Genomic DNA, 115,343 nt, shown 5'->3' with positions numbered 1-115,343 from the left:
CTGAAGACTTTGGCTGCTCGGCTGGCTTACTTCCCGCTGGTGTCCCAACATCATTACTTCCAGAAGATGTTTCTTTAGAAGAATCAGTTGAAACTTGAGCGGTATTCAAGCCTAAGAACTCATCCAAATCAATATTTGGACTATGCAGTACAAAACGAACTTTTGGGATATCCAATAGTGTTACATCGGCTTTGCCGTCAAATTCCAACTTATTAGCCGTCAGCTTGTTCAGCACAAAACTCAGGTGATTTCTAGTAAGGTTAAAACCGAGATCGGAAGACATCGTCACCTTCATTGGCGACTGAGGTAGCTGAGCACCTTCAAAGTTGCCATCAAAAGTCAGCGTTTTAAGGGAGACATTGCTGATTGCAGCATCGACCAACAGATTTGCCGCGCCTTTCATATCAAGGTCAAGGTCCGCTGCTTTACCTTTCACTGCAAACGTCAGCTTATTCGTTCTATCAAATGCAAATCCGTCTAACGTCACCTTAGCGTTTTCAATCTGCGTCGCGCCATCACTGAAACTAGCCGATAGGTCAACATTCGCGAGCTCATACTGAGTTAGGTCCTGCGACAGTTTAAACTCCGTATCACCCTGTGCAGAAAAGACCTGCTGTGCATTCTTTCCTTTTACAGAAAAATTCAGCGCATTCATTCGATCAAATGCAAAACCATCAAGCGCTAGTTTTGCTTGTTCAACCACAAGCGGCCCATCACTGAAGCTCGCATCTAGGTTCACATTTCGCAGTTCATACTCTTTAAAACCTTCAGACAACTTAAACTCTGCACTGCCTTCTGCGGCAAATTTCTGCTGATTGTTTTCACCTTTTGCTGCGAAGTTGGCCGTTGTCCATGTTTCAACGGCAAACTGGGATAGATTCAATGACACATCATACAGCTTGGTGAAGCTGCCATTCTTACGATCTTGTATTTCAACCGCAGCGTTAGAAATTGTCACGCCAGCTAGATTGATCGTCCACGCAGCGGCTTCATTCTCTTGCGTGTTGGCTTGCTGCGTTGAGTCATTTGCTTGATCGGCTGGTGCTGCAGTGTCAGTCGTGGCTTCCGGCTGTGCTTCATCCGCAGCAGGTACTTGAGATTGCGCCGCTGTCAGTACATCAATATTCTGACGGCCATCTTTGAGTGTCTCGAGCGAAAACTCGGCACCATCTAATGTAATATTGCCGATTTCCAACTGTTGGCTAAGCAGCGGCATAACCGACACATCAATACCAACGGTATCCACTTTGAACATATTCTGATTGGTAAAGCCTTCTGGATTACGCAACTCAGTTTTACCCAGTTCAAAGCCAATCGATGGGAAAAACTGCCAGCTAATGTCCCCTTCAATGACCAATTCAAGGCCAGTATGCTTTTGTGCTTGTTCGACAATAAGTGGCTTAAACTGATTTGGGTTAACCAAAACCACAAGAGCAATCAGTGCCACTACAATGAGGGCGATGGGAATAGTGATAAAGAGGAGCAGTTTTTTCATCAGCAGTTTCCTTGCTAAAGCGACTAATCTATTCAAACACCAATCAACATTGGCAAACTTATAATAGCTTAGGCAGATAAAAAGAAAGTGGCACTAAAAGTGCCACTTCTTACATAAAAAATAAAGGTTTTGAGCGAGATAAGCGCTTAACTTTTCAAAAGTTTTGCAATATGCGCTTTTAATACATCAATCGCGATTCGGTTCTTACCGCCACGTGGAACAATAATATCTGCGTATTGCTTAGACGGCTCAATGAACTGCATGAACATTGGTCGAACCGTATCTTGATACTGTTTTAAGACTGATTCCATGGTACGACCACGCTCTTCAACGTCACGCTTAACACGGCGCAGCAAACAGATATCTAATGGTGTGTCCATAAAGACAGTCGCATGCATAAGGTCACGCAAGCGAGGATCAGTAAGAAGAAGAATGCCTTCAAGAATGATCACCTTCTTTGGCGTCATACGCGTGGTGTTTTCAGTACGTGTATGTTCCGAGTAGCTGTACTCCGGAACTTCAACCGCTTCACCGTTAATCAGTTGTTCTAAGTGTTGACACAATAGATCATGATCAAGGGCTTTTGGATGGTCGTAGTTCGTTTTTACACGCTCTTCCATGCTCAGGTCGCTTTGATCGTTGTAGTAACAATCTTCCGTGATTACACCAATCTGATGGTCGCCGACTTTCGCACGCAGTTCATTGTAGATTGTGCTTGCGATAAGACTTTTTCCAGAAGCAGAAGCGCCAGCGATTCCGACGATGACACATTGATTATTATCAGACATTAGTATTTGCACCCGATGAGTTTAGAAATATAGCGAAAAAACCGCCCGATTATAGGGCGTGAATTAGGGTGATGCTAGCCAATATGGCAGATAATTTCTGGAAATAAACCAAATAGAATAACAAAGCATCATGCAATCGATTTCGTCGAATAACTAACCCTGTAACGCCCAATACTCATCAAAGCACAGTGATATCAATTGCCTTTGGTTTCTCTTTTCCTTGCCAATATAAGTTAGCACACACTTTCTCTGCTAAAGCCATGTATATTGACGTGTGTTCGCTATCTGGTCTCGCAACCACAGTCGGCTTACCACCATCAATATCTTCTCTCACCGCAATATGCAAGGGCACTTGGCCAAGTAACGCAATGCCGTACTCACCCGCAAGCCGAGCTGCGCCACCTTCACCAAAGATGTGCTCTTTTGAACCACAGTGACTACAAATATGATAGCTCATATTTTCCACCATCCCGATGACAGGTACGTTTACCTTTTCAAACATGGCCGCGCCTTTACGAGCATCCGCTAACGCGAGATCTTGTGGTGTTGTCACGATTAATGCGCCGGTTACTGGGATCTGTTGAGATAAGGTAAGCTGAATGTCACCGGTACCCGGCGGCATATCAATTACGAGATAATCTAATTCTGGCCATGTGGTTTCATTAAGCAACTGTGCTAGTGCTTTCGACGCCATTGGCCCACGCCAAATCGCCGCCTCGGATTTATCCACTAAATAACCAATCGAATGAGTGAAGATCCCATGCGCTTCAATTGGCTGCATCCACTTGTTATCACGAATTTGAGGTTTTTCATCTAACGTCCCTAACATCATTGGCACCGACGGACCATAGATGTCCGCATCGAGAAGCCCAACTTTCGCCCCCGACTGAGCAAGAGCAAGAGCAAGATTCACTGCCGTCGTAGATTTGCCTACACCACCTTTTGCAGAAGTCACGGCGATAACATTCTTCACACCTTTAACTTCTTGGGCGACCGTCGTGACTAACGCCCTTGGTTCAGTCTTGATGACAAACTCAAATTCTGGCACAGAGCCTTTTTGTTGAGCTGAGACAACCCAATCCGCCAGTTTTTCACTGAGATCGCGGTTGGCAAATGGGATTGTAATCGTGAATACGCCACTGGCAGGGACAGTGACTACAGACGGCTGATTTGCCCAACCTTCAATGAGGCTAGAATGCTCAAACTCATTGAGCCACTCACAAAAATCTTTCTTAGAATTAAACTGACGCATAGCTTCTCCTTATTGACGCCATCGTACCATTTGCACTGGAATCACTGAACCCCGAAAAAACTAAGGTATTCCATCGTCGACACCTTGGAGTCACTAGCCTGATGAGGTAGTATTACGCTCTATTTTTTATACACCTAAGAAGCGATTATTAAGTATGGCAAACGATCCAAGAAAACTACTGGTAACTTGTGCCCTTCCGTACGCTAATGGTTCGATTCACCTAGGTCACATGCTTGAGCACATTCAAGCCGACATCTGGGTTCGCTACCAACGCCTACGCGGCAACACTGTAAACTTCATCTGTGCTGACGATGCTCACGGCACGCCAATCATGCTAAAAGCACAACAGATGGATATTACGCCAGAAGAGATGATCGCTGCAGTAAGCGAAGAGCATCAAAAAGACTTCGCTGGCTTCGATATTAGCTTCGACAACTACCACAGCACACACTCGGAAGAGAACCGTGAGCTGGCTTCACACATCTACCTAGAGCTTAAGAAAAACGGCTTCATTTCTAGCCGTACTATCTCTCAGCTCTTCGACCCTGAAAAAGAGATGTTCCTACCGGATCGTTTCGTAAAAGGTACGTGTCCTAAGTGTAAGTCAGAAGACCAATACGGTGACAACTGTGACAACTGTGGTGAGACGTACAGCCCAACTGAACTGATCAACCCTAAATCAGCAGTGTCTGGCGCAACACCTGTGATGAAAGACTCTGAGCACTTCTTCTTCGACCTGCCGCAGTTTGAAAGCATGCTAAAAGAGTGGACTCGCTCTGGCTCTCTTCAAGCTGAAACAGCAAACAAGATGCAAGAGTGGTTTGAATCAGGTCTACAGCAATGGGATATCTCTCGTGATGCACCTTACTTCGGTTTCGAGATTCCAGGTGAAAAAGACAAATTCTTCTACGTTTGGCTAGACGCACCGGTTGGCTACATGGCTTCATTTAAGAACCTGTGTAACAAGACAGAAGGTCTAGATTTCGATGAGTACTGGAAAAAAGACAGCACGACGGAGCTTTACCACTTCATCGGTAAAGACATCGTGTACTTCCACTCTCTATTCTGGCCAGCAATGCTTGAAGCGCGGGTTTCCGCAAGCCAAACAACGTATTCGTGCACGGCTATGTCACCGTGAACGGTGCGAAGATGTCTAAGTCGAAAGGCACATTCATCAAGGCTGCGACTTACCTCGATCACCTAGATCCAGAGTGTCTACGCTACTACTACGCGGCGAAACTCAACAGCCGTATCGATGATCTAGACCTTAACCTTGAAGACTTCACTCAGCGTGTTAACTCAGACGTTGTAAACAAGATTGTTAACCTAGCATCACGTAACGCAGGTTTCATCTCTAAGCGTTTCGAAGGCAAGCTTTCTGCAGAGTTCGCTGAGCCTGAGCTGTACAAAGAGTTCGCAGACGCTGCTGACCGTATCGCTGAGCTTTACGAAACTCGCGAATTTGGCCGAGCTATCCGTGAAATTACAGCGCTAGCTGATAAAGCAAACCAATACGTTGATGAAAAAGCACCGTGGGTTGTTGCTAAGGAAGAAGGTAAAGACCAAGAACTGCAAGACATCTGTTCAGTAGGTATCAACCTATTCCGCGTTCTTATGACTTACCTGAAGCCAGTCATGCCAGAATTGGCGGCGCGTACTGAAGCATTCCTAAACCAAGAGCTGACTTGGGAAGGCATTGCTGCTCCACTGACTGATCACGAGATCACTAAGTTCAAGGCGCTATTCAACCGTATCGATCCTAAGAAGGTTGAAGCTATGGTTGAAGCATCTAAAGAAGATGCAGCGGCAGAGCAAGCAGCAAAAGAAGCGGCTGAAGCTGAAAAGAACAAAGCAAGCCAAACTGAGCTAGACAAAGATCCAATCGCTGATGAGATTGAGTTCGACGCTTTCGCAGCAGTTGATATGCGTATTGCTCGCATCATCTCTTGTGAAGAAGTGCCAAAAGCAAACAAACTGCTTAAGTTCCAATTAGACATCGGCGGTGAAACTCGTCAGGTGTTCTCAGGCATTAAGTCTGCGTACAAACCTGAAGAGCTAGAAGGCAAGCTAACTGTCATGGTTGCCAACCTAAAACCTCGCAAGATGAAGTTTGGCATGTCTGAAGGCATGATCCTAGCTGCAGGCCCTGGTGGAAGCGACCTATGGATTCTTGAGCCGCACGAAGGCGCACAGCCTGGTATGCGCGTAATGTAATCCAATTTACATTGATAAATAGAAAGCCCCGCTCAAGATGAGCGGGGCTTTTTTATGGGTTCGCATATAGCCCTTAGGCTTATATCCCTAATAATTAAGTCTGGGGCTGCCACCACCAGCGGTAGAGTCTTAGACTGCCTTGCTTAATATCATTAAGAACCAAGTATAAGATCGGCACTAACAACAGAGTGACTACGGTCGAGAACAAAATACCGAACGCCAGCGATACCGCCATTGGGATCATCACTTGCGCCTGTAAGCTGGTTTCTAACATGATTGGCACTAGACCGAAGAAGGTGGTTAATGACGTCAGTACAACCGCACGGAAGCGGAAGCAGCCTGATTCAATGGCAGATTGAAGAATGCTTTTACCTTCAGCGCGAGCACGATTGACGTAGTCCACCAGCACCAGAGAGTCATTCACCACAACGCCACCTAGCGCGATAATGCCAGTCATACTCAGCATGCTCATTGAAAGCCCTAAGAATAAATGGCCAAACAAAGCACCCACCATACCGAATGGAATCACCGACATAATAATCAACGGCTGCGCGTAAGATTTGAGCGGAATAGCCAGAAGTGTGTAAACCGCCAGTAATACAAACAACGCACCTTTGACTAAAGACACCATCGACTCTTGTTCATCCAAGCTAGCCCCACCTAACTTCACCGATAAACCGTCATACTTTTCAGTCAGCTCAGGAACGAAGTTTGCCATAATATCGTCAACAACCTTCTTCGGCTCTGCGATATTGGTGTTCACGTTCGCCACTACCGTTAACGCACGTCGATTGTCTTTACGGTTGATTGATGAATATGAGTCGTCCAAGGTAATGTCAGCAACCGTTGAGAACGGCACTCGCTCTCCCGACGGAGTGCGAATCAGCATGTTTTCCAAATGCCCAATGCTTCGTCTTTCATCCCGTGGGTAACGCACCATGACCTTCACTTCCTCTTTGTCGCGAAGTAGCCTTTGCGCTTCATAGCCAAAGAAGCCATAACGAACCTGAGAAGCAAGATCAAACAGGGTTAAGCCAAGCGCTTCGGCTTCTGGCTTGATCTGCAATTGTATTTCACTCGAACCCGATGAGAAGTTATCTGACACATCGTAAAGCCCGTTGTAGAGGGTTAGCTTTTGCTTCAACTCTTCAGAGGCTGCGGTCAACTTATCTAAGTCATCAGATACAAGTTCTAACGTCACTGTATTAGTTTGAGCGCCGCCGCCCGCATCAAATGACAGCTTATTGATACCCACCAACGGAGGGAGAGCCGCTCGCCATTTATCCGCAATTTCGACGCCATTAATATCGCGCTCTTCTGCTTTGGTCAGTTCGACAAAAAATTCAATGTTGGTCATTGATGATTTAACGACCAAATGGTGATCCACTACCTTTGAGCCATACTCCTCAAATACCGCCTGATCCATTTCCAACATCGCTTTCTCTATTACCTGAGCGGTCTCTATCGTGCGCTGCTCAGAGAACGACGGCTCCATTTCAAGCGTCACATGAATGTAGTCTGAAGGCATGTCAGGAAAGAACACCCAACGGACTTTACCACTCATGACCAAAGCCACTGAAAGCATTAAAACGCCAACAAAGACAGCCAACACGCTATAGCGGTACCTTATGCATCGCTCCAGAAATGGACGATAGCGAGAGGTAATAAATCGGTTCACTCGTTCATTAAAGGCTTGCTTGAATCGAACGAAGCGGTTCGGATTATTATTCGGCTTAATCTTCATGTGCGCCAAGTGAGCTGGAAGAATGAGTTTTGACTCAATCAACGAGAACACCAGACACAAGATCACCACCCAAGCGATAGCCTCACTTAGGCTCTTCATCGGTCCGGAAATGAGCAACATTGGCACGAAAGCGACCATGGTAGTCAACACACCAAATGTCGCTGGCGTTGCGACTTTGCGAACGCCAGTCACCACGCTGTCCACTGAGTGGCCATTTTTTTCAATCTCTTGCGCCGCGCTTTCACCCGTTACAATCGCGTCATCCACGACAATCCCCAGCACCAAAATAAACGCGAACAAGCTGATCATGTTTAAGGTGACACCGAACGGTGGATGAGGCATTAAGAAAAATGCCCCAAGGAAGCAGACGGGCAAACCCATCATGACCCAAAAAGCCAGTTTGACATGCAAGAAGAGCGCTAAAATAGCGAACACCAAGATGGCACCAAATACGATGTTCTCAACCATCATATCCAGTCGGCCATCGAGGTAATGAGTCAGGTCAAGCCAACTGTCGATTAATATGCCCGATGGCAATTCCGCTTGCTTGTCTTCAATCCACTGATTGACCTGCTGGGCAATTTTTACAGCATCTTGGCTATCCACGCTGTTGACTTGAATGATGGCGGCAGGATAGCCATTAAAGCGCACATAGTTGTCCCAATCGATGAAACCGTCTTTAATGTCAGCAACTTGTGACAGCAATACTCGACTGCCATCTGGATATGCTGATACTACTATATCGGTGAAATCACTCTCTCTGTAGGCCTGAGCTTTGGTTCTAAGCAGAATGTTACCGTCATCAGCACGAATCGACCCGCCAGGCAGGTCAAACGATGACCGCTGCACCGCTTGGGCGACTTCCGTGAATGTTAAACCAAATTCACGCAGCTGATGTTCCCTAACTTCTATCGCGATTTCATAATCCAAAGCCCCTATAAGATCGGCACTAGAGACAGCCGGTAGCGAGGTGAACTCGTCGCGTGTCTGCTTAGCCAGCTCTTTCATCTCGTGATCGGTTAGATCGCCATAGATGGAAACAAACATGACTAAGTTTTTCGGCTTAATCTGAAAGATATTGGGGTTTTCTATGCTATCGGGGAAGGTGGAGATTGAGTCAACTTCAAGCTTTATCTCGTCAAGAATATCTTTAGGTTTGTAGCCCGAAGCCACTTCTACCGTCACGGTTCCCACGCTGTCGGCGGCCACTGAAGAGACTTGCTTAATACCGCGAATATCTTTAATCGCCTCTTCGATTTTGATGTTGATCCCCTCTTCAATCTCTTGAGGAGCTGCACCCGGATAAGCAACCGAGACTTGAACGAAGTTGGTTTCAATCGTTGGGAAGACTTCTTTATTAACTGTCGCTGCGCTGATGATTCCGCCAATAATCAGCATCCACATGATCAAGTTAGCTGCAACCGGATTGTTTGCAAACCAAGCGATAATACCGCGCTGCTTACTCATCTTCTTGCTCCGGAGCATCAGCAACCGTCACAATTTGATTAGGTTGATACTGGGCAATAGGCGTAACTACAATCTGTTCACCTTGAGCGAAGCTTGCGTGGATATACGCGTAATTCTCATCTTGTCGAATAATGTTGATTGTTCTTTGCTCAAGCTGATTGTCATTTTTGACCACGTAAGCCATACCTGAACGAACTAAGTTTCGCGGTAGGACAATGATATCCTCCATCTCATTCGCCCAAATGCTCGCCGTTACATAACTGCCTAGTTTGAGCGAAGGTTGCTCACAACCGCCACTTTGTAGGCAATAAGGGTCGGCCACATCCGCGACCAAATTGAACATGCGTGAGTTTCGGTCAATAACCCGTTCGGTACGATAGATTTTTGCCGGATACTGATAAGACTGGCCTGCGATTTGGGCATGAAGGGTTACATCGAGAGGATTGTCATCAGTGAAAGGCAGGTAGGCCAAATCATCGTTAGGGATAGGTAGCGAGACTTCCGCCGTGCTGGTATCAGAAAGATCGACCACCGGAGCACCCACAGTCAGGTATTCGCCTGGATTGGCATGACGAGCATTCACTAAGCCATCAAATGGCGCGCGAATCACGGTTCGCTCCAAGTTTCGCTCGGCACGTTTTACTGCGGCCTCAGCAAACTTCACATTCGCTTTTTCACGCTTTACTTGTGGTACACGCAAACCCAGTTTCGGTGCTTTTGATTCCCCAACATGCGCCCAGTCCCGCTTCGCAACTTCTGCTCTGGCGAGTTCTTCTTCCAGTGACGCCGCTGCTTGCGCCAATGAGGCTTTGGCTTGTTCTAAATCGGCTTGGTAGTCAGAGGCGTCAATGGTAATCAGCACCTCTCCTTCTTTGACCAGTCCCCCACTTGAAGCTGAGGCGACAAAGAAAGCACACGGCCCGAAATTTCACTGACGATATTGGATTGATATTTGGGTTCTACAAACCCATAAGAGTCCAAAGAAAAGCGAAATGTTTTCGGCTTAGCTTCCATCACTTCGACACGTAAGATCGGCTCTTCCACTTCGGCTTGTTTTGGCTCCTCTTTTGAAGCAATCAACACCTGAGAGGCAGCAAAAAACGCACCTAGAATAAGTAATGGACTGACTCTTCTCGCAATCAGTTTATAGTTCATGACACACTCAACAAAATGGGGAATAAAAAACGGTGTACTTTTTCGTACACAGAATTGTTGCGTATACAGAAAGGCTGTACCCTGTTTTAACTCAAGGTTATCTGCGTTTTACAATTCTTATATCACACACTACTGACTCATTGTTGCACCTCAAGTTCAAACAAGTTTGTAATAGTACTTAACTGGATGTTACCTCCCCAATATGGTGCAGCTTGCCCATTGCCCGAGCACTCCAAACAGTCGCAAAACCATAAGTTATTGTTTTTATGCAATTTAAATATTGGCATCGCTTCTGCTTTACCCCTTTAGAGTTATATAAAAGGAGTTTCGTTATGCTAGTACTTATCTCTTTGCTATGTGCGTTTATCGTTCTTATTGGTTTATCTATGTTCTCTAAACAGCATCACACTTCACTTCAACGTAAGTTTGATATGTTGGTTTTGCTAAGAGAGTTGCTGTTGCTTTGTCGTCAGCACCGAACTCAAACTCATCTGTTACTACAAAGCGGGCAAAAAGAGTCAACATCAACATTAGATACGGTGTTTGAGAACATGATGATCAAATCCAATCAGTTAGTGGCAATAGCTGCAATGACAATAAGCCGATGTATCGAATCTTCCAATTGAATATGAAGGCGTTACACAAGAATTGGACCGAACATTCAGTAGCCAGAAATCAGATCGTGCACGGGAAGATTGTCCGCCACTGCATGTTCTTGATGGATGAAATCGCCATTGCGTGGTTAGTGGAATCTGGCCGCTCGGAAGTCAGTGACGAATACCATATGAATTGGCAGCAAGTGCTCGACAGTATGGAAGTCCTTACTCAACTGAGAATCACGATTCAGGACTACCATTGCCCTGAAAGTCGCGCCCGCATTAACTACTACTGTGACAAAATGATCCGAAAGCTAAATCAGCTCTCATTCGTCTGTCCTCTATCAATGGGTTCACCAGCGGGTACAACAGCCATGCACTCACTCACGGAAATAACGTCAAGCCACGACCAAATCTTAAGTGAAGAAGAGTTCTACGATTTAACCAGCGATATTTCATTATTGATTTCGCAAACTTACGATCAAATCTTATGTGACATGACCAAGCAACTGTATCAACCGCTACCTAATTTAGTGACTAATTAAAGCGTTAACGGTTTACTAAACAGGGGCTAACTGCAGATTGTTAGCCCCTGTTTCGTCCCTAATCCAATGTTAGATTCCGCATAAAATGACGTTTATCGTGACGACAAAAATTATTAACTTCCTTTTACTGAATTAACTATTGAATCGAGCAAATGATGCTTTTACTATCATCGCGCTTCTTGATGATAGCCAATCCGAGTACATCACAGCCGTTTTGTGACAAGGCGATAGAGCAACTATCCAAGAGTGACTTTAACTGCGCATCGCGCTTTTTTTGACGCTCCATGTATCACTCAAACACAGCGATGCATGACTTATCTTTGTTGGAGATTGGCTATGGCTATCGCTCACTCTGTACTTGATTTTCAATCTTACTCTTCTGGCGCACTGTCTGCGCAAGAGTCACAACTTATCCAAACGTCTGTTGAGCAGTTTGGCTCGCCACTGCTTCTGCTCGACTGCGATGTGGTTCGCCAACAGTATCAAGCTTTGAGCCGTGCACTGCCGAATGTCACGCTTCACTTCGCGCTTAAGCCTTTGCCACACCCAGCTGTTGTACAAACGCTACTGGCAGAAGGAGCAAGTTTTGATTTGGCGACCCGCGGAGAAGTTGAACTCGTCGCACAGCAAGGCGTTCCTGCTGAACGTACCATTCACACCCATCCAATAAAGCGCGATCGTGATATTCGTGACGCGTTAGCCTATGGGTGCAAGGTGTTTGTGGTGGACAACATCAACGAGCTAGAGAAGTTTATTGCTTATCGCGATGAAGTCGAGTTATTGGTTCGTCTAAGCTTTCGTAACTCCGAAGCTTTTGCTGATCTGTCGAAGAAGTTTGGTTGCTCGCCGCAACAAGCGCTAGAGATCATTGCTCAAGCGAAGGATTGGAACATCCGTATTAAGGGTCTCTCGTTCCATGTAGGTTCTCAGACAATGAACCCACAAAAGTACGTTGATGCAATCAAGACTTGCCGCAATGTGATGGAACAAGTGATTGAACGGAATCTGCCAGCTTTGAGCACGCTTGATATTGGTGGCGGCTTCCCTGTTAGCTACAACGCACAGGTCATGCCGATTGAGCTATTTTGCCAACCGATCAATCAGGCACTTAGCGAGTTACCTGAAACCGTTCAAGTCATTGCTGAACCGGGACGTTTTATTGTCGCTCAAGCTATGACCAGTGTCGCTGAAGTAATGGGACAAGCAGAGCGTGATGGGCAAACTTGGTACTACCTAGACGATGGTATTTACGGTTCTTTCAGTGGCTTGGTGTTCGATGATGCAAAATACCCACTCAGCACATTGGGTAAAGATGGGCAAAGGCTACCAACTGGCTCAGAACTGCCGAGCGTACTAGCCGGTCCAACTTGCGACAGCATTGATGTGATTGCCGAAAATATCATGTTGCCTAAGCTAAACAACGGAGATTTAGTCATTGGACGCATGATGGGCGCTTACACAAGTGCAACTGCGACCGACTTTAACTTCTTCAAGCGCGCGCAAACGGTACTCGTCAATCAACACAAAGCACAAGACAGATTGATCGGCTGATATCGCACTCCAGCTATACCAAGTAGCTAGTGTCACGTAACTAGTAAAGAAATTAATCCAAGCAATAAAAAAGCCTCACAGTTCAATGTGAGGCTTCTTAGTATCAATCTTGGTAGAGTTAAAGCATTTTACGTGCGGCTTCTACCACTACTTTGATAGAGCGAGCTTCTGTCTCTTTCAGTGTTGAGTGATCAGGAATCTCTTTCTGCGTACGGTTGATGATAACACCCGCAACACAACCAGCTTTTAAGCCAGAACTTGCACACATGGTCAGTAGCGTTGCTGATTCCATTTCAAAGTTAAGCACGCCCATGTCTTGCCACTCTTTCATTGAGCCTTGGAAGCGTTTTACAACACGGCCAGAGAACGTATCGTAACGCTCTTGTCCAGGGTAGAAAGTATCACTTGAGGCTGTCACACCCATATGAACTGCTGCACCAGATTCTTCGACTGCCGCTTTCATTGCTGTCGCAACATCAAAATCCGCCACTGCAGGGAATTCCATTGGAGCAAAATGCAAGCTTGCGCCATCAAGACGCACCGAACCAGTAGAAACAATCATATCGCCCACATTAACGTGAGGTTGAATTGCACCAGTGGTACCAACGCGTAGGAATGTACGTACGCCAAGCTGCGCTAACTCTTCAACAGCAATCGAGGTTGAAGGGCCACCGATACCGGTTGAACATACGACTACAGGCTGACCATCTAACTCAGCACGGTAAAGTGTGTACTCACGATGGCTCGCTAGAAAGACTGGATTTTCCATCTCCTCTGCGATCTTCTGTACTCGTGCCGGATCACCTGGAATGATTGCCAGCGTTGCACCGTTTAAATCAGATTCAGTAACACCTAAGTGAAAAACCGCGTCAGACATAGATAACTCCTGTTGGTTGGCCAATTGTGGCTCATAATTCGTTTTTGGGGTACTGAGTAACCATAACGAAGCAGAGCTCAACAAAGAGTGATAGATGTCTCACCTTTATATGTCACCAATACACACATTGCAGATAAAATCGTTTGGCATCACACTTATTGAGCATTAATACCATACATATTGCATAAAAGTGCCGACCAAGAGAGATTCACACCTTGAACGCGTGAATCTCTGAGGTTTAATGCCTAGATTTAATGCTTTGGTTGAAACTTAAGCAACCTAAGTGCGTTGAGTGTCACTAAAGCGGTTGCCCCACTATCCGCCAATACAGCCACCCAAAGGCCAGTGATTCCCAAGAGGCTCGTCACAAGGAAAACACCTTTCAAACCAAGTGCCAGTACTATGTTTTGACGAATATTGGCCAGCGTGGCTCTCGATAGTTCAATCATCGCTGGCAATTCCACCAGCCTGTTGTGAGTGATTGCAGCATCGGCTGTTTCAAGGGCGACATCGGTTCCACCACCCATTGCAATACCAATGCTGGCTGCCTTCATTGCAGGCGCATCATTGATGCCATCCCCAACCATGGCTACATTACCCGATTGAGACAAGCTGTCGACGTAACTGACTTTATCTGCGGGCAATAGACTTGCTTTGTAATCCATGCCTATCATTGAACTAATGGATAGCGCGCTTCTTGGGTTATCGCCTGTCAACATTACCGACTCAATACCGATCGCTTTTAACTTGGAGACGGCCAGCTGCGCATCCTCTCGTAGCTATCTTGCCAAGCGATGATGCCGATAAACTGATCGCGACCTTCCATGGCGACAACGGTGGTTTTTCCCTGCTCTTCGAGTTGCTTGACTTGCTTAGCCACATCTTGCGGTAATTCAAAATCCAATCGACTTGGCGCACTCACCCGATACGTATTGCCATTTACAACGCCTCTAACGCCACTGCCAACCAAGGTTTCTCGATCTTCTGCTTCAGGTAGCACTAACCCCATTTGCTGAGTTTTTTCAATCAGAGAGAGAGCAAGAGGGTGACTTGAACCGACTTCAATCGCGCCTACGGCGGTGAGCAGGGCTTCTTCTTCCCAGCCTTGCAGTGGCAACACATCGGTTACTTGAGGTTTACCTTTAGTGAGAGTGCCAGTCTTATCAAATGCGACTTTTTCCAATCGACCAAGCTGCTCTAATGCCGCGCCACCTTTGATCAATGCCCCTCGCCTCGCCGCAGCTGCTAAGCCAGACGTAATGGCAGCAGGTGTTGAGATAACCAAAGCACAAGGACAAGCGATGAGAAGCAAGGCTAAGCCGCGATAGATCCACGTTTCCCAAGGCTGAGCGAATAATAGCGGTGGCATGGTAATAACAAGCAACGCCACCAGCATCATCAGCGGCGTATACCAGCGACTGAATTTATCGAGGAAACGTTCGATTGGCGCTTTTCTTGATTCGGCTTCTTCAATGAGATGCAAAATACGGTCAATCGCGTTCTCACCTTGCTTGGAGGTAATGGTCAGGCGAACGACCCTATCTACCACAACGGCACCAGCCATCAGTCCTTCACTTTTGAAACGCTCTACAGGAATCGATTCACCCGTTAATGCACTCTCATCAAAACTTGCGGCTGCATCGATTAACTGACCATCAGCAGGTAGTCGAGATCCGGGAGAGGCTTCAATGACATCACCGGGCTGCAAATCACTGACTGGCACTTCAACGCGCTTACCATTAACGATTTTGATGGCGTTTTCTGGCACCAATTCCATAAGGCTTGAACACCACTACGTGCACGCGAGGCTGCAAAGGCCTCTAGCCGTTCACCAATCAAAAACAGCAGCAAGACCATGGCTGCTTCGACTGTTTCACCCAGGTACAGGGCGCCAAGAGCCGCAACACTCATTAAGGTTTCTATTGCGAAGGGTGTGCCTGACTTGGCTAAAGTGATCGCTTTCTTGGCAATAGGATAGAGACCCGCTAAACACGTAACAATAAATAACCAGTGGCTGAGCTCAGGCACAAAGGGCTTAATTGCCACAGCGATGACCATGGCAGACGCAATAGAAAAGATCTGAAGATTCTGTTGAATCAGTTGAATAAATGGAGACTGCTTACTCGTCTTAGATTCATCGCGAGTCAGACTAAACCCTGTTGCAACAATCACTTTTTCGATGGCAGCGCTAGATGCTGGTTCAGTATAATTGACGACAAGCTTTTCTGTCGCAAAGCGAACTTTTGCTTCTTTAATGCCAGGTAGCTGTGAAACTGCTTTTTCTATTTTAGCCGCGCAGGACGGGCAATCCATCCCATACACTTTCCATGACTGCTGTTGATAAGAGGAGCCAGAGGACTCACTTTCCTCATCACTTGGGTCTTGGCCCGAGCTGCAAGTATCCGATGCGCAACAACTGCTTTGTGTCGCAGCATCGGGCTGAGAAATTGAGGTTATGGTTGGGCTAGCGCATGAAACCTTAGGGTTTGATGTCGCCACGGTATTTTTGGATAAACAAGCTTTATGTTTTGTGCACATGATTCGTCTCCATCGTAAATGTACACGTTAAGCTTAAACCTTGGAGTGTACTCCAAGGTCAAGCACAACTTGTTATTTTGATGGATTAGAGTCTGTTTGCAGGATGGGTTCTTCAGCTTTCGCTACATCGTCAATCAGCACCGCATCATGGCTACAGAAGGGTTGCGAGTTCACACTGGTAATCGAAGGATCATCATCAAGAGATTCTGGTTCATGCCCACGCATGACATCGGCAATGTGCTTGCGCAATACGCCAATGGCAATCACACCAAAGACAATGGTGCCGACAGCTTGCCCGTAAAGCACCCCCAAAGCACCAAACCATTCCGCACCGTAATAGACAAAAGGCAAAGTACCGAGTGTCGCTTTACCCATATTTAACGCCGTTGAATAGAGAGGTTTGCCTAAGTTATTAAACGAAGTATTGGCAACAAAAAGTGTCCCGTTAAAAATAAAGCTAATCGCAACATAGGTACAAAATGCCCCAACAATAATGGCGGCATCTCCTGTTAAGCCAAAACCACTGATCACTAAACCTTGGGCGAAATAAAGAATGATACACACCCCAATGGTGTAAACCGTGGTTACAAGCAGCGAGTTATACAGCGTCTCCTTAACGCGATCAAAGCGCTCCGCGCCAAAGTTCTGCCCAATGATTGGCCCTACCGCACCCGAAAGTGCAAAGATCACCGCAAAACAAACCGGAGTGAGTCGTCCAATAACCGCAAATCCTGCGACGAAATTCTCGCCAAATTGGGCGATAGAAGACGTGACAATAGCGTTGCCAATCGGAGTGGCGATATTGGTGATCACTGCAGGGACTGCGATGGCTAAGATAAGCTTGATATCGTTGCGCCAAGCTAAAAGAGATGGGAAGGCGACCAAATCATGTTTGCGAATGAGTGGCATAATAGAGAAATAGAGCACAGTAAATCTTGCGAACACAGAGGCCAAGGCGGCACCTTCTACATTCCATCCAAAGCCAAAGATAAACAATGGATCTAGAACGGCATTAACAATACCCCCAGAAAGAGTCGCCCACATAGATCGTTTGGCATCCCCTGCAGCACGTAGCCCTGCACCCGCGGCCATCGCTAAGGCGATCACTGGGCTACTCGGTAACAAGATTCTTAAATAGGCCTCTGCGCGCTCAGCGGCATAACCTTGCGCGCCGATACTGGCCAGCAGCTCAGGAATGTAAACATACATCAGGGCGCTAATCGCACAACTAATAATGAATGCCGTCAGCATGATACTCGCGCTCAACTGCCGAGCTTGAGCTCGCTGTTTCGCTCCGATAGCTTTCGAAACTAGCGCTCCCATTGCGATTGAAGTACCAATAGAGATGGAGGTGGAGAAAAACACCAAAGTACCCGCAAAGCCGACAGCCGCCGCCAGCTCAACTTGACCCAACATACTGATAAACAGCATATCGAGTAAATCGACGACAAAGAGCGCCATCAATCCCACAGAGCCTGCTCCCGACATCACTAAAATGTGGCGCATCGTGGAGCCAGTGACAAACTTAGCACTTTGATTCGGCATGAGGTCTCCTATAAACAAGCAGAAAGCAAAGAAGGCGCTTTAAGCGCCTTCTATTAATTTACCCAACTTATCATACAGGATGTTTAAAGCAATCATCGATATACAGAGAAACTGCTTTCAATACATCGTGGCGAGTAATGATCCCCACGAGCTTACCATTATCGACCACCGGGTATACTTTTGGCTTGCCGACTTTCATCTTCTCAGACATTTCAATGATGCTTGTTTCTGGGGACACCGATAAGACTTCTCCGTGCATACAGTCACTGACCAAATGGGTGTCTTGACAGGAGTAGGCAACCTTAACCAGTTTATCCAATAAATCTTGCTCTGAGAGAAACCCAATGACCTCTTCTCTGTCATTAATTACTGGGCCACCATGATGTTTTGTTCGGATGACCTTTTCCAAAGCTGCACTGAGTGACATGTCTGGGGTAAACGTCACCGCTTGATGGGTCATATAGTCTTTTACTTTCAACGATTCCATTTGAGTCTCCTTAGCCGACAGCACCACACTGTTCATAGTTTAAGTGTTGTCTAATTTCTTGATTTTACTAAATAGAATTTGCCTATTTTATTGATAGGAAATGACTATCTAGCCAAGATAAAACCGCCAAAGCCTTTATGAATAAGGAGTTAGCTAACGAATAGAAGAATGTAACGAGATGAAAAAAACGTCATTTGCCCGTATTTATGTCTTTGACCGTCAGGTAACTACTCACTAAGGAGACAATGAAAGGAACACAATACGTCAAAACAAGCTTGAGCCAATCAACAGATTCTTGACCAAGTAAGGCGCTAGGTTGGTTAATCAAATTGAGTAGGGTCCCAACTATAATGGCAATGGTAATAGCGCGTTTGATCATGGTTAAGTTCTGCTTGGAAAAGGTCATTTAATGAGTATGTACCATTTCTACCGAAGGGCGAGTTTGCGTAGCTTGAGGTTACTTGGGTATGCACCCAATCGCCTTATCCTCCAGCAAAACCTTTTAAAAGAGCTACACTTAGACTAATTAAGTTTCTTATCAGTAGCTTTATGACGTCGACTCTTACCCGCTTGATGCAAGATAATCCGGACATGATGCATGTGGTACTTACCTCTTTGCCTGAACCAACGTTCCTCATCAGCAAACAAGGTATTTATATCGAAGCATGGGGTGGTACTGACCATAAGCGTCATCATGATCCTTCTACTTTGGTTGGACTCAGCCAATACGAGGTGCTGCCTGCCGATAAAGCCGTCCGGTTTAGCCAAATCATCGTTGATGTCATTGAGAGCAATAAACCTCAAGAGCTGAGTTACGAATTAGATCCAAAGGAGCTACATTGCTTTGACGGTCATGTGGGCCCTGAAACCACTCAATATTTTGATGCGCTGGTGATTCCCCTACCCGACGTGGATATGGTGCTTTGGATCGTAAGAAACGTCACCGAGCATCAAGCGGCACTCAAAAAGCTTGGGCAGCAAGCGAAAGAGTTGACCATAAAAACCTATACCGACCACTTAACTCAGGTGAACAATCGATTTGCGCTTGATTCACTGCTTCCTCACGCTCTGGAAATTGCAAAAATTCAACAAGAGAGTGCCTGTGTTTTCATGATAGATATCGACTGTTTTAAAGAGTTGAATGATCAATATGGGCACTTGAAAGGAGATGATGCCTTGCGCGACGTCGCGACAACCATAAAAGCGTGGGCAGGTAAGAATAGCCTATGCTTCCGCTACGGTGGAGATGAGTTCCTTGCTTTCATTCCTTCGATCAGTTTAAGTGGGTGTAACTCTAAAGCTGAATCACTACTGCAACTCATTACTAACTTAAATATCCCAAACACTCGCTCACGAATCAGCGACACGCTCTCTGTCACTCTCGGGATCCAGCATTGCGAGCACATTCCAGACAACATGACTGTCGAGCGTTTTTGTGTCTATCGCCGACCAAGCGCTATTTTTTGCCAAACGGCGCAAGCGCGGCACTTACCATTTACTCGAAAAAAAGGAGACTCAATAGTCTCCTTTCCATTTACTGTTTCCAACGCTCTGCCGCTTTAGCGTCCGAGTCTCGAGATTCTACCCATCGAGTCGAATCCGTTGTACGCTCTTTCTTCCAAAACGGGGCTTTGGTTTTCAAGTAGTCCATGATGAACTCGCATGCTTCGAACGCCGCGCCGCGATGCGCACTTGAAACACCCACAAAAACGATTTGATCACCGATGTCCAAATCGCCCACTCGATGAATCACTCGCACTTTAAGCAGAGGCCAGCGCTGTTCTGCGTCGTCACAAATCTTGAGTAACGATTTCTCAGTCATGCCCGGATAGTGCTCTAGGGACAAACCTGTGACGTTATCGCCTAGGTTCATATCTCGAACCTTACCGGTAAAAGTAACCACTGCGCCTGCGGATGTGCCCTCAGCTAATTGCTGATATTCATCACCGACAGAAAAATCAGCTGTTTGAACCGATACTCTCGAGTCCATCCTAACCTCCCGTCACAGGAGGGAAGAAGGCAACTTCATCGCCGTCAGTTAATGCATGATCAAGAGGAACAATCGCTTGATTGATGGCAGCCAGCAATTTACCTGACTCCAGAGCGAGATCCCATTTACCTTCTCGTTGTGATAAGTGTGCGCGCAGATCTTCAACTGTTGCAAACTCAGCTTCCACTTCAAGCCTGTCGATACCTACTAACTCACGGGTTTGAGCAAAGAACAGTACTGTAATCATGATTCCGCCTTAAAGTGTCCTGATTTACCACCTGTTTTCTCCAACAGACGTACGTTCTCAATCACCATATCTTTCTGCACGGCTTTACACATGTCGTAGATTGTAAGAGCAGCTACAGATGCAGCGGTTAGCGCTTCCATTTCTACACCTGTTTTACCCGCTAGCTTACAAACCGATTCAATACGAACCTTGTTTTCCGCTTCAATCGCGGCCAGTTGCACTTCCACTTTCGAAAGTAACAGCGGGTGACAAAGTGGAATCAAATCCCATGTTTTTTTCGCCGCTTGGATACCCGCAATTCGAGCCGTGGCAAACACGTCACCTTTATGATGTTCACCAGAGACAATGAGCGCCAACGTTTCCGGCGCCATGTGCACGAACGCTTCTGCTCGAGCTTCACGAACGGTTTCTGCTTTAGCGGAGACATCCACCATGTTCGCTTCACCCGAAGCGTTGATATGAGTAAATTGAGACATGTCGCTTACCCTTATACAGATAGGTGAGGCATGAAGTTACATGGACGGTGACTCGCATCAAGCTGCTGTTTGATGATCTTAGTCCAACCAGTACGGCAAGCGCCTGTTGAACCCGGCATAGCAAAGATGACGGTATGGTTAGCGAAGCCCGCGACTGCACGAGACTGAATGGTAGATGTACCAATCTCTTCATAAGAAACCATGCGGAAGAGCTCACCAAAGCCCTCCACTTCTTTGTCGAATAGCGGCTTCAATGCTTCTGGCGTACTGTCGCGAGAGGTAAAGCCGGTGCCGCCAGTGATCATGATCGCTTGAACTTGCTCATCCGCGATCCACTGAGAAACAATCGCACGGATTTTGTACATGTCATCGATAACAATTTGCTTATCAACTACATTATGACCTGCGTCTTTCGCTTGCTCTACAAGATAGCCACCCGACGTATCATTCTCTTCTGTACGCGTATCTGAAACCGTTAAAACGGCGATGTTTGCTGCTTGAAATTTGCTTTCTGCGTGACCCATTTTGTTCACCTATTTTAATTTTATTTGCTTATATTTGTTTGCACTGTCAGACACACTGAAACCACTTCAGAGCATCCGAACTAATAATTAGATTTGCAGCAGTTAGCCGCCAATGGATGCAAGGTGGGGCGTCATACCTGAGTTCCCATCATGCAAAAAATGACTGATTGATTTGTTCTCTAGCTGCGTTTGAATGCGCTCGATCAACTGCGACTCTTGCTCATCCTGCTGCAATAAATCACGCAGCTCCACGCCTTGTTCACCAAACAAGCACAGGTGTAACTTACCCACCGCTGAAACTCGCAAGCGATTACAGCTTTGGCAGAAGTCTTTCTCGTAAGGCATGATAAGGCCAATCTCACCCTGATAATCTGGATGGACAAACACTTGTGCTGGGCCATCGTTAGCCGCTCGGACTTTCAGAATCCAACCATTTGCGATCAGCTGATTACGAATAGCGACACCAGATACATGGTGACGCTGAAACAACTCGTCCATTTCACCCGTTTGCATCAGTTCAATAAAACGCAGTTGGATTGGACGATCTTTGATCCAGTTAAGAAATGCAGGCAATTGATTGTGGTTAAGATCTTTCATCAACACCACATTGACCTTAATTTGCTCGTACCCAACTTCAAACGCACGATCGATGCCCGCCATCACCTCAGTAAATTTGTTCTCACCGGTAATTTGATGAAACATACGAGGGTCTAAGCTATCGATACTCACATTGATATTGGTCAGGCCCGCATTTTGCCAAGCATCAACCTGCTTAGCCATACGATAACCATTGGTGGTCGTTGCCACCTTTTTGATGCCCTTAGTTTGAGCAACCGTCTCAATGATTTGCGTGAAGTCTCTACGCAGACTAGGCTCACCACCTGTTATGCGAACTTTGGACGTACCGCAGTCAGCAAACGCTGTAACCACACGTTTGATCTCAGGTAGGGATAAAAAAGACGAGTTTTTCTGACCCGAAGGCTTATAGCCATCAGGTAAACAGTAGGTACACTTAAAATTACAGACATCTGTAATGGACAGTCGCAAGTAATAAAACTTACGCTGAAATTTATCTTCGAATTGTTGCGCCACGGAACACCTTTCCAAACACGGGAGGCATAATCATTTCCAATTATGCCCTTGTGACAACACGTCACTGGCTCATTACGCTTATTCATATACAACACTAAACTTAGCTTAATGAGCTCGGAGCTATGGCAACTGAGGCACCAAAAGGCCCTGCAGTAGCTTTTATTAAAATACTTACTAATTATGGCGGTTTCTAGCGAAGCGGTCAAAAAAACCTAATAAGGCTAAAAATTACCTACTATTGAGTAGAGAATTCAATTCGTTTACTCTTCAATTGAAAAACATACTATAAGAATTGATATGAATCTGTACTCTACAAAAAAAAGTGGTCGCAATTGGCGGCGGTCACGGCTTAGGGCGAATGCTTGCTGCTCTAAAAGACTTTGGGTCCAATGCGACTGGCATCGTGACAACCACGGATAATGGCGGCTCCACAGGGCGTATACGCCACTGCCAAGGCGGTATTGCATGGGGTGATACGCGCAATTGTATTAACCAGTTAATCACTGAGCCGTCTATCAGCTCGATGATGTTTGAATACCGCTTCAAAGGAGCCGGAGAGCTTGATGGTCATAACCTTGGTAACCTCATGCTCACCGCGCTTGATAACCTATCAGTTAGGCCGCTTGAAGCCATCAACTTGATTCGCAACATGCTCAAGGTGGACGTCAATATTGTTCCTATGTCTGAACATCCATCGGATCTAAAGGCGCTCGCTATTGATGGTCGCTGGGTAACGGGCGAAACCAATGTTGATGAAATGCCTGATGAGTTAAGACGACTAGACTTAGAACCCGAAGTCCCCGCAACCAAAGAGGCGGTGGCTGCCATAAATGATGCGGATTGCATCATCCTAGGGCCCGGTAGCTTTCTGACCAGTATCATGCCACCACTGCTGCTCCCAGAAGTCGGTAAAGCCATTGCGAGCAATAGCAAGGCGAAACTGGTGTTTGTTGATAATTTATCGCCAGAATACGGGCCAGCAGCCCGCATGACGCTGGCTCAAAAGCTTGAATGGTGTGAAAGAAGTTGCCAGTCCAGACAGATTGACGTGGTGCTAGGTGAACACGCCCACCCAGAACTTGATGGTCGATGGAACTATGTCACTACGGATTTAGCTTCCGCCAACCGTGATTGGCGACATGACCGAGTCAAACTTCAAAAGGCAATTGAGACTCTACTGTCTTAATGAACTGAGTAGTAGGAAGCCGTAGATACAGAAAAAGGGAGCCGAGCTCCCTTTTTTGATCTTATCAAAACGATCAGTTTTGCATGATTTTTTCGTATTCGGTGTGAGTCGCTTGAAGCAGTTCAACAAGACTGGACGTATACGAACGGGTATCAAAATGTTCGCCAGACTTTACCAATGAGTCGATTTCAATCGCCGTTGCACAAAGTGCTTCTGCGCCGAAACTAGCAGCGCTGCTCTTTAGCGCATGGCTAATCTCTTTCAAAGCATCACCCTGCATACCTGACTCATTAGCTAACGTCCCCATGTACTCCGTAAGTTCTCCGAGGAAAATATTGAGTAATATAGGGACATTATCGGCGCCAATCTCATTACCAAGTCTTTCTAGTTTTTCGTGATTGATAACATCCATCTACTCTTTTTCCTTAGCGTTCCACGCTTGAATCTTTCGATAAATCGTCGACGGACTGACATCTAAGTATCCGGCCGCTTTAGGAATATTACCTTCGCACGCTTCGATAGCTTTCTCAATAGCTGCCTTCTCAGTTAGCCACAAAGGGAAGATTTCATGCACCGAAATGCTCTCTTTTTCCTCAGTTGGCACACGAATGAGATTATCAATCGGCTGATTAAGCGGAGGCGGCAGCATTTCTAGAGTGATCTCTTTCCCATGATTCAGCACCACGACGTTACGCAAAACGTTTTGAAGTTGCCTCACGTTACCGGGCCATTCGTAGTTATTAAAACGTTCGACCACTTCAGGAGCAAGCCTTACAAACCCCTTCCCTTCTTCATTCGACATGAATCCAAGCAGAGAGTAAGCAATTTCAATGACATCCTCTTCACGCTCACGCAATGGCGGAAGATGCAAAGGAATAACATACAGACGGTAATATAAGTCTTCACGGAATCGGCCTTCTTCTACCTCTTTCCACGGGTCTCGGTTGGTTGCACAAACAAAACGTACATCCACACTCTTCATCTTCGAAGAACCCACTTTTTGGAACGTACCGGTTTGAATAAAACGCAACAGTTTGGTCTGCAGATCTAGATCCATTTCGCAAAGCTCATCAAGGAACAGTGTACCGCCATCTGCAAGCTCTGCAGCGCCTTGCCTATCAGTAGCCGCACCGGTAAACGCACCTTTAACGTGACCAAACAGTTCACTCTCAATGAGGTCTTTAGGAATAGCAGCACAGTTAATTGCAATAAAGGGCTTATCCCCTCTTCGACTTGCAGCGTGAATTGCCTCGGCACACACTTCTTTACCGGTACCACTTTCACCCGTGATAAAGATACTGGCTTTACTCGACGCCGCCGAGTCAATAGTGCGATAAACCGCTTGCATCATCTGACTACTGCCTATGAAACCTTGGTAGTTCTGGTTGCCTGCATCAGTCTTTAACTTACTTGCTTTACGAATTGCATTGTTGACCGTGACACGCAGTCGGTCTGCCTCACAAGGTTTAATCAGAAAGTCCTGTGCGCCATGACGCATTGCCTCAACGGCCGTATCAATGGAGCCATGGGCCGTCATGAAGATGATTGGCACATCTGGATGGGTGCGTTTTACCGCGTAGAGAACATCCATACCCGTCATATCTGGTAATCGTAAATCGAGCAGTATTAAATCGGGTGTACGAAATGAGAGACTTTCGATCGCATCGCGACCTGTACCAACAATATTAATGTCGATACCAAGTGGGGTGAGATAAGAACGGTATAGCGCCGCGACAGAGGCCGTATCCTCCACCATCAGCAAGTATTTATTCTTTTGAGTATCTAATCCTGATTGCATAACCCAGCCAAATAGTGTTTGCATTTTGAATCAATAATTGCATTTCGAATTGCATTTTGCAATTCAGTATTAAAAATATGCGAAAAATGATGATTCAGGCAACTTTTTGGCGTTAAAAAATTGGCATACGATCTGCATTAGTATTGATGACCCTTATGGGTCACCTAGCCAACTGACGTTGTTAGTGAACTTAGTATTCACAAATTACAGCCAATAGAGAAATTCTGTTGGCTTTTTTTTATTCTGAATTCCTCGCTCATTCGCAGTCATCGCGATACATTCAATAACGTATCCCGAAGCCATCTGCGTTTCTAGCTGTTCTCTGAGATCTATTGACTAACTGTTAGCGATAAACTGCGCTCGTAGTTTTTCGATCTCATCGCGCTTCTCAGCCGCCAACTCAAACTCAAGGTCTTGAGCATGCTTATACATCTGAGCTTCTAGCTTAGCGATCTCTTTCTCGAGCTGCTGCGGCGAGAAAGAAGAGTAAGTTTGCGAAGGCTCCGCCACTTTCGACAACGGGACTTGTTTGCTCACACGTTGGCTCTTAGCCTTAGTGATATCGCCCAATTCCATAATGTCTTTCACATTACGCTTAAGCGCTTGCGGCGTAATGCCACGCTCTTCGTTGTAGGCCTGCTGTTTCTCTCGGCGACGATTGGTCTCATCCATCGCTTTCTTCATCGACTTGGTAATGGAGTCAGCATAAAGAATCGCTTTACCACTAATGTTACGTGCAGCACGACCAATGGTCTGGATTAATGAGCGTTCCGAGCGTAAGAAGCCCTCTTTGTCTGCATCCAAAATAGCAACCAGAGACACTTCCGGCATGTCCAAACCTTCTCGCAGTAAGTTGATCCCCACCAGCACATCAAACTCACCCAAACGTAAGTCACGAATGATCTCGACTCGCTCAACCGTATCAATGTCGGAGTGAAGGTAACGAACTTTCACATCGTGCTCAGTAAGGTATTCAGTAAGATCTTCAGCCATACGCTTGGTTAACGTGGTAACAAGCACACGTTCATCTTTTTGCGCTCGAATACGAATTTCTGACAACAGGTCATCAACCTGAGTCGCGACTGGCCTCACCTCCAGTTCTGGATCCAATAATCCCGTAGGTCGAACAACTTGATCAGCAATATCGCCATAGCATTTTTCTAGTTCGTAGTTACCTGGAGTCGCGGACACAAATATGGTTTGTGGCGCCAGAGATTCGAACTCTTCAAACTTGAGCGGTCTGTTATCAAGCGCAGATGGCAATCTAAAACCGAACTCAACCAAGGTTTCTTTACGCGAACGGTCGCCCTTATACATGGCACCGATTTGTGGAACGGTTACGTGGGACTCATCAATGACTAATAAGCCATCATGAGGAAGGTAATCAAATAGGGTTGGTGGCGGCTCACCCTCTTGGCGTCCACTTAAGTAACGAGAGTAGTTTTCGATACCCGAACAAAAGCCAAGTTCGTTCATCATTTCAATATCGAACTGAGTACGTTGAGAGATTCGTTGTTCTTCTAGCAACTTATTGTTATCGCGTAGATAATCCTGTCGGATTCTCAACTCATCTTTGATGTTTTCAATCGCATCCAACATGCGATCTCTTGGCGTCACATAGTGCGTTTTCGGGTAAATCGTATAACGAGGCAAATCGCGTTGTTTAACCACACCAGTCAAAGGATCGAATACACTAATGCAGTCAACCTCATCATCAAACATCTCGATACGCACTGCATCTTGGTCTGATTCTGCAGGGAATATATCAATCACTTCACCACGAACTCTAAACTGCCCTCGCTCGAAAGCCACGTCATTGCGACTGTACTGCAGTTCGGCTAATCGGCGTAAAATATCGCGCTGATCTAGCACATCACCACGACGCACGTGGAGCATCATTTTTAGATAGGATTCCGGATCGCCAAGGCCGTATATAGCGGAGACAGATGCAACAATGATGGCGTCTTTACGCTCAAGCAACGCTTTGGTTGCCGATAGGCGCATCTGTTCGATGTGGGCATTCACCGAAGAGTCTTTTTCAATAAAAGTGTCAGTGGTAGGAACGTAGGCTTCTGGCTGATAGTAGTCGTAGTAAGAAACAAAATACTCAACCGCATTATTCGGAAAGAAAGCCTTCATCTCGCCGTACAACTGGGCTGCTAAGGTTTTGTTTGGTGCAAGTAAAATAGCGGGCCTTTGCGCCTGAGCAATCACGTTTGCCAGCGTAAATGTTTTACCCGATCCCGTTACACCAAGTAGGGTTTGATGAGCGAGGCCAGAATCAATCCCATCCAAAAGCGTTTTGATCGCCGTGGGCTGATCGCCGGATGGTTTATAATCTGAAACCAATTCGAATACTTTACTCATATTATCCTACCCTCTGCTTTCGATCTGTTTATTGTGACTGTATATCCATACACCCGCAATAAATAAATCAGAATATCCGACTAATTTTATGACATGTTGATTCTGCCGCTAGATTACTGCATTTAAGTCTGTTAATATCTTTCGCCCTGAATGATCTTCTTCCTTGAAAACTCCCTAAAAATCATTCACAGCTTTTCCCCAAAATAACAAGATCTTTTTCGATCCATATCTCTCACTTATCATTACCAATCTATCAACAACACCAGTAAAAACGTATCAAACCCCTTTTGCGACAGCGCTTTATCAGTAATCCCTTATTTAGAGCAATCGATTGTTATTCACAGTATCAGAAGATCAAAAATAGTTAATCAGGAGTCATTCACACACTTATCCACAATTTTGGTGGATAAGTAAAGAAAGCCCTTTAACTGTAAGGGATACAAAAAAGTAAAGATTTTTTTTACGCTTTTTATTTCGTTTTTTCGCTGTTTTAATTATTGACATGATTATGCACTATCGCTAAGATTCGCAGCGCTTAAAGCAATTCCCCCTTAGTTCAGTTGGTAGAACGGCGGACTGTTAATCCGTATGTCGCAGGTTCGAGTCCCGCAGGGGGAGCCAAATTTCTAAAAAAGCTCAATCGAAAGGTTGAGCTTTTTTACTTTTAAGCGACTGGCTTGTTCCAAGCCAATGTCACAGAGCTAGCCGCCCGCGTTCGAGTCCGCAGGACAGCCAAGTTTAGAAAAAGCCGTGTCGAAAGACGCGGCTTTTTCGTTTCTAAACTGCTTTTCAGTACAAAACTGCCGCTCCAAGCCTTCTGAAGAACCTTAAAACCCTCGATCTCATCTGAGTAAAAAAGAGCCTTTCTATCGACCTTTGAATGATCTGACAAGACGTTCTGGCCCAAATAGCCTTGTTAGTGATACGAATCCGTTGATATTACGTATACTTTTTATTCATACATGTAAAACCTTATCTTTCCTTGGTTGTTATTAACCCACCAAAACAGGATAATAAAGGGATCGGATTTTTAAACTAAAACTACTATGACCGAATATCTTTTGTTGTTGGTCGGCACTGTGCTCGTCAACAACTTTGTACTGGTAAAGTTCTTGGGCTTATGCCCATTTATGGGCGTGTCGAAAAAACTCGAAACGGCCATTGGAATGGGGCTGGCGACAACATTCGTCTTGACCCTTGCTTCAGTGAGCGCCTATCTTGTAGAAACCTACATTCTTGCGCCACTTGGCATTGAATACCTGAGAACAATGAGCTTTATTCTCGTGATCGCCGTAGTGGTGCAGTTCACGGAAATGGTCGTGCACAAAACTAGCCCGACCCTATATCGCCTGCTCGGTATTTTCTTGCCTCTGATCACGACGAACTGTGCGGTTCTAGGTGTTGCTCTGCTGAACATTCAAGAGAGCCACAACTTTGTCGAATCTATCGTTTATGGATTTGGTGCTGCGGCCGGCTTCTCGCTAGTTCTGATTCTATTTGCTTCTATGCGTGAGCGTATTGCAGCAGCCGACGTACCCGCTCCATTCAAAGGTGCGTCGATTGCCATGATCACTGCAGGTTTGATGTCGCTTGCCTTCATGGGCTTTACGGGTCTGGTGAAACTATAATGAGTACCATCCTGATTGCTGTATTGGCCGTTGTCGCGTTAGCCGCACTGTTTGGTGCGCTGCTTGGCTTCGCTCGATCCGATTCAAAGTTGAAGCCGATCCGATCGTCGACCAGATAGACAGTATTTTGCCACAAACTCAATGTGGTCAATGTGGCTATCCTGGCTGTAGACCTTACGCAGAAGCGATCGCCAATGGGGACAACATCAACAAATGTCCTCCCGGCGGGCAAGCTACGATTGAAAAGTTAGCGGACTTAATGGGCGTTGAAGTCCAAGACTCCGCTCATGACCTGTCGGATAACGTCAAAACCGTCGCTACATTCACGAAGACATGTGTATAGGATGCACCAAATGTATTCAGGCGTGTCCCGTTGATGCCATCGTAGGTGGAACAAAAGCACTTCACACCGTAATCAAGGATGAATGTACGGGCTGTGACCTCTGTGTTGCTCCTTGCCCAACAGACTGTATTGAAATGATCCCAGTAGAGACAACGACCGACACTTGGAAGTGGCAGCTGAACTCTATTCCTGTTGTTAATGTTACCGAATCGCCTAGCACTGATGTGCAGGGCAAAGCGAGTTAAAGTGGTATGTTGTCGTTAATTGAACAAATCAAACAAGGCACCCTGTGGGACTTTCCTGGGGGTATTCATCCTGCCGAAAACAAAACGCAATCGAACCAAAATCCGATTGTGTCTGCGTCTGTACCCACTGAAATCGTGTTACCGCTTAAACAACACATTGGTAAAGCGGGCGATCTGATTGTTGCGGTTGGAGATAAGGTTCTCAAAGGCCAACCTCTTACGCGCTACAACACCAGTTTCATGTTGCCTATTCATGCGTCGACTTCGGGTACCATTACAGCCATTGAGCCAAGAACAACCGCTCATCCATCTGGTTTAAAAGAGCTATCTATCGTCATCAAACCTGATGGAGAAGATACTTGGTGTGAACGAACTATTTGCGAAGATTACACCCAACTGTCTGGCGATGAGTTAATTGAGCAGATCCGGCTCGCGGGAATCTCAGGTATGGGTGGCGCTGGCTTCCCGACGGCAAAAAAGATCCAGTCAGGCCTAGCGCGCACTGAGATACTCATTATCAATGCCGCTGAGTGCGAACCTTACATCACAGCCGATGACCGCTTGATGCAAGAACACGCTCAAGAAATCATTATCGGCATTGAAATTGTCGAGCACATCTTAAAGCCAAAACTGACCATCATTGGTATAGAAGACAACAAGCCAGAAGCGATCAAAGCTCTACAGCATGCTGCCGAAGACAAAGATCTGGTCATCCGAGTTATTCCGACCAAATACCCATCGGGCGGTGAAAAGCAGCTGATAAAAATTCTGACCAACAAAGAAGCGCCTAACGACGGCATTCCTGCTGACATCGGAATTTTAGTGCAGAACGTGGGCTCGCTTTATGCCATTAAACGAGCGATTTGCGATGGTGAACCCGTCATTGATCGCGTGGTTACTTTAACCGGTAACACGTTCTCGAAGCCTAAAAATGTCTGGGCTCGAATTGGTACTTCCGTTGAGGCGTTACTCAATGAATTTGGTTACAAAGCTGACCGCAAATTAGAGCGTCTAATCATGGGCGGTCCTATGATGGGGTTCACACTCCCTCATGGGAATGTGCCGATTACCAAAACATCCAACTGCATTCTGGCTCCTACACGCAAAGAGATTTCCTCGTCTCGCTATGAGATGGAGTGTATTCGCTGTAGTCAGTGTGCCGACGCCTGCCCTGCTTCTTTATTGCCGCAACAACTCCAATGGTATGCGAAAGCAGAAGACTACGATAAGTGCGAAGAGCTCAACCTAAAAGATTGTATTGAGTGCGGTGCCTGTGCGTATGTTTGCCCAAGTGAAATCCCACTGGTGCATTACTATCGTCAAGCCAAAGCTGAGATCCGCACACGTAAAGACGAAGCGCTTGCTGCCGAGCGCGCAAAACAGCGCTTTGAAGAAAAGAACGCTCGAATGGAGCGTGACAAAGCCGAACGTGAAAATCGCTTCAAGAAAGCAGCCGACAATCGTCGTAAAACGATGAAAGAGTCTAGCGGTGGCGATGATGCTATTGCTGCAGCGATTGCTCGCGTTAAAGCTCAAAAAGAGAAGACCAAAAAACCAACCGTCAAGCCAGCTGTTGCTGCGGCCATTGCCAAAGCAAAAGCGAAACAGCAAGCTGCGATGGAGTCTGGCAGTACAGAGCCAGACAACAGCGAAATGGCGAAACTACGCGAAGAGCGCAAACGTCAAGCTCGTGAGCGTAAAGCCAAGCAAGAACAAGCGCAATCCAACGAATCTGCTGAAGCTAACGATTCAGGTTCTATAGACAAGAAATCGGCGGTAGCTGCAGCCATTGCGCGCGCTAAAGCGAAGAAGGCCGAACAGTCCCAAGGTACTGATACTCAAAACACTGGTGATAAATCTTCAAACGAAGAAGCGGTTGATCCTAAGAAAGCGGCCATAGCTGCTGCGATTGCTCGTGCGAAAGCCAAGAAGGCGCAGCAAGATACAGATAACACTCTACCTGCTGAAGAGACTTCTGAATCTTCAGACGAAGAATCGATCGATCCAAAGAAAGCGGCCATAGCGGCTGCGATTGCTCGCGCTAAAGCAAAGAAGGCGCAACAAGAAACAGACGATGCTCAACCTTCGGAAGAGACTTCTAAACCTTCAGACAAAGAAGCGAACGATCTGAAGAAAGCAGCCGTTGCTGCTGCGATTGCGCGTGCTAAAGCAAAGAAGGCACAGCAAGAAACAGATGCTCAACCCGTTGAAGAGACTTCTGAATCTTCAGACGAAGAAACGATCGATCCGAAGAAAGCGGCCATAGCGGCTGCGATTGCACGCGCTAAAGCAAAGAAGACACAGAAAGAAATAGGTGATGTTCCACCTTCCGAAGAGACTTCTGAGTCTTCAAACGAAGAAGCGGTTGACCCGAAGAAAGCAGCCGTTGCTGCTGCGATTGCTCGTGCTAAAGCCAAAAAAGCTCAGCAAGAGGCTGAAAACGAGCAACCTTCTGAAGAGACGCATGAATCTTCAGACGAAGAGGCGGTCGACCCGAAAAAAGCGGCGGTAGCGGCCGCCATTGCAAGGGCTAAGGCTCGAAAAGCAGAACAAGCGAATCTGCAGAATAACTCTGAGGAGAAAGAGTAGTGTCATTTTTTATTGCCAGCTCGCCCCATGCGCATAATCGAAAGAGCACGCCAGACCTAATGAAATGGGTCGCGATTTGTGCCCTTCCTGGCCTTATTGCTCAGACCTACTTTTTTGGTTGGGGAACAATCATCCAGCTTGTGTTCGCTATCACCCTTGCGGTGATATTCGAAGGCTTAGTGATGTTGGCTCGCAAACGTCATCCGTTTTCAGCGCTTCGTGACAATAGTGCAATCGTCACCGCTTGGTTACTTGCCGTTGCCATCCCCCACTCGCCCTTGGTGGATTTTGTTCATTGGTATCTTTTTTGCCATTGTTATTGCCAAACACCTCTATGGTGGATTAGGACAAAACCTATTTAATCCCGCAATGGTGGCTTACGTAGTGTTACTCATCTCGTTCCCGGTGCAAATGACCAGTTGGATTGAGCCTGCGGTCCTGTCTAGAGATCCAATCACATTCGTGGATGCGTTTTCGCTGATCTTTGGTGGATTCAACACCGATGGTTTATCACTTATTCAAATTCGCACTGGGATAGATGGGGTGACCATGGCTACACCGTTAGATGCGTTCAAAACAGCGCTAACAACCGGCCAAACAACCAGTGAAGCAATGAGACAGCCCAATTTGGCGGTATTGCTGGCGTTGGTTGGGAGTGGGTAAACCTTGCCTACCTAGCTGGCGGACTAGCGCTGTTGAAATTGCGCATTATCAACTGGCACATTCCTGTAGGCTTATTAGCAGGTCTGGCAGTAGCGAGCACACTGAGCATGTTGCTGGCACCTGGTACTACGGGCACGCCACTATTACACTTGTTGTCTGGCGCAACCATGATCGGCGCGTTCTTTATCGCAACCGATCCTGTATCAGCTTCGACGACAGTGAAAGGGCGATTGATCTACGGCGCATTCATTGGCGCCATGGTCTTCATTATTCGCAGTTGGGGCGGCTTCCCTGATGGTGTCGCATTCGCTGTACTGCTGGCTAACATGTGTGTACCACTGATCGACTACTACACAAAACCAAGAACTTACGGACACTAGAGTAATATGCTAAAGGCAATTAAGAAAAACGGTCTTACGCTTGCGATTTTTGCTTGTGCCTCCACAGGTGTTGTCGCGGTGACGCACTACCTGACGCAAGACAAAATCCACCAGCAGGAGCAAGCTCAACTACTCAGTGTTCTCAACCAAGTCATTGCGCCAGATCAACACGACAATGAGCTCTATCAAGCATGTACTCTCGTTTCAGATCCCATGCTTGGCACAAACGAAAACATGCCCGTTTATTTGGCGACTTTAAATGGTGAGCCAAACGGCCTTGCCATCGAAGCTATCGCGCCTGATGGTTACAATGGCAGAATCAAACTGATTGTTGGTATGGACAACCAAGGTGTCGTAACGGGTACACGCATCCTTGCCCATCAAGAAACTCCTGGGCTAGGTGACAAGATCGACCTTCGTGTATCCAACTGGATCACCTCTTTTACTGGTAAAACTGTCACTGAAGATAATCAAGATAGCTGGGCTGTTAGAAAAGATGGCGGCCAGTTTGATCAATTTACGGGTGCAACCATTACCCCAAGAGCGGTCGTAAAAGCGGTAAAAAATGCGGTCATGTTTGTCGAGGATAATAGAGACACCATTTGGTCTCAGCCACTGAACTGCGGAGGCAACCAATGAGCGAACATAAAAAGTTAATCAAGAACGGATTGTGGGACAACAACCCTGCTCTAGTTCAACTACTTGGGCTTTGTCCCCTATTGGCAGTTTCGTCTAGCGTAACGAACGCACTAGGCCTGGGCATCGCTACATTGTTGGTCCTTGTCGGCTCCAACGTGACCGTATCTCTTATTCGAAGCTATGTACCTAAAGAGGTGCGTATCCCGATCTTCGTGATGATCATTGCAGCGCTTGTGACCTGTGTTCAGCTGTTGATGAACGCTTATGCTTACGGGTTGTATCTCTCACTCGGTATCTTCATTCCTCTTATCGTAACCAACTGCATCATCATTGGCCGCGCTGAGGCGTTTGCTTCTAAAAACGCACCACTTGCCGCTGCGCAAGATGGCTTCTGGATGGGTATGGGAATGGGTGCTGTGCTCGTTCTACTTGGCGCCATGCGCGAGATATTAGGTAACGGTACTTTGTTTGATGGTGCAGACCTACTTCTAGGCGACTGGGCAACTGTGCTGCGAATCGAACTATTCCAGTTTGATAACAGCTTTTTATTAGCTCTATTGCCACCTGGCGCTTTCATTGGTGTTGGTTTGCTTATCGCGATTAAAAACGCGATTGACGACCAAATCGCTAAACGTGCCCCTAAAGCCGAAAAGCCAACGATTGAAAGAGCTCGAGTCACGAATACCTAAACGCACAATCATACATACATAACTAGGGCGTGTTGACCTTTCAAGCTGATTTTTGCAGCACTTTGTGGGAAATTTGTACAAGACAGAGGCTTTGATGTGTAGCTAGACTACATGAGAAGCCGATAACGCAGTAGAAATGAACCACAAAGGCTGCCCAAAGGGTTCGGCTAAAATCGTTTCATGCTTTGTTGAAGACCATTTGCTTAGAATGACTAGCTGCATAGTCTTCGCCGCGCCTAAAACGATTTTATCTCGAACAAAATTTAACCATGAAAGATCAACACGCCCTAAAAACAAATAACAATAAAGTACAGCTGGATGAACAATACGAAGCGAATAGAGATACTAAAGCGTCTCAGGGACGACAATCCCAACCCACAAACCGAGCTCAACTGGAGTACACCGTTTGAGCTTCTAATTGCAGTTTTGCTGTCGGCCCAAGCAACCGACGTAAGTGTTAATAAAGCTACTGATAAGCTTTACCCAGTTGCGAATACTCCGCAAGATATCCTAAATCTTGGCGTTGAAGGCTTAACTGAGTACATCAAGACAATTGGTCTGTTTAACTCCAAAGCCAAAAACACCATCAAGACCTGTCAGATCTTGTTAGAAAAGCATAACGGTGAAGTCCCAGAAGATCGAGCTGCACTAGAAGCGCTACCAGGTGTAGGAAGAAAAACCGCCAATGTGGTTCTGAATACCGCATTTGGTTGGCCTACGATTGCCGTTGATACGCATATTTACCGCGTTTCTAATCGAACAAAGTTCGCGATGGGCAAAACCGTTGATGATGTAGAGGAAAAACTGCTCAAAGTCGTACCACGAGAGTTTAAGCTTGATGTGCATCACTGGCTAATCTTGCATGGCCGCTACACCTGTGTTGCCCGTAAGCCTCGTTGTGGTAGCTGTTTAATTGAAGATTTGTGCGAATTTAAAGAGAAAACGGAAGTTTGAGTAACCCTGTATTTAAAGAATCGTATAATGTGTTAAAAATTAATATACATAAGGAGCATGCAATGACAACGGGTCGAATTCTTCACACAATGCTAAGAGTTGGCGATTTAGATAAGTCGATTGAGTTTTACACCAAGATCATGGGAATGACTCTGTTGAGAACAAACGAAAACAAAGAGTACGAATACACTTTGGCGTTTGTTGGCTATGGCGATGAAAGCGAGGAGCGGTTATCGAGCTGACCTATAACTGGGGAACATCAGAATACGATCTAGGTAGTGCATTCGGCCATGTCGCTATTGGCGTGGAAGATATCTACAGCACGTGTGATGCGATCAAGGCTTCTGGAGGTAATGTTACTCGCGAACCTGGTCCAGTCAAAGGCGGTACTACTCATATCGCATTTGTAAAAGATCCTGATGGCTACATGATTGAGTTAATCCAAAACAAACAAGCTTCTGCTGGCTTAGAAGGCTAACAATAGACTATTTAGTCACAGAAGTTCTCTATATTTATAACGCATAGCCCATCGCTATGCGTTTTCTTTTTCTACCACCCTCAAATCTCTATCTTCGATCTATCGATAAGTCACTTTACATGATAGTAATTATCATTTAGATTAACCTGATATTATCAAGGAGGGCTGATATGAGCGTTTCAGAGTGGGAAAAACATACGTTACAGGCTGATATTGCAATGCAACAAGATGATCACCTTCGTAGCATCCTGCATTATCAACAAGCTTTAACCGTTGCGGACGGCTTAGTATCTAACGAGGATATTGACGCAGAAGATCGGTTACTAATCTCGGTTATTTCCTGCCATAACCTCGCAAGCTTCTGGCGCACCGTTGGTGATGTAAAGTATGAACTCAAGTATCTCGAACTTGCGTCTGAAAAAGTACTGACATTAGTACCTCAATGTCCGAATACACATTGTGATGCATTTGTGGACTCCTTAGGTTGCTGTCAGAAAGCGCTTATTGAGTTTATTAAGCGCCATCCAAACCCTAAAATCGCCAAGCAAATTCAAGATATCGAAGTTGCCAGCCACTGCCAGCTCATCCATAAGTTTAAATTGAATTAAACTTGAGTCCGTCCAAGCGAGATAACAACTCGACGGTTTTTGTCCTTGCCAATCGGTGAAGAGTTATCATCGATTGGGCGACGCTTACCATACCCCTGCACTTGTATGCGATCTTCCGGTAACCCCAACGATTCAAAATAGTCACGCAGCACTTCCGCACGCTGTTCCGAGAGGTTTTGGCTAGCGCTTCTGCTGTCTGTCGAGTCCGTATACGTTGAAACTAATACCAGGTCGATATCTTGGTTATGTCGAATGTATTCCGCTATCTGCTGTAAACGCTTTTGCGACGCTTTATTTAACTGCACGCTAGTTCTGTCGTAATGCAGGATCGTAAAAGAGATATCTTCGAAACTGTACGGCAATAGATTGCTGATACAGTCGCTAAATACTGAGTACTTTTGCCGAAACAGCACCGAAGAAAGCGCAACTTCGATTCGCTGATCTCGGCTCTGCCAATCTTGATAGCTGAACGTTGGGTAACGACCCTTTTCTAACTCACCTAAGATGCCCCACGCAGTTTGGCCACCCACATAACCATCAAACTGTTGAAAGAACTTCATTGTGGTAATTCTTTCTGCTCCATCGCCTGGTCGCCAAGCTGGAGGCATAGAAACTAAACTTACATTACGCGTCTCGCCCATTGGCCTGCGCATCTTAAGTTCAAAGTCGAGATTAATTTTTTTGCTGGCTCGAGATGAGAACTCAGCATCACCATAATGAGGGATTGGATGAACGAGTCGACACTCTAGCGGCGTGTTGGCCACCATCTGCCACTGTGATTGGTTAGGCGTTGCTACGTATCGCTTATCCATTGCCTCCGCCAGTGGCGAAGCGGCAAAGCCTAATAAGGATAATATAATAGCGGCAAACTTGTTCATTGCTTGTGTCATCTCGTTTCAATACTACTTCTAAGGAACTGCTTATTGTGAGGCGGTTTATTGCCTCTTTTGTCACTCTGCTCTGAATAATGCAAAATTCTAGCCACTGTTGAACTAGTGAATAAAGCTTTTTGAGTTTTTATCCCCCTAATAATCTGCAATAATGCCCGCCCTGTCGAATGAAATTGGATTCTCATGAGTGAAATAAACGAAGCACTGACGCTGAAAAAAAGGTTCCGTGGCTACTTCCCTGTAGTTGTTGACGTGGAAACAGCTGGTTTCAATGCCGAAACTGACGCGCTTCTAGAAATCTGTGCAGTCACACTTGCCATGGATGAAGAAGGCAACCTGCATCCCGCTAGCACGATTCATTTTCATATAGAGCCTTTTGAAGGTGCAAATATAGAGCAAGCAGCGCTGGACTTTAATGGCATTAAAGACCCATTTAGCCCATTGCGTGGCGCCGTTACGGAAGATTACGCGCTTAAAGAGATATACAAACTCATTCGTAAGGAACAGAAAGCGGCAGACTGCAGCCGGGCCATTATGGTTGCCCACAACGCAACGTTTGATCATAACTTCGTTATGCAAGCAAGCGAGCGCTGCAAGCTTAAGCGTGTTCCATTTCATCCATTCGCTACCTTTGATACAGCAGCATTAAGCGGTCTGGCTTATGGCCAAACCGTATTGGCCAAAGCTTGTAAAACAGCAGGAATGGAGTTCGATAACAAAGAAGCGCACTCAGCGCTCTACGATACTCAAAAAACAGCCGATCTGTTTTGCGGTATCGTGAACAAATGGAAAGCGCTCGGCGGCTGGCCAGTCACCGATTCTGACGAACAATAAAATTACAATTAAAGACAAACACAACATTCCGAGAAAAATATGAATCCTGTAGTTATTTCCGTTTGCATTATGCTTGTACTAGCACTGATGCGCGTTAATGTCGTCGTGGCATTAACTTTCAGTGCCATTATTGGCGGCCTTGTGGCTGGTATGGACCTAAACCAAACTGTTTCTGCGTTCGAAAGCGGTTTAGGCGGCGGTGCGACCATTGCGCTTAGCTATGCCATGTTGGGCGCATTTGCCGTTGCTATTTCGCGTTCAGGCTTGACTGATCTCATGGCTCAAAGTGTTATCAAGAAAATCCACGGTAAAGAGAATGGCGCGGCGTCGACTGGTCTTAAGTACTTGGTTTTGATCGCACTAGTCCTAGTCACTATGTCTTCACAAAACGTAGTACCTGTGCATATCGCCTTTATTCCTATTCTAATTCCACCTCTTCTAGGCGTCTTCGCAAAACTTAAGTTAGACCGTCGTCTTATCGCTTGTGTGCTGACGTTTGGTCTTGTCACTCCATACATGGTGCTGCCAATTGGCTTCGGCGGAATTTTCCTTAACAACATTCTTCTTACTAACCTCAACAACAACGGTCTAGAAGGTGTAACGGCAAGTCAAGTTCCAACGGCGATGTTACTTCCAGCAGCTGGTATGTTGGTGGGCTTACTTACGGCAATCTTCTTTAGCTACCGTAAACCCCGTGAATACAAAGAAACTGAGCTCACTCACGTTGAAGAGAGCCCGGCTTCAGTAAACAAAGCCCATGTGGCAGTGTCTATCGTAGCTATCGTGGCAACTCTTTCTATGCAGCTATTTACCGGCTCTATGATCATTGGTGCTCTTTCAGGCTTTATGATTTTCACCATCGGCGGTGTGATCGCTTGGAAAGATACCCAAGACGTATTTACCCGTGGTGTGACTATGATGGCTATGATTGGCTTCATCATGATTGCAGCAGCAGGTTTTGCCGCAGTAATGAAGGAAACCGGCGGTGTAGAAACACTGGTAGAAGCGCTATCGACTTCTATTGGCGACAATAAGCCACTTGCAGCACTGCTAATGCTAATTGTCGGTCTATTAGTAACTATGGGTATTGGTTCATCGTTTTCGACCATTCCAATCATCGCAACCATCTATGTCCCACTAGCACTGGCGTTTGGCTTCTCTCCAATGGCCACTGTTGCGCTAGTTGGTACCGCTGCAGCGCTTGGTGATGCAGGCTCTCCAGCTTCAGACTCTACTTTAGGCCCAACATCTGGCCTAAATGCCGACGGTCAACATGAACATATTTGGGAAACGGTTGTTCCAACCTTCCTTCACTACAACCTTCCGCTGATCGCCTTTGGTTGGTTAGCCGCGATGATTCTGTAGCTCTAGAAGAGCCTACTTCTATAAAATACGAAAAAGCTGACTTGTTGTCGGCTTTTTTATTGCCCGCTTCCTTTTATTTCCAGTTAACGTTATGTTTCAAGCTAAATGGTTAGACAACGTGCTCATCAATACAAAAAAGGCTTGGTCATTGACCAAGCCTTTCTATTCTCTATCTAGGTAAAGTGCAGATTACCAACCAGTAATTTCGCGTAGACCTTTACCGATGTCAGCTAGAGACTTAACCGTCTTAACGCCCGCAGCTTCTAGTGCAGCAAACTTGTCTTCTGCTGTACCTTTACCACCAGAGATGATTGCACCAGCGTGACCCATGCGTTTGCCCGGAGGAGCCGTTACACCAGCAATGTAAGAAACCACTGGCTTAGTTACGTTCTCTTTGATGAACGCTGCAGCTTCCTCTTCCGCAGTACCGCCGATTTCACCAATCATTACGATTGCTTCTGTTTCAGGGTCTTCTTGGAACAGTTTTAGGATATCAATGAAGTTTGAACCTGGGATTGGGTCACCACCGATACCAACACAAGTCGACTGACCGAAACCTTCGTCTGTAGTCTGCTTAACTGCTTCGTATGTTAGAGTACCAGAACGAGAAACGATGCCTACTTTACCTTTCTTGTGGATATGACCAGGCATGATACCAATCTTACACTCATCTGGAGTGATAAGACCTGGACAGTTAGGACCAATCATACGTGCGCCAGTTTCTTCTAGCTTCACTTTAACGTCGATCATATCTGTTGTAGGGATGCCTTCAGTGATTGTTACGATTAGCTCAATGCCCGCATCAATCGCTTCTAGGATTGCATCTTTACAGAAAGGTGCTGGTACGTAGATTACTGTCGCTGTTGCGCCAGTTGCTTCTACCGCTTCACGTACAGTGTTGAATACTGGTAGGCCTAAGTGAGTTTGACCGCCTTTACCCGGAGAAACACCACCAACCATTTGCGTACCGTATGCGATAGCTTGCTCAGAGTGGAAAGTACCTTGACCACCAGTGAAACCCTGACAGATTACTTTCGTGTCTTTATTAATTAGTACAGACATTATTTGCCCTCCGCAGCAGCAACAACTTTCTGAGCAGCGTCAGTTAGTGACTCAGCTGCAATGATATCAACATCAGAATTAGCAAGAACTTCGCGACCTAGGTCAGCGTTAGTACCTTCTAGACGAACAACAACTGGTACGCTTACGCCTACCTCTTTAACCGCACCGATAATACCTTCAGCGATCATGTCACAGCGAACGATACCACCGAAGATGTTTACTAGTACTGCTTTTACATTGTCATCAGATAGGATGATCTTGAATGCTTCCGCTACACGCTCTTTGGTTGCGCCGCCACCTACATCTAGGAAGTTAGCTGGCTTACCGCCGTGTAGGTTTACGATATCCATCGTACCCATTGCTAGACCAGCACCGTTAACCATACAGCCAACATTGCCGTCTAGTGCTACGTAGTTTAGTTCCCACTGAGCTGCGTGCGCTTCACGCTCATCTTCTTGCGAAGGATCGTGCATTTCACGTAGCTTAGGCTGACGGTACATCGCGTTAGAGTCGATGTTAATCTTACCGTCTAGACATAGAAGGTTGCCTTCACCAGTGATAACTAGAGGGTTGATCTCTAGTAGAGCTAGGTCGTACTGAGAGAACATGTTGCCAAGACCCATGAAGATCTTAACAAATTGTTTGATTTGATCGCCTTCAAGACCTAGCTTAAATGCGAGCTCGCGGCCTTGGTAAGCTTGAGGACCTACTAGTGGATCGATTGCAGCTTTGTGAATTAACTCTGGCGTCTCTTCTGCAACTTTCTCGATTTCAACACCACCTTCAGTCGATGCCATGAATACAACTTTACGCGTTGCGCGGTCTACCACTGCACCTAGGTATAGTTCGTTAGCGATGTTTGACGCTTCTTCAACTAGGATCTTAGTTACTGGCTGACCGTTAGCGTCTGTTTGGTAAGTTACTAGGTTTTTGCCTAGCCACTTTTGTGCAAACTCTTTAACGCCATCTTTGGTGTCGTGTAGCTCTACACCGCCCGCTTTACCGCGGCCACCAGCGTGAACCTGACACTTAACAACTTTCTTCTCAGTAGAGATACGCCCTGCCGCTTCAAAAGCTTCTTGAGGTGTATCACACGCGTAACCTTCCGGTACAGGCAAACCGAATTCTGCAAACAGCTGTTTGGCTTGGTATTCATGCAAATTCATTATGATATTCCGTTTATTTTCCCTTAAGGGATTATTATTTCCGTAACGCCGCACAAGGCGTGGGCGTCTGTAGGGTCTTCTCAAATAAATCGCCACCTATTTCAATAACATGCAACGATTCAAGTGAAGGCCAGACGCTGAGCCAGTCTAGCCTTTGAAACTAATAAACGTCTAGCTACAAGGGGTAACTAGACGTTTTAGCGATATTAAACGTCTAATAACAGACGCGCTGGATCTTCTAGCAACTCTTTAATGGTCACTAGGAAGCCCACTGATTCACGACCATCAATCAAACGGTGATCGTAAGACAGAGCTAGGTACATCATTGGCAAGATTTCAACTTTGCCGTCTACCGCCATTGGACGCTCTTGGATCTTATGCATACCCAGGATTGCCGATTGAGGTGGGTTGATGATAGGCGTAGACATTAGGGAACCAAATACACCACCGTTCGTGATAGTGAAGTTACCGCCCATTAGCTCATCTACTGTTAGCTTGCCGTCGCGACCTTTGATCGCTAGCTCTTTAATGCCTTTCTCTACATCCGCGAAACCTAGCGTGTCACAGTCTTTTAGTACTGGTGTTACAAGGCCACGTGGCGTCGAAACTGCCATACTGATGTCGAAGTAGTTGTGATAAACAATGTCATCACCGTCGATAGAAGCATTCACTTCTGGATAACGCTTCAACGCTTCAGTTACCGCTTTCACATAGAAAGACATGAAGCCAAGGCGGATACCATGACGCTCTTCGAACTGATCTTTGTACTGTTTACGAAGATCCATGATTGGTTTCATGTTCACTTCGTTAAACGTAGTCAGCATCGCCGTGTTGTTCTTCGCTTCTAGAAGACGGTTTGCCACGGTCTTACGTAGACGCGTCATTGGAACACGTTTTTGACTGCGAGCCGCCGCTGGTGCTTCAACTGGAGCAGAAGCTTCAGCTTTAGGAGCCGCTTTAGCATTCGCAAGATGAGCTTCGATGTCTTCGCGAGTAATGCGACCACCTACACCGGTGCCTTTAACTTGAGAAGCTTCAAGACCATGCTCACTTAGCAGACGACGAACTGCAGGACTTAATGCATCATTGCTCTCTTCAGTAAGAGAAGCTTTATGGCGCTTATCTGGAGATGCTTCAGTATCTTCAGTTGTGTCAGTAGTCGGTTCACCTGCTACTGCACCTGGTTTAAGCTTCGCGATAAGCTGCTTAGAAAGTACCGTAGCACCCTCTTCTTCCACGATAGCTTCTAAAACACCCGCTTCAGGAGCCGGTACTTCTAGTACCACCTTGTCAGTTTCGATATCAACAAGTACTTCATCACGCTCTACTGCTTCACCTGGTTGTTTGTGCCAAGTGGCTACTGTTGCGTCCGCTACTGATTCAGGTAAATCTGGAACCAGAATTTCAATAGTCATAATTCTTTCTTCCTTTAACTTCTAGTTCTTAATCCGAAGATTTCGAGTTTACGTTCAGAGCGTCTTCAACCAACGCTTTCTGTTGTTTCAAGTGTACCGACATGTAACCGACAGCCGGTGATGCTGATGCTGGACGACCTGCGTATTTCAGATCTGCACCCGCTGGAATTGCCATACGGAAATTGTGCTGGCTAGAGTACCAAGCGCCTTGGTTTTGAGGCTCTTCTTGACACCAAACAAAGTCTTCAACGTTTTCAAACTCTGCGATTGCTGCTTGAACCTCATCCAGAGGGAATGGGTAAAGCTGCTCAATACGTACAATTGCCACGTCTTCTTGTTCGTTGTTACGACGCTGCTCGAGAAGGTCGAAATAAACCTTACCTGAACAGAAAACAACGCGTTTCACTTTGCTCGCATCCAGAGAATCAATCTCACCAATTGCTGGCTGGAACGTACCTTCTGCAAGGTCTTCAAGTGAAGAAGTACACAGAGGATGACGCAACAGAGACTTAGGCGACATTACGATTAGCGGACGACGCATTGGACGTACAACTTGACGGCGAATCATGTGATAAACCTGAGCTGGTGTAGATGGAATCACCACCTGCATATTTTGCTCAGCACATAACTGCAGATAACGCTCTAGGCGCGCAGAAGAGTGCTCCGGACCTTGTCCTTCATAACCGTGCGGTAGAAGCATAGTTAGACCACACAAACGGCCCCACTTCTGCTCACCTGACGAGATGAATTGGTCGATAACCACTTGAGCGCCGTTTGCGAAATCACCAAATTGAGCTTCCCAGAGCGTTAGACCGCCAGGCTCAGCTGTTGCATAACCGTATTCAAACGCAAGTACCGCTTCCTCAGACAATACTGAGTCAAATACTTGGAATGGACCCTGCTTGTCGTGAATGTTCGCGAGAGGTACAAACGTGCTTGCATCTGTTTGGTTGTGAAGAACCGAGTGACGGTGGAAGAAAGTACCACGGCCTGAATCCTGACCAGAAATACGAATACGCTTACCATCGTCAACTAATGTTGCATAAGCCAGTGTCTCGGCCATACCCCAGTCAAACTGCTTCTCGCCGTTAATCATCGCAAGACGATCATTGTAAAGTTTGTTTACACGACTTTGGAGTTTATGACTTTCTGGGTACTGACAAAGCTTTTGACCCAACTCTTTGATGCGCTGAGCGTCTATTTTGCTGTCCCACTCGATGTTCCAGTCATGACCTAAATAAGGAGACCAGTCTACTGAATGAAGCGCCATTGGACGCCACTCTTTAACGACGACTTCACCATGATCAAGCGCATCACGGTATTCGTTAACAAGCTGAGTTGCGGTTTCAATATCAAACTCACCACGGTCAATAAGAACATCAGCATAAAGCTTACGTGGTGTTGGGTGTTTCTTGATCTTCTGGTACATCAACGGCTGAGTCGCATTCGGCTCATCCGCTTCATTGTGACCATGACGACGGTAACAAACCAGATCAATAACCACATCGCGTTTGAACGTATTACGGTAATCAACCGCCAAACGTGCAACAAAAGCAACCGCTTCTGGGTCATCAGCATTAACGTGGAAAATTGGCGCCTGAACCATCTTAGCGATGTCAGTACAGTACATCGTAGAACGCGTATCGCGAGGGTTAGAGGTTGTAAAGCCGACTTGGTTATTCACGACAATACGAACCGTACCACCGACACAGAAACCACGCGCCTGAGACATGTTAAACGTCTCTTGTACTACACCCTGACCTGCGATCGCAGAGTCACCATGAATCGTGATTGGTAGAACTTGGCTGCCTTCTTTGTCGCCCAGACGATCTTGACGAGCACGAACCGAACCGATAACAACAGGGTTTACGATTTCTAAGTGAGAAGGGTTGAAGGCTAGCGCAAGGTGAACGTCTCCGCCCGGAGTCGCAAAGTCAGCAGAGAAACCTTGGTGGTACTTAACATCACCAGTACCCCATGTTTCGTCATGCTTGCCAGCAAACTCATCAAATAAGTCTTGCGGCTTCTTACCCAGAACGTTAACCAGCATGTTAAGACGACCACGGTGGGCCATACCAATAACAACTTCACGCATACCTTGACCGCCAGTATGACGAATAATTTCTTTCGTCATTGGGATCAGAGCATCACCACCTTCCAGCGAGAAACGTTTTGCACCTGGGAATTTAGCACCCAAGTAACGCTCAAGACCTTCAGCTGCAGTGAGCTCGTCAAGGAAAGCCAGTTTCTCTTCTTTGTTGAATGATGGTTGACCGACTACAGACTCTAAACGTTGTTGGATCCAACGTTTTTGCTCTGTATTGGTCATGTGCATGTACTCAGCACCGATAGAACCACAGTAGGTTTGTTTTAGCGCTTTGTAGAGATCTTTTAGGACCATAGTTTCTTGGCCAATGGCAAAAGAACCTACGTTAAACGTCTCTTCAAAATCTTCATCGGTGAGAGAATGAAATGAGGGGTCGAGATCAGGAACTGCATCTCTTTTCCATAGACCTAACGGGTCTAGGTTTGCTGCTTGATGCCCTCTAAAACGATAGGCATTGATTAACTGCAGAACTTTTACTTGTTTTGCATCGACATCAGGATCACTAACTTGGACATTGTAATGCTTTGTTTCTTGAGCGAGTCGACGGAAGTATTCGCGGACGCGTGAATGGGGTTGTTCAACCACCTCTGAAGCCTGCGTAGGCAGATCTTCAAATACACGTTTCCACTCCTCACTTACCAGGTCGGGGTCACTTAGATACAGTTCGTAGAGTTCTTCTACATAAGTTGCATTGGCGCCAGCCAAGTGTGAAGACTCGAGCCATGCCTTCATCACGCCGTTGTGCATATTTTCCCTTAACCAGTAGATTTCACGTTTGCTTCGGTCTATGCCGAGCTATAAACGCCAGCTCCTTTCGGAGCTGGCAAGTTTTTTTGTTTTTTACACAGAGCGATTAACCAACATCGTCTTGATGTGACCAATTGCTTTTGTTGGGTTTAGTCCCTTAGGACAAACACTTACACAGTTCATGATGCCATGGCAACGAAAAACGCTAAATGCGTCGTCAAGATTTGACAAGCGCTCATCCGTTGCAGTATCGCGGCTATCGATTAGCCAACGGTACGCTGCAAGTAGGCCTGCAGGTCCGATAAATTTATCTGGATTCCACCAGAAAGACGGACATGAAGTTGTACAACACGCACACATGATACATTCATACAAACCATCTAGATGCGCACGCTCTTCAGGAGCCTGAAGATTCTCACGCGATGGAGGTAAGTTGCCATCAGAAATCAAGAATGGCTTAACTTTCGCATAATTATCATAGAATTGCGTCATGTCAACAATCAAGTCACGTACAACTGGAAGCCCTGGTAGTGGCCTAATTACTAATTTGTCGCCAGACAAGGCAGAAAGCGGCGTAATACACGCCAATCCGTTTTTGCCATTCATGTTCAAACCGTCAGAGCCACAAACACCTTCGCGGCAAGAGCGGCGGAATGCAATACTTGGATCTTGCTCTTTCAATAGGATAAGTGCATCAAGCACCATCATGTCAGAGCCTTCTTCTACCTCAAGAACGTAGTCCTTCATATAAGGTTTGCTATCAACATCAGGGTTGTAGCGGTACACAGAGAAGTTCAGTTTCATTTTTAGTTACCTCCCTTAGTATGTACGTGCTTTAGGCGGAAATGCGTCACGATGAATTGGCGTCATGTTCACATCACGCTTACTCATAGCTTCCGTTTCTGGGTCGTAGATAGAGTGACATAGCCAATTTGCATCATCACGGTCTGGGAAATCAAAGCGAGCATGTGCGCCACGACTTTCTGTACGGTAGTTAGCCGCCACAGCTGTTGAGAATGCCGTTTCCATCAGGTTATCAAGCTCTAAACACTCAATGCGTTGCGTGTTGAACTCTGAAGACTTATCTGCAAGGTGCGCATCTTTCAGACGCTCACGAATCACTTTAAGCTCTTCAAGACCCGTTGCCATTGCGTCGCCTTCACGGAATACCGAGAAGCTATTTTGCATACAAGATTGTAGGTCTTTACGGATTTGTACTGGATCTTCGCCACCAGTGCTGTTTTCCCAGCGCATGGTACGAGCCAATGATGCTTCAATATCAGATTCAGTTGCTGGACGAGCTTCAGCTTGCGCTGCTAGTGTTTCACCTAGGTGCAGGCCTGTCGCACGACCAAATACTACAAGGTCAAGCAGTGAGTTACCACCTAGACGGTTGGCACCGTGTACCGATACCGATGCGATCTCACCACAAGCATATAGACCTTGAACTTCAACATCGCTGCCATCTGCCGCTTGCTTGATTGCTTGGCCAGAAACTTGTGTTGGTACACCACCCATCATGTAGTGACATGTTGGGATTACTGGGATTGGCTCTTTAACTGGATCGACGTGTGCGAACGTACGAGAAAGCTCACAAATACCAGGAAGACGAGATTCAAGAACGTCTTTACCAAGGTGATCCATCTTAAGTTTAATATGCGGGCCCCACGGACCATCACAACCGCGGCCTTCACGAATTTCGATCATCATTGAACGAGCAACAACATCACGACCCGCAAGGTCTTTCGCGTTTGGTGCGTAACGCTCCATGAAGCGTTCGCCGTCTTTGTTTAGAAGGTAACCACCTTCACCACGACAACCTTCAGTTACAAGAACACCCGCACCTGCAATACCTGTTGGGTGGAACTGCCACATTTCCATATCTTGCATTGGTACGCCAGCACGCAGTGCCATACCAACGCCATCACCGGTATTGATGTGAGCGTTCGTTGTAGAAGCGTAAATACGACCTGCGCCACCTGTTGCTAAGATGGTTGCTTTAGATTTGAAGTAGCAAATCTCACCCGTTTCCATACAGATAGCAGTACAACCCATGATCGCACCGTCTTGGTTTTTAACCATATCGAGTGCATACCATTCAGAGAAGATGGTCGTCTTATGCTTAATGTTCTGTTGGTAAAGAGTATGAAGAAGCGCGTGACCAGTACGATCCGCAGCAGCTGCAGTACGCGCCGCTTGTTCGCCACCGAACTCTTTTGACTGACCACCAAATGGACGCTGATAGATCGAACCGTTTTCAAAACGAGAGAATGGTAGACCCATTTTCTCAAGTTCGATTACCGACTGAGGGCCATTCTTACACATATATTCAATGGCGTTTTGGTCACCAATGTAATCAGAGCTTTTACAGTGTCATACATATGCCACTGCCAGTTATCTTTGTGCGAGTTACCCAACGCAACCGTGATACCGCCCTGAGCAGATACCGTATGAGAACGGGTTGGGAAAACCTTAGACAGCAAGGCACAGCTTAGGCCTTGCTCTGAAATTTGCAGTGCTGCACGCATGCCAGCACCACCTGCGCCGATTACTACGGCATCAAATTCACGAACTGGAATAGTCACTTACGCACCCCACAGAATAAACAGACCAGAGAAAAAGTATCCAAGCAGAACAGCTACACAACCAAGCTGCAAACCAACGCGTAGTTTTGAACACTTGATGTAGTCAGTTAGAACTTGCCATAAGCCAATCCACGCATGGATTAAGATGGATACCAGAGCAAGCATAGTGAATACTTTGGTGAAGGTGCCGGAGAAGAATTGCACCCAAGAGACGTAAGAGATATCACCTGAGAAAGCGAAAAAGCTCACCAAGTAAATAGTGTACAGCGTCATTAAGATGGCAGTAGCACGGATCAGTACAAAGTCATGTACACCGTTACGGCCAAACGAAGAGATGTGTTTTACCATACCAAAACCCCCGCAAGCACAGACAGAATTGCAGTAGCGATGAAGGCTACTTTTGCACTCATAGCACCTGACTCAAGTTCTTCAAAGTAACCTAAGTCCATGCACAAGTGACGAATGCCACCAGCAATGTGGTAGGCAAGTGCAGTTAGGATGCCCCAAAGAATAAACTTCGCGAAGAAGCCACTAACTAGGTCGCTCGCGTGCGCGAAACCCATTGGGGATGATAAGGAAATGGATAATAACCAAAGCAAAATACCGACCGCCACAAACGTAATCACCCCAGACACACGGTGCAGGATGGATGCGATTGCGCTGATCGGAAAGTGGATGGTCTGTAAATCTAAATTAACAGGTCTTGACTTTCTTTCTTTCACGGGCTTGCTCACTCAGCTCCATTGAGCATTTATTGTTATGAATGAAAATTTGGTAACAAACCTACAAAAGTTAACATTTTGTTAACGCTTTTTTCTGTTTTTTGAACAGTTAAATGTAAAACAATTGTTAACAACAAGACTTCAAAAACTCACCTCACATTTGTTTCAAGCCTTGAATTTATAAGGTTTCCTCCAAAATTTACAGCGCCACTATACGGCTCGCAACATTCTAATACAATTGATGTAACAATTTTTGCTACACAGAACAGATTTTTAACTTTATGAGCATAAAAAATCATAACAAGTGCACACATCAGAGGAGAAAAATTGACTTTGTTAACGAACACACGTACAAAAATGGCACATAAACATCCTGGACGGATTAATAATAAACAAAGGAGATTGTTATGGCGGATAAGAAAGCGACCCTTCATGTTGAAGGTATAGCGCCAATCGAGCTGCCGATTATGGATGGGACACTAGGCCCACAAGTAATCGACGTTCGTAAACTGGGAGCAAACGGATACTTCACTTTTGACCCAGGTTTTCTTGCCACTGCATCTTGTGAATCTCAAATCACCTACATCGATGGTGGTAAAGGCGTTCTTCTACACCGCGGTTACCCAATCGATCAATTGGCAAACAACGCCGATTACCTAGAAGTATGTTACATCCTTCTTTACGGTGAAGCCCCAAATCGTGAGCAATACGAAAAATTCAAAACCACTGTCACTCGCCATACTATGGTACATGAGCAAATCGCAAGCTTCTTCCACGCTTCCGTCGCGACGCTCACCCAATGGCGGTAATGTGTGGTGTGGTAGGTGCACTCGCGGCTTTCTACCATGATTCACTTGATATCAACAACGACACGCACCGTGAAATCGCAGCGTATCGTCTACTATCAAAAATGCCAACGCTGGCAGCGATGTGTTACAAGTACACAATCGGTCAGCCGTTCATCTACCCACGTAACGACCTAAGCTACGCAGAGAACTTCCTACACATGATGTTTGCAAATCCATGTGAAGAGTACGAAGTAAATCCTGTTGTTGCACGTGCGATGGATAAAATCTTTACTCTACACGCAGATCACGAGCAAAACGCATCCACATCTACAGTGCGTCTAGCGGGTTCATCAGGTGCAAACCCATTCGCTTGTATTGCAGCGGGTATCGCGTCTCTTTGGGGCCCTGCTCACGGTGGTGCTAACGAAGCGTGTCTACGTATGCTAGAAGAGATTGGTAGCGTAGATAACATCGAAGAGTATGTAGCAAAAGCGAAAGACAAAGATGACCCGTTCCGTTTGATGGGCTTTGGTCACCGCGTTTACAAGAACTACGACCCTCGTGCGACAGTAATGCGCGAAGCGTGTCACGAAGTTCTTAAAGAGCTAAACATCCAAGATCCACTACTTGACGTAGCAATGGAGCTTGAGCGCATCGCACTTTCTGATGAGTACTTCGTAGAGAAGAAACTGTACCCGAACGTTGATTTCTACTCTGGTATCATTTTGAAAGCGATCGGTATCCCTGTTTCAATGTTTACCGTAATCTTCGCGATGTCTCGTACTATCGGTTGGATTGCGCATTGGAACGAGATGCACAGCGATCCGACTAACCGTATCGGTCGCCCTCGTCAGCTTTACACTGGTGAGCAAAAGCGCGACTTCCAACCTCTTCACGAACGCGAGTGATAGAAGTGGTTGAGTAAAATTAAGGGTTGGCACAGTGCCAACCCTTTTTCATTTCTGTCGTCAAATTACGACAAATAAATGCCAGTACCTAGCTATACTGGGTTATCAATATCAACAAACTCAACATCAAATCCATGCTCTGATGCCAGCCACTCACCGAGTGCTTTAATGCCGTAACGCTCCGTTGCATGATGTCCTGCAGCGAAGTAATGGATATCTTGCTCACGTGCTGAGTAAGTCGTTCTCTCCGAAATCTCGCCAGAGATAAACGCATCTAAACCATGTTGCGCGGCTAACTCAATGTAATCTTGCCCGCCGCCAGTGCACCAACCAACCGTTTCGATCGTCTTTTCTGCGTTGTCTGGCGCTATGTGCAAAGGCTTTCGATTCAGAACTTGGTCGATACGATCTGCAAACTCTGCACCTGTCAGCGGCTTATTCAAACGACCAAACATCGCAACAGATTGTGGATGCCCTTCAAGCCCCCTTCTACTTCAATATCAAGAAGACGTGCTAGCTCTGCGTTGTTACCTAGGTCAGGGTGGATGTCTAGCGGAAGATGGTACCCAATTAAGTTGATGTCATTCTTTATCAAAGTTCGAATACGCTTGCCCTTCATTCCTCGAATCGGCTCTGGTTCACCCTTCCAAAAATAACCGTGGTGAACCAAAAGTGCATCTGCATTTAACTCTATCGCTTTGTCGATAAGCGCTTGAGATGCAGTGACACCCGTCACGATGCGCTTAACTTCGGATTTACCCTCAACCTGCAATCCATTTGGGGCATAGTCTTTTATAAGCTGTGGCGATAACTTCTCATTCAGAACTTGTTCTAACTTTAAAATATTCATTGTCACTTCCAATGCATTTGAATAACCAAATTTTATATCGAAGCGAACCCCAGATGCTAGGGTCAGTCCCCAATATGGATAAAATCCGGTATAGTATCGGCGCTTTGATCGTGGTTTAAAGGATTATGGATGAATTCGTTACAAAAGTTTTATCATTGGATTGCTAACACTCCACCGCTATTCAAGGCAAAGCCACCTTTCACGACATTCGAAAGCATCCCTCATACTTCTCTTGCCGATGAAGAGCGCTATGAAGGTAATCCCAGACTTGGTTTTCTGTACCAGCATCTGTGCACCAGATTGCTATCTAGCTCGCCACGCTACGAAATCCTAGCGGAAGAGATCCAGCTCAACGATGCAACGGGCCGAACGATCGGAGCCGTGGATCTTATCCTCCGCAATCAAGAACAGAAATCGCATGAGCACTGGGAAGTGGCCATCAAGTTTTATCTTCTCTACAAAGGCATATGGTACGGCCCTAATGCCCATGATCAGTTACATAAGAAGCTCGATCGAATGTTGACTCATCAACTCAAGATGAGCCAGCGTGAAGAGTTCCACCAGCAACTTCCCTTAAGCGATACTCCGATCGAGCACCTGCTGATGCAAGGAAGACTGTATATCAACCCTTTCTCTCCAGAAGAGACTCCAACAGAATGCCTTGGTTTCGAGTTAGACCATAACCAAATTTCGGGCTTCTGGTGCTATCACAGCCAGTTAGATCAAGTAAATGAACCGCTTTATGAATTGAGCAAACCATTGTGGGCTATTGGAACTGAAGAGTTTTCTGAGCCTGTAGAGCCTTCAAATGACCGCTTTGTGCATGCTCAAACCCAAAGTGGCCGCTTCTGGTTTGTCGTGCCAGATAGTTGGCCAAACAACAAATCTAGCTAGTAAGTCTAGATACCTTTCCCGTATAACTATTCCTAGATAACTGTTGCCAGATAACTGTCTCTAGAAAACAAAAAGGCGACCCGAGGGTCGCCTTTAATATCAAAAGTAATCTACTGATAAATCAGAGATAGAACGAATTACAACCCAGCATTAGCAAACACTTGGTTCACAATTTCCTGAGCCTCTGCTTCAATCTGTTTTAGGTGCTCATCACCTTTGAAGCTTTCACAGTAAATCTTGTAGATATCCTCAGTACCCGATGGACGCGCGGCGAACCAACCGTTCTCAGTGGTCACTTTAAGGCCACCAATTGCAGCGCCGTTACCTGGAGCATGAGTCAAACGAGCGGTAATCGCATCACCAGCTAATGTCTCCGCAGTCACCATCTCTGCAGACAGCTTCTTCAAGACATCTTTCTGTGGACCATTCGCTACCGCTTGAATACGGTTATACTTAGATTCACCGTGTTTTTCTGCCAGCTCCTCATAGTACTGCTGAGGGTTCTTACCCGTTACGGCAGTGATTTCCGCAGCTAGAAGGCAAAGGATGATGCCATCTTTGTCTGTCGCCCAAGGCGTACCATCTTTACGAAGGAAAGAAGCTCCGGCACTCTCTTCGCCGCCAAAACCAAAGCGGCCTTCGTACAATCCATCCACAAACCATTTGAAACCAACTGGCACTTCACACAGCTCACGACCTAGGTCAGCAACCACGCGGTCAATCAGTGCACTAGACACCAAGGTCTTACCGACAGCAACATCTTTCGCCCAACCTTCACGATGACGGTATAAGTAGTCGATACACACAGCTAAGAAATGATTTGGGTTCATTAGCCCTTTAGGTGTCACAATGCCATGGCGGTCGTAATCTGGGTCATTACCAAAAGCGAGATCATAATCGTCTTTAAGTGCCAGTAGACCTGCCATCGCGTAAGGTGATGAACAGTCCATACGAACCACACCATCTTTATCCAAAGACATAAATTGGAACGTCGGGTCAACCGCTTCGCTCACAAGCGTTAGGTTTAGGTCGTACGCTTTAGCAATCTGACGCCAGTAATCGATACCACTACCGCCCAATGGATCAACACCAATCTTTAGGTCTGCTTTTTGAATGGCTTCCATATCAATAACATTCACGAGGTCATCGATATAAGGCTTAACTAGATCCACTTGCTTAAACAGAGGTGAAGCTTTTGCTTCTTCCAAAGGCATGCGCTTAACACCTTGCATATTTTCTGCAATCAGTGCGTTCGCACGATTCTCGATAGCTTTTGTCAGCTTGTCTTCCGCTGGGCCACCGTGAGTTGGGTTGTATTTGATGCCACCATCTTGAGGCGGGTTATGAGAGGGTGTAATCACCAAACCATCCGCTTTAGCGTCATGCTTGGCGTTGTATGTTAAAATCGCGTGAGACACACCTGGCGTTGGCGTATAGCATTATCTTCTTGAGTAATAACTTCAACACCGTTGGCAATCAATACTTCCAATACGCTAAAGAAAGCAGGCTCAGAAAGCGCGTGCGTGTCTTTACCGACAAAAAGCGGCCCCGTAGTCCCTAACTCAGCACGGATCTCGCTACAGCTTGAGCAATCGCTAGGATATGGTTCTCATTAAACGTGGTTTTATCCGCTGTACCGCGGTGACCCGATGTGCCGAATTGTACTTTGTGGTCAGGGTTTTGAGAGTTTGGTTGAAGTAAGAAGTAGTTTGAGACAAGCGCTGGAATATTGTGAAGATCGGATTGTTGCGCTTTTTGTCCCGCACGCGGGTGCATAGCCATGTTGACATCCTTTTAAAACATTAATTTTCTTAAAAAACAAAAGACCCCATATTAAGCCGTTCACCTTGAACATTATGGGGTCTTGGTTGGATTTTTTAGATTGAGTTTGCCACTTTTTCAATCAAATCTGATGGGAAGTTCATCCTAACCATCAGTTGGTCAACCATTTGTCGTTTTCGACTGGTATTGGTATTAGTGATAACCCAGAAAGGAGAGTTTGGAATCGCTTTCGGTTTAGTGGTGGTGCCACTTGCAAGTAAAGTTTGCTCGTCTGAGGCAAAATAAACACGCTTACGACCTTTAACCTGAGTGGCTTCTGAGAAACTATCTGCATCAATTTTGTGCAGTGTCGACAACACAAGCATAAAGCGATCAATCGCTTTCTTTAGGCCCGCAAACTCATCAGAGATAAGTAATGAACGCATCTCTTTGACGCTGTCTACCTTCTCAACTTTACCGGCATCTTTACTCACAACAATGCCTTTAGGCTCTGCTACTGGCGCAGCAACTGCTTGCTGCTCTTCTTGGTTGTCTACCTTAAGTAAGCGTCGCAGAATATCGGAAGCACTCTCTCCAATATGTTGCGTTTGGCTTGCAATAAAACGGTATAGATCCTCATCAACCTCAATTGTTTTCATTCGCTTTTCACAATCTCTATGTTTAAACTCTGGGGGATTATAGCGAGATCTTTTCTGATACTCTACGATAAACCAGTCACTAATAAGATAAAATGTCAGCACTTCTTAATTACAAACTCGAAGGCGAAGGCCAAACGATTATCCTTATCCATGGTTTATTTGGTAGCTTGGATAACTTAGGGCTTTTGGCACGCGATCTAAAGAAAGATTATCAAGTCCTTAGTATCGATCTGAGAAACCATGGTCAATCCTTCCACTCACCAAGCCACAGCTATGCTGAGATGGCGCAAGATGTATTAGAAGTGATTGAGCACCTTAATTTAAAAGATATTACGGTGATCGGGCACTCGATGGGAGGCAAAGTCGCAATCAAGTTGATCGACATTGCACCACAACTTGCTAAACAGCTTATCGTTCTCGATATGTCGCCAGTAAAATACACCGAGCGAAAACACGACAATGTGATTTCTGGCCTACAAGCGGTTGAACAGAAGCGCCCTACCACACGCTCTGACGCTTTATCTATTATGGCCGAGCACATCGAGATGGAAGGAGTACGACAGTTCTTAAGTAAGTCGTTGTTTAAAGATAACGATGTACTGGCTTGGCGATTCAATGTGGCTTCGTTAGTCGACAACTACGAGAACATTATTGGTTGGGAGCCCATTTCAAAAACCGACGTACCAACCGTATTTGTGAAAGGTGCTCTATCTGAGTATCTGCTACCATCTCATCAGGCAGACATACAAGCGCAGTTTAGCAATGCGAAGGCGCATATCATTGCCAACACCGGCCATTGGTTACATGCAGAAAAGCCCCAAGAAGTTATACGGGTAATACGCAAATTTTTGCCCTAGTTACCGCATGTTAAGTAAAGTTGAGCAAACCACAATTAACTTTAATAAATAACAATGGTATAGTGCGCGCAAGCAATTTGGCATAAAGGATTATCATGCTTTACGACTACATGAACCAGCTTGAGTCTATTGGTCTTGACCTGCTCTTTGCGTCTATCTTTTTCTTAATAGGTATGGCGATAAAAGATGTATTAAAACAAGGTAATGTCCCTCCGTTTGGTCGTCGTATTGTATGGTTAGTACTGTTTCTAGGCTGCGCTGGATTCATCGCAAAAGGGTTAATTCAGCTAAGTTGGGAAGGTAGCGGTTTAGGCTAACCCACTTTATGCACTCAACGAATAACATAAGGTAAAGACTCTATGGCAAGTGTAGGTATCTTCTTCGGTAGCGATACTGGTAATACAGAAGCTGTTGCAAAAATGATTCAGAAGCAGCTTGGAAAGAAACTCGTCCACGTTCAAGACATTGCAAAAAGTAGCAAAGAAGATATCGACAACTTCGACCTGCTACTACTTGGTATCCCAACATGGTACTACGGTGAAGCTCAATGTGATTGGGATGATTTCTTCCCAGAATTAGAAGGCATTGATTTCTCAACTAAGCTTGTTGCTATCTTCGGTTGTGGAGACCAAGAAGATTACGCGGAGTACTTCTGCGATGCGATGGGTACTGTTCGCGATATCGTAGAAGCGAAAGGCGGCACAATCTTAGCTACACGCCAACAGAAGGTTACGAGTTTGAAGCGTCTAAAGCGCTAGTAGAAGGCGATGACAGCCAATTTGTCGGCCTATGTATCGATGAAGACCGCCAGCCTGAACTTACTGATGACCGCGTATCTAAGTGGGTACAACAGATTTACGAAGAGATGTGTTTAGCAGAGCTTGAAGACTAAGCCACATCTCAAATAAAAACCTCCATTTCGGAGGTTTTTTTATGCCTATTCGTTGCTCACTTCACGGTACTTAGCCTTCTTTCTTACATACAATTTTCGATGTATGGTTGAAATTAGCTCCCCTTCGTTATCAAGCACATGAGTAAGAAATTCTGGGAAATATTTATCGCCGTCAGCGGTATTTCGATAAATATCATCGAGCATGTTATCGGTGATCTCAAAGCGAGCAAATAGATCGGTTTTGCCTGGCTTTTTAAAGTCAATACTTGCCTCTTTGTCCCAGACATAATACTCCTCGCCCAGAATCCCCATTAACATCAACGAATAAACAGGATCGGTCAGTGAAAAGATGCTACCACCATACTGGGTACGATTGGCATTCTTGTTCCACCACCTGAGTTTAAGTTTCATCTCAACTTGTCGAAAATCTTCACTGATTGACTGAATACGTATACCCGCCCCCAAAATGGTGGCCATATGTTCAATGCAAATTTCACAACACTTGGCTTATATATCTTGGCTAGTCGACGGTCCATATCTATCAATCCTGTCTCTAAATTAATAAAACGTCGAAAATGTTAACACAATGTAACTGGTCGTACCTCAAAATTTAGTGAGATTACCCGACATTATCAATTTTTCTGAGTAACCGCTTGAAGTTCGTGGTTTAATGTTGAGAACGTCTACCTTATAATGATAAGAATACTGAATTCTGTTTAAACAGCAGATCATCAACAGGAAAGTTTATGTCAGACAACAATCAAGCATTAAAAGATGCTGGGCTTAAGGTAACTTTGCCAAGGCTGAAAATTTTAGAACTTCTTCAACAGCCAGATTACCAGCATATCAGTGCAGAAGATCTCTACAAAAAGTTGATCGACATCGGTGAAGAAATTGGCCTAGCGACGGTATATCGTGTTCTCAACCAATTTGATGATGCAGGTATCGTGACTCGTCACCACTTCGAAGGTGGTAAGTCAGTATTTGAACTTTCAACACAGCATCATCACGACCACCTAGTGTGTCTCGATTGCGGTGCCGTAATAGAGTTCGCTGATGACATTATTGAAGAGCGTCAAAAAGAAATTGCTGCTCGTTACAATATCGAGCTGACCAACCATAGTTTGTACCTATATGGTAAGTGTGTTGATGGATCATGCAAAACCGATCCTAAAGCGCACGACGAAAAGAAATAACACATTTCATTGCATCGATGCTCACGATAGCAAAGTAAACATAAAAAAAGCCAGCACACAGTGCTGGCTTTTTATTTTGGTCAATTAGACTCAAATCTACTTACTCTCGATTTTCGCCCAAGTATCGCGAAGACCAACGGTACGATTAAATACCAGCTTATCGCTCGATGAGTCTTTCGAATCAACACAGAAGTAGCCTGTGCGCTCAAACTGGAATGCTGCTTCAGCTGCCGCTTCAACAAGGCTTGGCTCAACAAAACCATTCACTTTAACCAGTGACTCAGGATTGATCGTCTCTGCAAAGTTATCTGCCGCTGCTGGGTTTGCAACAGTAAACAAGCGATCATACAAACGAATTTCAGCAGGTAATGCTTTGTCTGCTGAAACCCAATGGATTACGCCTTTCACTTTACGGCCGTCTGCAGGGTTCTTGCCTAGAGTCTCATCATCGTAAGTACAGAAGATTGTCGTGATGTTACCTTCTGCATCTTTTTCGATACGTTCTGCTTTAATGACGTAAGCACCACGAAGGCGTACTTCTTTACCTAGAACTAGGCGCTTGTACTTCTTGTTCGCTTCCTCACGGAAATCATCGCGCTCGATGTAAACTTCACGAGTGAACGGTACGTCGCGCTGCCCCATCTCAGGCTTGTTCGGGTGATTAGCAACCGATAAGTTCTCTACTTTACCCTCTTCGTAGTTTTCAATAACGATCTTAACCGGATCAAGAACTGCCATTGCACGAGGTGCGTTTTCGTTTAGGTCATCACGAATACAAGACTCAAGAGAACCAAACTCAATCATGTTCTCTTGCTTAGTCACACCAATACGCTTACAAAACTCACGAATAGAAGCTGGAGTAAAACCACGGCGACGTAAACCAGAGATCGTCGGCATACGTGGGTCATCCCAACCTTCAACCAAGTTCTCTACTACTAGCTGGTTAAGCTTACGCTTAGACATCACTGTGTATTCTAGGTTTAAACGGCTGAACTCGTACTGACGAGGCTGACAATCAATAGTAATGTTGTCGAGCACCCAATCGTAAAGGCGACGGTTATCTTGGAATTCAAGCGTACAGATAGAGTGCGTAATGCCTTCTAGTGCATCAGAGATACAGTGTGTGAAGTCGTACATTGGGTAAATGCACCACTTATCACCAGTTTGATGGTGCTCTGCAAAACGCACACGGTATAGCACAGGATCGCGCATCACGATAAACGAAGACGCCATATCGATCTTGGCACGTAGACACGCTTTGCCTTCTTCAAAGCCACCGTCACGCATTTTTTCAAACAGCGCTAGGTTTTCTTCAGGTGTGCGGTCGCGATACGGGCTAGGCTTGCCCGGCGCAGTTAGCGTGCCACGGTACTCACGAATCTCATCAGGGGTTAGCTCATCAACGTACGCTAGACCTTTATTGATAAGTTCAACTGCGTAACCGTATAGCTTGTCGAAGTAATTTGATGAGTAGCAGATATCGCCCGACCACTCAAAACCAAGCCAGGTGACGTCGTTTTTGATCGACTCAACGTACTCTACGTCTTCTTTTTCAGGGTTAGTATCATCAAAGCGCAAGTTACATTGGCCTTGGTAGTCCTGAGCAATACCAAAGTTCAAACAGATAGACTTCGCGTGACCGATATGCAGATAACCATTTGGTTCTGGCGGGAAACGAGTATGCACGCTAGTGTGTTTGCCATCAGCCAGATCTTTATCAATGATTTGGCGAATGAAATTCGATGGACGAGCCTCAGCTTCACTCATCTATAGCACCTCAACAGTATTCGTATTGTCAGAAAAAATTGCACTCTATTTTGCTTTCACAAAGCGCAGAGAATATTACCGCTAATGATCCACAATTCTTACCATTTACACAATAAGAACCGACAAATTCTTCGCAATATTTGTCAGTAGCAAAATCTACATGACGACAAAAACAACAAAAGCCTCCCGAAGGAGGCTTTCTTTAACTTTCTTTCTTAGCTAAGGCTATTAAGGAAGTTTTACATCAGATAGGTCTTCGCCTGCACCGATAGCTTTCATTTCGCCTGCAACGATTTCAGCTAGTGGGCCAAGGATAACCTGAAGGTTGTTTTCACCTAGTTTAACAACACCTTTCGCACCAAGCTTCTTAAGAACTGCTTCATCAGCAATAGAGCGGTCTTTAAGAGTTAGACGTAGACGAGTGATACATGCGTCGATTGTTGTTAGGTTCTCGTGACCACCTAGAGCTTTTAGGTATTGACGAGCTAGGTCACCTTTAGACGCTTCACCCGCTGGTGCAGCACCTTCTTCTTCGTCGTCTTCACGACCAGGAGACTTAAGGTTGAATGCGCGGATTGCGAAGCTAAATGTGAAGAAGTATAGAGCACCGAACGCTAAACCAATTAGTAGTAGAGTGAACGGGTTAGTCGCTAGACCCCAGTTTAGAACGAAGTCGATTAGACCTGCAGAGAACGTGAAGCCGTGCAGAGTACCGAACATGTTCGCCACTACTAGAGATAGACCAGTGAATACTGCGTGCATTGCGTATAGAGCAGGAGCTAGGAATACGAACATGAATTCTAGCGGCTCAGTGATACCTGTTAGGAATGAACAGAAACCTACAGAGAATAGAGCACCACCAACTTGGCTACGCTTCTCAGCAGGAGCTGCTAGGTACATTGCTAGAGCAGCACCAGGTAGACCGAACATCATTACAGGGAAGAAACCGTTCATGAATGTACCAGCACCTTTGTCGCCACCGAAGTAACGGTGAAGGTCACCAGACTTAACTGTTTCAGTTACTTCTTTAACAGTTGCAGTGATTTCTGGGTTTACAGCGTTAGCAAATTGGAACGTGTGCGCTTCGCCAGCAACTAGAGTCTTAGCAAGAGCTGGGTCTACACAAAGCTGTTGGATAGCTGGAAGTGCTTGACCTGCAGCTTCTGCACCAGTTACTAGAACTTCTTGACACGTACCTAGCCGAACCAGAAGTAAGAGTTAAGAACGTGGTGAAGACCAACAGGGATAAGTGCACGGTTAAGAGTACCGTAAACAAATTGACCGATAGCGCCTGAAGAAGATACAGCGTGTGCTAGAGCGTCAAGACCAGATTGGATTGATGGCCATACAACACCAGCTACTGCACCTGCTACTAGAGCAAATAGACCAGCATGATAGGAACTAGACGTTTACCTGAGAAGAATGCCAGGAACTCTGGAAGACGCGTTGCGTGGAAAGCGTTGTAAGAGTGACCTGCGATGATACCCGCGAAGATACCGCCGAAGAATGACATGTTAACGTCAGCATTGATTGTTGTTGCTGTAGCAGTCAGTACAAAGTACGCCACTGCACCAGCTAGGCCAGCAGCACCTGAACCGTCTTTTGCAAGACCGATTGCGATACCTAGACCGAATAGTAGTGGAAGGTTACCAAAGATTGCACCACCAGCTTGCGCCATGAATGCAATATCCAATACATCTCCCTGACCAAGTCGCAGTAGAAGACCTGCGATTGGAAGCGTTGCGATAGGAAGCATTAGAGCTTTACCTAACTTTTGCGCATATCCAAGAATATTCACCTTAAGTTCCCCCTATAGGATTTTTAGTTTTTAGCTGAGAAGCCATTCTTGGCTGCTCAATTTAGTCGATGTCAGTTTATGACATTAATTTTGCTCCGCAAATTAAAACCTTATCATTTGTGATCCTAATCACCAGAATATGGTAAATCCGGAGGTTTTTGCTAGCTAGATCATAAAACTTATTTTACAATTCAAAAAAATGATAAATAAGCGATAACATTTCGCCTATGCACTTGGTGGGTAATCCCTTAATTACCAAGCATCACCGAAGTTTAAGTAGGCTTTTTCCTACTCATGTAGTACGGCAATTTTTCGTGTAGGTATCATCCAATACATGGATAAATCCCACTGCAACTGTGACCGCTTGCTAAAGATATTTTGCAACCTAATTGAAGCTCGCAAATAAAGTGTTAATTTGCTCAAGAAAACACCATGCTTTCATTAGGTCGCTCACAATTTATAAAAACTCATACTCATAAGGATTAGCTAACCATGTATGCGCTAACTAACTGTAAAATTTACACTAGCAGCGATGTGCTAGTTGACCACGCTGTGATCATCAACAATGACTTGATTGAGAAAGTTTGCCCTATTAGTGAACTGCCAGAAGGCATTGAGACACGTGACTTAAACGGTGCAAACCTAAGCCCTGGCTTTATCGATCTTCAACTTAACGGTTGTGGCGGCGTTATGCTGAACGATGAAATCACAGCAGAAACGATGCAAATCATGCATGAAGCAAACCTAAAGTCAGGTTGTACTAGCTTCTTGCCTACGCTAATTACCTCTTCTGATGAGAACATGCGTCAAGCTATCGAAGCGGCTCGTGAGTACCACAACAAATACCAAAACCAGTCTCTTGGCCTACACCTTGAAGGTCCATATCTAAACGTTGCTAAAAAAGGCATTCACAGCGTTGACTACATTCGTCCATCTGACGACAGCATGATCGATATCATCTGTGAAAACGCAGACCTAGTGACAAAAGTGACGCTGGCACCAGAGCACAACGATCCTGCGCACATCGAACGCCTTAAAGCAGCGGGTATTGTCGTTTCGATTGGTCATACTAATGCCACTTATGCAGAAGCTCGCCAAAGTTTTGAATCGGGCATCACCTTTGCTACTCACCTATTTAATGCAATGACACCTATGGTTGGTCGTGAGCCTGGCGTTGTGGGTGCAATTTATGACACTCCAGAAGTTTATGCTGGTGTCATTGCTGATGGTTTCCACGTTGACTACGCAAACATCCGAATTGCGCATAAAATCAAAGGTGAAAAGCTAGTATTAGTGACCGATGCCACAGCTCCGGCAGGCGCTAATATGGATCACTTTATTTTTGTAGGTAAGAAAGTATATTACCGAGATGGCAAGTGTGTTGATGAAAATGGCACGCTTGGTGGCTCAGCTGTCACTATGATCGAATCAGTACAAAATACAGTTGAGCATGTCGGTATCGCTTTGGACGAAGCTTTGCGTATGGCTACTCTGTACCCAGCAACTGCAATCGGGGTTGAAGACAAACTAGGCCGCATTAAGAAAGGCATGGTTGCAAACCTGACTGTATTTGATCGTGACTTCAATGTTCAAGCGACTGTTGTTAACGGACAATACGAGCAAAATTGAGAATGAATGGCGGACAAATAGGTAACGTAGATTTAGTTAAACAACTTAACAGTGCAGCAGTTTACCGGCTGATCGACCAACAAGGTCCGATTTCTCGCATCCAAGTTGCGGATGTTAGTCAGTTAGCGCCTGCCAGTGTTACGAAAATTACCCGCCAATTACTCGAGCGCGGCCTAATCAAAGAGGTCGCGCAACAAGCCTCCACTGGAGGCAGACGCGCCATTTCTCTCACTACAGAAGTTGAACCTTTCCATTCTGTAGCGGTGAGAATTGGCCGTGATTACTTTCAGTTCAGCCTTTATGATCTGGGCGGGAAAGAACTTACTTCGACTTATCATGAGTTCTTTTACACCAAGCAAGAGGAACTAACTGAAGGCTTGATCTCTTACCTCAAGAGCTTCATCTCTGATAATCAAAACATTATCAACCAACTGATTGCCATCGGTATCTCACTGCCTGGTCTGGTCAACCCAGAAAGTGGTGTCGTTGAATACATGCCAAACGTATCCATTGATAACCTTGCACTGAGCGATTTAGTTCGCGATACGTTCCATGTTCAATGTTTTGTGGGTAACGATGTTCGTGGTATGGCACTCGCGGAGCACTACTTCGGCGCAAGCCAAGATTGCCAAGATTCAATTCTAGTGAGTGTGCATCGTGGTACCGGTGCCGGTATTATCGTTAATGGCCAAGTATTTTTGGGCTATAATCGTAACGTTGGTGAGATTGGCCATATCCAAATCGACCCACTTGGTGAACAGTGTCAATGTGGTAACTTTGGTTGTTTGGAAACGGTTGCCGCTAACCCAGCGATTATTTCTCGCGTTAATAAGTTAATCAATCAGGGCTACGAGTCGAGCTTGACTGAACTTGACAGTATTTCCATCCATGACGTTTGTGAGCATGCCAACAACGGTGATGAGCTTTCTAAACAAAGTTTAGTTCGCGTCGGAAATCAACTAGGTAAAGCAATAGCGATTACCATCAACTTATTTAACCCTCAAAAAATTGTCATTGCCGGCGATATCACTCAGTGTGAAGACATTATCTTCCCTGCCATTCGCCGCAACGTGGAAAACCAGTCACTGACGACTTTCCACCAAGAGCTACCGATTGTCGCTTCTCAAATCGACAAACACCCGACTATGGGTGCATTCGCTATGATTAAGCGCGCAATGCTTAATGGTGTCTTGTTACAAAAACTCCTTGAAGAATAATTTACTACGCAATCAATTGCCGTAAAATGTAAGGCTGTGTGTTTACACAGCCTTTTTGTTATCTGGAAGCATCACTCGTTATGGAACTACTGTTAATTTCATCGGCTTTCATCGCAGGCTTTATTGCGTTGAAGTTGAACCTCCCTCCCTCGTTGGCTTTTTGCTAGCTGCTTTGGCCTGAATGTTATGGGCTATGAGAGCAACGACACTATCGTTTTACTGGCCGATTTAGGTGTAACCCTGCTCCTGTTTACAATTGGCTTAAAGCTCGATGTCAAAACTTTGCTCTCTAAAGAAATTTGGGCGGGCGCGACAGTACACAACCTTCTTTCAACCGCAATTTTCACGGTACTGCTTTTTGGGTTTAAGTTCCTTGGGATCTCGAGCCTCGCCTCAATGTCATTTGAGCAACTTGTTCTTTTAAGCTTTGCTCTGTCCTTCTCAAGCACCGTTTTTGCCGTGAAGACATTGCAAGAGAAAGGCGAAATGAACGCAACCTATGGCACATTGGCGATTGGTATTCTCGTCATGCAAGACATTTTTGCTGTCGTGTTCTTAACCGCTTCTACTGGCAAGATACCAGAATGGTATGCCATCGCTCTATTCGGGCTGCCACTACTACGACCATTATTCTACAAGTTACTGGACAAAGTTGGTCACGGTGAGATGCTGGTGCTTTTTGGTATCTTCTTCGCGCTAGTTGTCGGTGCCGGTTTATTCCAATTTGTAGGGGTTAAGCCCGATCTAGGCGCGCTAGTATTAGGCATGCTGCTCGCAGGTCATAAAAAAGCTTCAGAGCTATCTAAATCTCTATTTAATCTAAAAGAGCTGTTTCTCGTTTGCTTCTTCCTCAATATCGGTCTGTCTGAGCAACCGACAATGACGGGTTTTGCATTGGCGGTACTTTTCTTGTTATTGCTGCCCATCAAAGGCGTGCTTTACTTTGCGGTCCTTAACAAGTTCAAATTCCGCGTGCGTACATCATTGTTGACTTCGCTCAGCTTATTTAACTTTAGCGAATTTGGTCTTATCGTCGGCGGCCTTGCCTTTAAACTAGGCTGGATGGAAGGTGATATCCTAGTCGCCATCGCCATTGCTGTGTCGATTTCATTTGTCCTTGCTGCACCGCTAAACAGAAAAGGCCACGAGCTATATCAACGCTCAAGTCGTTGGCTTAAAGAGCATGCGGCAGAGAAACTTCATCAACGCGACCAACTCATCAACCCAGGTCATGCTCAGGTACTGATCTTAGGTATGGGACGCATTGGTACAGGTGCGTATGACGAACTAAGAAGTCGTTATGGAAAAATAGCATTAGGTATTGAAGTCAGAGAAGAAGCCGCTCACAAGCATCGTGCTGAAGGCCGAAATGTGATTGCTGGCGACGCAACCGACTCCGATTTTTGGGAGCGTATTTTAGATACTGCCAATGTAAAACTGGTACTGCTTGCCATGCCTCATCACCAAGGTAACCAAACTGCGCTAGAGCAACTGCAGCTTAAAAACTTCAAAGGACAGATCGCCGCTATCGCAGAGTATCAAGATCAGCTCGATAATTTATTAGAAGAAGGTGCTGATGCTGCATTTAATATTTACAACGAGGCAGGTAGCGGTTTTGCTCGTCACGTGTGTGACCATTTAAACCCTAAATTTAGCTCACCGAATTAGTCTTTCTAGCATCAACAAGCAAATTAAAACGGAAGTCATTATGTGGCTTCCGTTTTTGTTTAGTTCAAAAAAACACCATCCTTTGGAGTTTTTTTAATAAAACCAATATATTTTAAAAAAAATACATCATTAATCGCGCTTTTAATTCTTTTTCATCATTCCCTGTTGATTTTTTTAATCAGAATGGCAAATTGAAGCCAACAGATTAAAAAATATTTAAAGGGATGTAGTATGTGTTCGGTTTTCGGGATTCTAGATATAAAAAGTGATGCGGCTGCGCTGCGTCCAGTTGCGCTTGAGATGTCAAAAAAACTTAGACATCGTGGCCCAGACTGGTCAGGTATTTATGCATCAGACAAAGCAATCCTAGCGCATGAGCGCTTGGCTATCGTTGGTCTAAACAGTGGTGCTCAGCCGCTGTACAGCTCGAATAAAAAACACATCCTTGCAGTTAACGGCGAGATCTACAACCACAAAGAGATCCGTGCTCGCTACGAAGGTAAGTATGACTTCCAAACAGACTCTGACTGTGAAGTAATTCTTGCACTATACCAAGAGTTCGGTGCTGACCTTCTTGAAGAGCTAAACGGCATCTTTGCTTTCGTTCTTTACGATGAAGAGAAAGACCAATACTTAGTTGGCCGTGACCACATCGGTATCATTCCTCTATACCAAGGCTACGATGAACACGGAAACTACTACGTAGCATCAGAGATGAAAGCGCTGGTTCCTGTATGTAAAACAGTGAGCGAATTCCCTCCAGGTTGTTTCTACGGCAGTGCAGATGCTGAACCACAACGTTACTACACTCGTGACTGGAATGAGTATGCAGCTGTTCAGGGTAACAGCTCTAGCAAAGAAGAACTGACTGAAGCACTGGAAGCAGCGGTTAAGCGCCAATTAATGACTGATGTACCTTACGGTGTGCTTCTATCAGGTGGTCTTGATTCATCAATCACATCAGCAGTCGCTAAGCGTTTTGCCGCAATGCGTATCGAAGATGACAGCCAATCTGAAGCTTGGTGGCCACAACTTCACTCATTCGCTATTGGCCTAGAAGGCGCACCTGACCTTAAGGCAGCACGTGAAGTTGCAGACCAAATTGGTACCGTTCACCACGAGATGACGTACACGATTCAAGAAGGTCTAGATGCGATTCGTGATGTTATCTACCACATCGAAACCTACGACGTGACAACGATTCGTGCTTCGACTCCTATGTACTTACTGGCTCGTAAGATCAAAGCTATGGGCATCAAGATGGTTCTTTCTGGTGAAGGTGCGGATGAAATCTTCGGTGGTTACCTGTACTTCCATAAAGCGCCAAACGCGAAAGAGTTCCACGAAGAGACCGTTCGTAAACTACTTGCACTAAACATGTTCGACTGTGCTCGTGCGAACAAGTCACTAGCAGCTTGGGGTGTTGAAGGTCGTGTGCCATTCCTAGATAAAGAGTTTATCGATGTTGCAATGCGTCTAAACCCTGAAGATAAGATGTGTGGTAACGGTAAAATGGAGAAACACATCCTACGTGAGTGTTTTGAGCACTACCTGCCTGAATCAATTGCATGGCGTCAAAAAGAGCAGTTCTCAGACGGCGTTGGCTACGATTGGATTGACACACTGAAAGCAACTGCGGATGCGAAAGTGACTGATCAACAGATGGAAACCGCTCAGTACCGTTTCCCATACAACACACCGACGACAAAAGAAGGTTATGCATATCGCGAGATCTTTGAAGAGCTATTCCCTCTAGAGTCAGCTGCAGAATGTGTACCAGGTGGTCCCTCAGTTGCGTGTTCTTCTGCGAAAGCCATTGAGTGGGATGAGTCATTCAAAAACAACGCAGATCCTTCAGGTCGCGCAGTGAAAGCCGTTCATAACGACTCTTACTAATTGACTAACTGAGTTCATCAAAAAAGGCACCGTAAGGTGCCTTTTTAGTTCTTAATGTACCGTCCTAAATAAGGTTGACGGGATTAAAGTTCCATATCTTTGTTATCTATGCTCATTGGAACAATTTGGCTGAGCATTTTTACCAGCATAATCGAACGAAGCTCTCCATCCGGCTCCTGATAAATTGCATCAATACCCGCAAATTGACCACTCTTGACTCTAACTTGGTCACCCTTTTTAGGAAGCTTTTGCTGAGAGACCTCACTGCTGCTGGCAGATTCCTTCAGCGTGATAATGAGATCACCTTGCAGTTCATGAGGGGTAGAGCCTTGGCGAACAAAATCAACCACGCCACGGGTTGAACGAACCGTTGTAAAACTAGGCCCCTCGTTGACATCAAATCGAATAAACATGTAACAGGGAAAGAGGGGTTCAAGTTTAGTGACTCTCTTTCCCCGAACAATCTTTTCTACCTGAGTCTCTGGGTAGTAACATTCTACCCCTTGGTTCTCGAGGTTAAGCTTAGCTCGTTGCTGCTCAGCTCGTTTGCAATAGACTAAATACCAACTTTTCATAAACAACTCGTTATAATTTTTGCCCATCCTAACATCGAACGAGTTACGATTAGAATATGCAAATATGAGAACCTTACTCTCTATTGGCAGACCAAATCGGCGCAAAACGTAAAAAAAAGTACCACTCATCTCTACGTCATTGTGAATGCCGATAATTTCTATTTAGTTACAACAAGTTGCGCCATCAGCTCAATGTGGCCGTCATCATCATTCAAGCATGGGATGTAGTTGAAGCTTTCCCCACCACTTTCAACAAAAATGTCTTTGCACTCTTCAGAAATCTCTTCTAGCGTCTCTAAACAGTCACTAGAGAAGGCTGGAGCAATAATATCTAACTTCTTAATGCCCTTAGTTGGCAGTTGTTCTAATGTCTTGTCAGTATAGGGTTTAAGCCACTCTTCGCGGCCAAAACGAGATTGATAGCTCATGCCAATTTGGTCTTGCGAAAGCCCAAGTTCTTCACGAAGTAGCGCAGTCGTATTTTCGCAATGCTGTGGATACACATCGCCATTGTCTGCAAAACGCTGCGGTATACCGTGATAAGAGCAAAGTAAGTAATCGCCCTGACCATTTTTTTCCCACGAGCGACGAACTGAATCCGCTAACGCTTTAATATACTGAGGGTGTTGGTGGTAATGCTGAACAAATCGATAAGCAGGAACAACCGAAAAGGTCTTCAGTGCTTTCAACAGAGCATCAGAAACTGCGGCTGTAGTGGTGCCCGAGTATTGTGGATATAAAGGAAGAACAATCACCTCTTTCACCCCACGCTCAAGCAGTGCAGTAATGCCGCTCTTAATGCTTGGGTTGCCATAGGTCATTCCGAGTTCAACTGGCAGGTCGGTGGCAGCTTCTAGCTTCGCCTTCTGCGCTTTGGAGTAGGCCATTAAAGGAGAGCCCTCTTCCATCCAGACGCTTTGATAAAGCTTGGCCACTTTACCCGAGCGAATCGGTAAAATGACACCATGAAGAATTGGGCACCAAAGCCAACGAGTTAGGTCGACAACTCGCTTATCATGGAGAAACTGACCAAGAAATGCTTTTACCGCAGGCGCAGTGGGCGCATCTGGTGTACCTAGATTAACCAGCAATACACCTTGTTTGTTATTATTCTGCATAACTTCCTATTCACACCGAAATTGATTTTTACGCGAAGAAGATCCTTATAGATCAGACCGTAAACAAAAAAAAGACGACCCTTTGGGTCGCCTTCACTATAGCAAATTTTCAAAAATCGCAGTTAGCAATTTATGTTAGCGAAATTATGCTAATGCTTTCTCGATATCTGCACTTACTTCAGTCACTTGCTTAGTACCATCGAACTTAAGGTACTTAGTGTTGCCTGCTTCAGCTTCTTTACCGTAGTAGTTGATAAGTGGTGCAGTTTGCTCATGGTAAACACCTAGACGCGCGCGTACCGTTTCCTCTTTATCGTCATCACGAACAACCAGATCTTCACCAGTCACGTCATCTTTACCTTCCACTTTTGGTGGGTTGTATACAACGTGGTATGTACGACCAGAAGCAAGGTGAGCACGACGGCCCGCCATGCGCTCAACGATAACATCGTCAGCAACGTCGAACTCGATAACGTAATCTACGTCTACACCCATCTCTTTCAGGCCATCTGCTTGAGGGATAGTACGAGGGAAACCGTCTAGTAGGAAACCTTTCTCACAATCGTCTTGAGCGATACGCTCTTTGATTAGACCAAGGATGATTTCATCAGAAACTAGCTGACCAGCGTCGATAACAGCTTTAGCTTGTTTACCAAGCTCTGTACCTGCTTTGATAGCAGCACGAAGCATATCACCAGTAGAGATTTGTGGAATACCGTACTTTTCCATGATGAAGTTTGCTTGTGTGCCTTTACCTGCACCTGGAGCACCTAGAAGAATGATGCGCATGTTTAATCCTCTTTTACAAAGTTTGATTTATACCGAAGCTCACAGTTTGAATGCTTGCAACGATAAGTTTCGGTATAAGTTTTATTATGCAGTGACCATGAATAATTACTGCAACTCTTGACTGAGCGAGCGTAGTCTAACACAAAAATTGTCTTCGCCGACGGGTTTACGACTAAAGAATACTAAATCATCAATTTAGCTCTTTTAGCCTTTTTATCACAGGCTCAGGCAATCACAGACAAACTCCACCAGCTATACCAACCAAGTGAACTAAGGCCTAGCATAAGAAAAGCCCGTTTAGAACGGGCTTTACGCTTTAGTCTAACAGCTACTTAGTCAGTAGTTTGTTGATAGCACCTAAGAACTGCGAAGGGTCTTCCATCGAACCGCGTTCTGCCAGCATGGCTTGGCCTAGCAGAACTTCAACCCAACGGCCAAAGGCTTCTTCATCGGCTTCATCAGCCATCTGCTTAACAAGCGCATGCTCTGGGTTAATCTCAAAGATGTACTTCACTTGTGGCGCTTCTTGGCCTGCTGCTTCAAGCAGTTTTGCCATTTGAGTGCCCATCTCAAAATCATCGGTTACGACAACAGCCGGTGTTGTCGCAAGCTTGAAGGTCGTACGTACTTCTTTCACTCGGTCACCCAAGTACTCTTTGGTACGCTCAACAACAGATTTGAACTCTTCTTCCGTCTCTTTCTGCTTCTCTTTTTCAGCTTCGTCTTCAAACTTGCTCAGATCTAACCCAGCTTTAGTGATCGACTGGAACTGCTTACCATCAAACTCAGTCAGGTAGTTCATCACGTACTCATCGATACGATCGTACATTAGAACCACTTCGATACCTTTCGCTTTGAACTGCTCTAAGTGAGGGCTGTTCTTCGCTGCAGCGTATGAATCTGCCGTTAGATAATAAATCTTATCTTGACCTTCTTTCATGCGTTCAACGTATGACGCTAAACCAACCGTTTGATCCGCGCTGTCTACTTCCGTCGATGCAAAGCGCAATAGACCGGCAATCTTCTCTTTGTTTGCCATGTCTTCTGCTGGGCCTTCTTTCATGACAAGGCCAAACTCTTTCCAGAACGCCTGATACTTTTCATCATCGTTCTTGGCCATACGCTCAAGCATGGTCAATACGCGTTTTGTACAAGCATTACGTAGCGACTGAGTCACTTTATTGTCTTGAAGAATTTCGCGCGAAACGTTTAGTGGAAGATCATTTGAATCTATCAAACCGCGAACAAATCGTAAGTAAGATGGCATAAATTGCTCAGCGTCATCCATAATGAACACGCGCTGCACATACAGCTTCAAGCCAGATTTATGGTCGCGATTCATCATATCCCAAGGCGCTTTCGATGGGATGTAAAGAAGACTTGTATAGTCGTTTTTACCTTCTACCTTGTTGTGACTCCAAAGTAGTGGATCAGCGAAATCATGAGATACGTGTTTGTAAAACTCGTGGTACTCCTCGTCAGAAATCTCAGACTTACTGCGAGTCCATAGCGCTTGAGCCTTGTTGATTTGCTCCCACTTAGTCTCGCCCGTCTCTTTTCCTTCTTCGTCTTTTTCTTGAGTCAGGATAGAAACTGGAATGCCAATGTGGTCTGAGTATTTACTGATGACATCACGTAGACGCCATTCGTTTAGGAACTCTTTACCTTCTTCACGCATGTGCAGGATGATATCCGTACCGCGTGACTGTTTCTCGATGTTTTCTATGGTGTAGTCACCTTCACCAGCAGAATGCCATTGAACTGCTTGGTTAGACTCCAAACCTGCGGCGCGAGTACGTACAGTTACTGCATCAGCGACGATGAACGCAGAGTAGAAACCAACACCAAACTGACCAATTAGCTGAGAATCTTTACTTTGGTCTTCAGACAACTTAGAGAAGAACTCGGCTGTACCCGATTTTGCGATCGTTCCAAGATGCTCGATCACATCTTCACGGCTCATACCAATACCGTTGTCAGAGATGGTGAGCGTGTTATTTGCTTCATCGAACGATAGCTTCACACCTAGGTCCGCATCGCCTTGGTATAGTTCAGCGTTAGAAAGCGCTTGGAAACGCAGTTTATCGGATGCATCCGACGCGTTTGAAATCAGTTCGCGAAGAAAGATCTCTTTATTCGAATACAGAGAGTGAATCATCAAGTGAAGTAGCTGCTTCACTTCAGACTGGAAACCACGTGTTTCTTTTTGATTGTCTACGGTTGAATTGGTTGTTTCGCTCATCTTTGCTCCATAACATCAATAACCTAGTGCCCGCCTTACACGAACGCACTACTTTTGTCTGTAAGTTGCTACTTAACATATGGCTGACAATTGTAAATTCAAGGTCAAAAACCATAAAAACGATGTTTTTTTTATTTGTTTTTATTATCCTTAGCGACGAAAATATCAAAGAGGCTAAATTTACTGTACTTTGTTAGGTATAATTAGCGCCTTCTGATACTTCCCAGACGAATAACACGCACACACAAAGAAGAATTGAATGAGTAATATAGGCACAAAGTTTAATCTTGCGAACAGATTTACTTTCGATCCAAACAGTAACTCTCTCATTGACCACGAAAATGACAATGAAGTAGTACGTTTAGGTAGCAACGAAAGCCGAATTTTATTATTGCTGTCAGAAAGACCAAGCGAAGTCATCTCTCGAAATGAGCTGCATGAATTTGTTTGGCGAGATCAAGGGTTTGAGGTCGACGATTCAAGTCTGACTCAGGCGATCTCGACGCTGCGTAAAATGCTAAAAGATTCAACCAAGTCGCCTATGTTTGTAAAAACGGTACCAAAACGTGGTTATCAGCTCATTTGTTCTGTAGATAGAGCAGCGCCTTTACTGAGCAACGATACCGCCGAGAAAGAAGAGCCAGTAGTCGAAGACGCTATCGCGCCAGTTGAACCAGAACTTAAACCGGTTGTTGATACAGAGCCCGTTGCTCAGTACCAATCAACTCATGCTCCGGTCACACCAGCAGCAAAAGCACCGAAGTGGCAAATTCGCGCTCTGCTTATTCTGGCTGGCCTCCTTCCTTTGTTTGTCGTTTTGTTCACCAACCCTGCGCAGTCAAGCTTCCGTGAACTGGCGATTTATGAAGGTATTCCGGTCATGACGCCAAACAACCACCCGGATCTTTCTGATTGGCTACCGGCTATAGAACAGTGTGTAAAGTACTACAGTGCGTCGCATACGGCAGAGTTAGCACCGACACAAGTCATCGCAACAGGTGGTCAAAGTAATCAGGTTATTCTGAACTACATTCACTCAATCAACTATTCAGGCGAAAATATGACAGTGCGTATTTTTGCTGAGTTAGATGAGTTAAACCGCGTGTGTAAGTCTGGGAAATAAGTTATGAATCAAAAAATTGCATCAATCATTCTAGGCCTATCCGTACTGTTTAGTGGATGGTTGTATTGGGGAAGCGATCTAAAACTAGAGCAAGTTTTAACCTCACAAGAATGGCAGTCGAAAATGGTGACGGTTGTTACCGAGAACAATCAAGAAGAAAGCGTAGGCCCGCTGCGTAAAGCTGACGTAAGCTCAAACGTCAAGTACCTTCCTAACGGTACTTACATTCGTGTTACCAACGTACGTTTGTTTGCTGAGAATAATGATACGCCAAGTGTAATCAACATCTCAGAAACCGGTGAATGGAGTATAAGTGATAATTACCTGCTGGTATCTCCAGTTGAGTTTAAAGACATCTCTGCGGCTCAATCAAAAGACTTCACTGAAGAGCAGCTGAGTTTGATCACACAGTTGTTTAAGATGGATGCACAGCAAAGCCGCCGCATTGACATCGTGAATGAGAAAACACTATTACTCACGAGTTTAAGTCACGGCTCTACGGTACTTTCAACGAATTAATTCTACTATTTGATTGGAAAAGGGGCAGGACGCCCCTTTTTGTTTATTATGGATATTTTCAGCTCAATAGCGCTATTTCTCGGCTCTCTCATTGCCAACACGCTAGCGTCCTTATCCGGTGGCGGGGCTGGCTTGTTGCAGTTTCCCCTTCTTATCTTTCTAGGTCTGCCTTTTTCAAGCGCTTTAGCCACCCACAAAGTCGCGAGTGTCGCATTAGGGATTGGCGCAGCTTACACACACTGTAAAAATCGAACCTTCTCCTTTAAAACAGCCATATACGTAACCTTCACGGGCTCACTTGGTGCCATTATTGGCGCAAATATTATTTTGAAGATCCCTGAAGATATTGCCCAATCTGCACTTGGATTAATGATTTTGGCACTCGGGGTTTATTCTCGCTTTAAGAAAGATTTAGGACAGACCGAAGCGCCAATAAATAGGACATCAACCGGATATGTCATTGGCGGGATTGGATTTATCACCATTGGCATTATCAATGGCTCGTTAACGGCTGGTTCTGGCCTTTTAGTCACGCTCTTTTTGGTCAGATGGTTTGGGTACAGCTACAAACAAGCTGTAGCTATTACTTTAGTTTGTGTCGGTTTATTTTGGAATGGCATTGGAGGAATTGCAGTTGTGCAAGCCGGCGCCCCAATATATTGGCCTTGGTTACCAATACTGCTCGCAAGCTCTTTCTTGGGTGGCGCAATTGGCGCTTACTTTGTCACAAAAAGCTCAAACAAACTGATTAAGATCGCTTTTGAACTTCTGACATTGTTTGTTGGGTTAAAGCTAATTCTCTAACCCAACACCATAAAAACCACAAAATTATCGTAAATTTTTAGGTTTTACTGTCTACTAAAATGATTTTTCGTACCGTTGACTCACCTAATTAAGCTAGCCTCAGCAATAACTTCCTCGTCAAAGCTGACCACTTGAAGCACTCCATCCTTCAAGAGGCCATAAGTCGGTTTAAAACCACCACGTGGAAAGGTCACTGAGCCTGGATTAAATACAATCACCGATTCTTGCCACTGCGCTGTCGGAATATGGGTATGACCATGCGCCAGCACATCGCCACGCTTTAAAGGCGGCATTTTATCTGCATGATATAAATGACCGTGGGTTAGAAATACACGCTGCCCCGACTCTAGAATAATCCATGAATAGTCGGTCATCATGGGGAACGCTAACAACATTTGGTCGACTTCACTGTCGCAGTTCCCTCGCACCGCGATGATAGAGTCCGCAAGTTCGTTGAGCTTTTCTGCTACCAAAGGAGGATTGTAACCTTCAGGCACTGGATTTCTCGGCCCGTGGTTAAGGACATCTCCGAGTAGTAGTAATGTTTCTGCTCCCGAGCGCTTAAATTGTTCTAATACCCGCTCAGTCGCGGGCAGTGAGCCATGTAAATCAGAAGCAAAAAATAATGTCATGGTGACCTCTCTATCAATAGAATGGAGCGATTCTACGAAATTCCCCACTACTCGTCATCAATCGCCATACCATTAACCACAATATTGTTGTAACTAACCATTCCGATGACCTCACCATCCTCAATAACAGGCGCTCGGCTAATACCAAAACGCTCAAACAAACGTGCGCAGTACTTCACATTCATTTCAGGAGACACGGATAACGCCGGTTTAGTCATGATCTCATAAATGTTAGTTCGGTGAGTCGCACGATTTTTGGCTAGAACCTTTTTGGCAATATCATTCATCAGCACGATGCCATACTCGTCATCATCATTTCTCTTGTTCACAATCAACGCCTTAACATTGTGCTTTCGTGCCAAGCCAATTCCTTCGTGCACCGTAGTCAGGCCATCAACAATAACGTAGGTACTCGCCATAACATGTCTAACTCGAATCTTGTCTTGTGTACTCATAACTCATCCTCCACAACTTTCGCCAAGGTTTCGACTTGATGGGCGACCCCAACGGCATCCTCAACGTCAATTTGTATCGCTATTCCTTGACCAGGCTCTTGATCGAACTCTCCCACTTCACTTATTCGCTCAAGGATCTGACGAGACAGGTGTTCCTCGACAACAAACAGGCATACGTCTTTTTGTACTTCCAGCGTCAAACCAAAAAAAGTTCTCTTCTGATTGAGCCCTTGCCCCGGGCATTATTAATTACCGTTGCGCCTGTCGCTCCGGCACTGCGCGCCGCATCGAGCACCACATCTGTCTTTGTGTCCTCGACAAAGGCCAGTATCAGTTTAAACCGCATTGTCTTTCTCCTTAGAACTCAGTTCTTTATTCATCCATTGTGTTATCTGCGCATACCCCATCACAGATATCATCGGAAACAAGCTTGCAAACGCGATGAGGCCAAATCCATCAATCATAGGATTTCGCCTGGTACGGTAGATGCCAAGCCTAAGCCTAGCGCTGCAACCAATGGAACTGTAACCGTCGAAGTCGTCACGCCACCTGAATCGTACGCGAGAGGAATAATGATTGAGGGTGCATAGAACGTTTGAACCACCACAACGACGTAGCCCGCAATGATGTAATAATGAATGGGATCGCCGACGACGATTCGATAGCTTCCTAGTGCTATGCCAACCGCCACACCAAGGGCAACGGCAAAACGAAGACCATTTACGCTAATGCTGCCACCAGATACTTGATTGGCTTTGATAGCTACGGCAATAAGCGATGGCTCTGCAATGGTGGTGCTGAAACCAATAAAGAAAGCAAAGAGGTATACCCAGTAATAATCAAACCACTGTAAAACACCAGACAATGAAACCCGCACCGATCCTAAAAAATCCGGTTCGGTGAGCTGCATTGCCATGGTTTCACCAAGGGGAAATAAGGCAAGCTCTAGGCCAACTAGAAAGCAGGTTAGACCCCAGATGACCAAAACAAACCCTAGAACAACCATACGCAAGTTCTTTACAGGCCGTCGTAACACTGCAAATTGGAACCCAAAGATAATACAGACGATTGGGGTGACATCTCTTATGGTATCGAGCAAAACGTCAAAGAACGAGGTGAATCCAATCATGACATCACCATTCCGAATATCATCACAAACATCATCGGCAGTAGTGACGCGAACGCAATTAAACCAAATCCATCAATCATGGGATTGCGCCCTTTGATCGAGGATGCTAGCCCTACCCCCAAGGCTGTCACTAATGGAACAGTGATGGTTGAAGTCGTGACACCGCCGGAGTCATAAGCGATGCCGATAATGTTTTCCGGAGCGAACCCTGTAAGTATCACGACTCCAATGTAACCACCAATAATCAAATAGTGTATTGGCCAACCTTTAAGAATTCGGAGAACTCCAAGAACAATTGCACATCCAACTGACAGCGCGACCGTTAACCTTAAGCCGTTGGCATAAGACTCGCGATTTTCCATCGTGTTCTTTATCGCTCCGCCTTCTGCTGCCACTTCAGCCGCTTCATTGGATACGGCAGTCAACGCGGGTTCAGCGATAGTAGTGCCAAAGCCAAGACAAAATGAAAAGATGAGCAACCAGACTACACTGCCTTTCTGAGCAAAGGCCTGAGCCATTGCTTCCCCCACTGGAAACAAGCCCATCTCTAGACCAAAGACAAATAGGGTAAGACCAAAGACAACCAGAAGTAAGCCAAGAGAAATCGAAAACAAATTTGGCAAAGGTTCTTGAAGTACGATCAACTGAAAGAAACCAATGACCACAATAATGGGCAGCAAGTCTCTTAAACTGCTGAGCATGGTACGAATCAAAGCACTCAACCCACTCATAGAAGCCTCCGTTACGCGATATAGTTAGAGCATGGCAAACGGCTCTGTTGAGTCGTGTGATTCATATCCGGTATCAATAAATAAAAAGAGCAAAGTGACATTTATTTGATCTAATTACGGAATCTCTGCGTTGTTTAACGAACAAGACGACAACTCTGTCATATCAAAATCATATAAAGGCGCTATAATTCAATAACAAAGGGAGATGACTATGCGGATATTATTGACAGGCGGAACAGGGTTTATTGGTAAAGAGTTAATCAAGCACTTTACGACGCATTCTGTCGTGTTATTGACCCGCAATATAGATAGAGCCAAACAGGCGGTGCAGCATGCCGATGTCGGCAATATCACCTACATCACCTCATTGGACGATCTTCAAGATCTCAATGGTTTCGACGCGATCATAAACCTAGCAGGTGAGCCGATTGCCGACAAACGTTGGTCGGATGCTCAGAAAGAAGCCATTTGCCAAAGCCGCTGGAAGATTACCGAGCAATTAGTCTCACTCATTCATGCCAGTACGGAGCCACCCGCTGTCTTCATCAGTGGTTCAGCCGTTGGTTACTATGGTGATCAGCAATCTCACCCTTTTGACGAAAGCCTTCATGTGCACCAGCATAATTTCCCCCATCACGTGTGTGCTAAATGGGAACAAATTGCTAATCGAGCAAGAACCAACACCACCAGAGTTTGTCTATTAAGAACCGGAATTGTGCTTTCCCCTGAAGGTGGTGCTTTGAAGAAAATGCTTATCCCATATAAGCTTGGGGTCGGCGGCCCAATTGGCAATGGCCAACAGTACATGCCTTGGATACATCTGTTGGACATGGTAAGAGGCATTCTCTACTTGCTTGAAACTGAACACGCCCATGGCGAGTTTAACTTATGCGCTCCCCATCCCGTGCCGAACAAAGAGTTTAGTCAAAAGCTGGCGAAAACACTGAAACGCCCTCACCTATTTTTCACACCGAAGTGGGCATTAAAACTTGCCATGGGTGAGAGTTCGACTCTCTTGTTTGACAGTGTCAGAGCCAAACCCAAGAAACTGACAGAACTTGGCTTTCGCTTCAGTTACTCAAGGCTGGATCCTGCACTGAAAAACCTCCTACAACATCACGATTAACGAGTCATTCAAAAATCTACGAAGACCATTATGTCAAAAAGTATTCTCATCACTGGCTGCTCAACAGGAATTGGTTATGTTTGTGCGCATGCTTTACATAAGCGCGGTTATCGCGTTATCGCATCTTGCCGAAAACTCGAAGATGTCGAAAGATTGCAGCGCGAAGGCCTAACCTGCATTCATCTTGATTTAACCAGTTCAAGCAGCATTTCAAAGGCGGTCAAAGAAACGTTATCTCTGTGCGACGGAAAGCTCTATGGGTTATTCAACAATGGTGCATACGGGCAACCCGGCGCATTGGAAGATCTTCCGTTCAAGCATTGAGGGAACAATTTGAGACCAACTTCTTTGGCTGGCATCAACTCGTCGGTGAGCTTCTGCCTACGATGCGAAAACAAGGCGAAGGCCGAATTATTCAAAACAGTTCAGTCCTCGGGTTTGCTGCAATGAAATACAGGGGCGCATACAACGCTTCAAAATTTGCCTTGGAAGGATGGACAGATACGCTGCGCCTCGAGTTAAAAAATACCAACATTCACTTGAGTCTTATTCAGCCCGGACCAATAGAGACGCAATTTAGAGCCAATGCGGCCATTGCATTTGAGAAATGGATCGATTACGAAAACAGCCCGCATTCTTCTCAATATCAAGCTCAACTCAATAGACTCAATAACGACAAGTCGAACAACGCTTTTGTGTTACCTGCTGAGTCTTGTATCTCACCGTTACTCGACGCCCTAGAATCGAAAAAACCAAAGCTACGCTACCGTGTGACGACACCTACTAAAGTGTTCGCAGTATTAAAGCGTCTATTACCAACCCGATTGCTAGATAAAATTCTCGACAAAGCCGCATAGTTTTTAGCGTGTCATAATCGCGTAACATTTGTTCGACATACTATGTTTGTTGATTTCTGTACTAGTAAATATAGAAACCACAAGTTGTATTGATAAAAATATTACCGTTCGCAGATACCAATGACACTAAATCAACTTAATTGGATAGGCGTTGGTGTAACACTGGCTCTATTTATCTGGTTTTGAACACCTTTGCTTGCCACAAAAGAAAAGCACCGCCACTAGGCGGTGCTTTTTTATTTCGCCAACAGGATATTTCAACCCAGCACCTTGAAAACTCACTCGTTCGCCCTCACCTAATTTTCAAAGCAAAGATTTAAGGACACTCCCTATGCAATCACCTTATATTGTTGAGTTGAATGAACAAAACTTCCGTCAGGTCTTGGAAGGTTCAATGCAAACACCGGTACTGATTCACTTTTGGGCATCGATGAGCCCAGAAAGTAGTCAAGTCATTCCAGAACTGCAAACGTTGACTCAACAATACGACGGAGCCTTCACGCTAGCCTTACTAAATTGCGAGCAAGAGCAAGCGATTGCTGCTCAATTTGGCGTACAAACACTCCCAACGATTGCATTGTTCATCAACGGCCAAGCGGTAGATGGATTAGGCGGTCCTCAGCCAATTGAGTCCATCAAAGAGATGCTAGTCAAGCATTTACCAAGTCAAGATGAGCTGAACTTCAACAAAGCTAAGAGCCTTCTTGAAGCTGGAATGCACCAACAAGCCCTTTCACTGTTGGAATCACTTTCCGACGAGTTCAAGCAAAAAGGTGATGTCAAGCTTGCGCTCTCAGACTGTTTGCTAGAAACCCAGCAATTTGCTCAAGCGGAGCAGACACTCAATACGATCCCTCTAGAGTATCAAGATAGCTACTATAAAGGGCTGATGGCAAAATTAGAACTGCACTTACAGGCAGCAGATAGCACTGAAATTCAAGCGCTTGAAGCACAACACAAACAAGAACCAAGCAACGCTGACATCGCTTGCAAGCTTGCCCTTCAATATCATCAGGTAAGCAGAGATGAGGAAGCGCTCGAACTGCTTTGGTCCTTCCTTAAGTCAGACCTAAACGCGCTTGATGGTGAAATGAAAAAAACACTAATGGATATTCTCGCGGCGTTGGGTCAAGGCAATGCATTGGCCAGCCAATACCGCAGGCAGCTCTATTCGCTACTGTACTAACTCCCTTATCTAAAACATAAAAATGAGAGCAAAGTAGTTTGGCTCTCATTTTTACTTTTATCTCTCAGTTCTCATTTATATCATTGTTTTTCCGTGTATTATGAATCTAGATTCATTTTATAAAGGAATAAATTAATGGCTATCGACTCTTTAATTACGATTGGAATATTTACCCTCGTCGCCTTAGCAGTCATCGTTTCTGCTGTCAAAACCGTACCACAAGGTAACAACTGGACAGTAGAACGCTTCGGTCGATACACCCATACATTAAAACCCGGATTAAATTTAATCATTCCTTTCATCGATCGTATCGGTCAAAAGATTAATATGATGGAGCGTGTCTTAGACATTCCAGCTCAAGAAGTCATTTCTAAAGACAACGCAAACGTAGTCATTGATGCAGTATGTTTCGTTCAAGTTATTGACGCTGCAAAAGCAGCCTACGAGGTCAACGATCTTGAACACGCTATTCGCAACCTTACCCTCACCAACATTCGTACCGTTCTCGGCTCAATGGAACTCGACGAAATGCTCAGTCAACGTGACATGATCAACACCAAACTATTGGCCATCGTCGATGAAGCGACTAACCCTTGGGGTGTAAAAGTAACGCGTATTGAGATTAAAGACGTTCAACCGCCTTCAGACCTCACTGCTGCAATGAACGCTCAAATGAAAGCCGAACGTAACAAACGTGCTGATATCTTAGAAGCGGAAGGGGTACGTCAGGCAGAGATCTTAAAAGCAGAAGGTCATAAGCAGTCAGAGATCTTAAAAGCGGAAGGTGAAAAACAAGCAGCTATTTTGCAAGCTGAAGCTCGTGAGCGTGCTGCAGAAGCAGAAGCGAAAGCGACAGAGATGGTGTCGAATGCGATTGCTCAGGGTGACATGCAAGCCGTTAATTACTTCATTGCTCAAGGTTATACCGATGCACTAAAATCCATTGGTGAAGCCGAAAATGGTAAAATTATCATGCTACCACTCGAAGCTACTGGTCTAATGGGCTCTGTGGCCGGTATTGCTGAAATGTTTAAGCAAAGTAGCGATGATCAGAGCAAAAACGTATAGGTAGGTAATCCTTGATTGAGTTATTAGAATCAATTAATCATTGGCATTGGCTAGCCTCGGGCTAGCTTTGATTGCATTTGAACTGCTTGGAACCGCAGGCTACTTTTTATGGATAGGTCTTTCTGCCCTCGCGGTAGGTACTTTATTATCGAGCCTACCTATGAGTTGGCAACTTCAATGGTCTAGTTTTGCGATTTTCTCACTTGCAACTACCTGGCTGTGGTGGCGAAAGCAACACAAAAAAGATGCAGAAGACGACAGACTTCGAGATCTAAATGAAAAACAAAAGCAGCTGATCGGTCAGATAATCACGGTGACGGAAGATTTACCGGCTGGCACATGTCGTTTAAGAGTCGGTGATACTACTTGGAAAGCGGAACTGGACCAAGCTACACCAAAAGGAAGCCAGGTAGAAGTTATTGATGTAAAAGGCATTACATTGAAAGCAAGAAAAACCCTTAATTTTTGAAATTTATTCTCCATAAATGCGATCTATTTCTCATGATTACCGTATTAACGGTTATCTCAACGAGATACCAACTGGAGAATAATCATGAAAAAATTAATCGTTCTAATGTTCGCTACTGTTTTAAGTCTACCTGTATTTGCTGGCTATACCGGCCATACGGAAGTAGGTCCACGTGTTGACTGTCACATGAGTGATGGAAGCGTTGATTTCTTACCAACTAATGTTTGTACAATGAAAGGCGGCAAATACTAGGTGCTCTACCTTAGACTGCGTCCACTATAGGCTTTGGCTTATACCAGAGCCTTTTTCAGTATAAAAATCACTAATTCCCCACCTCAGATCTCATCCTGCTGCAATTCTTATTTTTTTTCACAAAAAAAATACTTAACATTAGTTTAAACAGAGATGGATAATCTCAACGATCATAATGGAGTTTTTATGAAATTTACTAAAGCAGCTACTAGTGCTCTTCTTTTGGCACCTAGCCTTTCTTTTGCATCTGTTGAAATCGATATTCCAAGAGGAGTTCAACTACTAACAGTGAACGGTGAAGATGCAGGCTACTCAAGTTTAGGCTTTGATTACAAAGATAACCTAACTCTCGATAACGGATTAAATCAAATTGTTTTTAGAGTTGCTAAGATCGTTAGAGAATCGGGTCAGGATAAAACAAAGTTTAAATCGACTCCGCTCGTTGCTACCTTCAATGAATCAGACTTATCACTTCGCTTAACTCTCCCCAATATTGAAACACTTGATCAAGGTATGGCATTCGACACAAACCCAACATTTACACTTGCAAGTGATAATGGTGAGCCAAAAAGCTTGGTAAAAGATAATTTAGTTATTGGTTTCAAACTCATGCCAGATATGGTTCATGAAGTGAACAAGTATAATCAAAGTACAGAGATCGCAAGTTTAAGAAACTTTCAAAGTAGCCCCTCACCTGCATCTACAACCACACCTACTGCAAGTATCGACAATGATAGTGATACCTATCAAGTACTTAAAAATGCATACAACAATGCAACATCTGAAGAAAAGAAGAAATTCTTGACTTGGGCAATCAGTAACTTCGAATAACCGTTTTTACCATACCTAATAAAAGCCAGCTATACGCTGGCTTTTATTACCTATGATAGTAGATTCAAGAAATCTAATGTCAACTCATGCATGTTCACAATACAATCTTTTTCTATAAAACATAAATCATACTTTATAGCCAACCATACTCAATCACTCTTAAAGCCTTTACCTTTGATAGTTCAAGCTAACAATAAGCACATCAATTTAATCCTATAAATCAGAAAATGAAAAAGCCAGCATACTTGCTGGCTTTGAATTGAAATTAATCTAAGTTAGATTAGAAGTAGTACTCGATACCCCAACCCAACCGAACTCTGAAGAAGAATCATCTTTAGAGATAGTGTAAGGACGAACATAAGTGATTGCTGAGTCATCAAGGAAGTATAGAGCTTGACCAGATAGAATGTAGTCGTTTGTGCCATCAACTGTTGCACTATTTAGATCAGCATCTGAGTTAGCTGCGTAGTTAAGTTTGAACTGCCAGTTCTCTACGCCGCTGTATACTAAACCAAACGAGTAACTATCTTGCTCAATCTTAGTACCATCTAGCTGAGGGCGTGCCACATCATCTAAAACAACGTTCTCATACTTTGCTTCTTCACGTTTGTAAGCACCGTAAATACCAAAGTTATTAATGTAGTACTCAAAACCTACGATAGCAGCAAATGTATCTGAGCGTGCTGAAATTGTATCATCATCGCCTAGAGCAGGAGCATCACCTGGATTCTGGTTTAACCACTGGTTATAAGCAGTGTTCAAGTTACTAACAGTGCGGTTGTCACCAGCTTCTACGCCACCGTGGAAAGTTAAACCACCTGTAGTAAAGTGAAGACCGGCACCCACAAAGTTTGAATCTTTATCAGACTCATTACCGCGACCAGCAGCTAGGTTGTATGAGAAACCACCTAGGTTAGCAGAATCGTAACGAATCATGTTAGATTGACGGTCATAACGAGCACCACCGATTACGTCACCGCCCCAATCGAAAACAGCACCAGCACGCTGACCTGAGTACGGCCAGTCAACAATTTGGTAAAGAGGAGTTAGCATACGACCTGCGCGGAACTTGCCACCATCTTCGAATTCAAAACCAACGTAAGTATCACGAACACCAAGGCCGCTGTTAGCACCTGCATCGCCTACGTTACCACCTTCTAATTGCCAGATTAGCTTTGGAGCACGTGCAAGTTCTTTAGTGCCACGTAGACCGAAGCGAGACTCGTTTTCAAATTTGATTGGAGCGTCGCCACCACCAATTTTGTCTTCACCGAACTGCCATACAGACAGAGCAACTTGACCGTAAAGATCTACTGTGTCTGTTGCTGGTTTTGCTAGTGCTGCACCAGAGAATGCTACTGAAGCCACTGCTGCACCTAGAAGAGTGCGTTTAAACATTTTGTCCATGGAAAAAACTCCTAAAAATGGATATAGCTGTCTTTTTATACTTCTCACCTTAAGTTGGCCGCCGAAGGGAGAAATCATTTCCTATGTGAAAATCTAAATTAACCTTTAACTTTTGATTTTCTATTTCCTGCATACACAGTGTGTATCCATGCACTCAGACTAACTTCGACAAAAAAAATATCAATGAAGACTTAATTTCTTTCTAAAAAAATATGAGCAAGACCAAACTTTTATCCAGATAGTGATCAAGATCTCGCTATTAAAATGAACTTTATTAAACCAAACAATACTCATTACAAAACAACAACATAGAGCGATATGAGTGTTATAAACTTTGATCTGTTCCGCATAGAGCTACACCAGAAAAATTAATACTCAATTAGTTGAGCAAGATCACAGTACCAAGTATCATAATGATCTGCCCCGTATTACGACACTTAATTGAAGGCAAGAAAAAAGCCTCAATTTAAATAAATTGAGGCTTTTTTATGGTGTTTTTATGTTATTGAGTACTACATGAGGTCAAGTAAATCTTGCTCTGTCTTAATTTCAACGCCTAAATCTTGTGCCTTGGCTAACTTTGAACCCGCATTTTCACCAGCAAACAGAATATCAGTCTTTTTAGAAACACTGCCCGTTACCTTAGCACCGAGATTCTGCAGTGCAGCTTTAGCATCATTTCTGGAAAGTTGTGATAACGACCCGGTCAATACAACCGTTAAACCATCTAAAGGTAAACTTTTACCTTCTTCAGGTGCTTCAACGTCTGGCCAATGCACGCCTTGGTCTTGTAAATCTTGTATTACTGCTTGGTTATTTTCTTGCTCAAAGAATGCCAAGATATGTTTTGCTACAATGTCACCTATATCATCAACATCAATTAGCTGCTCGTACGTAGCTTCTTTCACCGCTGTCAGTGTTTTGAAGTACTGGGCAAGGTTTGCCGCAGTTGCTTCGCCAACTTCACGTATCCCTAGAGAATAAAGGAACCTAGCAAGAGTGGTCTCTTTAGAAATTTGTAGAGCGTTCACAACATTTTGGGCTGATTTTGGCCCCATTCGATCTAATACAGTTAGCACGCCAGCACTTAACTTGAATAAATCTGCCGGCGTTTCAACCATTTCTCGTTCGACTAATTGCTCGATGACTTTTTCACCTAAGCCATCCACATCGAGAGCTTTACGAGAAACAAAGTGTTTTAACGCTTCTTTACGTTGAGCCTGGCAAACTAAGCCGCCTGTACAGCGAATAACGGCCTCGCCCTCGATACGCTTAACAGGGGAATCACAAACGGGACATTGTGTTGGGAAAACGATATCTCGAGCGTTATCAGGTCTTCTTTCTTGAACAACGGCAACAATCTGAGGAATCACATCACCGGCACGACGAATGATAACACTATCGCCAACCTTAACACCTAGGCGTTGGACTTCATCTGAGTTATGTAATGTGGCATTACTTACCGTTACACCACCTACGAATACAGCTCGAGTTTTGCCACAGGAGTGATGGCGCCTGTTCGCCCTACCTGAAATTCAACGTCATTGAGTACAGTGATCTCTTCTTGTGCAGGAAATTTGTAAGCAATCGCCCATCTCGGCGCGCGAGCAACAAACCCAAGTTGTTCTTGAGCATCAATCGAGTCTATTTTGATGACAACACCATCGATTTCATAAGGCAGTTCATCACGACGTGACATTATGTCTTGGTAATACTCTTTTACCTCATCTAGGGAACCCACTTTGCGTGTTTCTGGACACATAGGTAACCCCCAGTTTTTTAGCTGAAGAAAGCGCTCGTAATGACTCTTTGATAGTTCAGCACCTTCAACAACCCCAACGCTATAAGCATAAAATGCTAACGGACGCTGCGCGGTAATTCTTGAATCAAGTTGTCTCAAGCTCCCCGCGGCTGCATTTCGTGGGTTCACAAAGACTTTTTCACCTTTTTTTAGGGCTTGCTCGTTAAGTTTGTCAAAACCAGCCTTTGGCATGAACACTTCACCACGCACCTCCAGCCTACTCGGCCAATCGCTGCCGCGAAGCTTTAAAGGAATCGATGAAATAGTTCTCACATTTTCGGTAATGTTCTCACCTGTCGAACCATCACCGCGGGTTGCAGCTTGAACAAGGACACCATCTTGATACATCAAACTTACCGCTAATCCATCAAGCTTAGGCTCACAACAAAATTGGCTGATGTCGGTCCCGATAGCACGCTCCTTCATACGGCGATGAAAAGCATCAATTTCTTCATCATTAAATGCATTATCAAGGGATAGCATTGGAATTTCGTGCTGTACCTGATTGAAACCGTCTAGTGGTACTCCGCCAACACGCTGACTTGGAGAGTCAATTGTCACCCACTCTGGGTGCATCTCTTCAATCTCCAAAAGCTCGCGCATTAATCGATCATATTCAGCATCCGGGATTTCAGGACTATCTTCCACGTAGTAACGAACGGCATGGTAATGCAATGTCTCTTTTAATTGCTCGAGTTTTGCTTTTAGACTTTCTGACATGATCATCTCTTAACTAATGAGGTAAAAAAATAGGCCCCTGGGAGGAGCCTATTAATAGAATAGTGAATCCAACACAGTTTATGAAGTCGCTGCTAAGTTGAACTCTTGAATTTGTTTACGATACGCAGCTAAACGATCTGGCGTCATTAGATTTCTCGCATCGTCGAGTACATTGCCACCGAGGTCGTCTGCAATTTGCTGCGCCGTTTTTAACATCAACTTAAAGTTTTGATCGGCTTCGCCAAAACATGGCAACGTCATGAAGAATGAAATACCTTTCGTGGTAAATTCTGCTGGGTCTGAATGCTCTAAAGTTCCTGGCTGCATCATATTAGCGACGCTAAACAGAACTTTACCTGTTCCTGAAAGATCAGCATGGCGGTGGAATATATCCATCTCGCCGTAGAGCAATCCGTTCTGTTGCATACTATCGAACAGCTTAGTGCCAACGAATGGTTCGTCACCGGCACAGTGTACATTCAGAACAATCACTTCCATCTCTGGCTCAGCTTCTTGCTCTTGATTGTTTTCAGTAACAGAAGAGCTTGCAGATAACACAGGCTCTGTTGTGTCAACTCCATTAACAGTGCTTTCGACTTCTTCAGGCTTAACAAGCTCGTCTTCAAGCTTTCCGTCTTCTTCGATGATCGGCTCAGACACAAATACAGGCTCAAGCACCTCTTCGTTTGGCTCAATCGCTTGACTTGTTTCAACACTTTCAACGGTTTCAGAGGCGTAGCCATCAGTTAATGGGTCGGCAGTTAATGGATCCGCGATTAATGGATCGCCAATTAATGGGTCAGACTGTATTGAAGCATCATCAAATGCAGGCTCTTTGCGCTCTTTCTTAATGATCTCAAAATCGTCTTCAGGAGCAAAAGCTCTCTGAGGTGCGTCTTCATCCTCATCTTTATCTACGTCAATTCGGCCTAGTGGTTTATCACCAAACTTAGACTTCCCTTCTTTTTTGCTTGTCCAAAGACCGTGGAACAGTAACGCACCAATCGCTAGTGCGCCGACAATAATGAGTACGAATCGCAATTCCTGCATTATTTACTCTCAATTACTCTAAAAACTAAGCTCTGACGCTTAGGTCATATAGACCAATAAACAATCGAACTTTTTACCGTACTGGTAAAGTGGCATATTCCTTACTCTACCAAAGTTCACCCTAACATTAGAACAACTTAATGTGAGAAGTTCCTCATATGGTGTGATTTTGACCACGCTTTTTTTCTTCAATTGATTCGTTAAAATGGTTGGTAACAATTTTTAAGAAAGAAACAACCAGTATGGAAACAAGACGAAACAATCGAAATGGCATCAGTTACTTCTTTTATGGTTTTTCTATTGCCAAGCAACCTGGCATTCGCCAGTTTGTCCTGCTCCCTCTATTAGCTAATATCTTACTCGTTGGCGGCGCTCTGTTTTACCTATTTGCAAACTTAGATGCGTGGATTAATCAAATGCTGGGTCAGGTGCCTGATTTTCTCTCTTGGTTGAGCTACATACTCTGGCCATTGTTAACGATTACCATACTGGCCACCTTTTCCTATTTCTTTAGCACTTTAGCGAATTTTATTGCCGCTCCATTCAATGGACTGTTAGCTGAGAAGGTCGAGCAAAAACTCACGGGGCAGAAAATCAATGATGATGGGTTAGTCTCTCTTATTAAAGATACACCTAGAATCTTGGCCCGCGAATGGCGAAAGCTTCTTTATGTATTACCAAAAGCGATCGGCCTTTTCTTGCTGCTGCTCATTCCGGCCCTTGGACAGACCATAGGCCCCATCCTCTGGTTTATCTTCACTGCGTGGATTCTCGCTATTCAATACTGTGACTATCCGTTTGATAACCACAAAATCGAGTTCAATCAAATGCGCATGCAGCTCAAACAAGAACAAGGTAAAGCATACGGGTTTGGCGCAATGGTTGCCTTGTTCACCACCATTCCTATCTTGAATCTGTTCGTGATGCCGATAGCAGTTTGTGGCGCGACAGCTTTATGGGTTGAGAAATTTAAACACTAGCAACCGCTTAGCTTATCCTTTGTCATGCCCTTGAAGATCACACTTTTCAAGGGCATTTATCTTCCAATCTATATGTTATAACTTTTTAATCCTTCTACACTTTCATTTCGTAGCTTAATCTCTTATTCATACTAAACACCCATACTTTTGCCAGACTTGATTAGCTAAATCGTCGCAAGTGAAGTCGGCCACTTTCAATGAAGGATCATTATCATGAGCAAAATCTACGAAGATAACTCCCAAACTATCGGTAACACACCACTAGTACGTCTAAACAAAGTAAGTAACGGTAAAGTACTGGCTAAAGTTGAAGCGCGTAACCCAAGTTTCAGCGTTAAGTGTCGCATCGGTGCGAACATGATTTGGGAAGCAGAAAAAGCAGGTACGCTAAAATCTGGTGTTGAGCTAGTAGAACCAACTAGTGGTAACACTGGTGTAGCTCTGGCTTTCGTAGCAGCAGCTCGTGGTTACAAACTAACGCTAACAATGCCTGAATCAATGAGCCTTGAGCGTCGTAAGCTTCTTAAAGCACTCGGTGCGAACCTCGAGCTAACAGAAGCGGCGAAAGGCATGAAAGGTGCAATCGCTAAAGCAGAAGAAATCGTTGCAAGCAACCCAGACAAATACCTACTGCTACAACAGTTCAACAACCCAGCTAACCCACAGATTCACGAGAAGACTACAGGTCCTGAAATCTGGGAAGCAACAGACGGTGAAGTTGATGTATTCGTAGCGGGTGTTGGTACTGGTGGTACGCTAACAGGTACTAGCCGCTTTATTAAAGGCGAGAAAGGTAAGAGCATCGTTTCTGTTGCTGTAGAGCCTGCAGAATCTCCAGTTATCGCCCAGGCACTAGCAGGTGACGAAATCCAACCAGCTCCACACAAAATTCAAGGTATCGGCGCAGGTTTCATCCCAGGCAACCTAGATTTAGAGCTTATCGACCGCGTAGAAGCAGTAACTTCTGAAGAAGCAATCGCTATGGCTCGTCGTCTAATGGAAGAAGAAGGTATTCTAGCAGGTATTTCATCAGGCGCAGCAGTTGTAGCGGCGAATCGACTAGCGGAACTACCTGAATTTGCAGGAAAAACCATTGTTACTGTACTACCTAGCTCAGGTGAGCGTTACCTAAGTACAGCACTGTTTGCAGGCATTTTTACTGAGAAAGAGAACCAGCAGTAATACGGTGTCAAATCAATTTTTCGTCCAAAAAAGCCCCATTTAGGGGCTTTTTTGTTGATCCTCGCCACACCTTTGGTAATATCAGCACTGTTTTATTTTTAGCTTCAAAATAAAAGAAGCAGAAAACGGATTATCGTAGTATCGATATTCAACTTTAGATTGAAATCGATGCTATAAAAATTTAACTTAGTATCAGTTCTGACACGAAAAAAGTGTAGGTCTGCTAGCAGAACACACTATTAGCGGTTAAGCTGATCTGGTTAAGAAACTAACAAAAAATAAATCAATTGGGGTATACAACATGTACGAGAAGCAAGTAGAAATCACAGCAGAAAACGGTCTTCACACTCGTCCAGCTGCACAGTTCGTTAAAGAAGCAAAATCATTCGACGCGGACATCACAGTGACTTCTAACGGTAAAAGCGCTAGCGCAAAGAGCCTGTTCAAACTACAAACTCTTGGCCTAGTAAAAGGTACTGTAGTAACAATTTCTGCTGAAGGCCCTCAAGCTCAGCAAGCTGTTGACCACCTAGTTGCTCTAATGGATCAACTACACTAATCCGGTCTCCTATTTTCAAAGCCATTTTGCCTAGCAAAATGGCTTTGTTCGAAATAGGACGAAATTTAAGCTATACGTTATCGTTAGCGCACCCATTTTATTCCCGTTTTAAAGTTGACCAATTTAAGGTAAGGCTATGATTTCAGGTATCCTAGCATCTCCAGGTATTGCTATTGGTAAAGCACTACTACTTCAAGAAGATGAAATTGTACTAAATACACAAACTATCTCTGACGACCAAGTTGAAGCAGAAGTTCAGCGTTTCTTTGACGCTCGTAACAAGTCGTCTGCTCAACTAGAAGGTATCAAGCAAAAAGCACTTGAAACGTTCGGAGAAGAAAAAGAAGCGATCTTTGAAGGTCACATCATGCTTCTTGAAGACGAAGAGCTAGAAGAAGAAATCCTAGCGCTAATCAAAAATGACAAGATGCACGCTGACAACGCAATCTACACTGTGATTGAAGAGCAGGCATCAGCACTAGAATCTCTTGATGACGAGTACCTAAAAGAGCGTGCAACGGACATCCGTGACATCGGCTCTCGTTTTGTTAAAAACGCACTTGGCATCAACATCGTTTCTCTAAGCGATATCGACGAGGAAGTTATCCTTGTTGCTTACGACCTAACGCCATCAGAAACGGCACAAATTAACCTTGATTACGTACTTGGTTTTGCTTGTGACATCGGCGGCCGTACTTCTCACACTTCAATCATGGCACGCTCACTAGAGCTTCCAGCTATCGTTGGTACTAACGATATCACTAAGCAAGTGAAAAACGGTGACATGCTTATCCTAGATGCGATGAACAACAAGATTGTTATCAATCCATCTGAAGCTGAACTTGAAGAAGCGAAAGCGGTTAAAGCAGCATTTGCAGCTGAAAAAGAAGAACTGGCGAAGCTTAAAGATCTTCACGCTGAGACTCTAGACGGTCACCGCGTAGAAGTTTGCGGTAACATCGGTACAGTTAAAGACTGTGACGGTATCCTGCGTAATGGCGGTGAAGGCGTTGGTCTGTACCGTACTGAGTTCCTGTTCATGGACCGTGACGCACTTCCTACTGAAGAAGAGCAGTACCAAGCGTACAAAGAAGTTGCTGAAGCAATGAACGGCGAGTCAGTGATTATCCGTACTATGGATATCGGTGGTGACAAAGATCTACCATACATGGATCTTCCACAGGAAATGAACCCATTCCTAGGCTGGCGCGCAGTACGTATCAGTCTAGACCGTCGTGAAATCCTTCGTGACCAGCTTCGCGGTATCCTTCGTGCTTCTGCACACGGTAAACTTCGCATCATGTTCCCAATGATCATCTCTGTTGAAGAGATTCGTGAACTGAAGAAAGCAATCGAAGAGTACAAAGCAGAACTTCGTGCTGAAGGTCATGCATTCGACGAAAACATCGAAATCGGTGTAATGGTTGAAACTCCAGCAGCAGCAGCTATCGCGCACCACCTAGCGAAAGAAGTTGCATTCTTCTCTATCGGTACTAACGATCTTACTCAATACACACTAGCGGTAGACCGTGGTAACGAGATGATTTCTCACCTATACAACCCACTATCTCCAGCTGTACTAACGGTGATTAAGCAAGTTATCGACGCTTCTCACGCTGAAGGTAAATGGACTGGTATGTGTGGTGAGCTTGCAGGTGATGAGCGTGCAACGCTACTTCTTCTTGGTATGGGTCTAGATGAGTTCTCAATGAGCGGTATCTCTATCCCTAAAGTGAAGAAAGTAATTCGCAACTCTAACTTCGCTGAAGTGAAAGCAATGGCTGAAGAAGCACTTTCACTACCAACTGCTGCAGAGATTGAAGCAGTTGTAGAGAAATTCATCGCTGAAAAAACACAATAATTAATCTGACCAGACAGATAGACGGCTAAAAATAGTCGTCTATCTTGTTAGATTGGTATACTATAATTCGACAGAATTAAATTAAAACGTTAGGAGCACGACACAATGGGTCTGTTTGACAAACTTAAGAAGCTTGTATCTGATGATAGCGCTGATGCTGGTGCAATCGAAATTATCGCACCTCTTTCTGGTGAAATCGTAAACATCGAAGACGTGCCAGATGTTGTTTTCGCTGAGAAAATCGTTGGTGACGGTATCGCTATCAAACCTGCTGGTGACAAAATGGTTGCACCTGTAAGCGGTACAATCGGTAAGATCTTCGAAACAAACCACGCTTTCTCTATTGAGTCTGACGACGGCGTTGAGCTTTTCGTTCACTTCGGTATCGACACAGTTGAACTAAAAGGCGAAGGCTTCAAGCGTATCGCTGAAGAAGGTCAATCAGTTAAAGCTGGCGACACTATCATTGAGTTCGATCTAGCGCTTCTAGAAGAGAAAGCAAAATCAACTCTAACTCCAGTTGTTATCTCTAACATGGACGAAATCAAAGAGCTGAACAAGCTTTCTGGTTCTGTAAATGTTGGTGAAACTCCAGTTCTACGTGTAACTAAGTAATCCACTTACTTACAATAAGAACAAAAAACGCAGCCAATTGGCTGCGTTTTTTTATGCCTGAATGTTTGCCCCTAATCACTTGCTTTGAACTAACAAGTCTCTAGTTACAAGCCGAGTGCGTACTTAAGTACTTTCTCTTTAAGAGGGCCTGCTTTATCTGCAATCTTCAAAGCAGCATTACGAGCAATCTTTAGTGGCAATAAGTCATTGCTGAAACCCTTATAGAATACATCCATACCCGACTGCATGAGCAAATTGTCACGTTTACGCTGACTTTCATACTGCGCGAGAACTGAATCGTTGATGCAACCACTCTCTGCCACTAACTCAATAAATTTGGCGACATCTTTAAAGCCTAGGTTCACTCCCTGCCCTGCAAGTGGATTAATCGTATGAGCTGAATCTCCCATCAAAATACAACGATTGTTTGAATAGCTTTGTGCATGGCGGCGAGTCAGAGGAAAAGCACCAGATTGAAGCACTTTGACTTGCCCGAGCTCACTTGGGAAATACGAGTGAACTTCGTTTTCGAGCTGCTTTGGCGTCTTGGCTAACAACTGCCTTATACGCTGTGGTTTGTCATACCAAACTAATGACCCCTGATTTCCACATAAAGGTAAGAATGAGCGAGGACCCGATGGGAAGAACTGCTGCCAGGTAATGTCTTGTTGCGGTAGTTCAGTTTCAACATTCACTAGCATGCAATACTGCCTGTAGTCCCAAGCGGTAATACCAATTCCAGCTAAATCACGAACTTTCGAGTTTGCACCATCAGCACCTATCACCCATTGAGCTTGGATCTGTTGGCCCGAAGATAGATGAAGAAGTGGCAGGTCACCGAGTTCGATGTGCGCTAGACTGTCTGGGCAGAAAAGCGCTATCTCGTCGAACTGAGAGAACTGATTCCACAACCCTAGTTGCACCAATCGGTTTTCAACAATAAAGCCCAACTGTTCTAAGCCCAAAGAGTCTGAATGAAAGCGAGTACGGCACTCAGGATGCTCCCACGTTTCGAGCCGTTTATACGGGCAAACGCGCATCGCTTGTATGTCTTGCCAAGCGCCTAAATCATTTAAGAGTTCAACGGATTGGTGTGAAATAGCAGAAACGCGAATATCCATCGGTTGGTTGGATTCAAACGCCATCGGCTCAGCGCCTTCTATAAGGCAACTTGCTTACCAAGCTTGGCCAGACCGACGGCCGCCGCCGCGCCCACCATGCCACCACCAACAATCGCAACATCAAACACTTTCATTATTACAACTCTACCATTTTGAATTTTCTGCCATTTCGATTGTACGTTCTTCACCCTCGAATGTAATCAAAAAGTCGCCTCAAATAATTGACAGGCCTAGGACTAGTCAGCCTGTATCGAAAGCAGTACAATACGCCGCTTGCCGAACTGGAGCTTATTTTATTGTCTCCAGACGAAGATACACTGGGCATTTGCTCCCTTAATTTAAACTAACGATCGAGCGAACAGAAATGAGTAAGAAACTATTAATTAAAACTTGGGGTTGCCAGATGAACGAATACGATTCATCAAAAATGGCTGACCTACTCAATGCCGCAAACGGCTTCGAACTAACAGAAGATCCTGAAGAGGCAGATGTACTCCTACTCAATACCTGTTCCATTCGTGAGAAGGCGCAAGAAAAAGTCTTCCACCAGCTTGGTCGTTGGAAAACGCTAAAAGATAAAAAAGAAGGTGTGGTGATTGGTGTTGGCGGCTGTGTTGCGACTCAAGAAGGCGACCATATTCGTGAACGCGCACCATTTGTTGACGTTATCTTTGGCCCACAGACACTGCACCGTCTACCAGAGATGATCAAACAATCTCAAAACGATGATGCACCAGTGATGGATATCTCTTTCCCTGAGATCGAAAAGTTTGACCGTCTGCCAGAACCTCGCGCAGAAGGTGCAACCGCATTCGTTTCTATCATGGAAGGCTGTTCTAAGTACTGTACGTACTGCGTAGTACCTTATACTCGTGGTGAAGAAGTTAGCCGTCCGATGGATGACGTACTATTTGAAATCGCTCAACTTGCTGATCAAGGTGTGCGTGAAGTAAACCTATTAGGCCAAAATGTAAACGCGTATCGTGGCCCAATGCATGACGGTGAGATCTGTTCATTTGCAGAACTTCTGCGCCTAGTGGCTTCTATTGATGGTATCGATCGTATTCGATTCACAACCAGCCACCCGCTTGAATTTACTGACGACATCATCGCTGTTTACGAAGATACACCTGAGCTTGTTAGCTTCCTGCACCTGCCAGTGCAAAGCGGTAGTGATCGCATCCTAACTATGATGAAGCGTCCTCACACTGGCATCGAGTACAAGTCGATCATTCGTAAACTACGTAAAGCGCGCCCTGATATTCAAATCAGCTCTGACTTTATCGTAGGTTTCCCAGGTGAAACAGATATGGACCATCAGGCAACGATGAAGCTGATCAAAGATGTTGATTTCGACATGAGCTTTAGCTTCATCTTCTCGCCTCGTCCAGGCACGCCAGCCGCAGACTACCCATGTGACCTTTCTGAGCAAACCAAGAAAGAGCGCCTATATGAACTGCAACAAGTGGTGAACTCGCAAGCGATGCGTTACTCACGCCTAATGCTAGATACCGAGCAACGCGTACTAGTTGAAGGTCCATCTAAGAAGAACCTGATGGAGCTTCGCGCCCGTACTGAGAACAACCGCGTCGTTAACTTTGAGGGCAGCGCAGACCTTATCGGTCAGTTCGTAGACGTGAAGATCACTGACGTGTTTGCTAACTCACTACGTGGTGAGCTCGTTCGTACTGAAAAAGACATGGATCTTCGCAGCGTCATTTCGCCAACTCAAATGATGGCGAAAACTAAACGCGAAGATGAGCTAGGTGTAGCAACATTTACGCCTTAAGCTTGAAATTACTTTACTGAGTAACCATCTTAGTAAAGTAAATGAATCATTGGGGACTCGGCCCAAATCGAGTCCCCACAAATGTGAGGCTACTTTGAGCACAAAAATTGTAACCCTAGAAATAGATTTAGAACCATCCGACAACCGCCGTCTTGCCAGTCTATGTGGCCCTTTCGACGACAATATCAAGCATTTAGAGCGCCGTTTAGGTGTCGAAATCAGTTACCGAGGTAACTTCTTTACCATCGTTGGTAAACCGCACACTTCTGCTGCTGCACTCGAAATCCTAAAAACGCTTTACGTAAACACTGCGCCTATTCGCGGCAATATCCCTGACATTGAACCAGAGATGATCCACCTAGCGATTAAAGAAACCGGTGTCCTTGAGCAAAATCTCGAATCCAGTATTGAGCATGGTAAAGAGGTCTTCATCAAAACCAAAAAAGGTGTCATCAAACCACGTACACCTAATCAAGGTCAGTACCTGATGAATATGGTGACTCATGACATCAGCTTTGGTATTGGCCCTGCTGGTACTGGTAAAACGTACTTAGCCGTAGCTGCAGCCGTTGACGCACTCGAACGCCAAGAGATTCGCCGAATTCTATTAACTCGCCCTGCGGTAGAAGCAGGTGAAAAACTCGGTTTCTTGCCAGGTGATTTGAGTCAAAAAGTCGACCCATACTTACGACCTCTATACGACGCCTTATTTGAGATGCTGGGCTTTGAGCGCGTGGAGAAACTGATTGAGCGTAACGTTATTGAAGTGGCACCACTTGCTTATATGCGCGGCCGTACACTCAATGATGCCTTTATCATTCTCGACGAAAGTCAGAACACGACCGTCGAGCAGATGAAGATGTTCTTAACCCGTATTGGCTTTAACTCACGCGCGGTCATCACTGGTGATATCACCCAGATTGACTTGCCTCGTGGGGCAAAATCAGGTCTTCGCCATGCCATTGAAGTATTGAGCGAAGTCGATGAAATCAGCTTTAACTTCTTCCAGTCTGACGACGTTGTGCGTCACCCTGTCGTGGCTCGCATCGTAAATGCCTACGAGAAATGGGAAGCGCAAGACCAAAAAGAACGCAAAGCAATTGAGAAACGTCGCCGCGAAGAGAGAGAAGCAAAACTCGCAGCCGAAAGCAGCGACAAGGAATAATCCTCCATGGCAATTGAACTCGATCTACAACTTGCAGTCGAAGACAACAATGGGTTACCTATTGAGTCCGATATGCAGCGCTGGCTAGATGTCACTATCAGTAAGTTCCAGCCTCAAGCTGAGCTTACTGTACGCATCGTCGATACCGAAGAAAGCCACCAGCTAAATCATGAGTATCGAGGTAAAGACAAGCCAACTAATGTGCTGTCTTTCCCTTTCGAAGCTCCACCAGGAATGGAGATTGATCTTCTTGGCGACCTCATCATCTGTCGCCAAGTGGTTGAACAAGAAGCACAAGATCAATCTAAACCCGTAATAGCGCACTGGGCGCATATGGTTGTACATGGTAGCCTGCATCTGCTAGGTTATGATCATATCGACGATGACGAAGCTGAAGAGATGGAGTCACTCGAAACCGAAATCATGCAAGAGTTAGGGTTTGAAGACCCCTACATTGCTGAGAAATAGGGCCATAGTGAGCTAAGTAAATGCTCACTTCCCTAATGTGTGCTATCACACATTTGATAGCGTTACTTAATAGAGAAGCAATGAACGAAGATAATTCGCCCTCTTCACCGGAAGGTAAGAAGGAAAAGTCAGAAGGTCCGAGTAGAAAGTCCTTCTTTGAACGCCTAGGTCAACTGTTCCAAGGGGAACCTAAAGACAGACAAGAACTTGTGGATGTCATCCGTGACTCCGAAGTTAACGACCTAATTGACCACGACACTCGAGATATGCTCGAGGGTGTTATGGAAATTTCAGAGCAGCGCGTAAGAGACATCATGCTACCGCGCTCGCAAATGGTTACGGTAGAGCGCACCGATGATTTAGATACTCTCGTTGCACTATTGACCGATGCTCAACACTCTCGCTACCCAGTGATCAGTGAAGACAAAGACCATGTTGAAGGCATTCTATTAGCGAAGGACCTACTTAGATACTTAGGCTCAGACAGTGCGCCTTTCGATATTGAAGAAGTTATCCGTCCAGCAGTTGTGGTTCCAGAAAGTAAGCGTGTTGATCGCTTGTTGAAAGAGTTCCGCGAAGAGCGCTACCACATGGCCATTGTAGTTGATGAATTTGGCGGTGTTTCGGGCTTGGTCACTATCGAAGATATCTTAGAAGAGATTGTGGGTGAGATTGAAGATGAGTTTGACGATGAAGAAGAACTCGATATTCGCAAACTCAGCAAACACACCTTTGCAGTCAAAGCATTGACCACCATCGAAGAGTTCAATAACACCTTCGGTTGTGAGTTTAGTGATGAAGAGGTGGATACTGTCGGCGGATTGGTAATGACAGCTTTCGGTCACTTACCTTCACGCGGGGAAGTAGTGGAAATTTCCGGTTATAGCTTTAAGGTTACGGCGGCTGATAACCGTCGCGTGGTTCAACTTCAGGTCACCATCCCTGATGAACAACCACAACCAGAAACCACTGAAGAGTAACGCTTCGCCTTTAAGGCGCTTACATTACGATAAAGCACGACGATAAAGATGAATAAATTATTTACTCATCGCCTAATGCGGCCGCTTGCGGCCGTTTTTGTTGGCGCATCCACAACATTAGCATTTGCACCCTATCAAATCTGGCCTATTGCCATTTTTAGCCCTCTGTTGCTACTACTGCTATTAAGCAATCAAACTCCCAAACAAGCCGCCGTCATTGGTTATTTTTGGGGATTAGGTCAGTTTGCAACAGGCATCAGTTGGGTATACGTCAGCATTGCTGGCTTTGGTGGTATGCCACTCGCTGCCAATGTATTTCTAATGGCACTACTCATTGCATATCTTGCAATTTATCCTGCGTTATTTGCATTTACTCTCAACAAGTTTACCCCAAGCAATACGCTGTCTAGATTTTTATTCGCTGGCCCTGCTCTTTGGCTGATCAGCGACTGGCTCCGCGGCTGGGTGATGACGGGTTTCCCATGGCTATGGTTGGGCTATAGCCAAATTGAATCACCACTTGGTTCATTCGCTCCAATCGGAGGCGTTGAGTTAATTACCCTCACTCTGCTACTTTGCTCAGGTGCCGCGGCCTACGCAATCTTAAACAAACGCTACCAGCTGTTCCTGATTCCAACAGTCCTTATCAGTTTTGGTTTTGGTGTCCGCAATATAGATTGGGTAACGCCAAATTCAGACAGCACAACCAAAGTCGCTCTCATTCAAGGCAACATAGATCAGGCTAAAAAATGGCTGCCGAGCGAACGCTGGCCAACCATTATGAAATACACCGAGCTCAGCCGTGAAAACTGGGATGCGGATGTTGTGGTATGGCCTGAAGCCGCAATTCCCGCTTTCGAGTTCGAAATTTCCTCCTTCTTGCGCAACCTCGATGCTAGCGCCAAAGAGAACGAAAGTGCCATCATCACTGGTGTCGTCAATCAGGGAGAAGACCGTCAGTTTTATAATAGTGTTCTGGCATTGGGGGTAACACCTTATGGTGAATATGAGTACGACCCAAGTGAGCGCTACCATAAACACCATTTATTACCTTTCGGAGAGTTTGTCCCATTTGAAGACATTCTTAGACCTTTAGCTCCGTTCTTTAATCTGCCGATGTCTTCATTCAGTCGCGGTGACTATGTTCAACCAAACATCATTGCAAACGGTCGCCATATGGCACCAGCATTATGTTACGAAATCATTTTCAATGAGCAAGTTAGGCAAAACATCACCGACGACACAGACTTCATTCTGACTCTATCTAACGACGCTTGGTTTGGGCGCTCTATCGGGCCTCTGCAACATATGGAAATCGCTCAAATGCGTGCGCTCGAACTGGGTAAGCCGGTGATTCGTTCGACAAACAACGGTGTAACTGCAGTCACAGATCATAAGGGTAAGATTATAGAGAGCGTTCCTCAGTTTGAGACGGCCGTTCTTACTGCAGAGCTCGTTTCTACGACAGGAAGTACGCCTTATCGTTCTTTCGGCTCATGGCCGCTTTATGTATGGGTCTTGCTAAGCTTATTGCTTTGTTGGCGCCTAAAGCGTAACTGATCGAAAAGCGCACCTGTTGAGGTGCGCTTTTTTATTCTAAATGTCGCATATCTCTTTATGGCTTCAGTGGCTTACGACTAAAGCCTTTGCTACCACAATGCGTACACGGAATTATCGTGGTTGGATGGTTGTACTCGGTTTGATGCCCACACTCATCACACACCAAAATCCCCAAGCCAATCACCTCTCCGGCTTGATATAAGCTTGGTGCTCTAAATCTTCGAACAACTCTACCCATTCCACTTTGGTTCTATCTGTAATGTCCAATAAACCTTGCCAGATAGAATCGGCAATCATCAGATAAAATGGGCTACTTTTACCCTCTTCATAGCTCTCAGAAAACTCTCTGAGATCGGACTTAACATAGGCCGAAATGAGCGACAACTCATCTTTTGTCATGTCATTAGCAGCATCGACTACCCGCCCCGAGGTTTCGAGTACATTATTCACTTCATCAGGGCTGTTTTTTAGTGTTTCCACCACATCTTCAAACAACTCTTCATAGCGAGCTTTACGTTTTGGCATAAGCACTTCCCTCCGAGACAGATTGGCTATTGTTGTAGACTCCACCTTTAGGTATTCTATGACGATCATTTAAAGTCTGTTCTAACCGAACTCACAAATTCCAAGATAACCGGATATCATCGATGCAAGAGCAATACAACCCGCAAGAGATTGAACAAAAAGTTCAAAAGCACTGGGATGACAACAAGACCTTTGTTGTAAGTGAAGACCCAAACAAAGAAAAATTCTACTGTCTATCTATGTTCCCTTACCCAAGTGGTCGACTGCACATGGGTCACGTGCGTAACTACACAATCGGTGATGTTGTTTCTCGTTTCCAACGCCTACAAGGCAAAAACGTAATGCAACCAATCGGTTGGGACGCATTCGGTCTTCCAGCAGAAAACGCAGCAGTTAAAAACAATACAGCTCCTGCACCATGGACTTACGAAAACATTGAGTACATGAAGAACCAGCTTAAGATGCTTGGTCTTGGCTACGACTGGAGCCGTGAGTTCGCAACTTGTACACCTGAGTACTACCGTTGGGAACAAGAGTTCTTCACTAAGCTTTACGAGAAAGGCTTAGTTTACAAGAAGATGTCTACTGTTAACTGGGATCCCGTTGACCAAACCGTTCTGGCTAACGAGCAAGTCGTTGATGGCCGCGGTTGGCGTTCAGGCGCAATCGTTGAGCAGAAAGAGATCCCTCAATGGTTCATCAAAATTACTGAGTACGCTCAAGAACTGATCGACGATCTAGACAACCTTGAAGGTTGGCCTGAAATGGTGAAAACCATGCAGCGTAACTGGATCGGTCGCTCTGAAGGTGTTGAGCTTCGTTTCCAAATAAAAAATAGCGAAGTGAAAGGTCAAGCCGACTTAGAAGTTTACACTACCCGTCCGGACACGCTAATGGGTGTGACTTACGTTGGTATCGCAGCAGGCCACCCGCTAGCCGCAGAAGCAGCTAAGACAAACCCTGAGCTAGCGGCCTTCGTTGAAGAGTGTAAAAACAACAAAGTAGCAGAAGCTGAAATGGCGACAATGGAGAAGAAAGGTATGGCGACTGGCCTTACTGCTATTCACCCATTAAACGGCCGTGAGGTTCCTGTTTACGTCGCTAACTTCGTACTGATGGACTACGGTACAGGCGCTGTAATGGCAGTACCTGCACACGACCAACGTGACTATGAATTCGCGACTAAATACGGTCTAGACATCGTCCCTGTGATTAAGCCAGCTGACGGCTCTGAGCTAAACATCTCTGAAGAAGCGTACACTGAGAAAGGCGTACTGTTCGATTCAGGTGAGTTCGACGGTCTTGAATTCCAAGCAGCATTCGATGCAATCGCAGCGAAACTTGAAGCGGAAAACAAAGGCACTAAGACCGTTAACTTCCGTCTACGTGACTGGGGTGTATCTCGTCAACGATACTGGGGCGCGCCAATCCCAATGGTAACCACTGAAGATGGTGAAGTGCATCCAGTGCCAGCTGACCAGCTACCTGTTGTACTTCCAGAAGACGTGGTAATGGATGGTGTAACTAGCCCAATCAAATCTGATAAAGAGTGGGCGAAAACGACGTTCAACGGTGAGCCAGCACTACGTGAAACTGACACCTTCGATACCTTTATGGAATCGTCTTGGTACTACGCGCGTTACTGTTCTCCACAAGCAGACGACATTCTAGATCCAGAAAAAGCGAACTACTGGCTACCAGTAGACCAGTACATTGGTGGTATCGAGCACGCTTGTATGCACCTACTTTACTCTCGCTTCTTCCACAAATTGCTACGTGATGCCGGTTACGTAACCTCTGATGAGCCGTTCAAGCGCCTACTATGTCAAGGTATGGTACTGGCTGATGCATTCTCTTACGAGAACGAGAAAGGCGGTACTGAGTGGGTTGCGCCCACTGACGTGACTGTTGATCGTGACGGTAAAGGCCGTATCATTTCAGCGAAAGACAGCACAGGTCGTGATGTTGAGCACTCAGGCATGATCAAGATGTCTAAGTCGAAGAACAACGGTATCGACCCTCAAGAGATGGTAGACAAATACGGTGCTGACACCGTGCGTCTATTCATGATGTTTGCATCACCTGCAGACATGACACTTGAGTGGCAAGAGTCTGGCGTTGAAGGTGCTAACCGCTTCCTAAAACGTGTTTGGAAACTCGTCAACGAGCACGCATCGAAAGGCGCTGCAGAAGCTGTTGATACTTCAGCTCTGTCCGGTGACCAAAAAGCGCTTCGCCGTGATGTTCACAAGACAATCGCAAAAGTGACTGATGATATTGAGCGTCGCCAAACGTTCAACACAGCAATCGCAGCTATCATGGAGCTGATGAACAAGCTGGCTAAAGCACCTCAAGAATCTGCTCAAGATCGCGCAATTCTAGATGAAGCGCTAAAAGCGGTGGTTGTTATGCTTTATCCAATCACTCCGCACATTTCTATCGAAATGGGCGCAGCTCTAGGTGTTGCTGATGCAGACAATGCACAGTGGCCTCAACATGATGAAAAAGCGTTGGTAGAAGACGAAAAACTTATCGTTGTTCAAGTAAACGGTAAACTTCGTGCGAAACTGACTGTTGCTGCGGACGCGTCGAAAGAGCAAGTTGAAGAGCTAGGCTTAAACGATGAAAACGTTACTAAATTCACAGAAGGTAAAACCGTACGTAAAGTAATTTACGTTCCTGGGAAACTTCTCAACATTGTTGCTAACTAAAAGTTACGAACTATAAATTGCTAACTGAAACTTAGCGTTTTTGAGCAACAATAAAATTTAACAGGGTGGTCCACCACCCTGTTTATTTATTTTATCGCTTTCACTATAAGCTATTGAGAGCAATAAAATAAATATTACTAACAACAAGAGTCACCCTCCATGCACCTGACTTCGCCTTCAATCAAAGTCCTGTTTATTGTTCTACTTTCTAGCCTTCTCAGCGCTTGTGGTTTCCATTTACGTGGTGATTATGATGTTCCAGACGAACTCGCCACCATGTCATTCTCTAGTTACGACCAATACAGTACTTTCACACGAATGGTGGGTGCCCAGCTTCGCATGAGTAAAATTGAAGTCGTCCCACCAGCGGAAGACGTTCCAAACTTGCATCTACTTGGCGAAGGTGTTGGTGAGCGTACTCTCTCCCTCTATCAGAATACTCGTGCAGCGGAAATTGAGCTTACCTTCCGCGCAAGCTACCGCGTCACGGTTCCAGAGTTAGGCTCACGTACTTTTTCAACCAGCGTGACTCGAAGCTACCTCGATAACCCATTAACTGCATTGGCAAAATCTGTTGAGCGCGACATGATCGAAGATGAAATGCGCAAATTGGCTGCAACGCAAATTTTGCGTCAAATGGGTCGCCTAAAAGCAGATATCGAAGCCAATGAGCTACTTCTGCAAGAGCTAGATAACACCATCCCTGCTGGGCAAGAAGAGCAATACGATATTAAAACCATTGAGGGTGTAATGCCCGAGGCGGCTAACCCTCAAGCGGCTGCCATCGAAGCACAGCAAGAAGCGCAAACCACATCAGAGTTAACATCAGAGCAGTAAATAAATGAGAGTATTTGCTGATCGCCTACAAGAGCATTTAACTAAGACTTTACTCAATGCTTATTTTGTCATTGGCAATGAGCCTTTGTTGGTACAAGAGTCTAGATCTGCACTGCAACAAAAAGCTCAAACTCTTGGTTTCGATGAAAAGCACCGTTTTAGTGTTGACGCAAGCTTAGATTGGAATCAGGTTTTAGACTGTTTTCAAGCACTGAGTCTATTTTCAACCAAGCAAATTGTTGAACTTGAACTGCCAGAGTCTGGCGTTAACGCAACGATTGCTAAAGAGCTTCTCACGCTCTCTGAGTATCTGCATAACGACATACTACTGGTTATCATCGGCTCCAAGCTCACCAAAGCGCAAGAGAACAGCAAATGGTTTAAATCGCTATCTAAAAATGGCGCACTGATTAGCTGTATTTCACCTGATCAAAACCGACTGCCACAATTTGTTCAATCTCGATGCAGGAACATGGGATTGTCGCCCGATCAAGAAGCCGTTCAGATGTTGGCTCAATGGCATGAAGGCAATCTGTTTGCTTTGACACAGAGCCTAGAGAAACTCCGACTCCTCTATCCAGACGGTCAGCTCAATCTCGTTCGCTTGGAGGAGTCTTTAAGTAGGCACAACCACTTTACAGCCTTCCATTGGATTGACGCACTACTTGCAGGAAAGGCCAATCGCAGCCAAAGAATTTTAAGGCAGTTAAACGCAGAAGGCACTGAGGCGATCATATTGATTCGAACGCTTCAGAAGGAAATCTGGCAATTAACTAAGATGAAGCATTTATCCCAAACACAACCTATGGGTAAAGTGTTCGAACAATACCGAATTTGGCAATCTAAGCGCCCGTTGTATTCAGCAGCTCTTAACCGCCTAGAGCCCAAGAAGCTTCAGCGCTGTATTACTCTTCTGGCAAAAGCCGAGATGATCAGCAAAACTCAATATGAGGTCTCTCCTTGGCCAATATTGCAGCAGTTAAGCTTAGAGCTATGTCAGCCTCAGGTAAACTTCGCAGTCGCCCAGTAAAAGCGTGATATACTGCGCCCGAATGTAGGCTTACCAATGTCTAGCCAGCCGTGTCTATTCATCAATGCCTATCTATCAATGCCTAATTGATTAATAAACAAAGAGGAAACCACTTTGCAACGTGAACAACTGAAAGACTTTCTAGCCGATAAAGCTGACGACATGAAAGCGCAAGATATCGTTACTTTAGATGTGCAAGGCAAGTCTAGCGTGACAGACTACATGATCATTTGTACGGGTACATCCAAACGCCATGTAGCTTCCATCGCAGACCATGTTGCTTCAGAAGTGAAAAAAGCCGGCCTTGAACCACTTGGCTTAGACGGTGAAGCAGAAGGCGAATGGGTAGTCCTTGATATGGGAACCAGCATGGTTCACGTCATGCAAGAAGCGCATCGCGAGCTATACCAACTAGAGAAGCTTTGGGCTAAGTGTGAAGATTCAACTCATCGCCGTTGGCACCAAAATGCCAAAATGGGTCGAAGAAGGCTTTAAAGAATACAAACGCCGCTTTCCACATGATATGCCGCTTGAGCTCGTCGAAATTCCAGCAGGCAAACGTGGTAAGAATGCCGACATTGCGCGCATCCTTCAAAAAGAAGGCGAAGCTATGCTTGCAGCCGTGCCGAAAGGCAATCGTATCGTCACTCTTGATATCCCTGGCAAGCGCTGGGATACCGAGCAGCTAGCTGGGCAACTTGAAGCTTGGAAGCTCGACGCTCGTGATGTCTCCATCCTCATCGGTGGGCCAGAAGGATTGGCACCTGCATGTAAAGCAGCAGCAGACCAAAGTTGGTCTCTATCTCCGCTAACTCTTCCTCACCCTATGGTTCGCGTGATTATGGCAGAAAGCTTTATCGCGCTTGGAGCATTACCGCTAATCACCCATACCATCGGGAATAATCATAGATGTTGCGTAAGCGTAGCCAAATACGTGATTACCATGAAGAGGCTCGGTTGTTTCGCAATCGAGCCCTTGTCGCGTTTGTCGGTATCATCATTTTAGTGGGTGCGTTGCTGAGTAACCTCTACCACATTCAAGTCAATCAATATCAAGACTACAAAACTCGCTCTAACGATAACCGAATCAAAGTCGTTCCAATCGCCCCCAATCGAGGCTTAATCTACGACCGAAACGGTGTGTTGCTTGCTGAGAACCGCCCTGTATTTAACCTTGAGCTAATACCTGAAAAAATCAGGGATATGGATGACACCATTTCAAGACTGCAAGCGTTCCTTGAAATCACGCCAGAACAGGTAGAGCGATTCCATAGAGAACGTCGTCATACTCGCCGCTTTAAGTCAGTTCCAATACTCACGCAGCTCAATGAAGAGCAAGTCGCCTCGTTTGCAGTTAATCAACATAACTTCCCTGGGGTTTCCGTCAGCGCTAACCTAAAACGTTACTATCCGTATGGTGAAGTGCTTACACACGTCATTGGTTACGTATCTCGCATCAATGATCGCGATATTGAACGCCTTACACGCGAAGAAAAAGTCGCCAATTACCAAGCAACCCGCGATATAGGGAAACTTGGTATAGAAAGATTCTATGAAGATTTGCTCCACGGCACCGCGGGCTATCAAGAAGTCGAAGTTAACAGTCGTGGCCGCGTTATCCGCACACTTAAATACGTTCCACCGATTCCAGGTAGAGACATTGTACTCAATTTAGATATCGACCTTCAGTTGGACGTCCATAAACTAATGGATAGCCGCAGGGGTAGCGCAGTCATTCTTGACCCTGAGGACAACGGCGTCTTAGCAATGGTATCGAGTCCAAGCTATGACCCTAATGCCTTTGTACATGGTATTTCAGGCAAAGCTTATCGCGCACTGCTAGAAGATAAGAACCGCCCGCTGGTGAACCGTGCAACTTTAGGTATTTACCCACCGGCTTCAACGGTGAAACCCTTTATTGCGGTTGCCGCTCTACAAGAAGGCGTGATAACCCCGAAGACAACTCGAAATGACCCTGGCTATTGGCGCATCCCTAATTCAAATACTCGTCCATTCCGTGACTGGTTGGCTTGGGGGCATGGCCGGGTGGACATCATTAAATCGATAGAAGAGTCGGTCGACACCTTCTTCTACCAAATCGCCTACGACATGGGCATCGATCGTATATCACAATGGATGATGATGTTTGGTTTTGGCGATTACACTGGCTTGGATATCTTTGAGGAAAGTAAAGCCAATATGCCAACTCGAGAATGGAAAATGGCTCGCCATAAAACACCTTGGTATCAAGGGGACACCATTCCTGTTGGTATTGGCCAAGGCTATTGGACAGCCACACCAATGCAGATTGCCAAAGCCACATCTGTTGTTGTGAATCGTGGTACACGCATTGCGCCACACTTGCTTCGAGCAACGATCGTCAACGGCGAAAAGTTTGAAAAGCATGAGCTTGAAGACATCGATACCTACACTCATCCACCTATCGAGGGTGTTGAAGAACGCTACTGGGATATGGCTATCGAAGGCATGCGCTTAGTTAACCATGGCCAAAAAGGTACAGCGCGACGAGCGTTTAGAAACTTAGGCTACGAGAGCGCGGGTAAGTCAGGTACTGCCCAAGTTTTCGGGCTGGCTGAAGATGAAGAGTATAAGGCTGAGGAACTTGCTGAACACTTACGTGACCATGCTCTATTTACCGGATTTGCACCACTAGATGATCCAGAAGTTATCGTCACTATCGTATTAGAAAACGCCGGTGGTGGTTCAAGTCACGGTGCACCAGTCGTTCGTCAACTGTTTGACCGAGCGATTCTAGGAAACCCAGAAGAGGCTGAGCAATAATGGAATTTGATCCTTCGACAGGCAGAAACCGTTCGATGTTTGAACGCTTTCATATCGATCTCCCTTTATTACTCGGTTTATTGGTACTAATGGGGTTCGGCCTTGTTGTGATGTACAGCGCCAGTGGTCAAGACATGGCCATGATGGAACGTCAAGCGATGCGCATGGTGTTGGCTGTGGGTGTTATGGTTTTTCTGGCCCAAATACCGCCGAGAACCTACGACTCCTTAGCGCCATTAATGTACTTTGCTGGCATAGTTCTTCTATTCGGAGTGCTTTTCTTTGGTGAAGCATCAAAAGGCGCCCAGCGTTGGCTTAACCTTGGTTTCATTCGATTCCAGCCCTCCGAGTTATTGAAACTTGCCGTTCCTTTGATGGTCGCAAGATTCATTGGCCGTCGAGCATTACCGCCCTCTTTTCAAACCATCGTCATGGCGCTCGTCATGGTTATGGTGCCGACCATACTCATTGCAAAACAGCCTGATTTAGGAACGTCAATCCTAATCGCAGCGTCAGGTATCTTCGTCATTTTCTTAGCCGGAATTAGCTGGAAAATCATATTTGCCGCGGCATTAGCCGCCGGTGCTTTCATTCCTGTGCTGTGGTTCTTCTTGATGCGCGAATATCAAAAGGTGCGGGTTCGAACGCTATTCAATCCAGAGTCTGATCCGCTGGGTGCAGGCTATCACATTATTCAGAGTAAGATTGCGATTGGTTCTGGCGGTATCAGCGGTAAAGGCTGGCTGCAAGGCACCCAGTCTCAATTAGAATTCCTACCAGAACGTCACACCGACTTCATCTTTGCAGTCATCGCTGAAGAGTGGGGAATGCTAGGTATTCTGCTGCTGCTTGCTCTGTACATCTTTATCATTGGCCGTGGTCTACTGTTGGCGAGTAACGCTCAAACTGCGTTTGGCCGCATGATGGCGGGCAGCGTGGTCTTAAGCTTCTTTGTTTATGTCTTTGTAAATATCGGTATGGTGAGCGGTATTTTACCCGTTGTTGGCGTTCCTCTGCCATTGATCAGTTACGGTGGTACCTCCATGGTCACCTTAATGGCCGGTTTTGGTATTTTGATGTCTATCCACACACACAGAAAAGCATTCTCTAAGGCAACATAAACATGACGCGCCACTTTCTCCTACTTATTGCATCACTACTCGTTCTTGCTGGCTGTTCATCAAGCGACAGCCGCTACTCGCTTAGCGATGATACCGCGCCAAGCGAGCCAATTTCCGTCGAGCACATTGAAGATGCTATCCCACAATATGAGCCCTACAGCTTAGGGGGTAACAGCAACTACACACTTCGCGGTGAGCACTACACGATTATTCGTGATGCCAAAGGTTTCACCCAATCAGGCAAAGCTTCGTGGTATGGAAAAAAATTCCACGGGCACTTAACGTCAAATGGTGAAATCTACGATATGTACTCGATGACGGCAGCACATAAAACTCTGCCGATTCCAAGTTATGTCAAAGTGACCAACAAAGATAACGGTAAAACGACCGTTGTTCGTGTCAATGACCGCGGCCCGTTTCATGAAGGGCGCATTATCGACTTAAGCTACGCGGCAGCCTATAAACTCGATGTGGTCAAAACAGGCACGGCAAATGTTGAAATTGAAGTGATTACCGTCGAAAGACCGACAGGTGAGAACAAAAAAAACAGTTTTCCAAGCTATGTGATTCAGGTTGCTAGCTCGCAACATGAAGATCGGGTGCGAACTTTAGCCGAAGATCTGAGTCAGAACCTTTCAGTCGAGAGCTTTATCAATAGTAGCGAATCCATTCATCAGGTAATGCTTGGGCCGTTTACTGACTATAAGCTGACGCAAGACACCCTCGACAAAGTTAAGCTGCTGGGACATTCAACAGCATTTATAAGAAAACAAACAGTTACACATTAGGACTTCCCCAGATTCTCGGTTTATGCTGGCCTGTACTAGAACACGAGTTCTGTTAAGATATGGACTGTTAACACATAATTTGTATTCATCATGAAAAAAACAACGCTATTCAAATCTTTCATGGCTTCTACCGTTGCCCTTACTGCAACACTGGCCAATGCTTCACCTATTGTCGTCCCTGACGCACCACAAATAGCCGCTAAAGGTTATGTTCTTCTCGACTTCCACTCCGGAAAAGTGCTTGCCGAAAAAGAGATGAACACTAAATTATCGCCTGCAAGCTTAACTAAGATGATGACAAGTTATGTCGTGGGTCAAGAAATTGAGCGTGGCAATATTTCCCTTGACGATGATGTAACAATCAGTAAAAACGCTTGGGCTAAGAATTTCCCAGATTCGTCGAAAATGTTTATCGAAGTGGGCACGACAGTGAAAGTTGCCGACTTAAACAAAGGCATCATCATCCAATCTGGTAACGATGCTTGTGTCGCCATGGCTGAACATATTGCAGGTTCTGAAGATGCGTTTGTCGATCTAATGAACGCATGGGCGAGTTCAATTGGTATGACCAACACACACTTTGCCAACGTGCATGGTTTAGACGACGACCAGCTTTACTCTACGCCATATGACATGGCGCTACTGGGCGCGGCGCTGATTCGCGATGTACCAGAAGAGTACCGTATCTATTCAGAGAAGAAATACACTTATAACGGCATCACCCAGTACAACCGTAACGGTCTACTGTGGGATAAGAGCATGAATGTTGATGGCATAAAAACTGGCCACACGAGTAATGCAGGCTACAGCCTGGTTAGCTCAGCGACTGAAGGTAAAATGCGCTTAGTTGCGGTTGTCATGGGAGCTAAAGATGCGAACTCACGTAAATCTGAAAGCAAAAAGCTACTTAGCTACGGCTTCCGCTTCTTTGAAACCGTTGCACCACATAAAGCGGGCGAAACCTTCGTTGAAGAAACGGTTTGGATGGGTAACAAAGACAAAGTCACGCTTGGTCTTGATCAAGATACCTACGTCACCCTACCGCGCGGTCAAGCACAGAAGCTAAGCGCAAGTTTTGTTCTTGAGAAAGAACTTGAAGCGCCAATTATGAAAGGTGATGTTGTTGGTAAGCTATACTATCAACTGGAAGGCGAAGACATTGCACAGTACCCTCTTCTAGCGCTTGAAGATGTTGAGCAAGGCGGCCTATTTAGTCGTCTATGGGATTACATCGTACTGCTTTTTAAAGGTTTGTTTTAAACAAGAACTTTGAGAAGACAAAAGCCGCCTAGTGCGGCTTTTTTGATCGCTTGAGATCCATCACAATAGTCAGTAATATTCGCCTCCGTAAAAGAAATTCAAACTTGGAGTATCCAATATGTTGACCATCAACTCAGATGCAAAACTCAAAGACTTACTTGAGTTCCCTTGCTCGTTTACCTACAAAGTAATGGGTCACGCAAAGCCTGAACTGCCAGAACTGGTTTTGGAAGTGATTCAGCGCCATGCTCCAGGAGATTACAGCCCAACGGTTAAACCGAGTGCGAAAGGCAACTACCACTCGGTATCAATCAACATCACTGCGACTTCTATTGAGCAAGTAGAGACTCTATACAAAGAGTTAGGTGAAATTGATATCGTTCGTATGGTTCTGTAACGCATACATTCTATATTTTTTGATAGCTTAAAAAATATTTTAAAAAGCGGCTCATGCCGCTTTTTTTTATTTATCAATAAGATAAAGTACGCCCCTCAACTTATAGGTTAAAAAGCTGTTATCCATGTGTAGTGCCAAGACACAATAGTGTTTATAATCGGCTTTTGTAATTGAAAATGTTTATTAACCCACTGCGGAAGTAAGGATGCAAAATCAACTTGTCGTTAAACGACTTGGTCGACAAGACTATCACCCTGTCTGGCAAGCCATGCATGACTTCACAGACAATCGCACCGAAGAGAGCCCGGATGAGGTCTGGTTGGTTGAACACAACCCTGTGTTCACTCAAGGCCAAGCAGGTAAAGCAGAGCACTTGATCGACACTGGCGACATTCCAGTGGTTCAAAGCGACCGCGGTGGGCAAGTCACCTATCATGGCCCCGGCCAGTTGGTGGTTTACTTTCTGATTAACTTAAGGCGTAAAAAATTAGGTGTTCGAGATCTCGTCACTCATATAGAGAACCTCGTCATTAACACTTTAAAGGCCTACAATATCGAGTCGGCGGCGAAACCCGACGCCCCTGGCGTTTATGTCGATAATAAGAAGATCTGCTCGCTTGGTTTGAGGATCCGAAAAGGTTGTTCATTCCATGGCCTCGCGCTCAACGTAAACATGGATCTGTCGCCATTCTTGCGGATTAACCCTTGTGGTTACCAAGGCATGGAGATGATTCAGGTTAGCGAAGTGGGTGGCCCTAGCGAAATTGAAGCAGTGGAACAACAATTAGTAGAAGAGCTAATGGAGCTACTCAACTATGAGCAAGTGACGTTTAGCACAGAAGCAATGACTAAGAAGCAAGAAGAAGCATGAGCAAACCTATCCAAATGGAAAAAGGCGTTAAGTACCGCGACGCCGATAAAATGGCATTGATTCCAGTTAAAAACATGCCAACGGAGCAGAAAGAAGTTCTTCGCAAACCGGAATGGATGAAGATAAAGCTACCTGCTGACAGTAAGCGTATTCAAGACATCAAATCTGCAATGCGTAAGAACGACCTTCACTCAGTCTGTGAAGAAGCTTCTTGTCCAAACTTAGCCGAGTGTTTTAACCACGGTACAGCGACCTTCATGATTTTAGGTGCTATCTGTACTCGTCGCTGCCCATTCTGTGATGTTGCCCATGGTCGTCCCCTTGCTCCTGAAGTTGGTGAGCCAAAGAAACTGGCTAAAACCATTTCTGATATGAAGCTGAAGTATGTGGTTATTACCTCTGTAGACCGCGATGACTTACGTGACGGTGGCGCCCAGCATTTCGCGGACTGTAACCGCGAAATCCGTGAGCTGAACCCGAACATCAAGATTGAAACTCTGGTTCCTGACTTCCGTGGTCGGATGGATGTCGCTCTGGACTTACTAAAAGACAATCCACCAGATGTGTTCAACCACAACTTAGAAACGGCACCACGCTTATATCGTAAAGCTCGCCCAGGTGCGAACTACAAGTGGTCACTACAACTTCTGCAAAAATTCAAAGAGCAGCACCCAGACGTTCCAACTAAATCTGGTCTTATGATGGGTTTAGGCGAAACAAAAGAAGAGATCATCGAAGTACTAAAAGATCTTCGTGCTCACGGCGTAACGATGTTGACTCTAGGCCAATACCTAGCACCGAGCCGCCATCACCTTCCCGTTGAGCGCTATGTGCCACCAGCGGAGTTTGATGAGTTAAAAGACATCGCTCTTGAGCTAGGCTTTACTCATGCAGCGTGTGGTCCGTTTGTTCGCTCGTCTTACCATGCCGACATGCAGGCGCAAGGTAAAGAAGTGAAGTAACATTCACACTTTTCTGATGAAAAGGGTTAGCTAACAGCTAGCCCTTTTTTAT

Annotated in this window: 85 protein-coding genes, 1 tRNA gene, 23 pseudogenes and 1 riboswitch (1 of these 110 running past the window's edge); of the genes and pseudogenes, 60 read left to right on the top strand and 49 right to left on the bottom strand. The window is 45.3% G+C overall.

The annotated features are described in order from the left end of the window. The 3 genes from UA76_RS25635 to apbC form a co-directional block, all read right to left on the bottom strand. Positions 1–1,495, bottom strand: the 5' portion of a protein-coding gene (locus tag UA76_RS25635; RefSeq protein ID WP_075202557.1) for an AsmA family protein. 668 nt of this gene lie to the left of the window's left edge; the window shows 1,495 of its 2,163 coding nt (coding positions 1–1,495); it begins with the start codon at positions 1,493–1,495; its stop codon lies beyond the left edge, outside the window. A gap of 146 nt (positions 1,496–1,641) precedes the next feature. Then, positions 1,642–2,283: a uridine kinase gene (gene udk, locus UA76_RS09140; protein ID WP_047045166.1), complete on the bottom strand. Its 642-nt coding sequence runs from the start codon at positions 2,281–2,283 to the stop codon at positions 1,642–1,644. 178 nt (positions 2,284–2,461) lie between these two features. Then, a complete protein-coding gene (apbC, locus tag UA76_RS09135; protein ID WP_047045163.1) occupies positions 2,462–3,535 on the bottom strand; it encodes an iron-sulfur cluster carrier protein ApbC in 1,074 nt (357 codons plus the stop codon). A gap of 154 nt (positions 3,536–3,689) precedes the next feature. On the opposite strand from apbC, the pseudogene metG reads away from it, so the two are divergent. Next, a pseudogene (metG, locus tag UA76_RS09130) lies at positions 3,690–5,749 on the top strand (methionine--tRNA ligase). A 94-nt stretch (positions 5,750–5,843) separates the two neighbouring features. Here the strand turns inward: metG and UA76_RS09125 are convergent. From UA76_RS09125 to UA76_RS22425, 3 genes are read right to left on the bottom strand one after another with little or no spacing between them, the layout of a single operon-like run. Beyond that, positions 5,844–8,960 carry an efflux RND transporter permease subunit gene (locus UA76_RS09125; RefSeq protein ID WP_047045160.1) on the bottom strand — a complete coding sequence of 1,039 codons (3,117 nt, stop codon included), beginning with the start codon at positions 8,958–8,960 and terminating at the stop codon, positions 5,844–5,846. Further along, the gene (locus UA76_RS09120) at positions 8,953–9,822 is read right to left on the bottom strand and encodes an efflux RND transporter periplasmic adaptor subunit (RefSeq protein WP_052771995.1); all 870 of its coding nucleotides are present in this window, start codon (positions 9,820–9,822) and stop codon (positions 8,953–8,955) included. Before UA76_RS09120 ends, UA76_RS09125 begins: the two co-directional genes overlap by 8 nt. Continuing rightward, positions 9,816–10,115 (bottom strand): hypothetical protein, encoded by a 300-nt coding sequence (locus UA76_RS22425; RefSeq protein WP_052771994.1) that lies wholly within the window; start codon positions 10,113–10,115, stop codon positions 9,816–9,818. Before UA76_RS22425 ends, UA76_RS09120 begins: the two co-directional genes overlap by 7 nt. Before the next feature lie 332 nt (positions 10,116–10,447). On the opposite strand from UA76_RS22425, the gene UA76_RS25630 reads away from it, so the two are divergent. Further along, entirely contained in the window at positions 10,448–10,741 is a 294-nt protein-coding gene (locus UA76_RS25630) for a hypothetical protein (RefSeq protein WP_420340910.1), read from the top strand. 56 nt (positions 10,742–10,797) lie between these two features. Next, a complete protein-coding gene (locus UA76_RS25625) occupies positions 10,798–11,256 on the top strand; it encodes a hypothetical protein (RefSeq protein WP_420340909.1) in 459 nt (152 codons plus the stop codon). A 136-nt stretch (positions 11,257–11,392) separates the two neighbouring features. On the opposite strand, the gene UA76_RS23665 is transcribed toward UA76_RS25625, so the two are convergent. Further along, positions 11,393–11,542: a hypothetical protein gene (locus UA76_RS23665; protein ID WP_157617609.1), complete on the bottom strand. Its 150-nt coding sequence runs from the start codon at positions 11,540–11,542 to the stop codon at positions 11,393–11,395. 50 nt (positions 11,543–11,592) lie between these two features. Here UA76_RS23665 and UA76_RS09110 point away from each other — a divergent pair, with 50 nt between their 5' ends. Continuing rightward, positions 11,593–12,807: a type III PLP-dependent enzyme gene (locus UA76_RS09110; RefSeq protein WP_047045157.1), complete on the top strand. Its 1,215-nt coding sequence runs from the start codon at positions 11,593–11,595 to the stop codon at positions 12,805–12,807. A gap of 118 nt (positions 12,808–12,925) precedes the next feature. Here UA76_RS09110 and udp read toward each other — a convergent pair whose 3' ends face one another. From udp to nrtS, 5 genes and pseudogenes are all read right to left on the bottom strand, one after another. Beyond that, positions 12,926–13,684, bottom strand: a complete 759-nt coding sequence (udp, locus tag UA76_RS09105) for a uridine phosphorylase (protein ID WP_047045154.1) — start codon at positions 13,682–13,684, stop codon at positions 12,926–12,928. Between the two features lie 251 nt (positions 13,685–13,935). Then, positions 13,936–16,222 (bottom strand): annotated as a pseudogene (locus UA76_RS09100) (zinc/cadmium/mercury/lead-transporting ATPase). Between the two features lie 72 nt (positions 16,223–16,294). Then, positions 16,295–17,767 (bottom strand): MATE family efflux transporter, encoded by a 1,473-nt coding sequence (locus UA76_RS09095; RefSeq protein ID WP_047045151.1) that lies wholly within the window; start codon positions 17,765–17,767, stop codon positions 16,295–16,297. A gap of 70 nt (positions 17,768–17,837) precedes the next feature. Next, positions 17,838–18,254, bottom strand: a complete 417-nt coding sequence (locus UA76_RS09090; RefSeq protein WP_047045148.1) for a CBS domain-containing protein — start codon at positions 18,252–18,254, stop codon at positions 17,838–17,840. Between the two features lie 190 nt (positions 18,255–18,444). Further along, positions 18,445–18,633, bottom strand: a complete 189-nt coding sequence (gene nrtS, locus UA76_RS24065; protein WP_047045203.1) for a nitrate/nitrite transporter NrtS — start codon at positions 18,631–18,633, stop codon at positions 18,445–18,447. A 170-nt stretch (positions 18,634–18,803) separates the two neighbouring features. Here nrtS and UA76_RS09080 point away from each other — a divergent pair. After that, a pseudogene (locus tag UA76_RS09080) lies at positions 18,804–19,776 on the top strand (sensor domain-containing diguanylate cyclase). Between the two features lie 12 nt (positions 19,777–19,788). Here the strand turns inward: UA76_RS09080 and moaE are convergent. The 5 genes from moaE to moaA all read right to left on the bottom strand — a co-directional run bounded on the left by moaE (position 19,789) and on the right by moaA (position 22,583). Then, complete coding sequence (gene moaE, locus UA76_RS09075) at positions 19,789–20,244, bottom strand: molybdopterin synthase catalytic subunit MoaE (RefSeq protein ID WP_047045145.1); 456 nt, start codon at positions 20,242–20,244, stop codon at positions 19,789–19,791. Position 20,245: 1 nt separating this feature from the next. Then, a complete protein-coding gene (gene moaD / locus UA76_RS09070) occupies positions 20,246–20,491 on the bottom strand; it encodes a molybdopterin synthase sulfur carrier subunit (RefSeq protein ID WP_047045143.1) in 246 nt (81 codons plus the stop codon). Then, positions 20,488–20,967 (bottom strand): cyclic pyranopterin monophosphate synthase MoaC, encoded by a 480-nt coding sequence (gene moaC / locus UA76_RS09065; protein ID WP_047045140.1) that lies wholly within the window; start codon positions 20,965–20,967, stop codon positions 20,488–20,490. Before moaC ends, moaD begins: the two co-directional genes overlap by 4 nt. Positions 20,968–20,978: 11 nt before the next feature. Further along, positions 20,979–21,491, bottom strand: a complete 513-nt coding sequence (moaB, locus tag UA76_RS09060; RefSeq protein ID WP_047045138.1) for a molybdenum cofactor biosynthesis protein B — start codon at positions 21,489–21,491, stop codon at positions 20,979–20,981. 102 nt (positions 21,492–21,593) lie between these two features. Continuing rightward, positions 21,594–22,583: a GTP 3',8-cyclase MoaA gene (gene moaA, locus UA76_RS09055; RefSeq protein ID WP_047045135.1), complete on the bottom strand. Its 990-nt coding sequence runs from the start codon at positions 22,581–22,583 to the stop codon at positions 21,594–21,596. Further along, a riboswitch (molybdenum cofactor riboswitch) is annotated at positions 22,572–22,715 on the bottom strand. It overlaps the preceding gene by 12 nt. A gap of 226 nt (positions 22,716–22,941) precedes the next feature. Between moaA and UA76_RS09050 the strand changes: the two genes are divergently transcribed. Continuing rightward, the gene (locus UA76_RS09050; protein ID WP_047045200.1) at positions 22,942–23,769 is read left to right on the top strand and encodes a YvcK family protein; all 828 of its coding nucleotides are present in this window, start codon (positions 22,942–22,944) and stop codon (positions 23,767–23,769) included. A 73-nt stretch (positions 23,770–23,842) separates the two neighbouring features. Here the strand turns inward: UA76_RS09050 and luxU are convergent, their stop codons facing one another. The 3 genes from luxU to uvrB form a co-directional block, all read right to left on the bottom strand. Continuing rightward, positions 23,843–24,181: a quorum-sensing phosphorelay protein LuxU gene (gene luxU / locus UA76_RS09045; protein WP_047045133.1), complete on the bottom strand. Its 339-nt coding sequence runs from the start codon at positions 24,179–24,181 to the stop codon at positions 23,843–23,845. Further along, complete coding sequence (luxO, locus tag UA76_RS09040) at positions 24,182–25,567, bottom strand: quorum-sensing sigma-54 dependent transcriptional regulator LuxO (RefSeq protein ID WP_047045197.1); 1,386 nt, start codon at positions 25,565–25,567, stop codon at positions 24,182–24,184. It lies immediately after the preceding gene. Positions 25,568–25,903: 336 nt separating this feature from the next. Beyond that, entirely contained in the window at positions 25,904–27,934 is a 2,031-nt protein-coding gene (gene uvrB, locus UA76_RS09035) for an excinuclease ABC subunit UvrB (protein WP_047045130.1), read from the bottom strand. A 545-nt stretch (positions 27,935–28,479) separates the two neighbouring features. On the opposite strand from uvrB, the gene UA76_RS09030 reads away from it, so the two are divergent. The 10 genes and pseudogenes from UA76_RS09030 to UA76_RS08990 all read left to right on the top strand — a co-directional run bounded on the left by UA76_RS09030 (position 28,480) and on the right by UA76_RS08990 (position 37,150). Further along, positions 28,480–28,555 (top strand) — tRNA-Asn (locus UA76_RS09030). A gap of 425 nt (positions 28,556–28,980) precedes the next feature. Next, positions 28,981–29,562 carry an electron transport complex subunit RsxA gene (gene rsxA / locus UA76_RS09025; protein ID WP_047045127.1) on the top strand — a complete coding sequence of 194 codons (582 nt, stop codon included), beginning with the start codon at positions 28,981–28,983 and terminating at the stop codon, positions 29,560–29,562. After that, positions 29,562–30,150 (top strand): annotated as a pseudogene (gene rsxB, locus UA76_RS22965) (electron transport complex subunit RsxB). The gene rsxA and the pseudogene rsxB overlap by 1 nt, the downstream one beginning before the upstream one ends. A gap of 6 nt (positions 30,151–30,156) precedes the next feature. Then, a complete protein-coding gene (rsxC, locus tag UA76_RS09020) occupies positions 30,157–32,739 on the top strand; it encodes an electron transport complex subunit RsxC (RefSeq protein WP_047045125.1) in 2,583 nt (860 codons plus the stop codon). After that, positions 32,739–33,782: pseudogene (rsxD, locus tag UA76_RS09015) on the top strand (electron transport complex subunit RsxD). Before rsxC ends, rsxD begins: the two are co-directional and overlap by 1 nt. A gap of 6 nt (positions 33,783–33,788) precedes the next feature. Then, complete coding sequence (rsxG, locus tag UA76_RS09010) at positions 33,789–34,421, top strand: electron transport complex subunit RsxG (RefSeq protein WP_047045121.1); 633 nt, start codon at positions 33,789–33,791, stop codon at positions 34,419–34,421. Beyond that, entirely contained in the window at positions 34,418–35,110 is a 693-nt protein-coding gene (locus UA76_RS09005; RefSeq protein ID WP_047045120.1) for an electron transport complex subunit E, read from the top strand. Before rsxG ends, UA76_RS09005 begins: the two co-directional genes overlap by 4 nt. Positions 35,111–35,428: 318 nt before the next feature. Then, positions 35,429–36,064, top strand: a complete 636-nt coding sequence (gene nth, locus UA76_RS09000) for an endonuclease III (RefSeq protein WP_047045117.1) — start codon at positions 35,429–35,431, stop codon at positions 36,062–36,064. A gap of 62 nt (positions 36,065–36,126) precedes the next feature. Then, positions 36,127–36,542, top strand: a pseudogene (gene gloA / locus UA76_RS08995) (lactoylglutathione lyase). Positions 36,543–36,712: 170 nt separating this feature from the next. Further along, positions 36,713–37,150, top strand: a complete 438-nt coding sequence (locus UA76_RS08990; protein ID WP_047045114.1) for a DUF2753 family protein — start codon at positions 36,713–36,715, stop codon at positions 37,148–37,150. Here the strand turns inward: UA76_RS08990 and motY are convergent. After that, positions 37,147–38,028 carry a flagellar protein MotY gene (gene motY / locus UA76_RS08985; protein WP_047045195.1) on the bottom strand — a complete coding sequence of 294 codons (882 nt, stop codon included), beginning with the start codon at positions 38,026–38,028 and terminating at the stop codon, positions 37,147–37,149. The genes UA76_RS08990 and motY overlap by 4 nt on opposite strands. A gap of 195 nt (positions 38,029–38,223) precedes the next feature. On the opposite strand from motY, the gene rnt reads away from it, so the two are divergent. Beyond that, positions 38,224–38,874, top strand: a complete 651-nt coding sequence (gene rnt, locus UA76_RS08980; RefSeq protein WP_047045112.1) for a ribonuclease T — start codon at positions 38,224–38,226, stop codon at positions 38,872–38,874. A gap of 39 nt (positions 38,875–38,913) precedes the next feature. Beyond that, on the top strand, positions 38,914–40,239 hold the full coding sequence (locus tag UA76_RS08975; RefSeq protein WP_047045109.1) for a Na+/H+ antiporter family protein: 1,326 nt from the start codon (positions 38,914–38,916) through the stop codon (positions 40,237–40,239). A 189-nt stretch (positions 40,240–40,428) separates the two neighbouring features. On the opposite strand, the gene sucD is transcribed toward UA76_RS08975, so the two are convergent. From sucD to sdhC, 8 genes and pseudogenes are all read right to left on the bottom strand, one after another. Further along, positions 40,429–41,301: a succinate--CoA ligase subunit alpha gene (gene sucD, locus UA76_RS08970; RefSeq protein ID WP_047045106.1), complete on the bottom strand. Its 873-nt coding sequence runs from the start codon at positions 41,299–41,301 to the stop codon at positions 40,429–40,431. Next, positions 41,301–42,467: an ADP-forming succinate--CoA ligase subunit beta gene (sucC, locus tag UA76_RS08965; protein ID WP_004744517.1), complete on the bottom strand. Its 1,167-nt coding sequence runs from the start codon at positions 42,465–42,467 to the stop codon at positions 41,301–41,303. The genes sucD and sucC overlap by 1 nt, the downstream gene beginning before the upstream one ends. Positions 42,468–42,673: 206 nt before the next feature. Then, on the bottom strand, positions 42,674–43,882 hold the full coding sequence (odhB, locus tag UA76_RS08960; protein WP_047045102.1) for a 2-oxoglutarate dehydrogenase complex dihydrolipoyllysine-residue succinyltransferase: 1,209 nt from the start codon (positions 43,880–43,882) through the stop codon (positions 42,674–42,676). 28 nt (positions 43,883–43,910) lie between these two features. Then, a complete protein-coding gene (gene sucA, locus UA76_RS08955) occupies positions 43,911–46,736 on the bottom strand; it encodes a 2-oxoglutarate dehydrogenase E1 component (protein ID WP_047045099.1) in 2,826 nt (941 codons plus the stop codon). Between the two features lie 93 nt (positions 46,737–46,829). Beyond that, positions 46,830–47,540 carry a succinate dehydrogenase iron-sulfur subunit gene (locus UA76_RS08950; RefSeq protein ID WP_047045096.1) on the bottom strand — a complete coding sequence of 237 codons (711 nt, stop codon included), beginning with the start codon at positions 47,538–47,540 and terminating at the stop codon, positions 46,830–46,832. A gap of 15 nt (positions 47,541–47,555) precedes the next feature. After that, positions 47,556–49,321 (bottom strand): annotated as a pseudogene (gene sdhA, locus UA76_RS08945) (succinate dehydrogenase flavoprotein subunit). After that, the gene (gene sdhD / locus UA76_RS08940) at positions 49,322–49,669 is read right to left on the bottom strand and encodes a succinate dehydrogenase, hydrophobic membrane anchor protein (RefSeq protein WP_047045094.1); all 348 of its coding nucleotides are present in this window, start codon (positions 49,667–49,669) and stop codon (positions 49,322–49,324) included. Then, complete coding sequence (sdhC, locus tag UA76_RS08935; protein WP_047045089.1) at positions 49,663–50,055, bottom strand: succinate dehydrogenase cytochrome b556 subunit; 393 nt, start codon at positions 50,053–50,055, stop codon at positions 49,663–49,665. The genes sdhD and sdhC overlap by 7 nt, the downstream gene beginning before the upstream one ends. 395 nt (positions 50,056–50,450) lie before the next feature. Here sdhC and UA76_RS08930 point away from each other — a divergent pair. Further along, positions 50,451–51,739: pseudogene (locus tag UA76_RS08930) on the top strand (citrate synthase). 92 nt (positions 51,740–51,831) lie between these two features. Here UA76_RS08930 and UA76_RS08925 read toward each other — a convergent pair. Then, positions 51,832–52,589, bottom strand: a pseudogene (locus tag UA76_RS08925) (Nif3-like dinuclear metal center hexameric protein). Between the two features lie 129 nt (positions 52,590–52,718). On the opposite strand from UA76_RS08925, the gene UA76_RS08920 reads away from it, so the two are divergent. Next, the gene (locus tag UA76_RS08920; RefSeq protein WP_047045086.1) at positions 52,719–53,483 is read left to right on the top strand and encodes a DUF1853 family protein; all 765 of its coding nucleotides are present in this window, start codon (positions 52,719–52,721) and stop codon (positions 53,481–53,483) included. Positions 53,484–53,620: 137 nt separating this feature from the next. Here UA76_RS08920 and pgm read toward each other — a convergent pair. Then, positions 53,621–55,265: pseudogene (gene pgm, locus UA76_RS08915) on the bottom strand (phosphoglucomutase (alpha-D-glucose-1,6-bisphosphate-dependent)). Positions 55,266–55,360: 95 nt separating this feature from the next. Then, positions 55,361–55,903, bottom strand: a complete 543-nt coding sequence (gene seqA / locus UA76_RS08910) for a replication initiation negative regulator SeqA (RefSeq protein WP_047045084.1) — start codon at positions 55,901–55,903, stop codon at positions 55,361–55,363. Between the two features lie 92 nt (positions 55,904–55,995). On the opposite strand from seqA, the gene UA76_RS08905 reads away from it, so the two are divergent. The 3 genes and pseudogenes from UA76_RS08905 (at position 55,996) to fldA (ending at position 57,652) form a co-directional block, all read left to right on the top strand. Beyond that, positions 55,996–56,760: an alpha/beta fold hydrolase gene (locus UA76_RS08905; protein ID WP_047045081.1), complete on the top strand. Its 765-nt coding sequence runs from the start codon at positions 55,996–55,998 to the stop codon at positions 56,758–56,760. 95 nt (positions 56,761–56,855) lie between these two features. Next, positions 56,856–57,077, top strand: a complete 222-nt coding sequence (locus UA76_RS08900) for a DUF2788 domain-containing protein (protein WP_047045079.1) — start codon at positions 56,856–56,858, stop codon at positions 57,075–57,077. A 42-nt stretch (positions 57,078–57,119) separates the two neighbouring features. Then, positions 57,120–57,652, top strand: a pseudogene (gene fldA / locus UA76_RS08895) (flavodoxin FldA). A 45-nt stretch (positions 57,653–57,697) separates the two neighbouring features. Here the strand turns inward: fldA and UA76_RS08890 are convergent. Next, a pseudogene (locus UA76_RS08890) lies at positions 57,698–58,188 on the bottom strand (DUF4442 domain-containing protein). 210 nt (positions 58,189–58,398) lie between these two features. On the opposite strand from UA76_RS08890, the gene fcrX reads away from it, so the two are divergent. Beyond that, positions 58,399–58,848, top strand: a complete 450-nt coding sequence (gene fcrX / locus UA76_RS08885; RefSeq protein ID WP_047045076.1) for a ferric iron uptake transcriptional regulator FcrX — start codon at positions 58,399–58,401, stop codon at positions 58,846–58,848. Positions 58,849–58,944: 96 nt separating this feature from the next. Here the strand turns inward: fcrX and glnS are convergent, their stop codons facing one another. Further along, the gene (gene glnS, locus UA76_RS08880) at positions 58,945–60,615 is read right to left on the bottom strand and encodes a glutamine--tRNA ligase (RefSeq protein WP_047045074.1); all 1,671 of its coding nucleotides are present in this window, start codon (positions 60,613–60,615) and stop codon (positions 58,945–58,947) included. 228 nt (positions 60,616–60,843) lie between these two features. Continuing rightward, positions 60,844–62,413 (bottom strand): annotated as a pseudogene (gene nagE / locus UA76_RS08875) (N-acetylglucosamine-specific PTS transporter subunit IIBC). A gap of 492 nt (positions 62,414–62,905) precedes the next feature. On the opposite strand from nagE, the gene nagA reads away from it, so the two are divergent. The 4 genes and pseudogenes from nagA (at position 62,906) to asnB (ending at position 68,823) form a co-directional block, all read left to right on the top strand. Next, positions 62,906–64,042: an N-acetylglucosamine-6-phosphate deacetylase gene (nagA, locus tag UA76_RS08870; RefSeq protein WP_047045073.1), complete on the top strand. Its 1,137-nt coding sequence runs from the start codon at positions 62,906–62,908 to the stop codon at positions 64,040–64,042. Between the two features lie 2 nt (positions 64,043–64,044). Further along, positions 64,045–65,259, top strand: coding sequence for a DNA-binding transcriptional regulator NagC (gene nagC / locus UA76_RS08865; protein WP_047045070.1), 1,215 nt, complete (start codon positions 64,045–64,047; stop codon positions 65,257–65,259). A gap of 80 nt (positions 65,260–65,339) precedes the next feature. Then, a pseudogene (locus UA76_RS08860) lies at positions 65,340–66,927 on the top strand (cation:proton antiporter domain-containing protein). A 231-nt stretch (positions 66,928–67,158) separates the two neighbouring features. Beyond that, positions 67,159–68,823: an asparagine synthase B gene (gene asnB / locus UA76_RS08855; protein ID WP_047045064.1), complete on the top strand. Its 1,665-nt coding sequence runs from the start codon at positions 67,159–67,161 to the stop codon at positions 68,821–68,823. 83 nt (positions 68,824–68,906) lie between these two features. On the opposite strand, the gene rfaH is transcribed toward asnB, so the two are convergent. The 4 genes from rfaH to htpG all read right to left on the bottom strand — a co-directional run bounded on the left by rfaH (position 68,907) and on the right by htpG (position 73,547). Beyond that, positions 68,907–69,398 (bottom strand): transcription/translation regulatory transformer protein RfaH, encoded by a 492-nt coding sequence (gene rfaH, locus UA76_RS08850; RefSeq protein ID WP_047045192.1) that lies wholly within the window; start codon positions 69,396–69,398, stop codon positions 68,907–68,909. A 158-nt stretch (positions 69,399–69,556) separates the two neighbouring features. Continuing rightward, positions 69,557–70,516, bottom strand: coding sequence for a ferrochelatase (gene hemH, locus UA76_RS08845; protein ID WP_047045063.1), 960 nt, complete (start codon positions 70,514–70,516; stop codon positions 69,557–69,559). A 144-nt stretch (positions 70,517–70,660) separates the two neighbouring features. Then, positions 70,661–71,305 (bottom strand): adenylate kinase, encoded by a 645-nt coding sequence (gene adk / locus UA76_RS08840; protein ID WP_047045061.1) that lies wholly within the window; start codon positions 71,303–71,305, stop codon positions 70,661–70,663. A gap of 328 nt (positions 71,306–71,633) precedes the next feature. Next, the gene (htpG, locus tag UA76_RS08835) at positions 71,634–73,547 is read right to left on the bottom strand and encodes a molecular chaperone HtpG (protein ID WP_047045058.1); all 1,914 of its coding nucleotides are present in this window, start codon (positions 73,545–73,547) and stop codon (positions 71,634–71,636) included. A gap of 259 nt (positions 73,548–73,806) precedes the next feature. On the opposite strand from htpG, the gene UA76_RS08830 reads away from it, so the two are divergent. From UA76_RS08830 to UA76_RS08820, 3 genes are read left to right on the top strand one after another with little or no spacing between them, the layout of a single operon-like run. After that, positions 73,807–74,670 (top strand): winged helix-turn-helix domain-containing protein, encoded by an 864-nt coding sequence (locus tag UA76_RS08830; protein WP_047045054.1) that lies wholly within the window; start codon positions 73,807–73,809, stop codon positions 74,668–74,670. 3 nt (positions 74,671–74,673) lie between these two features. Next, on the top strand, positions 74,674–75,189 hold the full coding sequence (locus tag UA76_RS08825) for a regulatory protein ToxS (protein ID WP_047045052.1): 516 nt from the start codon (positions 74,674–74,676) through the stop codon (positions 75,187–75,189). 48 nt (positions 75,190–75,237) lie between these two features. Next, positions 75,238–75,993 (top strand): sulfite exporter TauE/SafE family protein, encoded by a 756-nt coding sequence (locus UA76_RS08820; RefSeq protein WP_047045049.1) that lies wholly within the window; start codon positions 75,238–75,240, stop codon positions 75,991–75,993. Between the two features lie 80 nt (positions 75,994–76,073). Here the strand turns inward: UA76_RS08820 and yfcE are convergent, their stop codons facing one another. From yfcE to UA76_RS08795, 5 genes and pseudogenes are all read right to left on the bottom strand, one after another. Next, on the bottom strand, positions 76,074–76,625 hold the full coding sequence (yfcE, locus tag UA76_RS08815) for a phosphodiesterase (protein WP_047045046.1): 552 nt from the start codon (positions 76,623–76,625) through the stop codon (positions 76,074–76,076). Between the two features lie 47 nt (positions 76,626–76,672). Then, complete coding sequence (locus tag UA76_RS08810) at positions 76,673–77,080, bottom strand: CBS domain-containing protein (protein WP_047045045.1); 408 nt, start codon at positions 77,078–77,080, stop codon at positions 76,673–76,675. Then, a pseudogene (locus UA76_RS08805) lies at positions 77,077–77,426 on the bottom strand (P-II family nitrogen regulator). Before UA76_RS08805 ends, UA76_RS08810 begins: the two are co-directional and overlap by 4 nt. Next, a pseudogene (locus UA76_RS08800) lies at positions 77,416–78,209 on the bottom strand (DUF1538 domain-containing protein). Before UA76_RS08800 ends, UA76_RS08805 begins: the two co-directional pseudogenes overlap by 11 nt. Beyond that, positions 78,206–78,940 carry a DUF1538 domain-containing protein gene (locus UA76_RS08795; RefSeq protein ID WP_047045044.1) on the bottom strand — a complete coding sequence of 245 codons (735 nt, stop codon included), beginning with the start codon at positions 78,938–78,940 and terminating at the stop codon, positions 78,206–78,208. The pseudogene UA76_RS08800 and the gene UA76_RS08795 overlap by 4 nt, the downstream one beginning before the upstream one ends. 211 nt (positions 78,941–79,151) lie before the next feature. Here UA76_RS08795 and UA76_RS08790 point away from each other — a divergent pair, with 211 nt between their 5' ends. The 7 genes and pseudogenes from UA76_RS08790 to UA76_RS08765 all read left to right on the top strand — a co-directional run bounded on the left by UA76_RS08790 (position 79,152) and on the right by UA76_RS08765 (position 84,729). After that, complete coding sequence (locus UA76_RS08790) at positions 79,152–80,066, top strand: TIGR01777 family oxidoreductase (protein ID WP_047045043.1); 915 nt, start codon at positions 79,152–79,154, stop codon at positions 80,064–80,066. A 30-nt stretch (positions 80,067–80,096) separates the two neighbouring features. Beyond that, a pseudogene (locus UA76_RS08785) lies at positions 80,097–80,923 on the top strand (SDR family oxidoreductase). Positions 80,924–81,254: 331 nt separating this feature from the next. Beyond that, the gene (locus tag UA76_RS08780; protein ID WP_047045042.1) at positions 81,255–82,109 is read left to right on the top strand and encodes a co-chaperone YbbN; all 855 of its coding nucleotides are present in this window, start codon (positions 81,255–81,257) and stop codon (positions 82,107–82,109) included. A 135-nt stretch (positions 82,110–82,244) separates the two neighbouring features. Further along, on the top strand, positions 82,245–83,177 hold the full coding sequence (locus UA76_RS08775; RefSeq protein ID WP_047045038.1) for an SPFH domain-containing protein: 933 nt from the start codon (positions 82,245–82,247) through the stop codon (positions 83,175–83,177). An 11-nt stretch (positions 83,178–83,188) separates the two neighbouring features. Continuing rightward, positions 83,189–83,646 (top strand): annotated as a pseudogene (locus tag UA76_RS08770) (NfeD family protein). Positions 83,647–83,730: 84 nt separating this feature from the next. Then, complete coding sequence (locus UA76_RS24060; RefSeq protein ID WP_202906925.1) at positions 83,731–83,898, top strand: hypothetical protein; 168 nt, start codon at positions 83,731–83,733, stop codon at positions 83,896–83,898. Between the two features lie 186 nt (positions 83,899–84,084). Further along, on the top strand, positions 84,085–84,729 hold the full coding sequence (locus UA76_RS08765; protein WP_047045035.1) for a YccT family protein: 645 nt from the start codon (positions 84,085–84,087) through the stop codon (positions 84,727–84,729). 270 nt (positions 84,730–84,999) lie between these two features. Here the strand turns inward: UA76_RS08765 and UA76_RS08760 are convergent, their stop codons facing one another. From UA76_RS08760 to zipA, 3 genes and pseudogenes are all read right to left on the bottom strand, one after another. After that, entirely contained in the window at positions 85,000–86,136 is a 1,137-nt protein-coding gene (locus UA76_RS08760; protein WP_238322238.1) for a porin, read from the bottom strand. A gap of 512 nt (positions 86,137–86,648) precedes the next feature. Then, positions 86,649–88,657: pseudogene (gene ligA, locus UA76_RS08755) on the bottom strand (NAD-dependent DNA ligase LigA). A 78-nt stretch (positions 88,658–88,735) separates the two neighbouring features. Next, complete coding sequence (gene zipA, locus UA76_RS08750) at positions 88,736–89,707, bottom strand: cell division protein ZipA (RefSeq protein WP_047045033.1); 972 nt, start codon at positions 89,705–89,707, stop codon at positions 88,736–88,738. 242 nt (positions 89,708–89,949) lie between these two features. On the opposite strand from zipA, the gene cysZ reads away from it, so the two are divergent. The 5 genes from cysZ to crr all read left to right on the top strand — a co-directional run bounded on the left by cysZ (position 89,950) and on the right by crr (position 94,904). Continuing rightward, the gene (gene cysZ / locus UA76_RS08745; protein ID WP_047045031.1) at positions 89,950–90,687 is read left to right on the top strand and encodes a sulfate transporter CysZ; all 738 of its coding nucleotides are present in this window, start codon (positions 89,950–89,952) and stop codon (positions 90,685–90,687) included. 213 nt (positions 90,688–90,900) lie between these two features. After that, positions 90,901–91,869, top strand: a complete 969-nt coding sequence (gene cysK, locus UA76_RS08740; protein ID WP_047045029.1) for a cysteine synthase A — start codon at positions 90,901–90,903, stop codon at positions 91,867–91,869. A 301-nt stretch (positions 91,870–92,170) separates the two neighbouring features. Beyond that, positions 92,171–92,428, top strand: coding sequence for an HPr family phosphocarrier protein (locus UA76_RS08735; RefSeq protein WP_047045024.1), 258 nt, complete (start codon positions 92,171–92,173; stop codon positions 92,426–92,428). A 136-nt stretch (positions 92,429–92,564) separates the two neighbouring features. Continuing rightward, a complete protein-coding gene (gene ptsI / locus UA76_RS08730; RefSeq protein WP_047045021.1) occupies positions 92,565–94,289 on the top strand; it encodes a phosphoenolpyruvate-protein phosphotransferase PtsI in 1,725 nt (574 codons plus the stop codon). A 105-nt stretch (positions 94,290–94,394) separates the two neighbouring features. After that, on the top strand, positions 94,395–94,904 hold the full coding sequence (gene crr, locus UA76_RS08725) for a PTS glucose transporter subunit IIA (RefSeq protein WP_047045016.1): 510 nt from the start codon (positions 94,395–94,397) through the stop codon (positions 94,902–94,904). 104 nt (positions 94,905–95,008) lie between these two features. Here crr and UA76_RS08720 read toward each other — a convergent pair. Then, a pseudogene (locus tag UA76_RS08720) lies at positions 95,009–96,159 on the bottom strand (2-octaprenyl-3-methyl-6-methoxy-1,4-benzoquinol hydroxylase). A gap of 230 nt (positions 96,160–96,389) precedes the next feature. Here UA76_RS08720 and miaB point away from each other — a divergent pair. The 5 genes from miaB to lnt all read left to right on the top strand — a co-directional run bounded on the left by miaB (position 96,390) and on the right by lnt (position 101,987). Continuing rightward, entirely contained in the window at positions 96,390–97,814 is a 1,425-nt protein-coding gene (gene miaB, locus UA76_RS08715) for a tRNA (N6-isopentenyl adenosine(37)-C2)-methylthiotransferase MiaB (protein WP_047045015.1), read from the top strand. Between the two features lie 94 nt (positions 97,815–97,908). After that, a complete protein-coding gene (locus UA76_RS08710) occupies positions 97,909–98,979 on the top strand; it encodes a PhoH family protein (RefSeq protein WP_047045011.1) in 1,071 nt (356 codons plus the stop codon). A gap of 6 nt (positions 98,980–98,985) precedes the next feature. Continuing rightward, positions 98,986–99,447, top strand: coding sequence for an rRNA maturation RNase YbeY (ybeY, locus tag UA76_RS08705; protein ID WP_047045009.1), 462 nt, complete (start codon positions 98,986–98,988; stop codon positions 99,445–99,447). A gap of 80 nt (positions 99,448–99,527) precedes the next feature. Continuing rightward, entirely contained in the window at positions 99,528–100,427 is a 900-nt protein-coding gene (corC, locus tag UA76_RS08700; protein WP_047045006.1) for a CNNM family magnesium/cobalt transport protein CorC, read from the top strand. 48 nt (positions 100,428–100,475) lie between these two features. Continuing rightward, positions 100,476–101,987 carry an apolipoprotein N-acyltransferase gene (gene lnt / locus UA76_RS08695; protein ID WP_047045004.1) on the top strand — a complete coding sequence of 504 codons (1,512 nt, stop codon included), beginning with the start codon at positions 100,476–100,478 and terminating at the stop codon, positions 101,985–101,987. 55 nt (positions 101,988–102,042) lie between these two features. On the opposite strand, the pseudogene UA76_RS08690 reads toward lnt, so the two are convergent. Beyond that, positions 102,043–102,581: pseudogene (locus tag UA76_RS08690) on the bottom strand (zinc ribbon-containing protein). Positions 102,582–102,634: 53 nt separating this feature from the next. Between UA76_RS08690 and leuS the strand changes: the two are divergent. The 12 genes and pseudogenes from leuS to lipA all read left to right on the top strand — a co-directional run bounded on the left by leuS (position 102,635) and on the right by lipA (position 115,291). Further along, a complete protein-coding gene (leuS, locus tag UA76_RS08685; protein ID WP_047045002.1) occupies positions 102,635–105,223 on the top strand; it encodes a leucine--tRNA ligase in 2,589 nt (862 codons plus the stop codon). Positions 105,224–105,382: 159 nt separating this feature from the next. Next, positions 105,383–106,060: an LPS-assembly lipoprotein LptE gene (locus tag UA76_RS08680; RefSeq protein ID WP_047045000.1), complete on the top strand. Its 678-nt coding sequence runs from the start codon at positions 105,383–105,385 to the stop codon at positions 106,058–106,060. 4 nt (positions 106,061–106,064) lie between these two features. Further along, positions 106,065–107,090 carry a DNA polymerase III subunit delta gene (gene holA / locus UA76_RS08675; RefSeq protein ID WP_047044999.1) on the top strand — a complete coding sequence of 342 codons (1,026 nt, stop codon included), beginning with the start codon at positions 106,065–106,067 and terminating at the stop codon, positions 107,088–107,090. Between the two features lie 114 nt (positions 107,091–107,204). Next, positions 107,205–107,519, top strand: a pseudogene (gene rsfS / locus UA76_RS08670) (ribosome silencing factor); the annotation flags it as partial. Positions 107,520–107,523: 4 nt separating this feature from the next. Further along, positions 107,524–107,993: pseudogene (gene rlmH / locus UA76_RS08665) on the top strand (23S rRNA (pseudouridine(1915)-N(3))-methyltransferase RlmH). Between the two features lie 6 nt (positions 107,994–107,999). Then, positions 108,000–109,892, top strand: coding sequence for a penicillin-binding protein 2 (gene mrdA / locus UA76_RS08660; RefSeq protein ID WP_047044998.1), 1,893 nt, complete (start codon positions 108,000–108,002; stop codon positions 109,890–109,892). Continuing rightward, on the top strand, positions 109,892–111,013 hold the full coding sequence (gene rodA, locus UA76_RS08655) for a rod shape-determining protein RodA (protein ID WP_047044997.1): 1,122 nt from the start codon (positions 109,892–109,894) through the stop codon (positions 111,011–111,013). Before mrdA ends, rodA begins: the two co-directional genes overlap by 1 nt. 2 nt (positions 111,014–111,015) lie before the next feature. After that, the gene (locus tag UA76_RS08650) at positions 111,016–111,801 is read left to right on the top strand and encodes a septal ring lytic transglycosylase RlpA family protein (protein WP_047044996.1); all 786 of its coding nucleotides are present in this window, start codon (positions 111,016–111,018) and stop codon (positions 111,799–111,801) included. Positions 111,802–111,891: 90 nt separating this feature from the next. After that, positions 111,892–113,061: a serine hydrolase gene (locus tag UA76_RS08645; protein ID WP_047044992.1), complete on the top strand. Its 1,170-nt coding sequence runs from the start codon at positions 111,892–111,894 to the stop codon at positions 113,059–113,061. A gap of 118 nt (positions 113,062–113,179) precedes the next feature. Next, positions 113,180–113,458, top strand: coding sequence for a DUF493 family protein YbeD (ybeD, locus tag UA76_RS08640; RefSeq protein WP_005384135.1), 279 nt, complete (start codon positions 113,180–113,182; stop codon positions 113,456–113,458). Positions 113,459–113,663: 205 nt separating this feature from the next. Continuing rightward, positions 113,664–114,329 (top strand): lipoyl(octanoyl) transferase LipB, encoded by a 666-nt coding sequence (gene lipB / locus UA76_RS08635; RefSeq protein WP_047044979.1) that lies wholly within the window; start codon positions 113,664–113,666, stop codon positions 114,327–114,329. Beyond that, on the top strand, positions 114,326–115,291 hold the full coding sequence (gene lipA, locus UA76_RS08630; RefSeq protein WP_047044976.1) for a lipoyl synthase: 966 nt from the start codon (positions 114,326–114,328) through the stop codon (positions 115,289–115,291). Before lipB ends, lipA begins: the two co-directional genes overlap by 4 nt. The last annotated feature ends 52 nt before the right edge of the window (positions 115,292–115,343 follow it).

It is taken from the genome of Vibrio mexicanus (genome assembly GCF_001012815.1).
GTDB lineage: Bacteria > Pseudomonadota > Gammaproteobacteria > Enterobacterales > Vibrionaceae > Vibrio > Vibrio mexicanus.
Note: the sequence above shows the minus strand (reverse complement) of the source record. Positions and strands in the feature narration are given on the sequence as shown.

What these genes read in the sequence shown, in the direction of transcription:
- rodA (WP_047044997.1), top strand. Translation starts at nt 109,892, where the DNA reads ATGGAATTTGATCCTTCGACAGGCAGAAACCGTTCGATGTTTGAACGC.
- UA76_RS08830 (WP_047045054.1), top strand. Translation starts at nt 73,807, where the DNA reads ATGAGTAATATAGGCACAAAGTTTAATCTTGCGAACAGATTTACTTTC.
- sdhD (WP_047045094.1), bottom strand. Translation starts at nt 49,669, where the DNA reads ATGGTAAAACACATCTCTTCGTTTGGCCGTAACGGTGTACATGACTTT.
- UA76_RS08760 (WP_238322238.1), bottom strand. Translation starts at nt 86,136, where the DNA reads ATGGACAAAATGTTTAAACGCACTCTTCTAGGTGCAGCAGTGGCTTCA.
- udp (WP_047045154.1), bottom strand. Translation starts at nt 13,684, where the DNA reads ATGTCTGACGCGGTTTTTCACTTAGGTGTTACTGAATCTGATTTAAAC.
- UA76_RS09050 (WP_047045200.1), top strand. Translation starts at nt 22,942, where the DNA reads ATGCTTGCTGCTCTAAAAGACTTTGGGTCCAATGCGACTGGCATCGTG.
- UA76_RS08650 (WP_047044996.1), top strand. Translation starts at nt 111,016, where the DNA reads ATGACGCGCCACTTTCTCCTACTTATTGCATCACTACTCGTTCTTGCT.
- hemH (WP_047045063.1), bottom strand. Translation starts at nt 70,516, where the DNA reads ATGCAGAATAATAACAAACAAGGTGTATTGCTGGTTAATCTAGGTACA.
- mrdA (WP_047044998.1), top strand. Translation starts at nt 108,000, where the DNA reads ATGTTGCGTAAGCGTAGCCAAATACGTGATTACCATGAAGAGGCTCGG.
- UA76_RS25630 (WP_420340910.1), top strand. Translation starts at nt 10,448, where the DNA reads ATGCTAGTACTTATCTCTTTGCTATGTGCGTTTATCGTTCTTATTGGT.
- UA76_RS08825 (WP_047045052.1), top strand. Translation starts at nt 74,674, where the DNA reads ATGAATCAAAAAATTGCATCAATCATTCTAGGCCTATCCGTACTGTTT.
- asnB (WP_047045064.1), top strand. Translation starts at nt 67,159, where the DNA reads ATGTGTTCGGTTTTCGGGATTCTAGATATAAAAAGTGATGCGGCTGCG.
- rsxC (WP_047045125.1), top strand. Translation starts at nt 30,157, where the DNA reads ATGTTGTCGTTAATTGAACAAATCAAACAAGGCACCCTGTGGGACTTT.
- lnt (WP_047045004.1), top strand. Translation starts at nt 100,476, where the DNA reads ATGAATAAATTATTTACTCATCGCCTAATGCGGCCGCTTGCGGCCGTT.
- UA76_RS08780 (WP_047045042.1), top strand. Translation starts at nt 81,255, where the DNA reads ATGCAATCACCTTATATTGTTGAGTTGAATGAACAAAACTTCCGTCAG.
- moaD (WP_047045143.1), bottom strand. Translation starts at nt 20,491, where the DNA reads ATGATTACAGTACTGTTCTTTGCTCAAACCCGTGAGTTAGTAGGTATC.
- nagC (WP_047045070.1), top strand. Translation starts at nt 64,045, where the DNA reads ATGAATGGCGGACAAATAGGTAACGTAGATTTAGTTAAACAACTTAAC.
- miaB (WP_047045015.1), top strand. Translation starts at nt 96,390, where the DNA reads ATGAGTAAGAAACTATTAATTAAAACTTGGGGTTGCCAGATGAACGAA.
- sucD (WP_047045106.1), bottom strand. Translation starts at nt 41,301, where the DNA reads ATGTCTGTACTAATTAATAAAGACACGAAAGTAATCTGTCAGGGTTTC.
- UA76_RS08810 (WP_047045045.1), bottom strand. Translation starts at nt 77,080, where the DNA reads ATGAGTACACAAGACAAGATTCGAGTTAGACATGTTATGGCGAGTACC.
- ybeY (WP_047045009.1), top strand. Translation starts at nt 98,986, where the DNA reads ATGGCAATTGAACTCGATCTACAACTTGCAGTCGAAGACAACAATGGG.
- htpG (WP_047045058.1), bottom strand. Translation starts at nt 73,547, where the DNA reads ATGAGCGAAACAACCAATTCAACCGTAGACAATCAAAAAGAAACACGT.
- UA76_RS08920 (WP_047045086.1), top strand. Translation starts at nt 52,719, where the DNA reads ATGAATTCGTTACAAAAGTTTTATCATTGGATTGCTAACACTCCACCG.
- rnt (WP_047045112.1), top strand. Translation starts at nt 38,224, where the DNA reads ATGAGTGAAATAAACGAAGCACTGACGCTGAAAAAAAGGTTCCGTGGC.
- udk (WP_047045166.1), bottom strand. Translation starts at nt 2,283, where the DNA reads ATGTCTGATAATAATCAATGTGTCATCGTCGGAATCGCTGGCGCTTCT.
- ptsI (WP_047045021.1), top strand. Translation starts at nt 92,565, where the DNA reads ATGATTTCAGGTATCCTAGCATCTCCAGGTATTGCTATTGGTAAAGCA.
- UA76_RS08735 (WP_047045024.1), top strand. Translation starts at nt 92,171, where the DNA reads ATGTACGAGAAGCAAGTAGAAATCACAGCAGAAAACGGTCTTCACACT.
- moaB (WP_047045138.1), bottom strand. Translation starts at nt 21,491, where the DNA reads ATGGGTCACGCAGAAAGCAAATTTCAAGCAGCAAACATCGCCGTTTTA.
- luxU (WP_047045133.1), bottom strand. Translation starts at nt 24,181, where the DNA reads ATGGATGTTATCAATCACGAAAAACTAGAAAGACTTGGTAATGAGATT.
- UA76_RS24060 (WP_202906925.1), top strand. Translation starts at nt 83,731, where the DNA reads ATGAAAAAATTAATCGTTCTAATGTTCGCTACTGTTTTAAGTCTACCT.
- zipA (WP_047045033.1), bottom strand. Translation starts at nt 89,707, where the DNA reads ATGCAGGAATTGCGATTCGTACTCATTATTGTCGGCGCACTAGCGATT.
- UA76_RS08900 (WP_047045079.1), top strand. Translation starts at nt 56,856, where the DNA reads ATGCTTTACGACTACATGAACCAGCTTGAGTCTATTGGTCTTGACCTG.
- adk (WP_047045061.1), bottom strand. Translation starts at nt 71,305, where the DNA reads ATGCGCATCATTCTTCTAGGTGCTCCAGGTGCAGGTAAAGGCACACAA.
- uvrB (WP_047045130.1), bottom strand. Translation starts at nt 27,934, where the DNA reads ATGAGTAAAGTATTCGAATTGGTTTCAGATTATAAACCATCCGGCGAT.
- rfaH (WP_047045192.1), bottom strand. Translation starts at nt 69,398, where the DNA reads ATGAAAAGTTGGTATTTAGTCTATTGCAAACGAGCTGAGCAGCAACGA.
- cysK (WP_047045029.1), top strand. Translation starts at nt 90,901, where the DNA reads ATGAGCAAAATCTACGAAGATAACTCCCAAACTATCGGTAACACACCA.
- UA76_RS22425 (WP_052771994.1), bottom strand. Translation starts at nt 10,115, where the DNA reads ATGAACTATAAACTGATTGCGAGAAGAGTCAGTCCATTACTTATTCTA.
- corC (WP_047045006.1), top strand. Translation starts at nt 99,528, where the DNA reads ATGAACGAAGATAATTCGCCCTCTTCACCGGAAGGTAAGAAGGAAAAG.
- ybeD (WP_005384135.1), top strand. Translation starts at nt 113,180, where the DNA reads ATGTTGACCATCAACTCAGATGCAAAACTCAAAGACTTACTTGAGTTC.
- rsxG (WP_047045121.1), top strand. Translation starts at nt 33,789, where the DNA reads ATGCTAAAGGCAATTAAGAAAAACGGTCTTACGCTTGCGATTTTTGCT.
- UA76_RS08765 (WP_047045035.1), top strand. Translation starts at nt 84,085, where the DNA reads ATGAAATTTACTAAAGCAGCTACTAGTGCTCTTCTTTTGGCACCTAGC.
- leuS (WP_047045002.1), top strand. Translation starts at nt 102,635, where the DNA reads ATGCAAGAGCAATACAACCCGCAAGAGATTGAACAAAAAGTTCAAAAG.
- cysZ (WP_047045031.1), top strand. Translation starts at nt 89,950, where the DNA reads ATGGAAACAAGACGAAACAATCGAAATGGCATCAGTTACTTCTTTTAT.
- lipB (WP_047044979.1), top strand. Translation starts at nt 113,664, where the DNA reads ATGCAAAATCAACTTGTCGTTAAACGACTTGGTCGACAAGACTATCAC.
- glnS (WP_047045074.1), bottom strand. Translation starts at nt 60,615, where the DNA reads ATGAGTGAAGCTGAGGCTCGTCCATCGAATTTCATTCGCCAAATCATT.
- lipA (WP_047044976.1), top strand. Translation starts at nt 114,326, where the DNA reads ATGAGCAAACCTATCCAAATGGAAAAAGGCGTTAAGTACCGCGACGCC.
- odhB (WP_047045102.1), bottom strand. Translation starts at nt 43,882, where the DNA reads ATGACTATTGAAATTCTGGTTCCAGATTTACCTGAATCAGTAGCGGAC.
- UA76_RS09005 (WP_047045120.1), top strand. Translation starts at nt 34,418, where the DNA reads ATGAGCGAACATAAAAAGTTAATCAAGAACGGATTGTGGGACAACAAC.
- moaC (WP_047045140.1), bottom strand. Translation starts at nt 20,967, where the DNA reads ATGTCTCAATTTACTCATATCAACGCTTCGGGTGAAGCGAACATGGTG.
- motY (WP_047045195.1), bottom strand. Translation starts at nt 38,028, where the DNA reads ATGAACAAGTTTGCCGCTATTATATTATCCTTATTAGGCTTTGCCGCT.
- rsxA (WP_047045127.1), top strand. Translation starts at nt 28,981, where the DNA reads ATGACCGAATATCTTTTGTTGTTGGTCGGCACTGTGCTCGTCAACAAC.
- apbC (WP_047045163.1), bottom strand. Translation starts at nt 3,535, where the DNA reads ATGCGTCAGTTTAATTCTAAGAAAGATTTTTGTGAGTGGCTCAATGAG.
- UA76_RS09110 (WP_047045157.1), top strand. Translation starts at nt 11,593, where the DNA reads ATGGCTATCGCTCACTCTGTACTTGATTTTCAATCTTACTCTTCTGGC.
- UA76_RS08775 (WP_047045038.1), top strand. Translation starts at nt 82,245, where the DNA reads ATGGCTATCGACTCTTTAATTACGATTGGAATATTTACCCTCGTCGCC.
- UA76_RS08795 (WP_047045044.1), bottom strand. Translation starts at nt 78,940, where the DNA reads ATGAGTGGGTTGAGTGCTTTGATTCGTACCATGCTCAGCAGTTTAAGA.
- holA (WP_047044999.1), top strand. Translation starts at nt 106,065, where the DNA reads ATGAGAGTATTTGCTGATCGCCTACAAGAGCATTTAACTAAGACTTTA.
- UA76_RS08790 (WP_047045043.1), top strand. Translation starts at nt 79,152, where the DNA reads ATGCGGATATTATTGACAGGCGGAACAGGGTTTATTGGTAAAGAGTTA.
- UA76_RS08905 (WP_047045081.1), top strand. Translation starts at nt 55,996, where the DNA reads ATGTCAGCACTTCTTAATTACAAACTCGAAGGCGAAGGCCAAACGATT.
- UA76_RS09090 (WP_047045148.1), bottom strand. Translation starts at nt 18,254, where the DNA reads ATGGAATCGTTGAAAGTAAAAGACTATATGACCCATCAAGCGGTGACG.
- nagA (WP_047045073.1), top strand. Translation starts at nt 62,906, where the DNA reads ATGTATGCGCTAACTAACTGTAAAATTTACACTAGCAGCGATGTGCTA.
- luxO (WP_047045197.1), bottom strand. Translation starts at nt 25,567, where the DNA reads ATGCAATCAGGATTAGATACTCAAAAGAATAAATACTTGCTGATGGTG.
- sucC (WP_004744517.1), bottom strand. Translation starts at nt 42,467, where the DNA reads ATGAATTTGCATGAATACCAAGCCAAACAGCTGTTTGCAGAATTCGGT.
- UA76_RS23665 (WP_157617609.1), bottom strand. Translation starts at nt 11,542, where the DNA reads ATGGAGCGTCAAAAAAAGCGCGATGCGCAGTTAAAGTCACTCTTGGAT.
- fcrX (WP_047045076.1), top strand. Translation starts at nt 58,399, where the DNA reads ATGTCAGACAACAATCAAGCATTAAAAGATGCTGGGCTTAAGGTAACT.
- nth (WP_047045117.1), top strand. Translation starts at nt 35,429, where the DNA reads ATGAACAATACGAAGCGAATAGAGATACTAAAGCGTCTCAGGGACGAC.
- UA76_RS08975 (WP_047045109.1), top strand. Translation starts at nt 38,914, where the DNA reads ATGAATCCTGTAGTTATTTCCGTTTGCATTATGCTTGTACTAGCACTG.
- UA76_RS08820 (WP_047045049.1), top strand. Translation starts at nt 75,238, where the DNA reads ATGGATATTTTCAGCTCAATAGCGCTATTTCTCGGCTCTCTCATTGCC.
- UA76_RS09095 (WP_047045151.1), bottom strand. Translation starts at nt 17,767, where the DNA reads ATGCCGAATCAAAGTGCTAAGTTTGTCACTGGCTCCACGATGCGCCAC.
- UA76_RS08645 (WP_047044992.1), top strand. Translation starts at nt 111,892, where the DNA reads ATGAAAAAAACAACGCTATTCAAATCTTTCATGGCTTCTACCGTTGCC.
- moaE (WP_047045145.1), bottom strand. Translation starts at nt 20,244, where the DNA reads ATGGACTCGAGAGTATCGGTTCAAACAGCTGATTTTTCTGTCGGTGAT.
- crr (WP_047045016.1), top strand. Translation starts at nt 94,395, where the DNA reads ATGGGTCTGTTTGACAAACTTAAGAAGCTTGTATCTGATGATAGCGCT.
- yfcE (WP_047045046.1), bottom strand. Translation starts at nt 76,625, where the DNA reads ATGACATTATTTTTTGCTTCTGATTTACATGGCTCACTGCCCGCGACT.
- UA76_RS08680 (WP_047045000.1), top strand. Translation starts at nt 105,383, where the DNA reads ATGCACCTGACTTCGCCTTCAATCAAAGTCCTGTTTATTGTTCTACTT.
- UA76_RS09125 (WP_047045160.1), bottom strand. Translation starts at nt 8,960, where the DNA reads ATGAGTAAGCAGCGCGGTATTATCGCTTGGTTTGCAAACAATCCGGTT.
- sucA (WP_047045099.1), bottom strand. Translation starts at nt 46,736, where the DNA reads ATGCACAACGGCGTGATGAAGGCATGGCTCGAGTCTTCACACTTGGCT.
- UA76_RS08950 (WP_047045096.1), bottom strand. Translation starts at nt 47,540, where the DNA reads ATGAAACTGAACTTCTCTGTGTACCGCTACAACCCTGATGTTGATAGC.
- UA76_RS08990 (WP_047045114.1), top strand. Translation starts at nt 36,713, where the DNA reads ATGAGCGTTTCAGAGTGGGAAAAACATACGTTACAGGCTGATATTGCA.
- seqA (WP_047045084.1), bottom strand. Translation starts at nt 55,903, where the DNA reads ATGAAAACAATTGAGGTTGATGAGGATCTATACCGTTTTATTGCAAGC.
- nrtS (WP_047045203.1), bottom strand. Translation starts at nt 18,633, where the DNA reads ATGATCAAACGCGCTATTACCATTGCCATTATAGTTGGGACCCTACTC.